100 protein-coding genes, 10 tRNA genes, 10 rRNA genes, 1 other RNA gene, 1 pseudogene and 1 riboswitch (2 of these 123 cut by a window edge) are annotated in these 115343 nt (G+C 35.5%); of the genes and pseudogenes, 18 read left to right on the top strand and 104 right to left on the bottom strand.

Annotated features, from left to right (window positions below; translation table 11 throughout):
* A protein-coding gene (pdxR, locus tag EQ029_RS11130; protein WP_011276743.1) for a MocR-like pyridoxine biosynthesis transcription factor PdxR crosses the window boundary here: on the top strand, window positions 1-682 show its 3' portion. 680 nt of this gene lie to the left of the window's left edge; the window shows 682 of its 1362 coding nt (coding positions 681-1362); its start codon lies beyond the left edge, outside the window; it ends in the stop codon at window positions 680-682.
* 81 nt (window positions 683-763) lie between these two features.
* Here the strand turns inward: pdxR and EQ029_RS11135 are convergent, their stop codons facing one another.
* The 69 genes from EQ029_RS11135 to gltB all read right to left on the bottom strand — a co-directional run bounded on the left by EQ029_RS11135 (window position 764) and on the right by gltB (window position 70767).
* Window positions 764-1120, bottom strand: coding sequence for a DoxX family protein (locus EQ029_RS11135; RefSeq protein ID WP_016931339.1), 357 nt, complete (start codon window positions 1118-1120; stop codon window positions 764-766).
* A 760-nt stretch (window positions 1121-1880) separates the two neighbouring features.
* A 5S ribosomal RNA gene (gene rrf, locus EQ029_RS11140) occupies window positions 1881-1995 on the bottom strand.
* 71 nt (window positions 1996-2066) lie between these two features.
* Window positions 2067-4988: ribosomal RNA gene (locus EQ029_RS11145) — 23S ribosomal RNA — on the bottom strand.
* Between the two features lie 190 nt (window positions 4989-5178).
* A tRNA-Ile gene (locus EQ029_RS11150) sits at window positions 5179-5255 on the bottom strand.
* 93 nt (window positions 5256-5348) lie between these two features.
* Window positions 5349-6899 (bottom strand): 16S ribosomal RNA (locus EQ029_RS11155).
* A 217-nt stretch (window positions 6900-7116) separates the two neighbouring features.
* Window positions 7117-7231, bottom strand: a 5S ribosomal RNA gene (gene rrf, locus EQ029_RS11160).
* Between the two features lie 71 nt (window positions 7232-7302).
* Window positions 7303-10224: ribosomal RNA gene (locus EQ029_RS11165) — 23S ribosomal RNA — on the bottom strand.
* Between the two features lie 337 nt (window positions 10225-10561).
* Window positions 10562-12112 (bottom strand): 16S ribosomal RNA (locus EQ029_RS11170).
* 122 nt (window positions 12113-12234) lie between these two features.
* A tRNA-Ala gene (locus EQ029_RS11175) sits at window positions 12235-12310 on the bottom strand.
* Window positions 12311-12325: 15 nt separating this feature from the next.
* Window positions 12326-12399, bottom strand: a tRNA-Pro gene (locus tag EQ029_RS11180).
* 33 nt (window positions 12400-12432) lie between these two features.
* Window positions 12433-12506, bottom strand: a tRNA-Arg gene (locus tag EQ029_RS11185).
* Window positions 12507-12517: 11 nt separating this feature from the next.
* A tRNA-Leu gene (locus tag EQ029_RS11190) sits at window positions 12518-12606 on the bottom strand.
* Between the two features lie 7 nt (window positions 12607-12613).
* Window positions 12614-12688 (bottom strand) — tRNA-Gly (locus EQ029_RS11195).
* Between the two features lie 23 nt (window positions 12689-12711).
* Window positions 12712-12784 (bottom strand) — tRNA-Lys (locus EQ029_RS11200).
* Between the two features lie 5 nt (window positions 12785-12789).
* Window positions 12790-12865: transfer RNA gene (locus tag EQ029_RS11205), tRNA-Thr, on the bottom strand.
* A 14-nt stretch (window positions 12866-12879) separates the two neighbouring features.
* Window positions 12880-12955, bottom strand: a tRNA-Val gene (locus EQ029_RS11210).
* A 9-nt stretch (window positions 12956-12964) separates the two neighbouring features.
* Window positions 12965-13079 (bottom strand): 5S ribosomal RNA (gene rrf / locus EQ029_RS11215).
* The 16S, 23S and 5S rRNA genes sit together here with 9 tRNA genes alongside, the layout of an rRNA operon.
* 502 nt (window positions 13080-13581) lie before the next feature.
* Window positions 13582-15072 carry a lysine--tRNA ligase gene (gene lysS / locus EQ029_RS11220; RefSeq protein ID WP_011276745.1) on the bottom strand — a complete coding sequence of 497 codons (1491 nt, stop codon included), beginning with the start codon at window positions 15070-15072 and terminating at the stop codon, window positions 13582-13584.
* Window positions 15073-15275: 203 nt separating this feature from the next.
* Window positions 15276-15755, bottom strand: a complete 480-nt coding sequence (gene folK, locus EQ029_RS11225; RefSeq protein ID WP_011276746.1) for a 2-amino-4-hydroxy-6-hydroxymethyldihydropteridine diphosphokinase — start codon at window positions 15753-15755, stop codon at window positions 15276-15278.
* Window positions 15756-16121, bottom strand: a complete 366-nt coding sequence (folB, locus tag EQ029_RS11230; protein WP_016931261.1) for a dihydroneopterin aldolase — start codon at window positions 16119-16121, stop codon at window positions 15756-15758.
* Complete coding sequence (gene folP / locus EQ029_RS11235; RefSeq protein WP_016931262.1) at window positions 16099-16902, bottom strand: dihydropteroate synthase; 804 nt, start codon at window positions 16900-16902, stop codon at window positions 16099-16101. Before folP ends, folB begins: the two co-directional genes overlap by 23 nt.
* 233 nt (window positions 16903-17135) lie before the next feature.
* Window positions 17136-18068 (bottom strand): cysteine synthase A, encoded by a 933-nt coding sequence (gene cysK, locus EQ029_RS11240; protein WP_016931263.1) that lies wholly within the window; start codon window positions 18066-18068, stop codon window positions 17136-17138.
* 203 nt (window positions 18069-18271) lie between these two features.
* Window positions 18272-19156 carry an Hsp33 family molecular chaperone HslO gene (gene hslO / locus EQ029_RS11245; RefSeq protein ID WP_011276749.1) on the bottom strand — a complete coding sequence of 295 codons (885 nt, stop codon included), beginning with the start codon at window positions 19154-19156 and terminating at the stop codon, window positions 18272-18274.
* Between the two features lie 236 nt (window positions 19157-19392).
* Window positions 19393-21576 (bottom strand): ATP-dependent zinc metalloprotease FtsH, encoded by a 2184-nt coding sequence (gene ftsH, locus EQ029_RS11250; RefSeq protein WP_011276751.1) that lies wholly within the window; start codon window positions 21574-21576, stop codon window positions 19393-19395.
* Window positions 21577-21838: 262 nt separating this feature from the next.
* Window positions 21839-22378 carry a hypoxanthine phosphoribosyltransferase gene (gene hpt, locus EQ029_RS11255; RefSeq protein WP_011276752.1) on the bottom strand — a complete coding sequence of 180 codons (540 nt, stop codon included), beginning with the start codon at window positions 22376-22378 and terminating at the stop codon, window positions 21839-21841.
* A gap of 3 nt (window positions 22379-22381) precedes the next feature.
* Entirely contained in the window at window positions 22382-23674 is a 1293-nt protein-coding gene (gene tilS, locus EQ029_RS11260; RefSeq protein ID WP_029376683.1) for a tRNA lysidine(34) synthetase TilS, read from the bottom strand.
* Between the two features lie 226 nt (window positions 23675-23900).
* Window positions 23901-24302 (bottom strand): S1 domain-containing RNA-binding protein, encoded by a 402-nt coding sequence (locus EQ029_RS11265; RefSeq protein WP_057504765.1) that lies wholly within the window; start codon window positions 24300-24302, stop codon window positions 23901-23903.
* Between the two features lie 128 nt (window positions 24303-24430).
* A complete protein-coding gene (gene divIC, locus EQ029_RS11270) occupies window positions 24431-24826 on the bottom strand; it encodes a cell division protein DivIC (RefSeq protein WP_011276754.1) in 396 nt (131 codons plus the stop codon).
* A 20-nt stretch (window positions 24827-24846) separates the two neighbouring features.
* The gene (locus tag EQ029_RS11275) at window positions 24847-25125 is read right to left on the bottom strand and encodes an RNA-binding S4 domain-containing protein (protein WP_011276755.1); all 279 of its coding nucleotides are present in this window, start codon (window positions 25123-25125) and stop codon (window positions 24847-24849) included.
* On the bottom strand, window positions 25122-26312 hold the full coding sequence (locus EQ029_RS11280) for a MazG nucleotide pyrophosphohydrolase domain-containing protein (protein WP_011276756.1): 1191 nt from the start codon (window positions 26310-26312) through the stop codon (window positions 25122-25124). Before EQ029_RS11280 ends, EQ029_RS11275 begins: the two co-directional genes overlap by 4 nt.
* Entirely contained in the window at window positions 26312-27844 is a 1533-nt protein-coding gene (locus EQ029_RS11285) for a polysaccharide biosynthesis protein (protein ID WP_029376684.1), read from the bottom strand. Before EQ029_RS11285 ends, EQ029_RS11280 begins: the two co-directional genes overlap by 1 nt.
* A gap of 64 nt (window positions 27845-27908) precedes the next feature.
* Window positions 27909-31418 carry a transcription-repair coupling factor gene (mfd, locus tag EQ029_RS11290; RefSeq protein ID WP_046464819.1) on the bottom strand — a complete coding sequence of 1170 codons (3510 nt, stop codon included), beginning with the start codon at window positions 31416-31418 and terminating at the stop codon, window positions 27909-27911.
* Window positions 31415-31987: an aminoacyl-tRNA hydrolase gene (pth, locus tag EQ029_RS11295; RefSeq protein WP_011276759.1), complete on the bottom strand. Its 573-nt coding sequence runs from the start codon at window positions 31985-31987 to the stop codon at window positions 31415-31417. Before pth ends, mfd begins: the two co-directional genes overlap by 4 nt.
* A 168-nt stretch (window positions 31988-32155) precedes the next feature.
* On the bottom strand, window positions 32156-32821 hold the full coding sequence (locus EQ029_RS11300; RefSeq protein WP_011276760.1) for a 50S ribosomal protein L25/general stress protein Ctc: 666 nt from the start codon (window positions 32819-32821) through the stop codon (window positions 32156-32158).
* 183 nt (window positions 32822-33004) lie between these two features.
* On the bottom strand, window positions 33005-33970 hold the full coding sequence (locus EQ029_RS11305; protein WP_011276761.1) for a ribose-phosphate diphosphokinase: 966 nt from the start codon (window positions 33968-33970) through the stop codon (window positions 33005-33007).
* A gap of 111 nt (window positions 33971-34081) precedes the next feature.
* A complete protein-coding gene (gene glmU / locus EQ029_RS11310) occupies window positions 34082-35437 on the bottom strand; it encodes a bifunctional UDP-N-acetylglucosamine diphosphorylase/glucosamine-1-phosphate N-acetyltransferase GlmU (RefSeq protein WP_011276762.1) in 1356 nt (451 codons plus the stop codon).
* A 207-nt stretch (window positions 35438-35644) separates the two neighbouring features.
* Window positions 35645-35947, bottom strand: a complete 303-nt coding sequence (gene spoVG / locus EQ029_RS11315; RefSeq protein WP_011276763.1) for a septation regulator SpoVG — start codon at window positions 35945-35947, stop codon at window positions 35645-35647.
* 67 nt (window positions 35948-36014) lie between these two features.
* A complete protein-coding gene (locus EQ029_RS11320) occupies window positions 36015-36395 on the bottom strand; it encodes a RidA family protein (protein ID WP_011276764.1) in 381 nt (126 codons plus the stop codon).
* A gap of 17 nt (window positions 36396-36412) precedes the next feature.
* Window positions 36413-37237 (bottom strand): pur operon repressor, encoded by an 825-nt coding sequence (purR, locus tag EQ029_RS11325; protein WP_011276765.1) that lies wholly within the window; start codon window positions 37235-37237, stop codon window positions 36413-36415.
* Window positions 37238-37253: 16 nt separating this feature from the next.
* Window positions 37254-38102 carry a 4-(cytidine 5'-diphospho)-2-C-methyl-D-erythritol kinase gene (gene ispE, locus EQ029_RS11330; RefSeq protein WP_037536996.1) on the bottom strand — a complete coding sequence of 283 codons (849 nt, stop codon included), beginning with the start codon at window positions 38100-38102 and terminating at the stop codon, window positions 37254-37256.
* Between the two features lie 316 nt (window positions 38103-38418).
* A complete protein-coding gene (veg, locus tag EQ029_RS11335; protein ID WP_011276767.1) occupies window positions 38419-38682 on the bottom strand; it encodes a biofilm formation stimulator Veg in 264 nt (87 codons plus the stop codon).
* 99 nt (window positions 38683-38781) lie between these two features.
* Window positions 38782-39672, bottom strand: coding sequence for a 16S rRNA (adenine(1518)-N(6)/adenine(1519)-N(6))-dimethyltransferase RsmA (gene rsmA, locus EQ029_RS11340; RefSeq protein ID WP_011276768.1), 891 nt, complete (start codon window positions 39670-39672; stop codon window positions 38782-38784).
* Window positions 39673-39675: 3 nt separating this feature from the next.
* Window positions 39676-40224, bottom strand: coding sequence for a ribonuclease M5 (gene rnmV, locus EQ029_RS11345; protein ID WP_011276769.1), 549 nt, complete (start codon window positions 40222-40224; stop codon window positions 39676-39678).
* Window positions 40225-40366: 142 nt separating this feature from the next.
* Window positions 40367-41137: a TatD family hydrolase gene (locus tag EQ029_RS11350; protein ID WP_011276770.1), complete on the bottom strand. Its 771-nt coding sequence runs from the start codon at window positions 41135-41137 to the stop codon at window positions 40367-40369.
* A 29-nt stretch (window positions 41138-41166) separates the two neighbouring features.
* Window positions 41167-43146, bottom strand: a complete 1980-nt coding sequence (metG, locus tag EQ029_RS11355; RefSeq protein ID WP_011276771.1) for a methionine--tRNA ligase — start codon at window positions 43144-43146, stop codon at window positions 41167-41169.
* Window positions 43147-43397: 251 nt separating this feature from the next.
* Entirely contained in the window at window positions 43398-44240 is an 843-nt protein-coding gene (rsmI, locus tag EQ029_RS11360; protein ID WP_011276772.1) for a 16S rRNA (cytidine(1402)-2'-O)-methyltransferase, read from the bottom strand.
* 2 nt (window positions 44241-44242) lie between these two features.
* Complete coding sequence (locus tag EQ029_RS11365; RefSeq protein WP_011276773.1) at window positions 44243-44491, bottom strand: GIY-YIG nuclease family protein; 249 nt, start codon at window positions 44489-44491, stop codon at window positions 44243-44245.
* Window positions 44484-45209, bottom strand: a complete 726-nt coding sequence (locus EQ029_RS11370; RefSeq protein ID WP_011276774.1) for a tRNA1(Val) (adenine(37)-N6)-methyltransferase — start codon at window positions 45207-45209, stop codon at window positions 44484-44486. Before EQ029_RS11370 ends, EQ029_RS11365 begins: the two co-directional genes overlap by 8 nt.
* Window positions 45210-45366: 157 nt before the next feature.
* Window positions 45367-45765 carry a DNA replication initiation control protein YabA gene (gene yabA / locus EQ029_RS11375; protein WP_011276775.1) on the bottom strand — a complete coding sequence of 133 codons (399 nt, stop codon included), beginning with the start codon at window positions 45763-45765 and terminating at the stop codon, window positions 45367-45369.
* A gap of 15 nt (window positions 45766-45780) precedes the next feature.
* Window positions 45781-46584, bottom strand: coding sequence for a PSP1 domain-containing protein (locus EQ029_RS11380; RefSeq protein WP_011276776.1), 804 nt, complete (start codon window positions 46582-46584; stop codon window positions 45781-45783).
* A gap of 1 nt (window position 46585) precedes the next feature.
* Complete coding sequence (locus tag EQ029_RS11385) at window positions 46586-47512, bottom strand: DNA polymerase III subunit delta' C-terminal domain-containing protein (protein ID WP_011276777.1); 927 nt, start codon at window positions 47510-47512, stop codon at window positions 46586-46588.
* A gap of 270 nt (window positions 47513-47782) precedes the next feature.
* Entirely contained in the window at window positions 47783-48112 is a 330-nt protein-coding gene (locus EQ029_RS11390; RefSeq protein WP_011276778.1) for a cyclic di-AMP receptor DarA, read from the bottom strand.
* A gap of 33 nt (window positions 48113-48145) precedes the next feature.
* Entirely contained in the window at window positions 48146-48757 is a 612-nt protein-coding gene (tmk, locus tag EQ029_RS11395; protein WP_011276779.1) for a dTMP kinase, read from the bottom strand.
* A gap of 1 nt (window position 48758) precedes the next feature.
* Entirely contained in the window at window positions 48759-50099 is a 1341-nt protein-coding gene (locus EQ029_RS11400) for an aminotransferase class I/II-fold pyridoxal phosphate-dependent enzyme (RefSeq protein ID WP_016931269.1), read from the bottom strand.
* 23 nt (window positions 50100-50122) lie between these two features.
* A complete protein-coding gene (locus tag EQ029_RS11405; protein ID WP_057504766.1) occupies window positions 50123-50653 on the bottom strand; it encodes a GNAT family N-acetyltransferase in 531 nt (176 codons plus the stop codon).
* 199 nt (window positions 50654-50852) lie between these two features.
* Window positions 50853-50967 (bottom strand): 5S ribosomal RNA (gene rrf / locus EQ029_RS11410).
* Between the two features lie 71 nt (window positions 50968-51038).
* Window positions 51039-53960, bottom strand: a 23S ribosomal RNA gene (locus EQ029_RS11415).
* Between the two features lie 338 nt (window positions 53961-54298).
* Window positions 54299-55849: ribosomal RNA gene (locus EQ029_RS11420) — 16S ribosomal RNA — on the bottom strand.
* 510 nt (window positions 55850-56359) lie between these two features.
* Entirely contained in the window at window positions 56360-56956 is a 597-nt protein-coding gene (gene recR, locus EQ029_RS11425) for a recombination mediator RecR (protein ID WP_011276782.1), read from the bottom strand.
* Window positions 56957-56962: 6 nt separating this feature from the next.
* Window positions 56963-57280, bottom strand: coding sequence for a YbaB/EbfC family nucleoid-associated protein (locus tag EQ029_RS11430; RefSeq protein ID WP_001213992.1), 318 nt, complete (start codon window positions 57278-57280; stop codon window positions 56963-56965).
* Window positions 57281-57432: 152 nt separating this feature from the next.
* The gene (gene dnaX / locus EQ029_RS11435) at window positions 57433-59148 is read right to left on the bottom strand and encodes a DNA polymerase III subunit gamma/tau (RefSeq protein ID WP_011276783.1); all 1716 of its coding nucleotides are present in this window, start codon (window positions 59146-59148) and stop codon (window positions 57433-57435) included.
* 68 nt (window positions 59149-59216) lie between these two features.
* A complete protein-coding gene (locus EQ029_RS11440) occupies window positions 59217-59744 on the bottom strand; it encodes a GNAT family N-acetyltransferase (protein WP_011276784.1) in 528 nt (175 codons plus the stop codon).
* 305 nt (window positions 59745-60049) lie between these two features.
* Window positions 60050-60319: signal recognition particle sRNA large type (gene ffs / locus EQ029_RS11445), an RNA gene on the bottom strand.
* Window positions 60320-60409: 90 nt separating this feature from the next.
* Window positions 60410-61135: a trehalose operon repressor gene (treR, locus tag EQ029_RS11450; protein ID WP_011276785.1), complete on the bottom strand. Its 726-nt coding sequence runs from the start codon at window positions 61133-61135 to the stop codon at window positions 60410-60412.
* Window positions 61136-61167: 32 nt separating this feature from the next.
* Window positions 61168-62802 carry an alpha,alpha-phosphotrehalase gene (gene treC / locus EQ029_RS11455; protein WP_011276786.1) on the bottom strand — a complete coding sequence of 545 codons (1635 nt, stop codon included), beginning with the start codon at window positions 62800-62802 and terminating at the stop codon, window positions 61168-61170.
* 93 nt (window positions 62803-62895) lie between these two features.
* On the bottom strand, window positions 62896-64344 hold the full coding sequence (gene treP / locus EQ029_RS11460; protein WP_011276787.1) for a PTS system trehalose-specific EIIBC component: 1449 nt from the start codon (window positions 64342-64344) through the stop codon (window positions 62896-62898).
* Between the two features lie 215 nt (window positions 64345-64559).
* Window positions 64560-64652 (bottom strand) — tRNA-Ser (locus EQ029_RS11465).
* Window positions 64653-64764: 112 nt separating this feature from the next.
* A complete protein-coding gene (locus tag EQ029_RS11470) occupies window positions 64765-66228 on the bottom strand; it encodes a glutamate synthase subunit beta (RefSeq protein WP_016931209.1) in 1464 nt (487 codons plus the stop codon).
* Window positions 66229-66246: 18 nt separating this feature from the next.
* Window positions 66247-70767 carry a glutamate synthase large subunit gene (gltB, locus tag EQ029_RS11475; RefSeq protein WP_046309772.1) on the bottom strand — a complete coding sequence of 1507 codons (4521 nt, stop codon included), beginning with the start codon at window positions 70765-70767 and terminating at the stop codon, window positions 66247-66249.
* Between the two features lie 163 nt (window positions 70768-70930).
* Between gltB and gltC the strand changes: the two genes are divergently transcribed.
* The 3 genes from gltC to EQ029_RS11490 all read left to right on the top strand — a co-directional run bounded on the left by gltC (window position 70931) and on the right by EQ029_RS11490 (window position 73850).
* Window positions 70931-71818 (top strand): glutamate biosynthesis transcriptional regulator GltC, encoded by an 888-nt coding sequence (gltC, locus tag EQ029_RS11480; protein WP_029376673.1) that lies wholly within the window; start codon window positions 70931-70933, stop codon window positions 71816-71818.
* A gap of 158 nt (window positions 71819-71976) precedes the next feature.
* Window positions 71977-73059, top strand: a complete 1083-nt coding sequence (locus EQ029_RS11485) for a YibE/F family protein (protein ID WP_172458794.1) — start codon at window positions 71977-71979, stop codon at window positions 73057-73059.
* Complete coding sequence (locus EQ029_RS11490; RefSeq protein ID WP_011276792.1) at window positions 73056-73850, top strand: YibE/F family protein; 795 nt, start codon at window positions 73056-73058, stop codon at window positions 73848-73850. Before EQ029_RS11485 ends, EQ029_RS11490 begins: the two co-directional genes overlap by 4 nt.
* Before the next feature lie 112 nt (window positions 73851-73962).
* Here the strand turns inward: EQ029_RS11490 and EQ029_RS11495 are convergent, their stop codons facing one another.
* Both EQ029_RS11495 and EQ029_RS11500 read right to left on the bottom strand, forming a co-directional pair.
* Window positions 73963-74427, bottom strand: a complete 465-nt coding sequence (locus EQ029_RS11495; protein ID WP_011276793.1) for a GNAT family N-acetyltransferase — start codon at window positions 74425-74427, stop codon at window positions 73963-73965.
* A gap of 7 nt (window positions 74428-74434) precedes the next feature.
* Window positions 74435-74824, bottom strand: a complete 390-nt coding sequence (locus EQ029_RS11500) for an NUDIX hydrolase (protein WP_011276794.1) — start codon at window positions 74822-74824, stop codon at window positions 74435-74437.
* A gap of 128 nt (window positions 74825-74952) precedes the next feature.
* Here EQ029_RS11500 and EQ029_RS11505 point away from each other — a divergent pair, with 128 nt between their 5' ends.
* Window positions 74953-75231: a hypothetical protein gene (locus EQ029_RS11505; protein ID WP_011276795.1), complete on the top strand. Its 279-nt coding sequence runs from the start codon at window positions 74953-74955 to the stop codon at window positions 75229-75231.
* 62 nt (window positions 75232-75293) lie between these two features.
* Here EQ029_RS11505 and EQ029_RS11510 read toward each other — a convergent pair whose 3' ends face one another.
* From EQ029_RS11510 to EQ029_RS11520, 3 genes are all read right to left on the bottom strand, one after another.
* The gene (locus EQ029_RS11510) at window positions 75294-76283 is read right to left on the bottom strand and encodes a LysM peptidoglycan-binding domain-containing protein (RefSeq protein ID WP_011276796.1); all 990 of its coding nucleotides are present in this window, start codon (window positions 76281-76283) and stop codon (window positions 75294-75296) included.
* Window positions 76284-76722: 439 nt separating this feature from the next.
* Window positions 76723-77868 (bottom strand): bifunctional cystathionine gamma-lyase/homocysteine desulfhydrase, encoded by a 1146-nt coding sequence (locus EQ029_RS11515; RefSeq protein ID WP_011276797.1) that lies wholly within the window; start codon window positions 77866-77868, stop codon window positions 76723-76725.
* 2 nt (window positions 77869-77870) lie between these two features.
* Window positions 77871-78767: a PLP-dependent cysteine synthase family protein gene (locus EQ029_RS11520; RefSeq protein WP_037559533.1), complete on the bottom strand. Its 897-nt coding sequence runs from the start codon at window positions 78765-78767 to the stop codon at window positions 77871-77873.
* Window positions 78768-79040: 273 nt separating this feature from the next.
* Between EQ029_RS11520 and EQ029_RS11525 the strand changes: the two genes are divergently transcribed.
* Entirely contained in the window at window positions 79041-79571 is a 531-nt protein-coding gene (locus tag EQ029_RS11525) for a pentapeptide repeat-containing protein (RefSeq protein WP_057504764.1), read from the top strand.
* A gap of 120 nt (window positions 79572-79691) precedes the next feature.
* Window positions 79692-80231, top strand: coding sequence for a hypothetical protein (locus EQ029_RS11530; protein WP_011276800.1), 540 nt, complete (start codon window positions 79692-79694; stop codon window positions 80229-80231).
* A 52-nt stretch (window positions 80232-80283) separates the two neighbouring features.
* On the opposite strand, the gene EQ029_RS11535 is transcribed toward EQ029_RS11530, so the two are convergent.
* Window positions 80284-81612, bottom strand: a complete 1329-nt coding sequence (locus EQ029_RS11535; RefSeq protein ID WP_016931203.1) for a sodium-dependent transporter — start codon at window positions 81610-81612, stop codon at window positions 80284-80286.
* Window positions 81613-81762: 150 nt separating this feature from the next.
* Between EQ029_RS11535 and EQ029_RS11540 the strand changes: the two genes are divergently transcribed.
* On the top strand, window positions 81763-82050 hold the full coding sequence (locus tag EQ029_RS11540) for a hypothetical protein (protein WP_011276802.1): 288 nt from the start codon (window positions 81763-81765) through the stop codon (window positions 82048-82050).
* 308 nt (window positions 82051-82358) lie between these two features.
* On the opposite strand, the gene EQ029_RS11545 is transcribed toward EQ029_RS11540, so the two are convergent.
* The 8 genes from EQ029_RS11545 to EQ029_RS11580 all read right to left on the bottom strand — a co-directional run bounded on the left by EQ029_RS11545 (window position 82359) and on the right by EQ029_RS11580 (window position 90465).
* A complete protein-coding gene (locus tag EQ029_RS11545) occupies window positions 82359-82607 on the bottom strand; it encodes a hypothetical protein (RefSeq protein ID WP_011276803.1) in 249 nt (82 codons plus the stop codon).
* Window positions 82608-82621: 14 nt separating this feature from the next.
* Complete coding sequence (locus tag EQ029_RS11550) at window positions 82622-83353, bottom strand: alpha/beta hydrolase (protein ID WP_011276804.1); 732 nt, start codon at window positions 83351-83353, stop codon at window positions 82622-82624.
* 66 nt (window positions 83354-83419) lie between these two features.
* On the bottom strand, window positions 83420-84277 hold the full coding sequence (locus tag EQ029_RS11555; protein ID WP_011276805.1) for a patatin-like phospholipase family protein: 858 nt from the start codon (window positions 84275-84277) through the stop codon (window positions 83420-83422).
* 32 nt (window positions 84278-84309) lie between these two features.
* Window positions 84310-84996, bottom strand: coding sequence for a phosphatase PAP2 family protein (locus EQ029_RS11560; protein WP_011276806.1), 687 nt, complete (start codon window positions 84994-84996; stop codon window positions 84310-84312).
* Between the two features lie 59 nt (window positions 84997-85055).
* Window positions 85056-85748, bottom strand: a complete 693-nt coding sequence (locus EQ029_RS11565) for a GNAT family N-acetyltransferase (RefSeq protein WP_011276807.1) — start codon at window positions 85746-85748, stop codon at window positions 85056-85058.
* A 199-nt stretch (window positions 85749-85947) separates the two neighbouring features.
* A complete protein-coding gene (locus EQ029_RS11570) occupies window positions 85948-86310 on the bottom strand; it encodes a Na-translocating system protein MpsC family protein (RefSeq protein ID WP_011276808.1) in 363 nt (120 codons plus the stop codon).
* Window positions 86311-86379: 69 nt separating this feature from the next.
* Window positions 86380-88950 carry a DUF2309 domain-containing protein gene (locus EQ029_RS11575; RefSeq protein WP_057504763.1) on the bottom strand — a complete coding sequence of 857 codons (2571 nt, stop codon included), beginning with the start codon at window positions 88948-88950 and terminating at the stop codon, window positions 86380-86382.
* Window positions 88951-88965: 15 nt separating this feature from the next.
* Window positions 88966-90465 (bottom strand): NADH dehydrogenase subunit 5, encoded by a 1500-nt coding sequence (locus tag EQ029_RS11580; RefSeq protein ID WP_011276810.1) that lies wholly within the window; start codon window positions 90463-90465, stop codon window positions 88966-88968.
* 519 nt (window positions 90466-90984) lie between these two features.
* Here EQ029_RS11580 and EQ029_RS12950 point away from each other — a divergent pair.
* The 3 genes from EQ029_RS12950 to EQ029_RS11595 all read left to right on the top strand — a co-directional run bounded on the left by EQ029_RS12950 (window position 90985) and on the right by EQ029_RS11595 (window position 92241).
* Window positions 90985-91047: an alpha family phenol-soluble modulin gene (locus tag EQ029_RS12950; protein WP_089046351.1), complete on the top strand. Its 63-nt coding sequence runs from the start codon at window positions 90985-90987 to the stop codon at window positions 91045-91047.
* Window positions 91048-91419: 372 nt separating this feature from the next.
* On the top strand, window positions 91420-91779 hold the full coding sequence (locus EQ029_RS11590; RefSeq protein ID WP_029376669.1) for a DUF1304 domain-containing protein: 360 nt from the start codon (window positions 91420-91422) through the stop codon (window positions 91777-91779).
* A 33-nt stretch (window positions 91780-91812) separates the two neighbouring features.
* On the top strand, window positions 91813-92241 hold the full coding sequence (locus tag EQ029_RS11595) for a GNAT family N-acetyltransferase (RefSeq protein WP_016931199.1): 429 nt from the start codon (window positions 91813-91815) through the stop codon (window positions 92239-92241).
* On the opposite strand, the gene EQ029_RS11600 is transcribed toward EQ029_RS11595, so the two are convergent.
* Window positions 92157-92672, bottom strand: coding sequence for a GNAT family N-acetyltransferase (locus tag EQ029_RS11600; protein ID WP_011276813.1), 516 nt, complete (start codon window positions 92670-92672; stop codon window positions 92157-92159). The genes EQ029_RS11595 and EQ029_RS11600 overlap by 85 nt on opposite strands.
* 1511 nt (window positions 92673-94183) lie before the next feature.
* Between EQ029_RS11600 and EQ029_RS11605 the strand changes: the two genes are divergently transcribed.
* Window positions 94184-95491, top strand: coding sequence for a TrkH family potassium uptake protein (locus EQ029_RS11605; protein WP_011276816.1), 1308 nt, complete (start codon window positions 94184-94186; stop codon window positions 95489-95491).
* A gap of 190 nt (window positions 95492-95681) precedes the next feature.
* On the opposite strand, the gene EQ029_RS11610 is transcribed toward EQ029_RS11605, so the two are convergent.
* The 16 genes from EQ029_RS11610 to EQ029_RS11675 all read right to left on the bottom strand — a co-directional run bounded on the left by EQ029_RS11610 (window position 95682) and on the right by EQ029_RS11675 (window position 104660).
* A complete protein-coding gene (locus tag EQ029_RS11610; protein ID WP_011276817.1) occupies window positions 95682-95951 on the bottom strand; it encodes a hypothetical protein in 270 nt (89 codons plus the stop codon).
* Between the two features lie 2 nt (window positions 95952-95953).
* The gene (locus EQ029_RS11615) at window positions 95954-96439 is read right to left on the bottom strand and encodes a terminase small subunit (RefSeq protein WP_037559055.1); all 486 of its coding nucleotides are present in this window, start codon (window positions 96437-96439) and stop codon (window positions 95954-95956) included.
* Between the two features lie 4 nt (window positions 96440-96443).
* A complete protein-coding gene (locus EQ029_RS11620; RefSeq protein WP_057504762.1) occupies window positions 96444-96785 on the bottom strand; it encodes a hypothetical protein in 342 nt (113 codons plus the stop codon).
* 2 nt (window positions 96786-96787) lie between these two features.
* On the bottom strand, window positions 96788-97246 hold the full coding sequence (locus tag EQ029_RS11625) for a hypothetical protein (protein WP_057504761.1): 459 nt from the start codon (window positions 97244-97246) through the stop codon (window positions 96788-96790).
* A 62-nt stretch (window positions 97247-97308) separates the two neighbouring features.
* A complete protein-coding gene (locus EQ029_RS11630; RefSeq protein ID WP_049395898.1) occupies window positions 97309-98016 on the bottom strand; it encodes a hypothetical protein in 708 nt (235 codons plus the stop codon).
* Window positions 98017-98040: 24 nt separating this feature from the next.
* On the bottom strand, window positions 98041-98379 hold the full coding sequence (locus EQ029_RS11635; protein WP_370444495.1) for a pathogenicity island protein: 339 nt from the start codon (window positions 98377-98379) through the stop codon (window positions 98041-98043).
* Between the two features lie 509 nt (window positions 98380-98888).
* Window positions 98889-99533, bottom strand: coding sequence for a pathogenicity island protein (locus EQ029_RS11640; protein WP_037558972.1), 645 nt, complete (start codon window positions 99531-99533; stop codon window positions 98889-98891).
* A 1-nt stretch (window position 99534) separates the two neighbouring features.
* The gene (locus EQ029_RS11645) at window positions 99535-100056 is read right to left on the bottom strand and encodes a hypothetical protein (RefSeq protein WP_057504760.1); all 522 of its coding nucleotides are present in this window, start codon (window positions 100054-100056) and stop codon (window positions 99535-99537) included.
* A gap of 310 nt (window positions 100057-100366) precedes the next feature.
* Window positions 100367-102076 carry a DUF927 domain-containing protein gene (locus EQ029_RS11650; RefSeq protein ID WP_057504759.1) on the bottom strand — a complete coding sequence of 570 codons (1710 nt, stop codon included), beginning with the start codon at window positions 102074-102076 and terminating at the stop codon, window positions 100367-100369.
* A gap of 13 nt (window positions 102077-102089) precedes the next feature.
* Window positions 102090-102959: a primase alpha helix C-terminal domain-containing protein gene (locus EQ029_RS11655; RefSeq protein WP_057504758.1), complete on the bottom strand. Its 870-nt coding sequence runs from the start codon at window positions 102957-102959 to the stop codon at window positions 102090-102092.
* Between the two features lie 94 nt (window positions 102960-103053).
* Window positions 103054-103356: a type II toxin-antitoxin system toxin TscT gene (tscT, locus tag EQ029_RS11660; protein WP_053035641.1), complete on the bottom strand. Its 303-nt coding sequence runs from the start codon at window positions 103354-103356 to the stop codon at window positions 103054-103056.
* A 14-nt stretch (window positions 103357-103370) separates the two neighbouring features.
* Window positions 103371-103541, bottom strand: a complete 171-nt coding sequence (locus EQ029_RS12615; protein ID WP_170177296.1) for a hypothetical protein — start codon at window positions 103539-103541, stop codon at window positions 103371-103373.
* A 39-nt stretch (window positions 103542-103580) separates the two neighbouring features.
* Complete coding sequence (locus EQ029_RS11665; RefSeq protein WP_057504757.1) at window positions 103581-103985, bottom strand: hypothetical protein; 405 nt, start codon at window positions 103983-103985, stop codon at window positions 103581-103583.
* 1 nt (window position 103986) lies between these two features.
* Entirely contained in the window at window positions 103987-104133 is a 147-nt protein-coding gene (locus tag EQ029_RS12620; protein ID WP_170177297.1) for a hypothetical protein, read from the bottom strand.
* A gap of 15 nt (window positions 104134-104148) precedes the next feature.
* Window positions 104149-104421, bottom strand: coding sequence for a helix-turn-helix domain-containing protein (locus tag EQ029_RS11670; RefSeq protein ID WP_057504756.1), 273 nt, complete (start codon window positions 104419-104421; stop codon window positions 104149-104151).
* 38 nt (window positions 104422-104459) lie between these two features.
* Window positions 104460-104660 carry a helix-turn-helix transcriptional regulator gene (locus tag EQ029_RS11675; RefSeq protein WP_037551758.1) on the bottom strand — a complete coding sequence of 67 codons (201 nt, stop codon included), beginning with the start codon at window positions 104658-104660 and terminating at the stop codon, window positions 104460-104462.
* Between the two features lie 109 nt (window positions 104661-104769).
* On the opposite strand from EQ029_RS11675, the gene EQ029_RS11680 reads away from it, so the two are divergent.
* The 3 genes from EQ029_RS11680 (at window position 104770) to EQ029_RS11690 (ending at window position 108026) form a co-directional block, all read left to right on the top strand.
* A complete protein-coding gene (locus tag EQ029_RS11680; protein WP_211347406.1) occupies window positions 104770-105678 on the top strand; it encodes a helix-turn-helix domain-containing protein in 909 nt (302 codons plus the stop codon).
* A gap of 132 nt (window positions 105679-105810) precedes the next feature.
* The gene (locus tag EQ029_RS12625) at window positions 105811-105978 is read left to right on the top strand and encodes a hypothetical protein (RefSeq protein WP_011276824.1); all 168 of its coding nucleotides are present in this window, start codon (window positions 105811-105813) and stop codon (window positions 105976-105978) included.
* 833 nt (window positions 105979-106811) lie between these two features.
* A complete protein-coding gene (locus tag EQ029_RS11690; protein WP_057504755.1) occupies window positions 106812-108026 on the top strand; it encodes a tyrosine-type recombinase/integrase in 1215 nt (404 codons plus the stop codon).
* Window positions 108027-108191: 165 nt separating this feature from the next.
* On the opposite strand, the gene guaA is transcribed toward EQ029_RS11690, so the two are convergent.
* The 4 genes from guaA to xpt form a co-directional block, all read right to left on the bottom strand.
* On the bottom strand, window positions 108192-109733 hold the full coding sequence (guaA, locus tag EQ029_RS11695; RefSeq protein ID WP_011276828.1) for a glutamine-hydrolyzing GMP synthase: 1542 nt from the start codon (window positions 109731-109733) through the stop codon (window positions 108192-108194).
* A gap of 173 nt (window positions 109734-109906) precedes the next feature.
* A complete protein-coding gene (gene guaB / locus EQ029_RS11700) occupies window positions 109907-111373 on the bottom strand; it encodes an IMP dehydrogenase (RefSeq protein WP_057504754.1) in 1467 nt (488 codons plus the stop codon).
* Window positions 111374-111411: 38 nt separating this feature from the next.
* A complete protein-coding gene (gene pbuX / locus EQ029_RS11705) occupies window positions 111412-112680 on the bottom strand; it encodes a xanthine permease PbuX (protein WP_016931192.1) in 1269 nt (422 codons plus the stop codon).
* A complete protein-coding gene (gene xpt / locus EQ029_RS11710) occupies window positions 112677-113258 on the bottom strand; it encodes a xanthine phosphoribosyltransferase (protein ID WP_011276831.1) in 582 nt (193 codons plus the stop codon). The genes pbuX and xpt overlap by 4 nt, the downstream gene beginning before the upstream one ends.
* Window positions 113259-113515: 257 nt before the next feature.
* A riboswitch (purine riboswitch) is annotated at window positions 113516-113618 on the bottom strand.
* Window positions 113619-113836: 218 nt separating this feature from the next.
* Here xpt and EQ029_RS11715 point away from each other — a divergent pair.
* From EQ029_RS11715 to EQ029_RS11725, 3 genes and pseudogenes are all read left to right on the top strand, one after another.
* Complete coding sequence (locus EQ029_RS11715) at window positions 113837-114244, top strand: general stress protein (RefSeq protein WP_011276832.1); 408 nt, start codon at window positions 113837-113839, stop codon at window positions 114242-114244.
* A gap of 148 nt (window positions 114245-114392) precedes the next feature.
* Entirely contained in the window at window positions 114393-115061 is a 669-nt protein-coding gene (locus EQ029_RS11720) for a hypothetical protein (protein WP_011276833.1), read from the top strand.
* A gap of 118 nt (window positions 115062-115179) precedes the next feature.
* Window positions 115180-115343: pseudogene (locus EQ029_RS11725) on the top strand (DNA-binding protein) (its annotated part continues 335 nt past the right edge of the window); the annotation flags it as partial.

Consider the following 115343-nt stretch of genomic DNA (forward strand, 5'->3'; position numbering starts at 1 on the left):
CGATATTGTTTATATAACACCGTCACATCAGTTTCCTACAGGATATGTCATGAATTTAAAGAAACGAACACAGTTAATTAAATGGGCACATCAACAAAATAGCCGATATATAATTGAGGACGATTATGATTCAGAATTTAGATATTACGGTAAACCTATTCCAGCTTTACAAAGTTTAGATAAAAATGACAAAGTGATTTATATTAGTACATTTTCAAAGTCACTTTACCCGAGTTGCCGTATTGCTTATATTGTTTTACCTCAAAAATTATTACAATCTTATTTGTCAATGCCTTATAAAGAAAGCAACACAGTACCTGTTCATATCCAACAAATTATTGCTAACTTCATGTCATCTGGAAGTTTTGAGCGTCATTTAAATAAAATGAGAAAGATTTATAGAGAGAAACTAAATTATATATTAGAACGTTTGAAGCCACATGAAGATCAATTAAAAATCGAAGGTGCTTTAACAGGAATGCATTTTACAATAACTGTTGACAATGGACTTACAATGTCTCAATGCCTCCACAGTGCTGAGAAATTGAAATTAAAATTAAACGTTTACAATTATGCGGAAGAAAACGAACTACTTCCAAAATTTATTATTGGATTTGGTGGTATTCCGAATCATAAACTTAAAGAGCATACTGACGTTTTAATAAAATCATTAACTGTATAGTGAAAAAAGCACGTCCATAAGTTAAAAACTTATCGACGTGCCATCGTTTATATTAAGTAATAATTAGACATTAATAGTTTCTTAATAAAGTTCAAGTGCTTTCTTCCAATTATAAGAAATCAATACAGCTACACTCATCACCAATAGTATAATCACAAGTTCAGATGTCATATAACCTTGTGACAGATGAACAGTAAATAAAGCTCCAAGCATAATTATGATAAAGCCGGCAGCTATATAATTAGCAAATAAACCAATAATCATTAAAATGCCTCCGATGAATTCAAATAATCCTAAAATAACACCGAAGAAGGCAGGGAAACCTAAATCAGATATCATTGCCATTGGCTCTTTAAAGCCACCAAAAACTTTTTGAGCACCATGTATTGTAAATGTAATACCTAACATAAGTCTTATTAATAATAAACCAATTCTCATTGTCCGTCGTTCTCCTTTATGATATATTTATTATATTTAATATAGTAAATATACTACATGATGTTAAATGCTATTTCAACCATATTCTTAGTTCATCGACTTCAAAAGCTTACTCTTCGTAAAGCTATCACACTTTGATTTGTTGATATCTTATTAAACCTTCGGTTTTAATTTTAGGCATAAAAAAAGAGACCTTCCGGTCTCAATAATTTGCCTGGCAACGTCCTACTCTAGCGGAACGTAAATCTGCTACCACCGGCGCTAAGGAGCTTACTTTACTTCGAGACAAGCGCTCGCATCCTTCTTTATTTTCTAAAATTGCTTGCTCTTTTAGCTCAACTAAACTCGCTTCTCAATTTTCTCAATTCATCGGCTTCAAACGCTTTCTTCTCGTAAAGCTATTACACTTTGATTTGTTGATATCTTATTAAACCTTCGGTTTTAATTTTAGGCATAAAAAAAGAGACCTTTCGGTCTCAATAATTTGCCTGGCAACGTCCTACTCTAGCGGAACGTAAATCTGCTACCACCGGCGCTAAGGAGCTTACTTTACTTCGAGACAAGCACTCGCATCCTTCTTTATTTTCTAAAATTGCTTGCTCTTTTAGCTCAACTAAACTCGCTTCTCAATTTTCTCAATTCATCGGCTTCAAACGCTTTCTTCTCGTAAAGCTATTACACTTTGATTTGTTGATATCTTATTAAACCTTCGGTTTTAATTTTAGGCATAAAAAAAGAGACCTTTCGGTCTCAATAATTTGCCTGGCAACGTCCTACTCTAGCGGAACGTAAATCCAACTACCATCGGCGCTAAGGAGCTTAACTTCTGTGTTCGGCATGGGAACAGGTGTGACCTCCTTGCCATTGTCACCAGACAAGAGAATGATTATACATTCAAAACTAGATAGTAAGTAAATGATTTTGCTTCGCAAAACATTGAAATAAATTGATTAAGTCTTCGATCGATTAGTATTCGTCAGCTCCACGTGTCACCACGCTTCCACCTCGAACCTATTAACCTCATCATCTTTGAGGGATCTTATAACCGAAGTTGGGAAATCTCATCTTGAGGGGGGCTTCATGCTTAGATGCTTTCAGCACTTATCCCGTCCATACATAGCTACCCAGCTATGCCGTTGGCACGACAACTGGTACACCAGAGGTATGTCCATCCCGGTCCTCTCGTACTAAGGACAGCTCCTCTCAAATTTCCTACGCCCACGACGGATAGGGACCGAACTGTCTCACGACGTTCTGAACCCAGCTCGCGTACCGCTTTAATGGGCGAACAGCCCAACCCTTGGGACCGACTACAGCCCCAGGATGCGATGAGCCGACATCGAGGTGCCAAACCTCCCCGTCGATGTGAACTCTTGGGGGAGATAAGCCTGTTATCCCCGGGGTAGCTTTTATCCGTTGAGCGATGGCCCTTCCATGCGGAACCACCGGATCACTAAGTCCGTCTTTCGACCCTGCTCGACTTGTAGGTCTCGCAGTCAAGCTCCCTTATGCCTTTACACTCTATGAATGATTTCCAACCATTCTGAGGGAACCTTTGAGCGCCTCCGTTACCTTTTAGGAGGCGACCGCCCCAGTCAAACTGCCCGCCTGACACTGTCTCCCACCACGATAAGTGGTGCGGGTTAGAAAGCCAACACAGCTAGGGTAGTATCCCACCAGCGCCTCCACGTAAGCTAGCGCTCACGTTTCAAAGGCTCCTACCTATCCTGTACAAGCTGTGCCGAATTTCAATATCAGGCTACAGTAAAGCTCCACGGGGTCTTTCCGTCCTGTCGCGGGTAACCTGCATCTTCACAGGTACTATGATTTCACCGAGTCTCTCGTTGAGACAGTGCCCAAATCGTTACGCCTTTCGTGCGGGTCGGAACTTACCCGACAAGGAATTTCGCTACCTTAGGACCGTTATAGTTACGGCCGCCGTTTACTGGGGCTTCGATTCGTAGCTTCGCAGAAGCTAACCACTCCTCTTAACCTTCCAGCACCGGGCAGGCGTCAGCCCCTATACATCACCTTACGGTTTAGCAGAGACCTGTGTTTTTGATAAACAGTCGCTTGGGCCTATTCACTGCGGCTCTTCTGGGCTTGCACCCTAAAGAGCACCCCTTCTCCCGAAGTTACGGGGTCATTTTGCCGAGTTCCTTAACGAGAGTTCGCTCGCTCACCTTAGAATTCTCATCTTGACTACCTGTGTCGGTTTGCGGTACGGGCACCTATTATCTATCTAGAGGCTTTTCTCGGCAGTGTGAAATCAACGACTCGAGGAAACAATTTCCTCTCCCCATCACAGCTCAATCTTAAGAGTGCCGGATTTGCCTAACACTCAATCTCACTGCTTAGACGTACAATCCAATCGTACGCTTCGCCTATCCTACTGCGTCCCCCCATCGATTAAAACGATGCTAGGTGGTACAGGAATATCAACCTGTTATCCATCGCCTACGCCTGTCGGCCTCAGCTTAGGACCCGACTAACCCAGAGCGGACGAGCCTTCCTCTGGAAACCTTAGTCAATCGGTGGACGGGATTCTCACCCGTCTTTCGCTACTCACACCGGCATTCTCACTTCTAAGCGCTCCACATGTCCTTGCGATCATGCTTCAACGCCCTTAGAACGCTCTCCTACCATTGTCCTACGGACAATCCACAGCTTCGGTAATATGTTTAGCCCCGGTACATTTTCGGCGCAGTGTCACTCGACTAGTGAGCTATTACGCACTCTTTAAATGATGGCTGCTTCTAAGCCAACATCCTAGTTGTCTGGGCAACGCCACATCCTTTTCCACTTAACATATATTTTGGGACCTTAGCTGGTGGTCTGGGCTGTTTCCCTTTCGAACACGGACCTTATCACCCATGTTCTGACTCCCAAGTTAAATTAATTGGCATTCGGAGTTTGTCTGAATTCGGTAACCCGAGAGGGGCCCCTCGTCCAAACAGTGCTCTACCTCCAATAATCATCACTTGAGGCTAGCCCTAAAGCTATTTCGGAGAGAACCAGCTATCTCCAAGTTCGATTGGAATTTCTCCGCTACCCACAGTTCATCCGCTCACTTTTCAACGTAAGTCGGTTCGGTCCTCCATTCAGTGTTACCTGAACTTCAACCTGACCATGGGTAGATCACCTGGTTTCGGGTCTACGACCAAATACTCAACGCCCTATTCAGACTCGCTTTCGCTACGGCTCCACATTTCCTGCTTAACCTTGCATCAGATCGTAACTCGCCGGTTCATTCTACAAAAGGCACGCCATCACCCATTAACGGGCTCTGACTACTTGTAAGCACACGGTTTCAAGTTCTCTTTCACTCCCCTTCCGGGGTACTTTTCACCTTTCCCTCACGGTACTGGTTCACTATCGGTCACTAGAGAGTATTTAGCCTTAGGAGATGGTCCTCCCAGATTCCGACGGAATTTCACGTGCTCCGTCGTACTCAGGATCCACTCAAGAGAGAATATATTTTCAACTACAGGATTATTACCTTCTTTGATTCAACTTTCCAGATGATTCGTCTAATATATTCCTTTGTAACTCCGTATAGAGTGTCCTACAACCCCAATAAGCAAGCTTATTGGTTTGGGCTCTTCCCGTTTCGCTCGCCGCTACTCAGGGAATCGATTTTTCTTTCTCTTCCTCCGGGTACTAAGATGTTTCAGTTCTCCGGGTCTGCCTTCTGACAAGCTATGAATTCACTTGTCGATAACACGACATAACTCGTGCTGGGTTCCCCCATTCGGAAATCTCTGGATCAACGCTTACTTACAGCTACCCAAAGCATATCGTCGTTAGTAACGTCCTTCGTCGGCTTCTAGTGCCAAGGCATCCACCGTGCGCCCTTAATAACTTAATCTATGTTTCAACCATATTAGAACGTAGTTCTAATTTTAAGAAACCTGTTATTAATCTTGTGAGTGTTCTTTCGAACACTAGCGATTATATTTTATGAATTCAAGCTTTTTTAAAACTCTTATTCACTCGGTTTTGCTTGGTAAAATCTATTTTTACTTACTTATCTAGTTTTCAATGTACAATATATTCAATGGTGGGCCTGAGTGGACTCGAACCACCGACCTCACGCTTATCAGGCGTGCGCTCTAACCAGCTGAGCTACAGGCCCATTAAATATTAGAATGTAAATAAACATTCAAAACTGAATACAATATGTCACGTTATTCCTCATCTCTACGAGATGTTCCGAATATATCCTTAGAAAGGAGGTGATCCAGCCGCACCTTCCGATACGGCTACCTTGTTACGACTTCACCCCAATCATTTGTCCCACCTTCGACGGCTAGCTCCAAATGGTTACTCCACCGGCTTCGGGTGTTACAAACTCTCGTGGTGTGACGGGCGGTGTGTACAAGACCCGGGAACGTATTCACCGTAGCATGCTGATCTACGATTACTAGCGATTCCAGCTTCATGTAGTCGAGTTGCAGACTACAATCCGAACTGAGAACAACTTTATGGGATTTGCTTGACCTCGCGGTTTCGCTGCCCTTTGTATTGTCCATTGTAGCACGTGTGTAGCCCAAATCATAAGGGGCATGATGATTTGACGTCATCCCCACCTTCCTCCGGTTTGTCACCGGCAGTCAACTTAGAGTGCCCAACTTAATGATGGCAACTAAGCTTAAGGGTTGCGCTCGTTGCGGGACTTAACCCAACATCTCACGACACGAGCTGACGACAACCATGCACCACCTGTCACTTTGTCCCCCGAAGGGGAAGGCTCTATCTCTAGAGTTGTCAAAGGATGTCAAGATTTGGTAAGGTTCTTCGCGTTGCTTCGAATTAAACCACATGCTCCACCGCTTGTGCGGGTCCCCGTCAATTCCTTTGAGTTTCAACCTTGCGGTCGTACTCCCCAGGCGGAGTGCTTAATGCGTTAGCTGCAGCACTAAGGGGCGGAAACCCCCTAACACTTAGCACTCATCGTTTACGGCGTGGACTACCAGGGTATCTAATCCTGTTTGATCCCCACGCTTTCGCACATCAGCGTCAGTTACAGACCAGAAAGTCGCCTTCGCCACTGGTGTTCCTCCATATCTCTGCGCATTTCACCGCTACACATGGAATTCCACTTTCCTCTTCTGCACTCAAGTTTTCCAGTTTCCAATGACCCTCCACGGTTGAGCCGTGGGCTTTCACATCAGACTTAAAAAACCGCCTACGCGCGCTTTACGCCCAATAATTCCGGATAACGCTTGCCACCTACGTATTACCGCGGCTGCTGGCACGTAGTTAGCCGTGGCTTTCTGATTAGGTACCGTCAAGACGTGCATAGTTACTTACACGTATGTTCTTCCCTAATAACAGAGTTTTACGATCCGAAGACCTTCATCACTCACGCGGCGTTGCTCCGTCAGGCTTTCGCCCATTGCGGAAGATTCCCTACTGCTGCCTCCCGTAGGAGTCTGGACCGTGTCTCAGTTCCAGTGTGGCCGATCACCCTCTCAGGTCGGCTACGTATCGTCGCCTTGGTAAGCCGTTACCTTACCAACTAGCTAATACGGCGCGGGTCCATCTATAAGTGATAGCAAAACCATCTTTCACTATCGAACCATGCGGTTCGAAATATTATCCGGTATTAGCTCCGGTTTCCCGAAGTTATCCCAGTCTTATAGGTAGGTTACCCACGTGTTACTCACCCGTCCGCCGCTAACGTCAAAGGAGCAAGCTCCTTGTCTGTTCGCTCGACTTGCATGTATTAGGCACGCCGCCAGCGTTCATCCTGAGCCAGGATCAAACTCTCCATAAAAATTTATGATGTTTGATTAGCTCATAATACTAAATAGTGTTTGTAACATTTAAGTTACTGTTTTGGAATTAACGTTGACATATTGTCATTCAGTTTTCAATGTTCATTTTTATTACCACAAGAATTAATTATACTCGCTATTAACTTTAAAGTCAACAACTTTTTTAATTTTTCCTATGAATTAGCCACAAAAAAAGACCTATCGGTCAAAGTGGTTGCCTGGCAACGTCCTACTCTAGCGGAACGTAAATCCAACTACCATCGGCGCTAAGGAGCTTAACTTCTGTGTTCGGCATGGGAACAGGTGTGACCTCCTTGCCATTGTCACCAGACAAGAGAATGATTATACATTCAAAACTAGATAGTAAGTAAATGATTTTGCTTCGCAAAACATTGAAATAAATTGATTAAGTCTTCGATCGATTAGTATTCGTCAGCTCCACGTGTCACCACGCTTCCACCTCGAACCTATTAACCTCATCATCTTTGAGGGATCTTATAACCGAAGTTGGGAAATCTCATCTTGAGGGGGGCTTCATGCTTAGATGCTTTCAGCACTTATCCCGTCCATACATAGCTACCCAGCTATGCCGTTGGCACGACAACTGGTACACCAGAGGTATGTCCATCCCGGTCCTCTCGTACTAAGGACAGCTCCTCTCAAATTTCCTACGCCCACGACGGATAGGGACCGAACTGTCTCACGACGTTCTGAACCCAGCTCGCGTACCGCTTTAATGGGCGAACAGCCCAACCCTTGGGACCGACTACAGCCCCAGGATGCGATGAGCCGACATCGAGGTGCCAAACCTCCCCGTCGATGTGAACTCTTGGGGGAGATAAGCCTGTTATCCCCGGGGTAGCTTTTATCCGTTGAGCGATGGCCCTTCCATGCGGAACCACCGGATCACTAAGTCCGTCTTTCGACCCTGCTCGACTTGTAGGTCTCGCAGTCAAGCTCCCTTATGCCTTTACACTCTATGAATGATTTCCAACCATTCTGAGGGAACCTTTGAGCGCCTCCGTTACCTTTTAGGAGGCGACCGCCCCAGTCAAACTGCCCGCCTGACACTGTCTCCCACCACGATAAGTGGTGCGGGTTAGAAAGCCAACACAGCTAGGGTAGTATCCCACCAGCGCCTCCACGTAAGCTAGCGCTCACGTTTCAAAGGCTCCTACCTATCCTGTACAAGCTGTGCCGAATTTCAATATCAGGCTACAGTAAAGCTCCACGGGGTCTTTCCGTCCTGTCGCGGGTAACCTGCATCTTCACAGGTACTATGATTTCACCGAGTCTCTCGTTGAGACAGTGCCCAAATCGTTACGCCTTTCGTGCGGGTCGGAACTTACCCGACAAGGAATTTCGCTACCTTAGGACCGTTATAGTTACGGCCGCCGTTTACTGGGGCTTCGATTCGTAGCTTCGCAGAAGCTAACCACTCCTCTTAACCTTCCAGCACCGGGCAGGCGTCAGCCCCTATACATCACCTTACGGTTTAGCAGAGACCTGTGTTTTTGATAAACAGTCGCTTGGGCCTATTCACTGCGGCTCTTCTGGGCTTGCACCCTAAAGAGCACCCCTTCTCCCGAAGTTACGGGGTCATTTTGCCGAGTTCCTTAACGAGAGTTCGCTCGCTCACCTTAGAATTCTCATCTTGACTACCTGTGTCGGTTTGCGGTACGGGCACCTATTATCTATCTAGAGGCTTTTCTCGGCAGTGTGAAATCAACGACTCGAGGAAACAATTTCCTCTCCCCATCACAGCTCAATCTTAAGAGTGCCGGATTTGCCTAACACTCAATCTCACTGCTTAGACGTACAATCCAATCGTACGCTTCGCCTATCCTACTGCGTCCCCCCATCGATTAAAACGATGCTAGGTGGTACAGGAATATCAACCTGTTATCCATCGCCTACGCCTGTCGGCCTCAGCTTAGGACCCGACTAACCCAGAGCGGACGAGCCTTCCTCTGGAAACCTTAGTCAATCGGTGGACGGGATTCTCACCCGTCTTTCGCTACTCACACCGGCATTCTCACTTCTAAGCGCTCCACATGTCCTTGCGATCATGCTTCAACGCCCTTAGAACGCTCTCCTACCATTGTCCTACGGACAATCCACAGCTTCGGTAATATGTTTAGCCCCGGTACATTTTCGGCGCAGTGTCACTCGACTAGTGAGCTATTACGCACTCTTTAAATGATGGCTGCTTCTAAGCCAACATCCTAGTTGTCTGGGCAACGCCACATCCTTTTCCACTTAACATATATTTTGGGACCTTAGCTGGTGGTCTGGGCTGTTTCCCTTTCGAACACGGACCTTATCACCCATGTTCTGACTCCCAAGTTAAATTAATTGGCATTCGGAGTTTGTCTGAATTCGGTAACCCGAGAGGGGCCCCTCGTCCAAACAGTGCTCTACCTCCAATAATCATCACTTGAGGCTAGCCCTAAAGCTATTTCGGAGAGAACCAGCTATCTCCAAGTTCGATTGGAATTTCTCCGCTACCCACAGTTCATCCGCTCACTTTTCAACGTAAGTCGGTTCGGTCCTCCATTCAGTGTTACCTGAACTTCAACCTGACCATGGGTAGATCACCTGGTTTCGGGTCTACGACCAAATACTCAACGCCCTATTCAGACTCGCTTTCGCTACGGCTCCACATTTCCTGCTTAACCTTGCATCAGATCGTAACTCGCCGGTTCATTCTACAAAAGGCACGCCATCACCCATTAACGGGCTCTGACTACTTGTAAGCACACGGTTTCAAGTTCTCTTTCACTCCCCTTCCGGGGTACTTTTCACCTTTCCCTCACGGTACTGGTTCACTATCGGTCACTAGAGAGTATTTAGCCTTAGGAGATGGTCCTCCCAGATTCCGACGGAATTTCACGTGCTCCGTCGTACTCAGGATCCACTCAAGAGAGAATATATTTTCAACTACAGGATTATTACCTTCTTTGATTCAACTTTCCAGATGATTCGTCTAATATATTCCTTTGTAACTCCGTATAGAGTGTCCTACAACCCCAATAAGCAAGCTTATTGGTTTGGGCTCTTCCCGTTTCGCTCGCCGCTACTCAGGGAATCGATTTTTCTTTCTCTTCCTCCGGGTACTAAGATGTTTCAGTTCTCCGGGTCTGCCTTCTGACAAGCTATGAATTCACTTGTCGATAACACGACATAACTCGTGCTGGGTTCCCCCATTCGGAAATCTCTGGATCAACGCTTACTTACAGCTACCCAAAGCATATCGTCGTTAGTAACGTCCTTCGTCAGCTTCTAGTGCCAAGGCATCCACCGTGCGCCCTTAATAACTTAATCTATGTTTCCACCATATTAGAACGTAGTTCTAATTTTAAGAAACCTGTTATTAATCTTGTGAGTGTTCTTTCGAACACTAGCGATTATATTTTATGAATTCAAGCTTTTTTAAAACTCTTATTCACTCGGTTTTGCTTGGTAAAATCTATTTTACTTACTTATCTAGTTTTCAATGTACAATCAACAAACAAACAATCACATCAAAATAGTATATCAAAATATAATTTTGAATGCAATTTTCATTTAGTTGTTGAATGTTTAAAATAAACATTCAAAACTGAATACAATATGTCACGTTATTCCTCATCTCTACGAGATGTTCCGAATATATCCTTAGAAAGGAGGTGATCCAGCCGCACCTTCCGATACGGCTACCTTGTTACGACTTCACCCCAATCATTTGTCCCACCTTCGACGGCTAGCTCCAAATGGTTACTCCACCGGCTTCGGGTGTTACAAACTCTCGTGGTGTGACGGGCGGTGTGTACAAGACCCGGGAACGTATTCACCGTAGCATGCTGATCTACGATTACTAGCGATTCCAGCTTCATGTAGTCGAGTTGCAGACTACAATCCGAACTGAGAACAACTTTATGGGATTTGCTTGACCTCGCGGTTTCGCTGCCCTTTGTATTGTCCATTGTAGCACGTGTGTAGCCCAAATCATAAGGGGCATGATGATTTGACGTCATCCCCACCTTCCTCCGGTTTGTCACCGGCAGTCAACTTAGAGTGCCCAACTTAATGATGGCAACTAAGCTTAAGGGTTGCGCTCGTTGCGGGACTTAACCCAACATCTCACGACACGAGCTGACGACAACCATGCACCACCTGTCACTTTGTCCCCCGAAGGGGAAGGCTCTATCTCTAGAGTTGTCAAAGGATGTCAAGATTTGGTAAGGTTCTTCGCGTTGCTTCGAATTAAACCACATGCTCCACCGCTTGTGCGGGTCCCCGTCAATTCCTTTGAGTTTCAACCTTGCGGTCGTACTCCCCAGGCGGAGTGCTTAATGCGTTAGCTGCAGCACTAAGGGGCGGAAACCCCCTAACACTTAGCACTCATCGTTTACGGCGTGGACTACCAGGGTATCTAATCCTGTTTGATCCCCACGCTTTCGCACATCAGCGTCAGTTACAGACCAGAAAGTCGCCTTCGCCACTGGTGTTCCTCCATATCTCTGCGCATTTCACCGCTACACATGGAATTCCACTTTCCTCTTCTGCACTCAAGTTTTCCAGTTTCCAATGACCCTCCACGGTTGAGCCGTGGGCTTTCACATCAGACTTAAAAAACCGCCTACGCGCGCTTTACGCCCAATAATTCCGGATAACGCTTGCCACCTACGTATTACCGCGGCTGCTGGCACGTAGTTAGCCGTGGCTTTCTGATTAGGTACCGTCAAGACGTGCATAGTTACTTACACGTATGTTCTTCCCTAATAACAGAGTTTTACGATCCGAAGACCTTCATCACTCACGCGGCGTTGCTCCGTCAGGCTTTCGCCCATTGCGGAAGATTCCCTACTGCTGCCTCCCGTAGGAGTCTGGACCGTGTCTCAGTTCCAGTGTGGCCGATCACCCTCTCAGGTCGGCTACGTATCGTCGCCTTGGTAAGCCGTTACCTTACCAACTAGCTAATACGGCGCGGGTCCATCTATAAGTGATAGCAAAACCATCTTTCACTATCGAACCATGCGGTTCGAAATATTATCCGGTATTAGCTCCGGTTTCCCGAAGTTATCCCAGTCTTATAGGTAGGTTACCCACGTGTTACTCACCCGTCCGCCGCTAACGTCAAAGGAGCAAGCTCCTTGTCTGTTCGCTCGACTTGCATGTATTAGGCACGCCGCCAGCGTTCATCCTGAGCCAGGATCAAACTCTCCATAAAAATTTATGATGTTTGATTAGCTCATAATACTAAATAGTGTTTGTAACATTTAAGTTACTGTTTTGGAATTAACGTTGACATATTGTCATTCAGTTTTCAATGTTCATTTAATCATTATAAAATGGTGGAGACTAGCGGGATCGAACCGCTGACCTCCTGCGTGCAAAGCAGGCGCTCTCCCAGCTGAGCTAAGCCCCCGAATTATTTAAGAAGTCGGGAAGACAGGATTCGAACCTGCGACCCCTTGGTCCCAAACCAAGTGCTCTACCAAGCTGAGCTACTTCCCGTATGTAATTAAATAAGAAATAAAATTTAAATGACGCGCCCGATAGGAGTCGAACCCATAACCTCTTGATCCGTAGTCAAACGCTCTATCCAGTTGAGCTACGGGCGCTTTATTTAAGATGGTGCCGAGGACCGGAATCGAACCGGTACGGTGATCTCTCACCGCAGGATTTTAAGTCCTGTGCGTCTGCCAGTTCCGCCACCCCGGCAATATAATGGAGCGGAAGACGGGATTCGAACCCGCGACCCCCACCTTGGCAAGGTGGTGTTCTACCACTGAACTACTTCCGCATGTGGCTATTAAAACAATCGTATGAGCCATAGAGGATTCGAACCTCTGACCCTCTGATTAAAAGTCAGATGCTCTACCAACTGAGCTAATGGCTCAAAGATGGTGCCGGCCAGAGGACTTGAACCCCCAACCTACTGATTACAAGTCAGTTGCTCTACCAATTGAGCTAGGCCGGCTAATTAATTAAGAATGGTGGAGAATGACGGGTTCGAACCGCCGACCCTCTGCTTGTAAGGCAGATGCTCTCCCAGCTGAGCTAATTCTCCAACGTGTAAGCCTGGCAACGTCCTACTCTAGCGGAACGTAAATCCAACTACCATCGGCGCTAAGGAGCTTAACTTCTGTGTTCGGCATGGGAACAGGTGTGACCTCCTTGCCATTGTCACCAGACAATAACTTACTCAATTAATTATAATGTCGATTATTTTAATTTTCAATAGTTAATTTTACACTTTGTTAAAGTTATCTTTACAAGTATTTTACAAAATTAACTTTCGTTTTCGACGACTTTTATATCTTACAACATTCAAAAAGCAAAGTCAACTAATTTTTAAAACTTTTTTTATTTAACAAGTTTATTATTTGTCGGTTCCGCTTCTTTGAACACTTTTACTATGTTAGCACATCGCAAGCATATTGACTACACTTTTTTATATTGTTTTATAATAACTTCTCTACTCTTTTTTACTTTTGTAACTCTCCCTTTGATAATAACCCTTTATCACACCAATATATTTAATCCCTTAATTTTATATAAATCGAAAACTAATTATTCCTTTTGCCTCTTTTATTAACAATAACTGGCTCAAAATAAAAAAAGAGATTGAGATATATTAGGTTAACATTTGAATAAACCCTAAACTTTATCTCAATCTCTAATATTTAATTTAATCTATTTTTGTCTCATGTAAGGGAATAATAATACGTCTCTAATAGATGGAGAGTCAGTTAACAACATAACTAAGCGATCGATACCGATACCTAAACCACCTGTTGGAGGCATACCATATTCCAAAGCTTCAATATAATCTTCATCCATTTCATGCGCTTCATCATTACCTTGTGCTTTTTCAACAAGTTGTGCTTCGAAACGTTCACGTTGATCAATTGGATCATTTAATTCAGTGAATGCATTCGCATGTTCTCTACCTACGATAAACAACTCGAAACGGTCTGTAAATCTAGGATCTTCTGGATTTTTCTTCGCTAAAGGCGAGATTTCAATTGGATGTCCATAAATAAATGTTGGTTGAATTAACGTTTCTTCAACTTTTTGTTCAAAGAATTCATTTAAGATATGACCATATTTCATATTATTAGTAATTTCAATACCATGTTCTTTAGCTGCAGCGATTGCTTCTTCATCAGATTTAATTTGATAGAAGTCTACACCTGTAGCTTCTTTCACTGCATCTACAATATGAAGGCGTGTCCAGGCAGACTCTAGGTCAATTTCCTCTTCATTGTATTGAACTTTTGCAGAACCAAATACTTCTTGAGCGATATGTCTTACCATAGATTCAGTTAAATCCATGATATCGTGGTAATCAGCGTATGCTTCATATAATTCAATCATAGTAAATTCTGGATTATGTCGTGTTGATACTCCTTCGTTACGGAATACTCGTCCAATTTCATAGACTTTTTCAAGGCCACCAACAATTAAACGTTTTAAATGTAATTCAATTGCTATACGCATATAAAGAGTAGCGTCTAGTGCATTATGGTGCGTAACAAATGGTCGTGCTGCTGCACCACCTGCAATTTGATGCATCATTGGTGTTTCAACTTCTAAAAAACCTTGTTTATTTAAGTAATTACGCATTTCTTGAATAATTTTACTACGGTTAATAAATGTTTGAGTACTATCTTGATTTGTAATCAAGTCTAAATAACGTTGACGATAACGTTGTTCAATATCTTGTAAACCATGGAACTTATCAGGTAAAGGTCTAAGCGCTTTAGATAATAAAGTGAATGTCTTAGCTTTTACTGATAGCTCGCCAGTATTTGTTTTGAACATTACACCTTCAATACCAACAATATCGCCTAGGTCTGCACCTTTCCATAAATTGTCGAAATCTTCTTCGCCAATTTGGTCCTTACGCACGTAAATTTGAATCTGACCAGTCAAATCTTGGACATGTGCGAAACCAGCTTTACCTTTACCACGTTTAGTCATCAAACGTCCGGCAATCGAAACATGACTTTCATCTTCTTTATCATGTAATTCTTCTTTAGAGAATTCATCCCATTGTGATTTTAGTTCACTAGCAGTAGCTGAGCGCTCAAAACGTTTTCCAAATGGGTCGATTCCTAAATCAATTAATTCTTGTAGTTTTTGACGACGGACCTGCATTTGGTCATTCATTTCTTCTGACATAACTTTCTCTCCTTTAAATTTCATTTCAATGAAAATTATTCCATGGATTATTTCTAAATTACTTATAGGATATCATATTACTAATGTAGTGTTACTTAATTGTATTGTTTTACAAAATTGACATTACATGTATCACTTTCAAAGTATGATCATCACTATTTTCGCATTTCAATAATATTAATTAAATACATAATTAATACTACTTAACCTTTATATTTCTTCACTGTGTCATCTGGTATGACTAAATCAGAGATACGAGTTTTTGAACGAGGTTCAATTTGTGTTGGTGCAATATCATTTAATGGTATTAGCACAAAAGCACGTTCACTCATTCGCGGATGGGGAACTTCAAGGTCATCTTCTTCTATAACCTTATCTCCATATAATAAAATATCGACATCTAATGTTCTTGGACCCCAACGAATGTCTCTAACTCGGTGTAATCGTTGTTCGGTTTCTAAGCAATATTTAAGAAGTTCTTTAGGCTCCAATTCTGTATCAATTTCTAAACACAAATTTAAAAAATTAGGCTGCTCGGTATACCCTACTGGTGCAGTTTCATATATTGGAGAGATTTTAGTCACAGTAATGCCTTCAATACTGTCAATTATTTTAATAGCTTCTTGTAATTGCTGTTCCCTATCACCAATATTGCTTCCTAAACCTAAATACGCTTGTACCATTTAACGATTCTCCCTCACTATCTCTATACCTACACCATTATAGTGACCTGGAATAGGTGGATTTTCTTTAGTGATTCTGACTTTCGTTTCCATTACACGATTATAGTGTGAATTTATACGTTTTGCAATACGTTCAGCTAGATGTTCGATTAAATTACATGGTGGACCTTCAACGATTGCTTTAACATCTTCAAACACTTCTCCGTAATGTACAGTGTCGATTACTTTATCAGATTGGCCGGCTTCTTCTAAATTCACTTTCAACGTAACATCTACTACAAAAATTTGACCTATCTCGTTTTCAGCAGGTAAGGCACCGTGGTATGCGTAAAATCTCATACCATTAAGAAAGATTGTGTCGTTCATCTTCATTCTCCTTTAAGAAATCCATACTTTGACCTAATCGAGCGTTTAATTGCACATTATGTACACGCACAGCTTTGACGCCTTTCATTATACCATAAGCTGTTGTAGCAGCTGTCGCCTCATCACGTTCTAACGCTTTAGTTTCTGTACCAATCATTTCTTTAATGAAACGTTTTCGACTCGTTGCTAATAAAACAGGATACTCAGTTGCTACAAGTTCATCTAAACGTGCCATTACTTCATTTTCTTCATCACGTGTTTTGGCAAATCCAATTCCAGGGTCTAGCCATATTTTATGTTTTGGAATTCCGGCCATTTCTGCTTTGTTCGCTTGAGTAATAAGTGATAATAGCATTTCTTCAACAACTGGTTGTTCGCGATGTCCGTCACCATTATGCATTAATACAACTTCAGCATCGTAAGAAGCCACAACATCAAGTATTTTAGGGTCATATAACCCTGCCCATTGATCATTGATCATCGTTGCACCCAATTTTAAGCACGCTTCCGCTACTTCACTACGATATGTATCTATTGAAAGTTGAATATTTAATTTTGCAAGTTCTTTCACTACAGGAACTACACGCTCAATCTCTTCTTCCGTTGAAATTTCTGTGAATCCTGGTCGTGTAGAAATGCCACCGACATCAATGATATCCACACCTTCTTCTATCATCTCTTTAGCACGTTTGACCGCTTTATCCACTGAATTATACTTACCACCATCAGAGAATGAATCAGGTGTTACATTCAATATTCCCATAATTTTTGTTTTAGTCATTCTTGTCACGTCACCCTTCGTTCTTTTTGAAAATGATATGTAGAACAATGTCTACTTTTGCTTAATAGTCACATCATAATGATACACTCATTTTCTAAACATTTCAGTGTTTATAATCGCTGATGAAGCATGCAAAACATTTAATAATTTAAAATAAGATATTCATTTTCCAAAAAAGAAAACGCTAGCGAAGCAATAACAAGCTTCCCTAGCGTTTAAATATTAATTACAAATTAATCATCGAATGAATATAAAGGTGTTGATAAGTAACGTTCACCATTACTTGGCAATACTGTTACAACTGTTTTACCTTTACCTAATTCTTTAGCTTTTTGAATTGCGGCATGAATTGCAGCACCAGAAGAAATACCTGCTAGGATACCTTCTTCTTTAGCAACGCGACGTGATGTTTCCATAGCTGTATCGTTGTCTACTTTGATGATACTATCATAAATATTTGTATCTAAAGTATCCGGTACGAACCCTGCACCTAAACCTTGCAATTTATGTGGTCCTGGCTCACCACCACTTAATACTGGTGATGCTTCAGGCTCTATAGCAACGATTTCAACATTAGGATATTTTTCTTTTAAGACTTTACCTACACCAGATAAAGTACCGCCTGTACCTACACCTGCTAAGAAAGCGTCAATTTGTTTACCTTCAAATTGTTCTACTAATTCTGGGCCTGTAGTTAACGCATGAATTTCAGGGTTTGCTGGGTTTTCGAATTGTTGTGGTTCGAAGTAACCATGCTCTTCTTTTAATTCTTTTGCTTTTTTAATAGCGCCTTTCATAGCTTCTGAACCTGGTGTTAAAACTAATTCTGCACCATAAGCTTTTAATAAGTTACGACGTTCAGAACTCATTGTTTCAGGCATTGTAAATACTGCTTTATAACCTTTAGCTGCACATACGAAAGCTAAACCGATACCTGTGTTACCACTTGTTGGTTCTACAATCGTATCACCTGGTTTAATTTTCCCTTCTTTTTCAGCTTTTTCGATCATAGCTAATGCGATACGGTCTTTTACTGAACCACCTGGATTTTGATATTCTAATTTTACGTATACATCTGCTGCATCTTCATCTACAACGTTTCTTAATTTTACTACCGGTGTATTTCCAATAATTTGAGTAATGTTATCTACTGGTTTTTGTGCCATTGAAAAAACGCTCCTTTAACTTTCATATTTAAAACTTAGTTTTTTTATCGGATATAACTATATTCTATCAGAATTTTCTAAAAAGACAAAGCTAATTCTCTTATTTTAGGATTGAAGTTACATTTTACTTTTACATTATTTTAGTTTCCCTATAAAAAAGGCAATAAACACGTGATGGTTTATCGCCTTTAGTATATTTTTAATTATGCATTCATTGAAGCTAATAGGTCTTCAAGTTCAGCTTCTGAATAATTATATTTATTACCACAGAAGTGACAAATAGCTTCCGCGCCATGATCCTCTTTAATCATATCTTGGATTTCAGCTTCTCCTAAACCTTTAATTGCATTTAGAAACTTCTCATGACTACAGTTACATTCAAATTGAGCTTGCATAGTTTCTAAGATTTGAACGTTATCTTCACCAAGAATTTCATTCAAAATACCTTCTGGTGTCAATCCTTGTTCAATTAACTTAGAAACGGGTTGCATATTATTTATAGCATTTTCCAATTTTGTTACAGTTTCATCTTTAGCGCCTGGCATTACTTGAATAATAAATCCTCCAGCAGCTTTAATAGAATTGTCAGGATTTACTAACACACCTAAACCAACTGATGAAGGTGTTTGTTCACTTGTCGCAAAATAGTATGTGAAGTCTTCTCCTAATTCACCTGATACAATCGGACTTGCACCTGAGAAATAATCTTTCATACCAACGTCTTTCACAACTTGGATGGACCCGTCTGTACCAACTGCTCGTCTAACATCTAATTTACCTTGTTCATTTAATGGAAAATGCGTTTGTGGTTTATCCACATACGCACGTACATTACCCTCAGCATCTGCATCCGCAATGATTCTTCCAATAGGTCCTTTACCATCAACTGTTACTGTTAATTTTTGTTCACCTTTAAGCATCGAACCCATTAATAAAGTTGCTGTCATTGTTCTGCCCATAGCAGCTGAAGCTGTTGGCCAAGTATAATGACGTGTTTGTGCTTCTTGCACTGATTCAGTTGTTAGCGCAGCGTACGCACGTATTTCTCCATCGAAAGCTAGTGATTTAACGATATAATCATGTGTCATCCTTATAAACTCCTTTAGTACATTTATTTTTATATTGATATTATTTATACTTTAATCTTTCAATTATTTCTATATTTTCCCTTTAAGGATACTTATTCTACACTTGTTTAATAAGAATATGAAGTAACTTGCTTTCAACTCTAATATTGTCTCTTTGACGATCACTACATATTAAAAAATCTCCTTTGACTAAGGGGAATTGCCTTACTCAAAGGAGATAATAATCCAGTTTAAACTTATCTATTGCTAGGGTTGTTTGGATCGTTTGGATTATATGGTTTGTCAATATTTGGAGATTGTTCATGACCTGTGTCTTCTTCATTATTTGAATGTCCACGATGTTGATCATTGTCTCCATTTGAACCGTCACGTAATTGATCATGTCCTGTTTGATTATCTCTATCATCTCTTTGACGATGTCTACGTTCGCGATTCATGTCATTATCTTCTTTACGATCTTCTCGCATGTCTTCTTTTCCTTCTTCTAGTTGTTCTTCGCGGATATCGTCGTAAGATTTACCATATTTACCTTCGCTATAGTCAGAATCTTCATCTTTAACAACACGAGCAGCATCATAATCTACTTCAGGTAATACACCATCATAGAATAATGAACGGATTTGTTCAGCTACTAATGTTTCTTCTGTTAACAATGTTTTAGCGATAAGTTTAAGTTCTTTTTCATGGTCTAATAAGATTTGTTTACAACGTTCATATTGTTCTTTAATAATACGTTGAACTTCTTTATCAATTTCATAAGCGATTTGACCAGAATAGTTAGGTTCACCTTGCATATCTTTACCTAAGAATACTTGTCCACCGCCGCTAGATGAGAATTGTAATGGTCCAAGTTTTTTACTCATACCATACTCAGTAACCATAGAACGTGCGATTTGAGTTGCTCTTTCGAAGTCATTTGATGCACCAGTTGATACTTCATGGAAATTGATATCTTCGGATACACGACCACCTAATAAACCACAAATTTTATCTAATAATTCAGGTTCTGTCATTAAGAAACGATCTTGTTTAGGTAACATCATTGCGTAACCACCAGCTTGTCCACGAGGAACAATTGTTACTTTATGAACAACTTCTGCTTCATCGAGTACCATACCGATAACTGTATGACCCGCTTCATGGTGAGCTACAATATTACGTTCTTTATCTGAAATGACACGTGATTTTTTAGCTGGACCAGCAATAACACGGTCTGTAGCTTCTTCGATATCACGCATGTCAATTTTGTTTTTACCTTCACGTGCAGCAATTAAAGATGCTTCATTTAATAAATTCTCTAAATCTGCCCCTGAGAAGCCAGGTGTTCTTTGTGAAATAGCTTTTAAGTCGACAGTTTCATCAAGTGGTTTGTTTTTAGAGTGTACATGAAGAATAGCCTCACGACCTTTAACATCTGGACGGCCAACTTGAATTTGTCTATCGAAACGACCAGGGCGTAGTAACGCTGGGTCTAAGATATCAGGACGGTTAGTTGCAGCAATCATGATAATACCTTCGTTTTCACCGAAACCATCCATTTCAACTAGTAATTGGTTAAGCGTTTGTTCACGTTCATCGTGACCGCCACCAACACCTGCACCACGTTGACGTCCTACTGCATCAATTTCATCGATAAAGATAATACATGGTGCATTCTTTTTCGCATTTTCGAATAAGTCACGCACACGGCTTGCACCGACACCAACGAACATTTCAACAAAGTCTGAACCACTGATTGAGAAGAATGGTGCACCCGCTTCACCAGCTACGGCACGTGCTAGTAATGTTTTACCTGTACCAGGAGGGCCTACAAGTAATACACCTTTAGGTATTCTTGAACCCATTTGTTTGAATTTCTTATTATCTTTTAAGAAATCTACTATTTCAATTAATTCTTGTTTTTCTTCATCTGCACCAGCGACATCTGAGAATCGTACACGACGTTTTTGGTTATCGTACATTTTAGCTTTGGATTTACCAAAGTTCATCATACGACCGCCACCGCCGCCGCCTTGTGCTTGGCTAAGGAAGAAAATGAATAGGAAAGCAATAATTAATACAGGAATTAATGTTGTCAACATACTTACGAAGACACTTTGTTTCTCTTCTTCTTTAACTTTAAAATCTAGTCCTTTTTGGCTTTTTGCTTCATTTGTAATTTTTTGTAAGTCTTTTTCGTTATTGTATAAAATCGTTGAAGAGTAATCTTCATCATTTTTTGTTTTACCACTTACCAAGTACACATTTTGCTCAGGTTGGATTTCTAAGGTCTTTAAATCACCTTTATCCAATTTCTCTACAAACTGTGAATAGGAAAGTTGTTTCGGTGTATTGCCATTCCCATTTATGTAAGAAAATACGCCGAATATAATAACGCCAATAATTGCGATAACAAGCACATTGCGAAAAGCTTTTTGCATGCGTCATTTCCTCCTATTTCTATAATAAAGCTAACAAAAATTGTAACACAACACTTCTCTTAAAGGCTAGCATTTCAACTTTTGTAATACTTTTCAAAATCCTTGTGTTATCAAACTTTTTAAAACTTAAATTCTCTAAAAAACGATAAGTTTTTAAAATGTGTTTAAGCATATAAAATGAGTCTACACTAATTCATTTATTAAGTATAGTTATTATATCTTAAACACGATTTAATTATATTAACATCTAAATGAATTTCACTTATTTGTTATAAATTTCTGGTTTTAATGTGCCGATATAAGGTAAATTCCGATAATGTTCAGCGTAATCCAATCCATAACCTACAACAAATTCATCAGGAATTTTCTTACCAACATATTTAGCTTCAATATCAGCCTTACGACGATTTGGTTTATCCAGTAATGTAACAATTTCAAGTGAATTAACTTTACGTGATTGCAATAATTCAGTAATTGATTTCAATGTTGTACCTGTTTCTAAAATATCTTCAATGATTAGGACGTCTTTATTTTCAATAGATGAACCTAAATCTTTTAAGATTTGAACTTCACCAGTTGATTCAGTTCCGCCATGATAGCTTGAAACATCCATAAAATCAATTGCTAAATGTGTGTCGATGCGTTTAATTAGGTCTGCCATAAACATAACAGAACCTTTTAGAATACCCACGCATACAAGTGGTTTATCTTTATAATCTTTAGTTAATTGTTCTCCTAAATCTTTACAAATATTTTGTATATCTTCTTCAGTTAACAATATTTCTTTTAAATCGTCTTTCATTCGTTATTCATCTCCAATTTTTTTGATTTCTATATGTTGATTATATGCTTTAGCAATATATAAATTACCTACAGCAATAATTTGATGGTATTGATCTTCAATTAATGGCATTTGCATGCGCACATCATTTGGAATTTTGTGATCTATAAACAAACGACTCACTTTTTTATGACCTTTTTGTCCATTTAGTTCGACTTTATCTCCATTGTGGCGAGTTCGTATCAATAATGGTAATTGTTGTTTAGGAATCGTCGGATGTATAACAACGAGATAATGTCCGAAACGATATGTATCTGCATCATTCACGATTTGATTATCTAATAATGACGGCTCATTTTTCGCCAATATAATAAATTTATCATATGCTATTTGAATTATCCATTTTTCAGTGAGGGATATCTCAAATTGTGCGATTTGATTACTAATCTGATGAAACCATTCATGATATTGTTTCTCTGAAAATGCCTTATTCAACTGCAGTTGTTCGAAGAGCTGATCTAACAATATCATTTTAGCTATATCATCAAGTTGATTAAATGCATTTCGTGAAAATTGTATTTGAGTTCCATTTTTATTAATTAGACAATCATTCTCTATAAAGGATTGGGCTTTTTTTCGACTCTCCTGTAATTGAATATCATGCCAACGTTTCAATTTTAGTAAATGCGTACTATCAAGATCTGCATTTTGATTAATCGCTGGTAATAGTCGATTGCGAATGTCATTCCTAACATATTTATTGTCACTGTTTGAGCTATCTTCATAATAAGGAACTTGATATTTGTGCTGATAGTCGCGTATGTCTTCTTTTGAAACTTCAAGTAATGGCCGACATATTGTGTAATGATTACGAATTGATTGAACATCTATCCCTAGAGTACTTCGTGTAGAACGTCCAGTAAATAGTCTATAGAAGATTGTTTCTAGCTGGTCATCTAAATGATGTGCTGTAAGTAATACATCTGCATCTAACCTTTTCATCATTTCGTCAAACCACTCATAACGCAATTGTCGAGCATCAGCTTGTATACTCTTCCCTTGCGCTACTACATCCGTTAAATTCAAATGCTTTACATAGCAAGTTATCTCATATTGTTTACAAAATGCTTCTATAAACGCTTCTTCCTTATGTGATGCTTCTCGTAAGCCATGATTAACATGAAGACAGGTCAATTGTTTATAAGTACGAGATGATTGTGAAAGTAAATTGTGGAAGAGTGACATACTATCTACACCTGTCGAAACAGCAATCACAATATGTTCAGTATTGTTCCATAGTGACGTATTAACTTTCAACACAAAGACCTCCTTAATAACATGAATATACCTTATTGCAATATTGCAATGTAGTCATCAAAAAAAGAGTGGAACTAAAATTCATTGTTGAATTTTAAGTTCCACCCCGCAAAAATAACATATCTTACATAAAATAAAGGGCAATTCGATAGGACGACAATTGTTTATCTTACTGTGAATGTTACCTTTGCTATTACCAATTATTATATAAGTAATATATTATAAATTAGCGTCTTGAACCTTTACCGCCACGTCTTGATTCAGTTTGTCGTTTAATAGATGCTAATTTATCTTCACTATCTTTTAAGAAATTGCTTAATTTCTTTTCAAAATCTTCACCTTTTTGTTGTGGTGATCTATTGTGATTTGATTTATGTTGTGGTCTACGAGGGCGATCTTTTGCTTTTTTTATTGAAAGGCTAATTTTACCGTCATCTGCAATAGATAAGACTTTAACTTCAACTTCGTCTCCAACTGATAGGTGATCTTCAACATTCTCAACATAGTTATCAGCCACTTCACTGATATGAACTAAGCCACTTTTCCCTTCAGGTAACTCTACGAATGCACCAAATTTTTTGATACCAGTAACTTTACCTTTTAGCTTGTTTCCTACTTCGATTGACATATTCTAAATAAATCCTCCCGATTTTGATTCGATTTTAACCTTATTATATTCCTGTTTTAATATTTTCACAATGCTATAAAACCAGATAATTCATTCTTATTTAAGAAAAACGATTATCCTTAATGTTATCAGTTGTCATTAGAGGATTTAGACTTAGAATCATCATCATTATTAGGCAATTTAAAAATAACTTCACCTTTATTGCTCAGGTAATAATCGTCTCTTGCTACTTTCTCTATGTAGTCTTTATTATTTAAATTACTAAGTTCTTCTTTTAATGCGATTTCCTCGTCTTGCTTTTTCTGAAACTGTTCCTCTTTATGTTTACGCTCAACTGCTGCTTTATCATTGCTTTGTTTTTGGACGACAAGCATGATGGATAGAATAATTATAATCGCTAATAATATCCCACCGAATACAGTTACTCTTCGTCTAACAACACGCATTTTCTTTTGTTGTCGTTGCCTTTTTCGATTTTTATCGGAGGTATACTGATTTCCTATTTCTTCTACCTTTTTACTCATTGCTTGTCACCTCCTTCAGTCTATTCTTCTTCAAATTGATTCTGATTAATACGTTCTTCTTTAATTAAATCGTACATACCTTTAGCATTTTCTTTAGAAGCATGTTCGCTTAAACCAGTTACTTTAACTGTAACAAGCTTTTGTCCGAAACGAATAACTAATTCATCTTCTACCTTAACATCTGTTCCAGCTTTAGCTACATTCCCATTAATGGTAATACGTCCTTGATCACTTATCTCTTTCGCTAAAGTACGACGTTTAACAAGTCGCGATACTTTTAAATATTTATCTAATCTCATGAATCTTTCTCCCCTTGTTGCAAAAAGTTTCTAAGGGTTTCTTCATCAAAATCCTTATTTTTGGTTTTATCATACAATGCCATGAAGTGGTCTGCAAATACTTTCTCAAATTTAACTCGTGGTGCTTTACCTTCTTTACTTTTAGCTGTCTGCCAAATGTCATTTAGTTCTTCTATCGATGCTGCTTTTTCATCACCAAAAATATGTGGATGACGACGAATCATCTTAGCACTTAAGCTTTCAATGATTTCTTGAATGTCCATATAGCCTTCTTTTTTGCCAATACTTGCATGTAAGAGAACTTGAAGTAAGATATCTCCTAATTCTTCTATCATGTGCCAATCATCTTCATTATCAATTGCTTCGAATAATTCAAAGCTTTCTTCCAATAGATAGCGTTTGAGGGAGGCATGAGTTTGAACACGATCCCATGGACAACCAGTTTCATCATCGACTAAGCGATCTATAATCTCTACTGCATAATCAAAGTTTCGATATAATACTTCATCATTTGTCACTTTAGGAACGTAGACACTTGTTAAATTATTAAATGCGTCTTCGTGATGATCAAGTTCAAATAGAGGTACCTCTAGTACAGAGGCGCCAGTGCTATGTGCGCCAGTCACTATTTTGACTGGAAAATCATCTGGATAATGTTCCATCAAAGTAATTTTAATATCTGCTGCAACCATAGCACTATATACCTGAGTAATAAGTGTATGTGTACGCACATTTAATAACTGTTCGGTCAATGCCGTACCATCTAACAAAGTGAAACCATCGTTAGGATCTTGGTTAATCGCTGCGAAGATATCATCAATAAAACTTTTACCACCTAGCATTTTAACATTCACGTCTTGATGATGGTCATTGTAGTCTAACAACTTGGCCGTCGTTGTTTCAGCTACACGTGGATGTCCAGGTACGGCATAGACAACATCTTGTGATTGCGCTTTTTCTATTAATACATCAACAATTTGTTGATACACAGAATCGAAATCTTCATTCTTTTCATAAATAGTATCAAAACTTTCGAATTTAAGTTCATCTTGTAATTGATTAATTACAGGATGGTCTAGTGTCCTAGTATAAACAAGCGGTTGTTGTATTAAAAAACGATATATACCGAGTGGCAACTCATCTAAACCGTAGTTTCCTAAACCAACAATTGTAATTGTATGTGTCATTAATGTCGTCCTTTCTTTATATGATAAAGCTTTTCGCCAAATGGCAAATGTTTTAATTCTTTATAACCTAAGATGTTCATATATATAACTAATATTAATAATACGGCAATGCCTATGATTGCCACAACAACTAACTCTATAAGTCCACCTATACGTCCCACTTGAGGTAATATCTGCATAATAATTTGAATGATTATCGTCATGATGACAAGCGCAGTAAACATTTTCAAAATGAATGGTTTCATTTGACTAAAGTGATACTGCTTAAGCACTTCTTTATGCAATATAATTACAAAACAAATAAGGGACAAAACAGTGCTAATACTAGCGCCAGCAATACCATAATGATGAATCAATAGGACGTTGAGTATCGCTTTCACTACTAAGCCAATAGTTACACCAATCAATATCGGACGAATGCAATTGAGTACTTGTAATAATGCAATATCCATCATTATAAGCGATACACAGATAACCGTTAACATATAGAATCCAAGTGTAAAACCTAAACTATTGGTCTTAAAGAAGACTGCATTCATCATAGGTAATAAATTAATTAATCCTATACCAGCTGCTGAACTAATTAATATAGTGATTTTAAGCGATGCATTAGCGTAACGATTCATTTTAATTTGATTTCGTTGTTCGATTGCTTCAGTTAAAAGTGGGATTAACACAAAACTAAAAGTTGTCGTAACAATTAAACCCATTTGTATAAATGAAGCACCACGATCATAAATTCCTTTTTGCATGATTGCTTCTTTAAAATGTAGGCCGTGTGATTGTAGTGTATGAACGATTGTAAAGCTATCTATAAATTGCCATAATATGACCAATAATTGGCTCAATGCAAATACAAGTGTAGCCATAAGTAAGTCTTTCCAAGGTATATTTGCTGATAAATTCTGCATCTTAAAAGAGAAAGGTTTCATAACTATTAAAAAGAGACTTGAACCTAAAAAACCAAGTGCAGAAGCTAAAATAGCAATCGTTCCTGCTTGATATATCGACCAATCTTTAATCATAAATAAACCAATGGCTACAATGATGAGACCAACACGAATGATTTGTTCAATAACCTGGGAAATAGCGGGTATATTCATACGTCTTTGACTTTGATAATAACCACGACACACACCTAATATACCAATAAATAAATAACTCAAACTTGCCATTCGTATCATAGGTGCAAGTCTTGAATCTCCCATCAATATAGCCACTGGGTGCGCTAATAATAAGAGCATTAAAAATATTACTATGCCTAACGTTTGAAATCGTATTAGCACTTTTGAAAACGAAGACGGTTGTCCATTAATACCCAGCGTTTGCGTTACCGCACTTGGAATAGCATTCATAGATAAAATCATACCTAGCGCCACAATTGGATATATTTGTTGATAAGCATACAACCCAGTATCTCCGAGAACATTTTGGTAAGGCACTCTGTAAATTGCACTTAAAATTTTAACTATGATGAGTGCAAGGGTTAGAATCACAACGCCATTGAACGCTGTGTAGTTAGAGGGTTCAATGTGTTTGAACTCGTTTGAACTCTTAGATGATAACGATTGTGTAGATTTAGATTCTGATATGCTTTTAGTTTTCATCTTCAATAACCATACTTCCTTCAAGACATCTCACAAGGAATTTCAAGTTATCTAACCATTGCTTAGACTTGGTAAGTGTTACATGCATGCGATTTTCTTTAACACCTAGTTTCATTGCACGTCCTAAAGGTTGTGTTTGTTTAAACAGTTCTTCACCGTTCATTTGTTCTGTTGCTTTCGTTGATAATGACACTTCAATTTGCTTACCTTTATCTTTAATTAAAGTTACCCCTGCATGTAGCGCATGTATTTTAATTTCAACCATTTCAAGTAAACGTTCAACTTCAACTGGATAATCATTGAATCGATCTATCAATTCGTCTTTAATATCAAATAATTGTTCTTCTGTTTCAACTTTACGTAGTTTTTTATAAATTTCAATTTTTGCTTGCTCATTTTGAATGTATTCTGCAGGTAAATAGGCATCTAAGTTGAGTTCCATTTCTACTTCTGGTGCATCTGGTTCTTCTTCTTTAATTCCACGTTTTTCATTAACCGCTTCTTCTAACATTTGTGAATACAAGTCAAAGCCAACCGAATCAATAAAGCCGTGTTGTTGTTTACCTAGTAAGTTTCCGGCACCACGAATATTTAAATCACGCATAGCAATTTTGAATCCTGAACCCAATTCAGTAAATTCTTTAATAGCTTGTAATCTTTCTTCTGCAGTTTCAGTTAGCACTTTATTCGCAGAATGTAAGAAGTATGCATAGCCAATTCGACTTGAGCGTCCTACACGACCGCGCAATTGATACAATTGGCTTAATCCAAAGCGATCTGCTTCTTCAATGATTAGAGTATTCGCGTTAGGTACATCTACACCTGTCTCAATAATCGTTGTAGTCACTAAAATATCAAATTCGCCATTAATAAAGCTTAGCATTGTTTCTTCAAGATCACGTTCTGTCATCTGACCATGTGCAACGGCAATATTAGCATCCGGCATTAACATCTGTAATTGTTCACGCTTTTCATAAATGGATTGAACTCTGTTGTATAAATAGAATACCTGTCCATCACGTGATAATTCTCGTTCTAAAGCTTCTTTAATAAAATTACTATTTTGTTCTAACACATAAGTTTGTACAGGGAAGCGATTTTCTGGAGGTGTCTCAATGACTGATAAATCCCGTACTCCTAGCATACTCATGTGTAAAGTTCTAGGAATAGGCGTTGCAGTTAACGTCAGTACGTCTACATTCGTCTTCATTGTCTTAATACGTTCTTTATGACGTACACCAAAACGTTGTTCTTCATCGACTATTAATAATCCTAAATCTTTATAATGAATATCTTTGCCTAATAATTTATGTGTTCCAACAACAATATCAACGTATCCTGATTTAAGACCTTCTTTAGTTTCTTTGACTTCTTTAGTTGAACGGAATCGACTAATCAATTCAATTTGTACTGGAAAATCCTGCATTCGTTCAATTAACGTTTCATAATGTTGTTGCGCTAAAATCGTTGTAGGTACAAGAAATGCAACTTGTTTCCCTTCCATTACTGCTTTAAAAGCTGCTCTAACAGCAACTTCTGTTTTACCATAACCTACGTCACCACATAATAGACGATCCATTGGTCGCTCGCGTTCCATATCACCTTTAATTTCGTCTATCGATTTCGCTTGGTCAGGCGTTAATTCATATGGGAAGTCCATTTCAAATGCACTTTGCTCAGCGGTATCTTCACCATATTGATAACCTACCGACATTTCACGTTCTTTATATAATGCGATTAATTCATCAGCAATATCTTCGACACTTTGTTGAACTTTAGCTTTTGTTTTCTTCCATTCTGAGCCACCAAGTTTATTTAATTTAGGCGACTTATCTTCTGAAGCAACATATTTTTGAACTTGATCCATTTGATCGACTGGTACAAAGAGTTGGTCTGTGCCTTTATATTGCAATTTAATATAATCTCGGTGAACATCTCCAACTTCTAAAGTTTCAACACCAAGATAACGCCCTACCCCATGATGTACATGTACGACGTAGTCACCAACATTAAGGTCTTGATATGACTTGATTTTTTCAGCATTAGATAAAGTTTTAGTACGTTTACGCTGTTTCTTTTGTTTTGTTTTGAACAATTCTCTCTCAGTTATAACAACAAGTTGCATATAAGGTAATTCGAAACCTTCTGAAAGACTGCCCTCTGTAACGACGACTTGGCCAGATTTAATGTCATTGTGAACATTAGTAACAGTTGGTATATGCATCTCATTCAACATCGATTGAATTCGTTCAACTTTCGTTTCAGTTTCAACTAACACCACGATATGATAGTCGTTGTGTACATAGCGTTGGAATTCAGAACGCATAATATCGTATTGCCCATAAAACTGTTGTACTGGTTTACAAGAAAACTTAATAATATGTTGTAACTGAACAGGCATAGTGGACGTAAACAAAGTGAAGTACGTCACTGGATAATCCTTCAATAACGACTCAAAACCATCATATTGCATAAATGATTGACCGATAAATCCGTTTCCACTTTCTATTAAGTTCTGAATGAAATCGTCCACTTCAGTTGTTAGCGTCTTTTCAGTTTCTTTAATGCGATTATATTCGTCAGCTACAATGATGGCGTCTTTTGCAAAATAGTCAATAAGCGTTGAAGGTTGCTCGTACATAAATGCCACCAAACGACGTAATAATTGATGATCAAAAAACGTTGTTTCAAATAACTTGAAACTTTCATATGTCTCTTTCAAATCATTACGAACAGACTTGTCAATTTTTGGTCGTGTTGCTTCATATGCGGTCTTCAATTCTGATTGTAAATGTTGAATGACATCATCTGTAATAACGTAATCACTTGCTGTTGTGATTGAAACTTCTTCAATATTGTCATTTGAACGTTGCGTCTCAACATCGAAGTCACGAATTGAATCAACTTCTGTATCAAACAATTCTATTCGAACAGGTTGACCTATGAGTGGGTAAATATCGATAATGCCTCCACGCAATGAGAACTCGCCTATATGTGATACAACACTCTCGCGACGATATCCCATATTCACTAATTTATTTAAGAATTCATCGACATCTATATCCTCGCCTACTCTAAGCGTAATTTGATGATCTTTCCATAGTTCAAATGGCGTGAGCCACTTTTTCAATCCGTTCAAAGGAACGATAAATAACCCTTTCTTATTATGAGCTAATGCAGTCAGTGTTCTTACACGTTCACTCATAAGTTGAGGGCTTTGCGTTGAAAATTCTTCAGTCATAATATCTTGTACAGGATATTTATAAACTTCAGAATGATCGATATATTGTAAAATATCAGTTTCTAATTTATCTGCTTGATATAAGTTGTTAGTGATTAACAACATTTGTTTTTGATCTTTTAGATACTTTTCAGCGATAATCGTAGCTTTCGCAGAGGGAGAGAGACCAGTAACAAGAATGTTTTGATGACCGAATACATCATCGAGTTCCTGGAAACGTTTATCATTTTGAATATAGTCTGAAATGATAGGTCTCAATTGACTTCTCCATTATATTGATTCATTACATGGTCGAAGCGTGAACTTTCAATAAAAGCTTCCACAGCGTGTGCTGAATGTTCAATCACTTTATCCATAGTAATCATCTCTTCTTTTGAAAATTTCTGTAATACATAATCAGGTACTGACATACCATTCGTCGGTCTCCCTACGCCAATACGAATTCGTTTAAATTGATCTGTACCTAAATGTTTAATGATAGACTTCATACCATTATGTCCTCCAGCGCTACCTTTTTGACGCAAGCGGATTTGACCTTGAGATAAATCTAAATCATCATACAAGACGATTAAATCTTCCACTTCAACATTATAGTAATCCATTAATGGCCCTACTGCTTCACCAGAAAGATTCATCATAGTCATTGGTTCAATAAATAGAACCTTGTCACCATTTAAACGTTCAATAGTATAAGCACCTTTAAATTTTTGTTTATCTAATGAGAAATTATGTTTCTTCAAAATGTAATCAATGACTTCAAAACCGATATTGTGTCTTGTTAACTCAAATCGCTTGCCTATATTCCCAAGACCCACAATACATTTCATACGATGTTACCTCCATTGTGATTCATTTATAACGACTAACTGAATAGAATTGTGCATATATCAATTATTCATTATTTTATAACATTCCCTATAATAACACAAAAAGGGAGTAGAACAGAATTCATTAAGAATTCATGTTCCACTCCCATAAAGATAACAATCAACGAATTATTCTTCGTCTTTATTTTCTTCTTCGCTATCTTCTTCTTTTTCTTCACCAACTACTTCAGGTTCTTCAGTTGCTGCTTCACCTTCCATAGCTTCAACTTCTTCTTCAGTAGGTTCATCAGTTGGAGGAACTACTGTTACAACAGATTCTTCTGGGTCGTTTTCAATTGTGAAATCGCCAGAAACTTTAATATCTGAAACTGAGTAGCTGTCATTAACTTCTAATTCAGTAATGTCAACTTCAATTGATTCAGGGATATTTTCTGGAGTTGCTGTAACTTGTAAGTCGAATAATGGTTGTTCAACTACGCCACCTTCTTTAGCACCAGCAGCTTCACCTACTAAGTGAACTGGTACATCAACAGTACGTTCTTCAGTCATGTTGATTGCTAAGAAGTCGATGTGTGTAATTTGGTTTTTAAGTGGGTCGAATTGATAATCTGACACCATAACTTTGATTGATTTAGAACCAACGCCTAAATCGATAACACCGTTACGTCCTACTTCACGGATAACTTTGATGAATTCAACTTCATCAACTTTAACTGAAGTATTTTTAGTACCATAACCATAAACTACTGCAGGTACTTTACCTGTATTACGTAATTTTTTAAGGTCAGAACGTGTTTGTTTACCTTGACGGATGATTGACTTTAATGAAGCCATTCGTATTTCCACCTTTCATTTTCAAGTCTAGATACTTATTATCGTGAGAATATAAAGTTCTGGACTTCCCTTCACTTACCCATCAACTTTATAAGTTGCTTGCAAGTGTTTATTAGTTCGTAAAACCACGAACGAATGTATTATACACGGTTGAAATGTATAAGTCAAACGCAATTGTAAACTTTAGTCAAATAATACACTTACTGATTCACGTTCATATACTCGAATAATTGCTTGAGCAAGTAATCCAGCTACTGATAATTCTTTAGTGTTTGATGGTTTACGTGTGTCATCTAATAAGATTGAATTTGTAACGATTAATTCTTTAATTGCTGAATTCTCGATACGCTCCTTAGCAGGACCTGATAAAACTGGGTGTGTACAACAAGCATACACATCTTTAGCACCTTTATCTTTTAAAGCTTGCGCAGCTAAAGTGATTGTTCCTGCTGTATCAATAATGTCATCAATAATAATCGCAGTGCGTCCTTCAATTTCACCAACAATATTCATTACTTCTGCTACGTTTGGTTTAGGACGTCGTTTATCAATAATTGCAATCGGAGTTTTTAAAATGTCAGCAAGTTTACGTGCGCGTGTAACGCCACCGTGGTCCGGTGATACTACGACACATTCTTCTGGGTCAATGTTAGGGTCATTCTCAAAATGTTGACCAATGATTGGTACACCCATTAAATGGTCAATTGGAATATCAAAGAATCCTTGAATTTGTGGTGCATGTAAATCTAATGCAATCATGCGATTAGCGCCAGCTGTTTCAATTAAGTTAGCTACTAACTTAGCTGTAATAGGTTCACGGCTACGTGCTTTTCTATCTTGACGTGCATAGCCATAATATGGAACCACAATATTGATATTAGCTGCTGATGCACGCTTACAAGCATCAATCATAATCAATAACTCCATCAAGTGTAAATTAACCGGATTTGAAGTTGGTTGGATAATGAAAACATCACATCCACGAATACTTTCTTCAATATTGATTTGAATTTCTCCATCGCTAAAGCGTTTAACAGAACATTTCCCTAATTCAATCCCTACTCGATCAGCTACCTCTTGTGCTAATGGCTCATTTCCTTTTAAAGAGAAAATCTTTAAAGATGAATTCTTGTATTCATTATTTAACATTTATAGTCCTCCAATTTTTAACTTAGACACTTTCATTATATAAAAAATTAATCGCTTTTACTATGTTCAACAAAAAATTGTGGAAAAGAGATACCAAATTTTATCAAAAAATTATTTTTTGAGATATCCTTCTTTTGTGATTTGACGGGCACGCGCAAGGGCTAAACTTTCATTAGGGACGTTGTCGGTAATTGTTGAACCTGCAGCGATTAACACACCGTCACCAACAGTTACAGGTGCCACTAAGTTAGTATTACATCCAATAAATGCATCTTTACCTACAACCGTTTTAAATTTATTAACACCATCATAATTAACTGTGATAGAACCACAACCAATGTTTGTACGTTCACCGATTTCAGCATCTCCAATATAACTTAAGTGAGATACTTTAGCCCCATCTTTGAGATCTGCTTTTTTCACTTCTACAAAGTTACCCACTTTAACATCTGAACCTAAGTTTGAACCAGGTCTTAGTTGCGCGAATGGTCCAACTTTTGTTTTATCACCAACGATTGAATCATTAATAACTGATTGTTTAATGTCAACTTGTGAGCCAATATGACTATTGTTGATTTCAGAGTATTGACCGATGACAGCTTCTTCTCCTATTACTGTTTCACCATTAATACGCACACCAGGTTCAATAATTGTATCCATACCTATTTTGACATCTGGTCCAATAAATGTAGTTGTAGGGTCGATAATAGTTACACCATTTCTCATATGCTCAATGTTAATACGTTGTTGCAACGCCTTTTCCGCATTACTTAACATGACACGATCATTTACACCCATAATCTCATTAAAATCGTCTGTGTGATAAACTTCAGCGACGCCATTTTCAGCTAAGATTAAGCTGATCACATCTGGCAAGTAGTATTCACCTTGAGCATTATCATTTTTAACTTCTTCTAATTTAGAGAAAAGAACTCGATTATCGAACGCAAAAATTCCAGAACTAATTTCAGTTAATGCTTTTTGTGCTTCTGACGCGTCTTTTTCTTCGACAATACGTTGTAGTCTACGTTGTTCATCGCGAACAATTCGCCCATAACCAAACGGAATCTGAGCAGTTGCTGATAATACTGTCGCTTGCGCATGAGTACTTTCATGATGCTCAATTAACTTTTGTAACGTATGAGCTGTAATGAGTGGTGTATCTCCACAAACAACTAAAGTTGTACCTTCCACTTCTTTCAAATGTTCGTTAGCCATCTTTACAGCATGTGCTGTTCCCAATTGTTCTTCTTGATAGCTATATAACGATTGGTTCCCCAATGTTTCTTTAACGTCTTCAGCGCCATGACCTACAATTGTCACGATTTGGTTAACACCAGCATTCTTAACATTTGTTAACACATGTTCTACCATTGATTTTCCAGCAACTTTATGTAGCACTTTATATTTATTTGATTTCATTCTAGTACCTTTTCCAGCTGCTAATATTACCGCATTTCTTTGCATGAGTGATAACCCTCCAATAAATTTACACTTCTAATTTATTATAATTTAACTCAAGTTCGAGTTTCAAGATTTAGAAGGTTTTATAATTTAGTCTATTTAAATTTTCAAAATATGTATTCATTAGTAGAATGCTTTATACCACACTTGATATTTAAAAAGCAGGTTCAACAAATTTAAATGCTGAACCTGCCATAATGTATGATTTATTTAAGCTTCGTCTGAATCTTCTGATGAAGCATTTTTATCTGGAATAACTTCATCTGTTTCGTCATATACTTTCATAACGGCATCTTGAATTTCTTGTCTCATATCAGAGTTGATTGGATGCGCGATATCACGGAATTCACCATCTGGTGTACGTTTACTTGGCATAGCAACGAAAAGACCTGAGTTCCCTTCAATTACACGTAAATCGTGAATAACAAAAGCTTCGTCTAATGTAATTGAAACAAGTGCTTTCATTCTGCCATCTGTTTGTATTTTTCTAAGTCTAACATCTGTCACTTTCATGTAGTGAGCCCCCCTAGTATATATATCTTTGTTTGTTAGAAGCTTGACAATTCTTTAATCAAGGAAATTATATTCCTTTTACTTTACCTACAACTTCAATTTCAACTTTAACGTCTTTCGGTAATCGTGCAACTTCAACACAACTACGCGCTGGTTGATGTTCACTGAAATAACTACCATAGACTTCATTTATTTGTTGAAATTCATTCATGTCGGAGATAAAAATGGTTGCTTTCACAACTGAGTTTAAATCCGAACCAGCTTCTTCAAGTACGACAGACAAATTATCTAGCACTTGTTTTGTTTGCTCTTTCACATCATCACTGACAATATTCCCTTCAGTATCTAATGGGATTTGTCCAGATGTGAATACTAAATTATTCACAACCATAGCGTGTGAGTATGGTCCTAAAGCTTCTGGTGCTTTGTTAGTGTTAATTGTTTTCATGATGTAATAAACTCCTTTTAAGAAAATTTAGACAAACTATTGCCAGGTTCTACTTTAAATTCCTGATTGTATTCATCAACATCAGATAATTTAACTAAAGAAGTATAATCCTCAATCAATCTTTGTTTAACTTCTTTTGATTCTACAAGTACAGATACCCCTTTAACTTGTGCCTTAAACTCATTCATAAGATTCATGACACCGTTGATTGAACCTCCTGCTCTCATAAAATCATCCACGACAAGTACATTAGAATTTTCAGCTAATGTACGTTTAGAAAGCACCATCGTTTCGATCTTACGAGAAGAGCCAGACACGTAGTTAATCGATACAGTAGATCCCTCAGTAACTTTATTGTCTTTTCTAATTACTACTACAGGTAAATTTAATACGTTAGCTACCGCATTGGCAAGTGATATCCCTTTTGTAGCGATTGTCACAACCGCATCAAGATCTTCTTCCATATAAATGCTAGCAATTAATTTACCAACTTTATTAAGTAAAGAAGGGTTACCAACTAAATCTGATAAGAAAAGATATCCACCGGGTAATAATCGTTCTTTTTCTTGGAGTAGTTCAATAACTTCTTCAACAATTTCCGAAGCCTCTTCTTTACTCATCATTGGTTTGTAAGTTACACCACCACTCGCACCTGCAGTCGTAATAACTGTACCTAGCTTTTCTTTTTGGAAAGTATTCTTAATAATTTGAACATCTTCACTAATTGAAGACTTCGCTTGTTTAAATTTTTTCACAAAAAAAGTTAAAGGTATTAACTGATTTGGATGATTCATTAAATACTGTGTCATAAAGACGATACGTTCACTTCTTTTATACCTCATTTGTTGTTCAACCCTTCTATCCTAATAATCTTACTAAATACACTTCATTACAGCAGCCATTAACAGCATTATATATCTTTTTCGCTTGGCTTTCTTTTTGAGCAAGCCCATATACGGTTGGACCACTACCACTCATTAATGCGCCATCTGCACCACATTGCAACATATTATTTTTTATTTTTTCAATTTCAGGATGCATTGACATTGATACTGGTTCTAGACGATTCGATAAGCTTTCACATAACTGTTTATAATCACCTTCAACAATCGCCTTCTCGCACATTTCTGTATCTACATGATGTGCATCATCCAAATCTAACGCCTTGAATACATCCGCGGATGATATACCTAAATTAGGTTTCGCTAAAACTACCCAAGCTGAAGGTGGCTTCTTTAAAAAGCGTATCTTTTCACCTCTACCTTTGCATACAGCAGTTCTGTTATAGATGCAAAACGGAATGTCTGTTCCAATTTGTATTCCCAAATCACTTAGTTCATGCAAAGATTTATCCAAATTAAACAGCCGATTAATACCACGCATCGTAGCAGCTGCATCAGCTGATCCTCCTGCTAAACCGGCAGATACAGGAATATCTTTATCTATAGTAATGGTGACACCTTCATTTAAATCATAGGTTTCCATCATCAATTGTGCTGCACGATAAGCCAAATTTTTATGATCATTTGGAACATAGTTATGTTCAATATCAACAACGATTTTTTTATCTTTTCTTTTTTGGAAAGATAATCGATCGTTCAGATCAACTGTCGTCATAATCATTGCAATTTCATGATATCCATCATCTCTTTTGAAAAGTGTATCGAGCGTCAAATTTATCTTGGCTGGTGCCGTTTCATATATCATTTTTCCGCCCTCTCTTCATCTATAGTAATAAGATGATTTTAACACAAAGACTTAAAATATTTGATAGATACATGACAAATTTATGTAAAATCTTAATAAAACAATCAATTTAATCTACTAATATACGTTTTCTAATGAAATTATATTATTTTTAAGTAAAATGATTGGAAGTGATATAGAAACATTCACTGTCTCACGTTCGACGCATATCTTAATCTTCTACAAAAAAAGAGTGTTGAACTTAATAAGCCCAACACCCAATACATTTTAATTATAGAGTTGTAGTACACTAAACCACTCTATATTTATGTCTAAATTAGTGTGCAACTACTTCTTGATGATTATCTTCTTCAAATGAAACTTGTACGTTCTCTGTAAGAACATCCGTATATGTATACGAAACTCTTTCAAAATTATGCTTATCTTGGTCTAATTCAACAACGAATACTGAAGGATACGTTTCTTTTAACACACCGCAACGTTCGATTGTTTTTTTACGACCACCGTTGGCTTTTAGTACAATACGATTTCCTAAATGACAATCAATAGAATTTTTGATGTCCAAAATTGATTTTGGCATATTGCTCCACCTCGCTACAAGTTACATAATACCATATCTCGCAAGGTTATGTCAAATAAAATTTAAATTTTATCAATGTAGTAGCGCTTTGTCAACAATTTAATTTTCTAATTCTGGGAAATTTTTCTTTTCTTCATACAATCGTGCAAAATCTTGTATTGATAGCGTTTCCCCGCGTCTTTTAGGATCAATACCTGTTTGTTCAAGCCATTTTAATATACTTTCTTTATGTTTTTTTCCATCTTTAAAGAAATTCTGATAATTGTTGTTGATTGTTTTACGTCTTTGCGCAAAAGCTGCTTTAGCTAATTTAAAGAAAGTTTCTTCGTCATCCACGCTAACGAGTGGCGTCTCTCTTTGCATTAATTTAACAACAATAGAATCTACATTAGGTGGTGGCATAAAAACTGATTTAGGAACCGTTAGCACTTTACTTGTTTCTGTATAGTACTGTGTAACGATAGATAATGAACCATAAGCCTTTGTTCCTACTTGTGCATTTAAGCGTTCACCAACCTCTTTTTGCATCATAACAACATAACCATCAATCGGAATATCTTGTTGCATTAAATTCAGTAAAATTGGTGTTGTAATATAATATGGTAAATTAGCTACGACCATGATTTTGTCACAATCATTCAAATACGTTTTAACCGCCTTACCAATGTCTGCTTTCAATATATCTTCGTTAATTATCGTAACATTGTCATATGGCGCTAGTGTTTCTTTTAGTACAGGTATAAGTCGTTGATCAATTTCAAATGACATCACCTTTTTAGCTCTTTTAGCTAATTGCTCTGTTAAAGACCCCATACCGGGTCCAACTTCAATAATACCTGTGTTGTCGTCAATTTCACTCGCATCTATAATTTTATGAATGATATTCACATCTACTAAGAAATTTTGTCCTAAACTTTTTTTAAAGTTAAATCCAAACTGATCTAACAGTGCCTTAGTTCTTGAAGGTGTCGCAATATCTTTTCTCTCCACCTTTTATTCACTCTCCTTTTCCATAGATAACGCTTCGCGCACATCCGATTCAGTATAACCAAATGCATTGAGTTTCTTAAGCAGTTGCTTGCCATTTGAATGTCCGATGTGTAATTTACGACCTAGTATTTCTCTTTTACGACGTGCGTCTTTACCAATTATTAATCCTAAGTCTATGAGAACACTTTTGTCGATTGATTCTTCCGCTTCTTCAAAAGGAGAACTGACGTGCATTAATGCGTCTCTAATATCTTTTGGATGCGCATGTTCAACGCCGATTTTACCACGCTTATTTTTAGCCTTTTCTCTATCTAAGTATGCATGTTTAACACCTGAAACGTGTTCTGTAATCGTGTGACGTATTTTATCACCGGGAAAGTCAGGATCAGTTAATACGATAACACCTCTTGTTTCTTGTGCATTTTGGATGACTGCTAAAGTCTCTTTATTGATTGCACTTCCATTTGTTTCAATCGTATCACATTCAACAGCCGACTTTACTCGTTCAGTGTCATCTCTACCTTCTACTACGATAAATTCATTGATTTTCATAATAAAAATCCTAACCTTTCAAATTCATTTCACATATATTATAACTACTTATCACATAAAAAATGAGAAAGATGTCGTGTGTCATGTTTATAAAATCATACCATGACAGACACGGTTTAACATCTTTCTCAGACATATATTATTATTTTAATTTAAATAAACGTTCAGCATTTTCCGTAGTTTGACGACATACATCTTCATATGACATACCACGTAATTCTGCAATTTGTTCAGCAACTAAAGTCACACGTTCTGGTTCATTACGTTTACCTCTATATGGATGAGGTGAAAGATAAGGCGCATCTGTTTCAACTAACAATCTATCCATAGGCACATGTTTTGCGACTTCTTTAGGTTGCTTAGCATTCTTAAATGTAACTGGACCCCCTAAAGAAATATGGAAGTTCAGTTTATTAATAACTACATCTGCAATTTCAGGAGAACCACTGAAGCTATGCATAATTCCGCCTACTTCTTCAGCATGTTCTTCCATTAAGATATCTACACAATCTTGCGTAGCTTCGCGATTATGAATAATGATAGGCAAGTTCACTCTTTTAGCGAGAGCAATTTGCTTTCTAAATACGTCTTTTTGAACATCAGCTGGAGATTTATCCCAATGATAATCTAAGCCCATCTCTCCAATACCAATAACTTTAGGATGTTGTGATAATTCTTCAATCCATTGTAAACGTTCATCTGTAAAATCAATCGCACCAACAGGATGCCAACCGATAATTCCATATATAAAATCATATTGTTCAATCAGTTCCATAGCACGTTCAATTGTCGGTGTATCAAAACCAACGACAAACATGCGATCAACGCCTGCTTCTCTCGCACGAGAAATGACTTCAGTTAAATCTTCCGCATATTGTTCATCATTTAAATGGACATGTGTATCGATTAACATTTTATCTCTCCTAATTTTACAATTTATTACTATTTAATAACTGCACCATTTGGAATTGCACTTGGTAAACTAACTAATGTTAAGACACCATCTTTTTCAGCTGATAAAATCATGCCTTCTGACTTTTGACCCATTAATTTAGCAGGTTTTAAGTTAGTGACCACTGCAACTTTTTTACCGATAATATCTTCTGGACGATAAAACTTAGCGATTCCAGAAACAATTTGACGTTGCTCTAAACCTAAGTCAATTTGAATTTTTAACAATTTATCAGACTTTGGAACGTTTTCAGCATCAGTAATTGTTGCTGCTTTAATTTCAACTTTATCAAAATCTTTAATATCAATTTGCGCTTTACTTGGCTCTTCCACTTCATCTTTAGATTCTTCAGACTTTGGAGGTTGCATTGATTCTTTAATATATGCAATTTCCGCTTCAGTGTCTAAACGTGGGAAGATTGGTGTTGGCTTCTCAGTTACCATAATCGGTTGTTTTAATGCACCATATTGTTCAAGACTTTCTAATTCAAATAATTCAGGTTCATTAATATTCAGTTGTTTGAAAATTTCTTTAGGCGCATGTGTTAAGAATGGACGTAGTAACACTGCAGCAAATCGAATATTTTCAACTAAATGTGCCATGACATTACCAAGCATATCTTTTTGACTATCATCCTTAGCTAATACCCATGGTGTAGTCTCATCGATATATTTATTCGTACGACTAATAAACTTCCATACAGTAGATAAAGCTACAGAGAATTGGAAACTTTCCATACTTTCATTGAAATGTTTCACAGTTTCATGTGCTAATGCTTCCATATCTTCGTCCAGTTCATGTTTAGGACCTTCATATGCAGGCAGTTCACCTTGGAAATACTTATTAATCATAGAGATTGTACGATTTACTAAGTTGCCTAAGTCATTTGCTAAATCATAGTTAGTACGCTCTACAAAAGCTTCAGGAGTGAATACTCCATCAGAGCCAAATGGTAGTTCGCGCATTAAATAATAGCGTGTTGCATCAAGACCATAGCGGTCAATTAATACGTTAGGATCTACCACATTACCTTTAGATTTACTCATTTTACCGTCTTTCATCAGAATCCAACCATGTGCAAACACTTTTTTTGGAAGCGGTAAGTCTAACGCCATTAATAAAATTGGCCAAATAATTGAGTGGAAACGTACAATTTCCTTAGCCATTAAATGCACATCTGCTGGCCAATATTTCTGGAATAATTCATCATCATCTGATAAATATCCTAATGCAGAAATATAGTTTACTAATGCATCTATCCATACGTATACAACGTGTTTAGGATTGGATGGCACTCTGACTCCCCAGTCAAATGATGTACGTGAAACAGCTAAATCTTCTAAACCAGGTTTAATAAAGTTGTTAATCATTTCATTTTTTCTTGAAGGCGGTTGAATGAAATCTGGATTAGCATCATAAAATTCTAATAATCTATCTGTGTATTTATTAATATTAAAGAAATAACTTTCCTCTTTAACTAACTCAACCTCATGACCTGAATCCGGGCTTTTTCCGCCAACGATTTTGCCATTTTCATATATTGGATCTACTAATTGCGATTCAGTGTAATATGTTTCATCTGGTACTGAATACCATCCTTCATACTCACCAAGATAAATATCACCTTGTTTTAAAAGACGTTCAAAAACTTTCTCAACTACTTGTTTATGACGATCTTCTGTAGTACGAATAAAGTCATCATTAGAGATTTCTAACTTACTCCAAAGACTTTTAATACCACTGATCATTTCATCTAAATATTCTAATTCAGTTTTACCTGCTTTTTGAGCTTTTTCTTGAATTTTTTGGCCATGTTCATCTGTACCAGTTAAGTAACGAACATCATAGCCTTGCATACGTTTATAACGTGAAATCACATCACCAGCTACTGTTGAATATGCATGGCCGATATGCAAATTACCACTCGGATAATAAATTGGGGTTGTAATATAAAATGTTTCTTTCGCCATCAATAGTCCTCCTCATCGTTTACAAAATAATAATATATACGTGTTATTCTGTTCATTATGGATTTTGATACTTAAACGCATCACGATATCCTTTTATATTAAGTTATTTTTTATTATAACTCATATCAATTTTCTAATGTCGTATCCTATTAACATTACCATAAATTTATTAATTTATGGGGGATTTCATAAGATTTTCATTGCCCATTTTCCCAGAAAAATATTTAATTAATCAACGTTTCATTGCCACATCATTGATTGACATCATGATATATGTCATAAACTTCTCCAGTCTTCATATGACGATCTTCTGCAACTAACTTAATCGCCTTTTTAGGTTTAATATTTTGTTCTGATATATAGTGTTCGACATGTTCTGAAATGGTAAGTGATTGAAACCATTGTTCAGTTTCAAGAGGCTTAGCGCCCTCAATCAAGATTACAAATTCACCTTTTTGCATAATTTCATCGTTTTGAAATGCATTTATTAAGTGCCCAACTTCTTGCATCACAATTTGTTCAAACTTTTTAGTTAATTCACGACCGACTGCAACACGTCTAGTATCATCAACTTTGGAAATAGCTTTTAACGTTTCAACAACACGGAATGGTGACTCATAAATAATTAATGTGCTATCTTGAAACATTCGTTCCTGTAATACTGCTACTTTATCTTTTTCTTTTCTAGGTAAAAAGCCTAAAAATGTATACGTATAGGATGGTAGGCCACTTGCCATTAGTGCAGTTAAACCTGCATTAGGACCAGGCACGGTTTCTACATGAATGTCATAACTGTGGGCTGCAACGACCAACTCATAACCCGGATCGCTTATTAAAGGTAAACCTGCATCTGACACTAAAGCGATATTGTAACCTTCATTTAACAAGTCAATTAAATACTCAGTTTGCTGTGACTTATTATGTTCATGATATGATTTGAGAGGGGTTTGAATATCATAATGATTGCAAAGCTTTTTGGTCACTCGTGTATCTTCACAAGCTATGAAATCAGCATCTTTTAAAGTTTCAATTGCACGAAATGTAATATCACCTAGATTTCCTATAGGCGTTCCCACTAAATATAATGTCGCCATATTTAACGCTCCTCAATCATTTTTAATTTTTGTTGTCTGCTAAATGTTTTAATTTCATACTCTCTTCGCATTGCTTCTGATTTTGAACTAAACATTTCTTGATAAACTAACACTACCGGACGTCTTGTTTTAGTATATTTAGCCCCTTTTCCTGCATTATGCGTCGCAATACGTGCCTCTACATTGGTAGTATAACCCGTATATAATGAGTTATCTTTGCATTTAACTATATAAACATAATGTTTAGCCATAATACACCTCTTTCATTTCATCAGTGTAGTCACCCTGATTGTTATAGATGTAAAATGGTGATGCAATGGTTAATCCCTGGTTACCGTTTTTGCGTCCCTCTACTACAATCGTAACAGCCGATTTATCAATTTTACTATAAATAAAAACCACACGTTTCGGTTCAATACTGGCTTTGCGCATCTCAGTTAAGACATCCATTAACCTTTCAGCTCGATGAACCATCATAAGCCGACCACCTTGCTTTAATAGATGACGTGCTGCCAACATACAATCCTCTAATGTACACATAATCTCATGTCTCGCAATCTTATGCGCCTCTTTTTGATGTTGATGACGTTGATTGCTTTTAAAATAAGGAGGATTACACGTGACTAACGTATATTGAGATGGTTTAAAGTTTTGGTACACATCTTTTAAATCCATGTGATGTATTAATAATCGATTCGTTAAATCGTTATATTCGAAGCTACGACGAGCCATATCAGCCAATTGTTCTTGTATCTCGATACTCTCAATTGTTTGCGATCCTTTAGCTGATAACAAGAGTGCAATAACACCATTTCCCGCGCAAAGGTCTAATATTTTGTCATTCTTCCTCACTTCGGTAAAATGCCCTAACAATAAAGCATCTGTTGAAAATGAAAAGACATCGTCATTTTGTATAATTTTCAAATTTTCTTTAAATAAGTCATCAATACGCTCATTAGCTTTTAACATAATCTTTTTTCTCCTAAAAAAGAGATGTCTTTACAACACATCGTTATATTTCAAAGTGTTGAAATCCATCCCTAATCATTAGCGTACGCTTTAATCAATTTCACTTTACATTTGCGACGTACTGTCAATCCACTGGCAATATCAACTGACCAATGGTCTAACTATTTAATACATTCATACATAGTAAACAATCCTCACCATATCGGTGTTTACCAAATAATTCTCCATTACAAATATGGAATCCTTCGCTATATAATACTGCTAAGTTATCCTTACTTGGCAATGGTTTCTTAACATGTTTAATTGAACTTTTATTATCTCTTTCCTTACTCATTGGCTTGTTGTCTTTTTCAATACGATTTGTAACTTTGATAGCTTCAACGTCTTGTTCACTCTTAGCCATCAATGATTTTAAATTATCATTTTCAACTTGTAAGGCAACATTTTCTTCAATAAGTTGGATAGATAATGCTTTCAGTTCACTCATTTCCTGATTTAATTGATTAACATTACTTTCAAGTTTTACAATTTTTTCAAATAAGTCATTGCGATTCAAAAGTAACGTGCCTCCTTAATTAAAAGCTTCTAATTCTTCCATTTTATATTCTAACGGCTGTTCTAAACCATCGATTTTAACTTGCATTGAAATATCTAGAATATTTAACCCAATGACTTGTCCTTTGCCTTCAGGTGTCACAATTTTATCCCCTAAATCAGGTAACTGTGCTCTTGCCTCTTCATAAAAATCATTTTCATATTTTAAACAACACATCAATCGACCACAAGCACCAGAAATTTTAGTAGGATTTAAAGACAGATTTTGATCTTTAGCCATTTTAATTGAAACCGGTTCAAAATCCCCTAAAAATGTGGCACAACATAGTGAACGACCACATGGACCAATACCACCTAGTAATTTGGCTTCATCTCGAACACCGATTTGTCTTAATTCGATACGTGTCTTTAAATTTTGTGCTAAATGTTTTACGAGTTTACGAAAATCAATACGATCATCTGCTGTAAAATTAAAAATCACTTTTGATTTATCTAATGTATATTCACAATTAACTAATCGCATATCCAGTTGCTGTTCTTTAACTAAGTCTTTACATAATTGTAATGCATTAGTGGCATCTTTATCATTTTGATAATACTTTTCGATATCTTGCTCTGTAGCAACGCGTATAATTTCTTTTAAAGGTAACGTAACATCACCATCTTCAACATCTTTAGGTGGAAACTTTACACTTCCAATTTCAATGCCTCGTTTAGATTCGACAACAACCCAATCATCTACATTTACGTCTAAATCATTAGGCGCATAATATTCCAATTTCCCTGCTTTCTGAAATTGTACACCTACGATATTTGGCATTCTAACTCACACCTTTGATTACTATTTGTTCAAATACAAGCGTCGGATTAACATTTTGCATTAATTTTTTGTGCGCTTCTGTAATTTGGTCGTACATTGTCATAACTTTGTTTAGCGATAACTGATTCGCATATTTTTCTATATTACCTTTTAAATCTGTGTATGTAAAATCTCGTTCAATTCCTATTTTGGCATGCATAATATCCTCAAAAAACGCGTTAACGGCTGCTAGCGTTAGTAATTGTAACTTACGATTTTTCGCATTTTTTAATAAATCTATTATTCCAATTAAAGCCATAGGTTTATTCGTTAATAATAAGTCACACCAATGTAAAATCACTTTCCTAAGTGTAACTAAATCATGTTCTTCATTTAAATCTATTGCAGTTTCTAGTTGCGTAGTATAGGTGCTTAGCATTTCAGCTACAGCTCTATTAATATCTTCATCAACTAATCTATCTATAAAGTCTTGTTTATCACTTGGTTTAAAATAAACATGCTGACAACGTGAATGAATTGTATCTAAGATTTGTTCTGGCTTCGTTGATAGCAAAATGGCTATCGTATTCTCAGGTGGTTCTTCTAAAAACTTTAATATACTATTTTCCCCTTGAACAGTAAGCTTTTCAAAATCTTCTATGATATAAACTTTATGCGTTCCTTCAATAGGAAGTTGATTCATACGATGTACCAACTGCTCAATTTGCTCTTTCTTAATTGAATTTTCTTCAGAAGATACATACATGAAGTCTGGTTGGTTGAAGGTTCCAACTTTCATTTCACATTGCTGATTCCCATTACATAGAATAAGTTTTGCAAATTCCATGGCTACATGCTTCATTGATTGTGCATCATCACCTTCAAAAAGGTAGGCATGCGATAGTTTATTTGAATGATACGCATTCGCTAATTTTTGTTGTTCATCCATGCTTGCTTACTCCTTATTCAACTTTATAATATAAAAGAGGTTAGGACCAAAGCATTTAGAATTTATGCAAACTTACCGATTAGCAAAATTATATTTCAAATTTTGTCGAATCGAGCTTCTCTACAACTTAAAATGTTGCAAATAAGTTTGCTAAATCTGCCTTCAAACACCGTCTATCAGTGTTCCAGAGCATAAGCCATAATGTCCCAACCTCGAATATTGTTTATTCATCTAAGGTGTCTTAATTTCATTATTCATTAGTTTTAAATGTTAAAATCTATGGAATGATTCGACTGGCATTACAAATACTGTAGCGCCTCCTACTTCCACTTCAACAGGATATGGTATGTAAGAATCTGCACTACCACCCATTGGTGTCATTGGTGAAACAAGTTGATCTCTATTACCGCAAGTATGATCAATGACTGATAAAATATCATCTACACGGTCATCATCTACACCACATAAGAAAGTAGTGTTACCTGCTCTTAAAAATCCACCAGTAGTTGCTAATTTTGTAGCTCTAAAGTTATTTTTTACGAGTTGGTCTGACAGTTCTTGACTATCCTGATCTTGAACGATCGCTATAATCATTTTCATCTTAAAACACCTCTTCTTGTTATTATATCATAATTATTTTAAAAAATTTAAGATTATCTCATAAGTTTCATTGACTACATCATCAATATTACGTGTCGCATCTACCACTGCAAAACGCTGAGGTGTTTCTTGAATGATTTGTCGATATCCTTCAATCACCTTCTCATGAAATGCAATATCTTCTTTATCAAGCCGATTTTGATCTCGTTGATTTTTAAGTATTCTATCTCTACCGACTTCTGCCGTAATATCTAAATAAATGGTTAAATCTGGATAAAGACCATTTATTGCAAAATCATTTAATTGCTTCACTTCTTCAATACCTATACCCCTTGCATAACCTTGATATGCAAGAGAACTATCAATATATCTATCACATAAAACAATTTTATTATCATTTAACGCGGGCACAACTTTTTCTACTAGGTGTTCTCTTCTAGAAGCAGCAAACAACATTGCTTCTGTACGTATGTCCATATTTGCCCCTTCCAATACTACCTTACGTATTTCTTCACCAGTTGGTACTCCTCCAGGTTCTCTGGTAGCAATCAACTGATAATCCTGAGCTAACTTTTCAGACACACGTTGCAATACAGTTGTCTTACCTGAACCTTCAGGACCCTCGAATGTTATAAACGCCGACATTTTATTCATCCTTAACTAATATTTTTTCTTGTTTTATACCTTCAACTCTATCGCCTTTTTGAAGATATTCTCGCATTAATTTTATCATATTTTTGGTTATTCTTTCCCCTTTTAAATAAACAGGGATACCCGGCGGATATGTTATGATGTGCATTGCTAATTTCTTACCCATCGATTGATCAATATCAACCCATGTTACGTTGCCACTATCTTGTGGGAAGTATGTACCTTCATCTAACGGTATATGTATTGATGTTGATTGTTTAGTTGACAATGGACATGGTAGGTTGATTTTTGTGATTTTGTTTAATAGTGTTTCAAATGGATACTTATCGTCCTCATGCCATAACGGCAATACAAATAAAACTTGCTTGTCGTCAGCTAATTCAACGTATATACCCATTTGTTCAAACCATGTTTGTATTTCAAATCCAGAATACCCTTGATACTGAATTAATAATTTTAAAGGATCACTTACACAAATAGTAGTTAATCCAGTCATATTTAGCGTATCAATAAGTTTCTTTCTTTTCTCAAAAAATAGCGTACTATCGTAATCAACATAAAATTGATGTGCTAGCTCAAGACTGGCCATCACTAAATATGAAGGACTAGAAGTCTGAAAGTATCCTAGATATCGCACTATTTCATCTTTCAATGGCGCATCTTTATGAATAAACAACATAGATCCCATCGTGAGTGCGGGCAATGTCTTGTGATAAGACTGCACAACATAATCCGCGCCACTTTCAAGTGCAGACTTTGGAAAGTTTTTTAAATTAAAATGTGCACCATGTGCCTCATCAACTAATACTGGTATAGCTTCACGATGTGCTCTATCTACAAATGCTCTGATATCAAAGCATTCACCATAATAGTTTGGATAGGTTACAATAGCTAACTTCTGATTATTAAATGTCATACTTTGTGTGTCTGGACCTAAATATTGACTACTATCATTACTCTTAGTCATTGCTATTATATCAGCAGGTTGCTGTACAATATCCAATCCATGAAAGACTGATTTGTGCACATTACGACTAATCAAATAATTTCCTTTTAATTTTGAAAATGACTGTATCACTGATAAAATTCCTGAGGTTGTTCCATTAATTAAGAAATATGCGTCATAGTCCGGGTGTTTATGAATATGTTGCATACTTTTTAATATGATATCTTCAGGGTGATGTAAATCATCAAGCCCTGTGATTTCAGTCATGTCCATTTTAAAGTCCAAATTTTTTACATTACCGATTGTTCCATTTTTGTGACCAGGTACATGTAATGAAATAGCATTTTCATTAATCAATTGAGATAATTTATGAAAAATTGGAAGTTCCATATTATACACACTTTCTTAATTGTTTAGCGCACTTGCGATAAATCATCACCATTGCGTTGCTCAATCCACTTTGTTTTCAATAGTCCCATGACATAACAATCTTTATACTTTCCTTGAGTATAAAAATGTTCTTTTAATTCACCTTCTATAATGAAACCTGCTTTTTTATATATGTGCACTGCTTTTTCATTATTCACATCCACATATAAATAAACTTTATTCAGGTTCAAGACTAAAAAGGCATAATCAATTGCCATTTTAAATGCTTTTTTAGCATAGCCTTTATTTCCAAATTGTGAATCTATAATAATTTGAATTTCACAATTTCTATGTACAAAGTTAATTTCCACTAGTTCTACAACACCGATAGACGTGTGATCGTCTTCAATAATGAATCTTCTCTCTGATTCATCTAAAATATGCTTTTGATATAACGTTTTTAACTCACTTAATGATTCATACGGTTCTTCAAACCAGTAAGACATAATCGTGTATTCGTTATTGAGATGATGTACAAATTGTAAATCTGTTTCTTCTAACGCTCTAATTTTCATTCTTAGCACTCCTTTAATTACAGTGTAGACAAGCGATTTAACTAAGTAAAGTAACTCAATACTTTAGTTTTAAACACTTACTCTTCGTAAAGCTACTACATTTTGATTTATTGATTTCATTAAACCTTCGGTTTTGTTTTTGTGCATAAAAAAAGAGACCTTTCGGTCTCGATATCGGCTCATCGCATTCATACGATTTGCCTGGCAACGTCCTACTCTAGCGGAACGTAAATCCAACTACCATCGGCGCTAAGGAGCTTAACTTCTGTGTTCGGCATGGGAACAGGTGTGACCTCCTTGCCATTGTCACCAGACAAGAGAATGATTATACATTCAAAACTAGATAGTAAGTAAATGATTTTGCTTCGCAAAACATTGAAATAAATTGATTAAGTCTTCGATCGATTAGTATTCGTCAGCTCCACGTGTCACCACGCTTCCACCTCGAACCTATTAACCTCATCATCTTTGAGGGATCTTATAACCGAAGTTGGGAAATCTCATCTTGAGGGGGGCTTCATGCTTAGATGCTTTCAGCACTTATCCCGTCCATACATAGCTACCCAGCTATGCCGTTGGCACGACAACTGGTACACCAGAGGTATGTCCATCCCGGTCCTCTCGTACTAAGGACAGCTCCTCTCAAATTTCCTACGCCCACGACGGATAGGGACCGAACTGTCTCACGACGTTCTGAACCCAGCTCGCGTACCGCTTTAATGGGCGAACAGCCCAACCCTTGGGACCGACTACAGCCCCAGGATGCGATGAGCCGACATCGAGGTGCCAAACCTCCCCGTCGATGTGAACTCTTGGGGGAGATAAGCCTGTTATCCCCGGGGTAGCTTTTATCCGTTGAGCGATGGCCCTTCCATGCGGAACCACCGGATCACTAAGTCCGTCTTTCGACCCTGCTCGACTTGTAGGTCTCGCAGTCAAGCTCCCTTATGCCTTTACACTCTATGAATGATTTCCAACCATTCTGAGGGAACCTTTGAGCGCCTCCGTTACCTTTTAGGAGGCGACCGCCCCAGTCAAACTGCCCGCCTGACACTGTCTCCCACCACGATAAGTGGTGCGGGTTAGAAAGCCAACACAGCTAGGGTAGTATCCCACCAGCGCCTCCACGTAAGCTAGCGCTCACGTTTCAAAGGCTCCTACCTATCCTGTACAAGCTGTGCCGAATTTCAATATCAGGCTACAGTAAAGCTCCACGGGGTCTTTCCGTCCTGTCGCGGGTAACCTGCATCTTCACAGGTACTATGATTTCACCGAGTCTCTCGTTGAGACAGTGCCCAAATCGTTACGCCTTTCGTGCGGGTCGGAACTTACCCGACAAGGAATTTCGCTACCTTAGGACCGTTATAGTTACGGCCGCCGTTTACTGGGGCTTCGATTCGTAGCTTCGCAGAAGCTAACCACTCCTCTTAACCTTCCAGCACCGGGCAGGCGTCAGCCCCTATACATCACCTTACGGTTTAGCAGAGACCTGTGTTTTTGATAAACAGTCGCTTGGGCCTATTCACTGCGGCTCTTCTGGGCTTGCACCCTAAAGAGCACCCCTTCTCCCGAAGTTACGGGGTCATTTTGCCGAGTTCCTTAACGAGAGTTCGCTCGCTCACCTTAGAATTCTCATCTTGACTACCTGTGTCGGTTTGCGGTACGGGCACCTATTATCTATCTAGAGGCTTTTCTCGGCAGTGTGAAATCAACGACTCGAGGAAACAATTTCCTCTCCCCATCACAGCTCAATCTTAAGAGTGCCGGATTTGCCTAACACTCAATCTCACTGCTTAGACGTACAATCCAATCGTACGCTTCGCCTATCCTACTGCGTCCCCCCATCGATTAAAACGATGCTAGGTGGTACAGGAATATCAACCTGTTATCCATCGCCTACGCCTGTCGGCCTCAGCTTAGGACCCGACTAACCCAGAGCGGACGAGCCTTCCTCTGGAAACCTTAGTCAATCGGTGGACGGGATTCTCACCCGTCTTTCGCTACTCACACCGGCATTCTCACTTCTAAGCGCTCCACATGTCCTTGCGATCATGCTTCAACGCCCTTAGAACGCTCTCCTACCATTGTCCTACGGACAATCCACAGCTTCGGTAATATGTTTAGCCCCGGTACATTTTCGGCGCAGTGTCACTCGACTAGTGAGCTATTACGCACTCTTTAAATGATGGCTGCTTCTAAGCCAACATCCTAGTTGTCTGGGCAACGCCACATCCTTTTCCACTTAACATATATTTTGGGACCTTAGCTGGTGGTCTGGGCTGTTTCCCTTTCGAACACGGACCTTATCACCCATGTTCTGACTCCCAAGTTAAATTAATTGGCATTCGGAGTTTGTCTGAATTCGGTAACCCGAGAGGGGCCCCTCGTCCAAACAGTGCTCTACCTCCAATAATCATCACTTGAGGCTAGCCCTAAAGCTATTTCGGAGAGAACCAGCTATCTCCAAGTTCGATTGGAATTTCTCCGCTACCCACAGTTCATCCGCTCACTTTTCAACGTAAGTCGGTTCGGTCCTCCATTCAGTGTTACCTGAACTTCAACCTGACCATGGGTAGATCACCTGGTTTCGGGTCTACGACCAAATACTCAACGCCCTATTCAGACTCGCTTTCGCTACGGCTCCACATTTCCTGCTTAACCTTGCATCAGATCGTAACTCGCCGGTTCATTCTACAAAAGGCACGCCATCACCCATTAACGGGCTCTGACTACTTGTAAGCACACGGTTTCAAGTTCTCTTTCACTCCCCTTCCGGGGTACTTTTCACCTTTCCCTCACGGTACTGGTTCACTATCGGTCACTAGAGAGTATTTAGCCTTAGGAGATGGTCCTCCCAGATTCCGACGGAATTTCACGTGCTCCGTCGTACTCAGGATCCACTCAAGAGAGAATATATTTTCAACTACAGGATTATTACCTTCTTTGATTCAACTTTCCAGATGATTCGTCTAATATATTCCTTTGTAACTCCGTATAGAGTGTCCTACAACCCCAATAAGCAAGCTTATTGGTTTGGGCTCTTCCCGTTTCGCTCGCCGCTACTCAGGGAATCGATTTTTCTTTCTCTTCCTCCGGGTACTAAGATGTTTCAGTTCTCCGGGTCTGCCTTCTGACAAGCTATGAATTCACTTGTCGATAACACGACATAACTCGTGCTGGGTTCCCCCATTCGGAAATCTCTGGATCAACGCTTACTTACAGCTACCCAAAGCATATCGTCGTTAGTAACGTCCTTCGTCGGCTTCTAGTGCCAAGGCATCCACCGTGCGCCCTTAATAACTTAATCTATGTTTCCACCATATTAGAACGTGAGTTCTAATCTTAAGAAACCTGTTATTAATCTTGTGAGTGTTCTTTCGAACACTAGCGATTATATTTTATGAATTCAAGCTTTTTTAAAACTCTTATTCACTCGGTTTTGCTTGGTAAAATCTATTTTACTTACTTATCTAGTTTTCAATGTACAATCAACAAACAAACAATCACATCAAAATAGTATATCAAAATATAATTTTGAATGCAATTTTCATTTAGTTATTGAATGTTTAAAATAAACATTCAAAACTGAATACAATATGTCACGTTATTCCTCATCTCTACGAGATGTTCCGAATATATCCTTAGAAAGGAGGTGATCCAGCCGCACCTTCCGATACGGCTACCTTGTTACGACTTCACCCCAATCATTTGTCCCACCTTCGACGGCTAGCTCCAAATGGTTACTCCACCGGCTTCGGGTGTTACAAACTCTCGTGGTGTGACGGGCGGTGTGTACAAGACCCGGGAACGTATTCACCGTAGCATGCTGATCTACGATTACTAGCGATTCCAGCTTCATGTAGTCGAGTTGCAGACTACAATCCGAACTGAGAACAACTTTATGGGATTTGCTTGACCTCGCGGTTTCGCTGCCCTTTGTATTGTCCATTGTAGCACGTGTGTAGCCCAAATCATAAGGGGCATGATGATTTGACGTCATCCCCACCTTCCTCCGGTTTGTCACCGGCAGTCAACTTAGAGTGCCCAACTTAATGATGGCAACTAAGCTTAAGGGTTGCGCTCGTTGCGGGACTTAACCCAACATCTCACGACACGAGCTGACGACAACCATGCACCACCTGTCACTTTGTCCCCCGAAGGGGAAGGCTCTATCTCTAGAGTTGTCAAAGGATGTCAAGATTTGGTAAGGTTCTTCGCGTTGCTTCGAATTAAACCACATGCTCCACCGCTTGTGCGGGTCCCCGTCAATTCCTTTGAGTTTCAACCTTGCGGTCGTACTCCCCAGGCGGAGTGCTTAATGCGTTAGCTGCAGCACTAAGGGGCGGAAACCCCCTAACACTTAGCACTCATCGTTTACGGCGTGGACTACCAGGGTATCTAATCCTGTTTGATCCCCACGCTTTCGCACATCAGCGTCAGTTACAGACCAGAAAGTCGCCTTCGCCACTGGTGTTCCTCCATATCTCTGCGCATTTCACCGCTACACATGGAATTCCACTTTCCTCTTCTGCACTCAAGTTTTCCAGTTTCCAATGACCCTCCACGGTTGAGCCGTGGGCTTTCACATCAGACTTAAAAAACCGCCTACGCGCGCTTTACGCCCAATAATTCCGGATAACGCTTGCCACCTACGTATTACCGCGGCTGCTGGCACGTAGTTAGCCGTGGCTTTCTGATTAGGTACCGTCAAGACGTGCATAGTTACTTACACGTATGTTCTTCCCTAATAACAGAGTTTTACGATCCGAAGACCTTCATCACTCACGCGGCGTTGCTCCGTCAGGCTTTCGCCCATTGCGGAAGATTCCCTACTGCTGCCTCCCGTAGGAGTCTGGACCGTGTCTCAGTTCCAGTGTGGCCGATCACCCTCTCAGGTCGGCTACGTATCGTCGCCTTGGTAAGCCGTTACCTTACCAACTAGCTAATACGGCGCGGGTCCATCTATAAGTGATAGCAAAACCATCTTTCACTATCGAACCATGCGGTTCGAAATATTATCCGGTATTAGCTCCGGTTTCCCGAAGTTATCCCAGTCTTATAGGTAGGTTACCCACGTGTTACTCACCCGTCCGCCGCTAACGTCAAAGGAGCAAGCTCCTTGTCTGTTCGCTCGACTTGCATGTATTAGGCACGCCGCCAGCGTTCATCCTGAGCCAGGATCAAACTCTCCATAAAAATTTATGATGTTTGATTAGCTCATAATACTAAATAGTGTTTGTAACATTTAAGTTACTGTTTTGGAATTAACGTTGACATATTGTCATTCAGTTTTCAATGTTCATTTTTATTACCACAAGAATTAATTATACTCGCTATTAACTTTAAAGTCAACAACTTTTTTATTAATTTTTGAAGTGTTTTAATGTTCGTTGATTTGTTTCGCTCAACAAATATATACTATACAGGCTTTCAGTCGTTTTGACAACGGTAAAAATTACACTAGCAATAATTAAAAATCTATATTACACCCTAATAAACGGACTAAATATAGCTTTAATTAAATTTTTGTTCGTCTTTAGACCGAATTCGGAATGTATTACCCTATATTCAACATTTTATTCACTCAAATAACAAACTTTAAAAAAATTACGATTTTTTTAAGATAAATTAAAAAATCGCTATTACAAATCGAAATATAACTGTAATAGCTATATTTACTGACAATTTGTAAATAGCGACCTTATTTTACATTTCTGTTCTTCCGGCTATTGCTTTAGATAAAGTAACTTCATCTGCATATTCTAAATCTCCACCTACTGAAAGTCCTTGAGCTAATCTAGTTACTTTAATTCCAATAGGTTTCACTAATCTAGATATATACATTGCTGTTGATTCACCTTCTAAATTAGGATTCATTGCCAATATTAATTCTTTAACCTCTTCATCTTTTAATCTATCTATTAAAGTTGGGATATTAATATCTTCAGGCCCAATGCCATCCATCGGGGAGATAGATCCATGCAATACATGATAGAGACCTTTGTATTCTCTCATCTTCTCCATTGCAATAACATCTTTATCATCTTCGACCACACATATAACTGAACGGTCACGTTGCTTATCTTCGCAAATGTAGCAAGGGTCGTTTTCAGTTATATGTCCACATACACTACAATAGGTAAGCTCACGTTTAACATCTACCAAGGCTTTAGCAAATTGGACTACATCGTCTTCTTTCATATCTAAAGTATGAAATGCCAGACGTTGAGCCGTCTTGGGACCAATGCCTGGCAGTTTCATGAAACTATCTATTAATTTAGATATCGGTTCTGGATAATGCATCTTTAATTACATTCCCGGAATGTTTAAGCCTTGTGTATGCTTACCTAAACGTTCTTGAGTTAATTCGTCCGCTTTGTTCATCGCTTCATTTGTTGCTGCTAAAACTAAATCCTGTAGCATTTCAATATCATCTGGATCTACTGCTTCTTCTTTAATTTCAACATCTACAACTTCTTTATGACCAGTAACTGTAACTGCTACCATGCCACCACCAGCTGTGCCTACAATGCGTTCTTCTTTTAATTTTTCTTGTTCTTGAGCCATTTTCTTTTGCATTTTTTGCATTTGTTTCATCATTTGTTGCATATTTCCGCCACCGCGCATAATATCATTTCCTCCTTGAATGTATCGACATTATCTTTTAATTTATATTTTATTATACATACGTTTATATTTATTGTCATGTATCTCTGTTTCATGACCCATTTCGACAATTCGCTAGCTAAAGTAAGTTCATTCTATTCATAAAATAAATTCTATTCTTCGTCTATTAAATGAACTGTTTCTTCTCCAAATAAATCACGTGCTTTCTGTGCTACATCAGTGTCTTGTTGTTCTTCTCCTTCATTAGATGGCGTTTGATTTTCTTCTTTATCGTGCTGCTTTCTACTATTAATATATTCTGTTCGTACTCTCATCCACTGATCTGAAGGAACCCCAACTACTTCAACATTCTTATTAATAATATTTCTCACTACATTTTCAATGCTAGTTCGTTTCTCATCATCTCTGTTAACAATTTCACAGTGAATTTCTTCATCAAACTGAATTAATACTCTTTTTTCACTAGCAGCTACAGGGATTGAGTTTTGCAATAAACTTACTAATGATTTTTTATCATTCTTTTTCGCATAGTCTACTACTTCTAGCCAATGTTTCTTCAATAATTGAATGTCTTCTTTATTTGCTTCGTCTAATACCTTAGCAATATTCGTCATTGAAAATGTGCCTTTATTCTGACGTTTGCCACGTGTGTTTGATTGTGATGATTGTTGTTTGGAACTTGCTTGAGCAATACCTTGTGCTTTAAGTGTTTTCAGTTCATTTTCTAATTGTTCCATACGTTGCAATAACACTTCGTTGTTAGGTTGGGATGCAACTTGAGTCGTTGCTACATTAGTAACGGTATCAGGTTGTGATTTCACCATTTCAGCAATTTTCACTAATAGCACTTCAAAATGAACGTTTTGATTTACACTAAATCGTATTGAAACTAATGTATCATTAATAATATCAATCATATGATAGAGCATGTCTAAATCAAAATTCATTAACGCATCAAATTCAGCGTGATTATTTACAGTTTTATTCATAATTGTATCGCGAACAAAATAAATCATGTCATTTATAAGACGATTAACTTCTTTTCCTTCAGAAATAAATTGATGATAGCGTGTAAATGCATTTTTAACATTACCATCAATGACATCTTTAAATAATTCATTTAAAGCCGCTTCATCTACACTACCTGTTACGTCTAATGCGTCTTGTAGCGTAAGGTGCTCATCACCAAATGCGATAGCTTGGTCCATGATACTTAATGCATCTCGCATTCCACCTTCAGATGCTTTCGCAATAAACTCAAGTGCTTCATTATCATAATCTAACTGTTGTTCTTCAGCGACAAAGCGTAAACGATCAGTAATTTGTTCAGTACCAATCGCTTTGAAGTCAAATCGTTGTGCACGCGAAATAATTGTAGGCGGGATTTTGTGTGGTTCAGTTGTAGCAAGGATAAATATGGCGTGTGCTGGTGGTTCTTCAAGCGTCTTTAATAGCGCATTAAAAGCCCCAGTTGTTAGCATATGTACCTCGTCAATAATATACACTTTATATTTCGATTCACTAGGTGCATACTTCACTTTATCTCTAATATTCCGAATCTCATCTACACCATTATTACTCGCAGCATCAATTTCGATAACATCACCATTCGTACCTTGAGTAATGCCTTTACAAATCGCACATTCATTACATGGTTCACCGTCTTGAGGATTTAAACAGTTTATCGCTTTAGCAAATACTTTAGCAATACTAGTTTTACCAGTCCCACGAGGTCCACTAAAGATATAGGCATGAGACTGTTTACCTTTGGAAATGGCGTTACGTAACGTCTTAGTTACATGTTCTTGACCCACAACATCTTGGAAACTTTGGGGTCTAAACATTCGATACAAAGCTTGATAATTCACATCCGCACCTCCGTTAACAATTACTCTACATTATATCACGCATTATCATCTAAGTTTCAATGAATTTATTAAGTCATATCAGCATCTTGCACAATGCCATGGGGGTATTCATCCAGTTGATCCCATAAGAATTTCACACGCAAAGCGGATGGATTGGTTTCTTTTGAAAAAATATTATGTTTGTCCGCCGGTTCATAACCTAATTCTTCGAAATATGCCGGGCAACATCCCACAACAATAGTCGTATAATGTTGAGATTTAGCACGTTCTTCAACAGCTTGAACTAAAGCTTTACCTAATCCCTCATTACGATATGGTTTATCTACTATAAGAGAAGCTAGTTCCAAAGCTTTGTAACGTTGGTCATCCGCTTTTAAATTAATTTCACTGAGCATGATGTGCCCTATAATATCGCCAGCTTCATTTTTTGCAATCACTTCAAGTTCATAATTATAGTTTAATGCTCTGCGTAGTCTTGAAATGAGTTCTCTTTGCTTTTGACCAACACCCTGACCTTTGTCATCGTAACTTGATTCAATCTTATTTAATGTTTCAATATAATCCATTTCAGTTAATGTACTTAAGAACAGTCGCATATTGACACCCCTTTGATTAGTCCAAGCGTTCCCCATTTTATGTTCGAACAAACCATTTTCCCATTTTATACTCATTCATACATATTCTATACAAAAAACGAGCCTGGGACAAAATCAATGTCTCAGGCTACAATTATATATTGGTAGTAGTTGACTAAATTAAAACTACACTTATAACAAGCATTTTTAATTTTAGTCAATCTTGCCAGGGCAGAACAATGAATTCATAAAGATTACTGTCCTACTCCTCACTTAAATTTATATTTAAAATTTTATTTGTCTCGGTTACTTTAAAAATTTAAAAACCGTGCACCTTCGAATCGAGTGTGTATCACAAACGTTACCGAAGTCGACAGCTAAATCTCGGCTACCCTACGGCACATATGAGGATCCACTTAATGCTGCTTCCGTCAGGACCTGACATGATTCATGGGTTCATATTGCATAGGACCGAAATCTTCAAACACTACGTGCTTCGGGCAGACTTCACAAAAACACACCCTCAACAAAGGAATTAAGTCTCGCATAAAGCGGATTTCGAGTACAGGGAACCGCTACCTCCCCACCTAGCACGGTACATTTTATAATACTATAAACTTTCTTCCGATTGCAAGCGTAAAGTTTCAATTAGTAATTCAATGAATCGAAACCAGTACAATTTCATCTTATAATTTGTGTCGTCTTGAAAATTCTTGGAATTTAAACTCTGTCGCTAAATGCTTCGACACATTGTATTGGAATGGCATCGTATTTTTTAAATAAACGACACTTCTCACTGTTGCGGTATATGGCGGTTGTATTTTCCCAAAAACATTATATTCTCTTTCAGTAAAAGGCTCAAAGGTAATCGACTTACTTGAATAACTGATATCTAATCCTAATTGCGTTTCTAAGTAATGATATATAGAATCTTTTGCTACTGAATCCGAAATATTGGACACTATTGAAGTTAAAAAGTAATCTTCATCCAAAATTTTGACCTTTTGATTGACGTTTCTCGTGCGTACTACATGGATTAGTACATCATCATTACTAATATTCAATTGTTTTTTAACATGAAGAACTGAGCTTGCTTTAACCAATTCGTTAATGAGCACTTCCGTTTCATGCTTGAGACCAAGTTCCTCTTGCACTTCTTTGAAGCTAATCAATTCTGAGAACGGAAACTCCGTAATACCTTGATCTATTACAACGGACCCCTTACCCCTAATTTTTTGAATCATGCCATCATTTGCTAATAAATCCAATGCTTTTCTAACAGTCTCACGTGACGCTCCGTACAGCGTTAATAATTCATGTTCTGAAGGTAGCTGTTGTCCGTATGTGTATTCACCCTCATGTATTCGTTGTTTAAGTTGTTCATATATTGTTATGAATTTTTGTGTTGCCATTTGTTTCTCCATTACATCAATCTATTTACCTTTTATTGAACATTAATCACTACTGCACCAAATGGAGATATTTCACCATTTTCTATTGTACCGCTTTGAATTATCGTCGTCCCCTCACTATAAAGGTCTTCAGGTAATTTTATTGTTTCTTTTGAAAAGTTAGCAATGACTAGCCACGTTTGGTTGTCATAATTTCGACGATAAATGAATAACTGTGGATGTTCCATATACATCGGCTCGATATCACCATATGTGATGATATCGTGTTCATGACGTAATTTGATAAGTTCGCGATACGTGTGTAGTACAGAGGTAGTATCTTCGATTGCCGCTTCTACATTAATGTGTTCTGCATTGTTAGGAATATCAATCCATGGCGTACCTGAAGTAAAACCTGCTTGTTTCTCTGATGTCCATTGAATAGGTGTTCTAGAATTGTCACGTGATTTTTGACCTAAAATTGTTAGAACTTCACTTTCATCAATACCTTGTTGCATTAGATTATCGTAAGCATTACGCGACTCGACATCCCGATATTGTTGAATAGAATCAAAGTGTGGATCTGTCATGCCAATTTCTTCACCTTGATAGATATAAGGTGTTCCTTGCAACATGTGTAATGCGATTGCCAACATTTTAGCACTTGCTTGACGATTCTCTTCTGTAGAATCATCGCCAAAACGAGAAACAACGCGTGGCTGATCATGATTACACCAGAAAATCGCATTCCATCCTCCACCTTCAAATATTCCAATTTGCCAATCCATCAATATTTCTTTTAATTTTAAAAAGTCTAATTTAGCGTTCGACCACTTTTCTCCATCGACATAATCTACTTTTAAATGATGAAAATTAAAGACACTACTTAACTCTTGTCGATCTGGTCTTGTATAATTGATACAATTATCAATTGTTGTAGAAGACATTTCTCCTACCGTCATCATATCTTTATCACCAAATGTATGACGATTAAGTTCATGGAGATATTCATGTACACGTGGACCGTCAGTATAAAATTCTTTACCAATTTGTGGTGAATCTTTAAATTCGCCTTTTGAAATAAGATTAATTACATCAAAGCGGAAACCATCTACACCAAATTGAATCCAATGATTAACAACCTCATATAAAGATTGTCTAACCTTTTCATTATTCCAATTTAAATCTGCTTGTGTAACATCAAATAAATGTAAATAATATTCATCCGTCTTCTCATCATATTGCCAAGCATTTCCACCAAACTTAGATTCCCAATTAGTTGGAGGGCCATCTTGAGAAGGCTTGAAGTAATAATAGTCTCGATAAGGATTATCTTTAGAACTAATCGCTTCTTTAAACCATTGGTGTTCTGTAGACGTATGATTAATAACTATATCTAACATGACTTTTAAATCACGCTTATGCGCTTCGCTTATTAAAGTTTCAAAATCTTCCAATGTACCAAAGCGTTCATTTATTTTTAAATAATTACTAATATCATACCCATTATCATTCATTGGAGATTCGTAAACAGGCGTCAGCCAAATATAATCGACGCCTAAATATTGAATATAGTCCAACTTTTCAATAATACCATTTATATCGCCCTCACCATTACCTGTAGTATCGTTAAATGATTTAGGATAAATTTGATAAACTACCGATTTCTTCCAATCTTTATGTGCCATAGATAGCCACCTTCCATTTAATTATAGTTTAATATGCATTAAAGACGCTCAAACACTTAATATGTGAAGTTTGAACGTCTTTAATTGTATTAATTATTTCGCTACAGTTTCGTCTGGCGTTGCCACCATTTTTTTAGCTTTAATTGTTGTAAATCTTGCAAAGATGATTGTCAAGATAGCTGGTATCACCATAGCAAGTAGTGTGACTGGTATATAAATGAACCAAAATTCACTGTGGATTGATATGAATGCTGGAACACCACCTACACCAACACTACCTAACACCTTATTAGCGCCAATAATGGCACCTAAAACGCTTGATGTACAAATAGCAGCGAAGAAAGGTACTTTTAACGGTAAGTTTACACCAAACATTGCAGGCTCTGTAACACCTAAAAATGCTGATACACTTGAAGTTAATGCTAAACCTTCTTCTTTTACCATTTTACGTCGTTTATAAATAAACCATGCTCCAAAAGCAGCAGAACCTTGGCAAATATTAGAAATCGCAACGATAGGCCATAAATATGTACCACCTAATTTACTACCCATTAATTGGAAATCTACTGCTAAGAACATATGGTGTAATCCCGTAATAACAAGTGGTGCATAGAAGAAACCATAAAGTGCACCGCCTAACCAACCAGCGTGTTCAAAGACAAATTGTACTGCTCCAGTTATACCTGTACCTACTGCAAGTGCAATCGGACCAATAATAATAAACGCTAAAAAACCTGTTACGAGTAGCGCTACTGGACCAACAACCAACATTTTAATAGAATCATGAACAACTTTATTTAATGCTTTCTCAATGAGTGATAAGACATAGGCCGCAATTAAAACAGGCAACACTTGACCTTGATAATTTAATTGCTTAATTTCTAAATCAAAAAGATTCCATGTCGGAATATGTCCTTTAGCAATATCGTATTGTGAAACTAATTGTGGATGCATCAAAATAAGTCCTAGTACCAGTCCTAAAATAGGACTGCCACCAAACACTTTCATACTACTCCAACCAATTAAAGCTGGTAAGAAGATAAATGCTGTACTTGCAATTACGTTAATAATATTTGATATATCACCCAACTGTGGAAACTGTTCCACAAGTGGTTTAGGACCAAATAAATCTTTCATGGTAAGTAAATTATTAATCCCCATTAAAAGACCCGCTGTAACTAATGCCGGTAAAATTGGTATAAAAATATCTCCCAATAATTTTATAAGTCGTTGTAACGGATTACCTTTCTTCGATGCAGCAGCTTTTGCATCATCTTTTGACGATTCTTCTACACCCGTTTCTTGAATAAATTGCTTATATACTTCGTCTACAGTACCAGGCCCAATAACAATTTGGTATTGGTTATCCGCTTTAAATTGGCCTTTGACAAGCGTATTGTCATCTAGTGCATCTTTATCAACTTTATTGTCATCTTTTAACACTAAACGCAATCGAGTAACACAATGTGTTGCAGTATCAATATTTTCTTTCCCACCAATTGCTCTGACGATGTCCTGCACGTCCTTTCTTTTTACAGCCAAACCCTTCACTCCCTTGTTTATAATAGCTCAAGTATAACTTGTCTAGACAAGTTTTGTAAAGGCTTTCATTTTTGTATTCAAACATAAAAATTGGACTGATGATTTTTAGTCATCAGTCCAATTTATTATAGAGCCTAAAAAAGACAAGTACTCAATATGTTATAAATTGAGTACTTGTCTTTTTTATATTTATTAGTCTTGGATTTTAATTATAATGGCGGAGGAAGAGGGATTCGAACCCCCGCGGCCCGTTAAGGCCCTGTCGGTTTTCAAGACCGATCCCTTCAGCCGGACTTGGGTATTCCTCCAATGAACACAATAAATATCATATACCACGGTTCATCGGAAGTCAATTACTTTTAAGTTTAAAATGTAAAATTATCCATTTTATTTTCATTACTATCTTATTTTTAAAGTAACTTACACGAATACCTTTTGTTTCAAGAATTTATCGACAGATTGAGCAACAGCACGTCCTTCTTTAATCGCCCAAACTACAAGACTTTGACCTCTTCTCGCATCCCCAGCGGCAAATATTTTTTCTTTATTAGTGCGATAATCTTTATCGTTGGCGATGATTTTATTTTGTTGGGTAGCAATATCAAAAGATCTTGGTACTGTAGGTTCGGTACCTTCGAAGCCTATCGATAAAAGAACAAGATCTGCTGGCCAATGTCTTTCAGTACCATCTACGACAACCATTCCTTCTGGTGTTTCCTCTAAGATTTGTGTATATACACCACGAACATTACCAATATGATCAACATCATATCGCATAGTTTGAACACCATAAGCGCGAGGCTCTCTACCAAAACGTGCTTCATATTCTTTATGAGCATAATCCATTTTGAAAACAGGTAATGCAAGTGGCCACGACGTATTACTTTCAAACGCAATTTCTTCAGGTGCTTTTGTATATTTGTTAAATTGGACAATTGACTTACAATTTTCACGTAAGGCAGTAGCAACACAATCCGCGCCAGTATCACCAGCACCTATGATGATTACATTTTTTCCTTTAGCCGTAATAGTTGGTTCGTCAATTTCACCATTTAGTAATTGAGTCTGCTCGGTTAAATAATCCATAGCAAAGTGAATACCTTGACCCATACGTCCTTCTAATGGCAGGTCACGTGCTTTTTGAGCTCCTGTACATAAGATAATAGCGTCATATGTCTGTTCTAATTCTTCGCGTGAGATATCCACACCAATGTTGGTATTCGTTTTAAATGTAATACCTGCTTCTGTCATCAGTGTAATACGGCGACGTACAACATCCTTATCTAATTTCATATTGGGAATTCCATACATTAATAAACCACCCGCTTCTGCGGCTCTTTCAAACACCGTCACTTGATAACCCATGTAATTGAGCTCTTCAGCTGCAGAGAGGCCTGCAGGACCACTCCCAACAATCGCTACAGATTGTTCTAACCGTTGCTTAGGATATTTAGGTTTAACCCAACCATTATCATATGCTTCATCAATAATCGTGCGTTCTATCCCTTTAATTGCGACTGATTCACGATTAATCTTCATGACACAAGATTGTTCGCAAGGTGCAGGACAAACACGTCCTGTAAATTCAGGAAAATTATTTGTTTCACTTAAACGTTGATATGCAGCTTTGAAATCCTGGCGATAAACCAAATCATTCCACTCAGGAACGTAATTACCAATAGGGCAACCAATGGTTTCTCTACCGAAAGGAAGACCTGTTTGACAGAATGGTGTCCCACAATCCATACATCGTGCGCCTTGAACAGATGCTTCATCACGTGAAAAGCGTTGTTGAAACGCATCGTGATTTTTCAGACGTTCAACTAAAGACAGTTCAGATAATGATTGCTTTTCATATTTCATAAATCCTTTAAACTCACCCATAACAGACCTCTCCTTTCTTTAATAAATAACTGCTGGCTGTAATTCTTGTTCAATTGTCGTGCGTTCATCATAGAATGCTGCCAGTTTAGCATCATCAAGTTGTGGCAAATGACGACTTTGTAATTCAATTTTTTGCATCATTAGTTCATAATCTTTTGGAATCACTTTAATAACTTTGTCTGCCACATGTTCAAAATCATTTAAAATTGACGCTGCTTTTGTACTTTGTGTATAACGATAATGTTCCTCTAACATTGTTTTAAGTAACGCTTTCTCCTCTTTGTGTGTCACTCTCTCAAAAGCTAGGGTTGGTAATTGGTTTTTACGTTTGAATAATTCGAGATTACTTGGAAATACGTAACAAACGCCTCCGCTCATACCTTGACCGAAGTTCTTACCTACATCTCCTAAATTGACTACATGTCCTCCAGTCATATATTCCAAACCATGATCACCGATACCTTCTACTACTACATCAACACCACTGTTTCTAATACAAAAACGTTCGCCAGCACTACCATTAATAAAGGCTTTACCTTTTGAAGCACCATAGAAACATACATTCCCAGCAATAATTTCACGTTCGCGTTGTTTATTTGGTGCCTTAATCACAACAGTACCACCTGATAACCCTTTACCAACGTAATCATTTGCATCACCTGTATGTTGGACTAACAATCCTGATGGTGCGAATGCCGCTAAACTTTGTCCAGCATGACCATGTGTTTTAGCTACAATTGTCCCCTCTGGTAACCCTTTAATACCGTGACACTGAGTAATGTAACTTCCTGTGATAACACCTACATCTCGTTGTTCATTATTAATCACATAATTCCCTTTAAATAATTTTCCATCCTCAATACTTTGTTTAGCATCTTTATATAGATAATTTAAATCGAAACCTATATCTAAATGATGATTTTGATTAATTTCTTTTGAGTTAGGGCCATCATCTGAATCCAATAACTTCTCAATGTCTAGTGTTGCTGCTTTTGATTGTTCATCAATTCGACTTGAGCGTTGTAACAAGTCGGTACGTCCAACCAATTCTTCAACTGTTCTTATTCCTAAGGATGCTAAGACCTCTCTTAACTCTTCAGCTATGAAATGCATAAAGTTAACAACGTGGTCAGCCTTACCTCTAAATAACGCTCTTAAATCTTTGTTCTGAGTCGCGATACCTACTGGACATGTATCGTTATGACAAACGCGCATCATGATGCACCCTAAAACAACTAATGGTGCAGTCGCGAATCCAAATTCTTCGGCACCTAGTGCACATGCTAGCGCAACATCTCTACCTGTCATCAACTTTCCATCTGTTTCTAAACGAACACGACTACGTAAATGATTTAATTTCAATGTTTGATGCGTTTCAGCTAAACCAAGTTCCCAAGGTAACCCGGCGTGTTGAATACTCGTCTTAGGCGATGCGCCTGTACCACCGTCATATCCACTCACGACGATTTTATCTGCAAATGCTTTAGCAACACCAGATGCAATGGTTCCAATACCTGTTTTCGAAACTAATTTAACTGCTACATCAGCACTTCTGTTTGCATTCTTTAAGTCATGAATAAGTTGTCCTAAGTCTTCAATTGAATAAATATCATGATGAGGTGGAGGTGAAATCAATCCGATACCTGGCGTTGAACCTCGTGTTTCAGCAATCCAAGGATATACTTTTGTGCCCGGTAACTGTCCTCCTTCTCCCGGCTTAGCACCTTGAGCAACTTTAATTTGTAATTCTTTTGCATGTTGTAAATAATTACTAGTCACACCAAAACGGCCTGAAGCCACTTGCTTGATAGCACTTGATAACACAGTACCGTCTTCTTGTATTTCATAACGTTTAGGATTTTCTCCACCTTCGCCACTATTACTTTTACCACCAATTTTATTCATAGCTTGTGCTAATGTTTGATGTGCTTCTTCAGAAATAGAACCATAACTCATTGCACCCGTATTAAACCGTTTAACAATGCTTTCTACTGACTCAACCTCACTAATATGAATCGACTGCTGTGCTTTGAATTCTAATAAATCGCGTAGATGATCATTTCTTTGCTCATGAATAGCATTCGAAAAAGTTTTAAACTGTGTATAATCATTCTCACGACATGCATGTTGTAACAAATGAATTGTTGTAGGATTAAACACATGATGTTGACCTTGTTGTCGCCATTGGAAGACACTTCCTGAATCTAGGTACTCATTATGTCTTTGTTGACGCATTTTATTTTCAGTATCAATTTGTTGAATGCTTAGCCCTGATAACTTAGACTGTGTTCCAGTGAAATAGTCATCAATGACTTCTTGAGATAGACCAACCGCTTCAAAGATTTGAGCACCTTGATAACTTTGAACAGTAGAGATACCCATCTTCGCCATTACTTTAATAACACCCTCTGATAGCACACGTGTATAAGTTTCAACGTTATCGGAAACGGTGCCTTCTAAACGATGTGTTTCAGTTAAATGTGCAATGGTATGTTGAGCTAAATATGGAATAACAGCATTTGCACCATAACCTAATAAACACGCTACATGATGAACTTCACGTGTTTCTCCAGATAATGCCACTAAACTAGTATCCATACGTAGACCTTCTCTGATTAATAACTGATGAATATGACTGATAGCTAATAGTATTGGCATAGCGTAGCGTTGTTCTTTCAATTTACTTTCATCATCATTATCAATAAGTTCACTATCATCAAGAACTAATATAGTATGACCATCTCGAGTAGCTTGTATCGCCGCTTCACCCAGTCTTTCCAATGCCTCTTTAAGGTTATCTTGATATAGTGTAGATAAGTGTTTCACGTTAAACTTACTCTGTTTTATCTTATCTAATTGAGTTAAAGTCAAGACAGGCTTTGCTAATTGAATACGATCTAATACTGTTTCATCAGGATGGAACAAATTCCCCTCTCCACCTAAGTAAGATAATTCACTTGTTACTATCTTTTCGCGATAAGCATCAATAGGTGGGTTAGTTACCTGTGCAAATAATTGTTTAAAGTAATTAAATAAAGATTCTGGTCTTTCATTTAATACTGCGAGTGGCGCATCATAGCCCATAGCACCAATTGGATCTTTCTTACCTTTTACTAATTCAGCCATATATTTATAGATATCTTCTTTCGTATATCCAAATTGACGCTGTAATTCAAATAATGTCTCACTATTTAATAAAGGTTGGTGATAGGTTTGTCCTTCTAAGTTTAGGTCCACTTTGTGGTTATCCAACCATTCTTTGTAAGGATATTGATTGGCAATTCGAGCTTTTAATTCATTATTTTCAACCACTTTATGAGAGTCAAAATCTACGAGTAGCAACTTCCCAGGATTGAGCTGCCCTTTATAAGCAACATTGACTTCAGGTACATCTACTACACCTACTTCAGATGAAAAAACAATAAAATTATCTTTTGTAATTGTGTAACGACCTGGTCGTAATCCATTTCGGTCAGTTAAGGCACCAATTTTATCTCCGTTACAGAATGAAATCATTGTTGGTCCATCCCATGGTTCCATTAAATAGCTATAAAACTCATAGAACGCACGAACATTGTCGTCATTTTCTTTGTTGTATAACCATGGTTCAGGAATAAGCAACATCGCTGCTTCTTCAGGTTCCATTGCCAACGATAAAAATTCCAACGCGTTATCTACAATCGCTGAATCACTTCCATCTTCATCAACAATGTTTTGAATTTTAGTATGTTCTTCGCCAAATAATGTTTGAATTAATTGTCTTTGACGCGCTCTCATCCAATTCACATTACCTTTAATCGTATTAATTTCACCATTGTGCATTAATAATCGGTTTGGATGCGCACGCTTCCAACTCGGGAACGTATTCGTACTAAATCTTGAATGAACAAGTCCTAGTTTAGATTGATAGTCTTCGTGATTTAAATCTAGATATAGTTTCTTAATTTGATCTGAACGTAACCAACCTTTATAAACAATTGTCTTATGCGATAAACTTGTGAAATAAAGCCCTAAATCTTGTCGTTCTGCATATTGCTCTATTTGCTTTCTCGCTATATACAATGGTTTAGCGGGTGTTTCAATTAATCTAATATCAATAAACACTTGTTGAATGTGTGGCATCGTAGACGCAACATGAGGTGCCACTGCATTAACATCGACAGGCACATCACGATAGCCAATTACCTTTAAACCTTCACTTTGAAAGTAGTCATTGAATTGCGTTTCATGTTTCGTACCTTGAATCTTTTCATTAGAGAAAAAAAGACCTACCGCATAGTCTCCCTCGTTAGGTAAGTCTAAATTGACATGTGCTTTAAAAAATTGAAATGGTATTTCGGTCATAATACCTGCACCATCACCTGTTATACCATCTGCGCCAACTCCACCACGATGATCAAGACGGCGTAACATTTCAAGTGATTTTTCGATGATATCGTGTGACCTTAAATTATTCATGTTTGCGTAAAACCCAATACCGCATGCATCATGTTCCTCACGGTAATCGTATAATCCTCTTTTTAATCTTTCATCAAACATGATGCCCACTCCTTTTGAGAATTTTCAGAAAATTTACTGTTAATAATAATTAATATAATGTAAAATATTTATCTGAACAATATATTAATTAGATGACTTTATTCTAATAATTAGAACAGTTAATAATAATAGGTAAATTTGAAAAGTTGGAAGGGGCATGTATATGGAAATTAAACAATTAAAATATTTTGTAGAAGTAGCACGTAGAGAACACATCTCTGAAGCAGCACTTGAGTTGAACATAGCCCAATCTGCAATAAGTCGGCAAATTACATTATTAGAACAAGAATTGCAAGTAACGTTATTCAATAGACAAGGGAGAAATATTCATTTAACCTCACATGGTAAAGCTTTACTCAATCAAGCTACTCAAATTTTAGAGCAATTAGATGAAACGATAGCGTTATTTCAACAAACAAATCATAAAAATGCACACGTTCTGAATATTGGTTTTGAGGAAAGCTATATCTCTCAAATGATTACTGCGATCATCCAAGCATTTGAACGACAATATGATAGCATCATCGTTCCTCATATTATGTCATCATCTGATATTTCCGAGGCACTTTATAATGGCAAAATAGACATTGGCCTAGTTGAAATTAACGCCGAACTTCAGAAGAATACTAATCTATCATTAAAACCATTATTTGAGGAAACATATCATATTTATGTACCTAAAGATGACGTCATTGCTTTATCGATTAATCCTCCGCTAACACAATTTGCCAAAACACAACTATTCACTTTAAAACCTTTGGCATCGACAATTGAAAGTCGTTTACAGCACACTTTAAAGCTGCCAGTTAATATAGTTGGTTCTAAATCTTTAGCGAATTATTTACTTAAACATCAACGTGGTTATGTTATCTTGCCAGATTATTTATCTTTAGATAATGATCAAGATGAATTATGTGATATTTCGTTAGGCCATACAGAATTAAAACGATCATTTTGCGTCGTCTTTAAAAAGGATAATAAAAAGGTTGATATACTTAATTTATCGAATTTAATACATCAACTTTTAAGCAAAGTATCTACATACCACTAATGTTATAAAGAGGTATTCGATAATTAAATGGATACTATTTGAATAATGACGCTGAGGGGCGTATAATCACTCTGACTTAATTAAGGATAGAATTTGATTTATAAATGAGGGTTAAACTAATGAATGCACAAAAACGCAACAATTCTAGTCATCGCTTGATGAATCGCATCATAGTTCTAATTGGTGTACTTATTATCGGTGCTTTTATCTTTACGTTTTTCAATGCTAGTTTCTACAATACACCTATCGGTAAAGTTACTCATGTAGAAACAAGTAACGCTCAAAAGGTTGTTGATGAGCAACATAATACAGATTTTAAATACAAACAGCATTTAACAATAAAGATATTAAATGGAAAATTTAAAGGTGAATCAACTACGATAGACAATACATATGTTAAATCTCAAGCAGATTCAGAGCACTTTAGCAAAAATAACAAGGTGCTAATGCATATTCAAAATAGTCCTAAAGATGCAACTATCTTAGAGAAAAAACGCGATAGCTTAACTGTAGCAATCGCAGGTATATTCATTATGTCTCTCTTACTAGTAGGACGTAATGTAGGCTTACAATCTATTCTGTCACTAATCTTTAACACTGGTGCTATCTTGATAGCTATTGCAATTCATGATAAACATCCATCTACTAATCTATTCATTTTGATGAGTGTGGCAATCATTTTCTCCACCATTGTCACGTTATTGCTCGTCACTGGTTGGCACATGCGCACTTGGATTACAACAGTCGGTACGTTATTAGGCACATTTTTATGTATTGGTATCACTCAAATTATTATTCAGTTCACCAATGGTGCTGGTATTAAATATGAAACAATGAGTTTTTTAACGCTGCCACCTAAAGATATATTTTTAGCTTCTGTACTTATAGGATCATTAGGTGCAGTGATGGATGTTGCTATTACAATATCAAGCGGTATGTATGAAATATTACAACGTACGCCTAACATTTCTTTATCACGTTGGGCTTTAGCAGGTCGTAATATAGGACAGGATATTATGGGTACAATGACGAACATTTTACTTTTCTCTTACTTATCAGGAAGTCTACCGATGTTCTTGATTTATTTAAAAAATGCTAACACATTTACGTATACGATTTCGATGAACTGGTCTTTAGAAATTGCTCGTGCTTTAACTGGTGGTATTGGTATCGTTCTAACGATTCCAATTACAATTAGTTTGATGGTTATGTGGATGAAATGGAAGGGTGTGACAAGATGAATGCAGTCGTCCTACTAGCACTAATTTTATTAATTTTAATGCTCATTTTTGGCGGTAAAAAAGGCTTAATCTCATACTTAACATTATTTTTAAATTTTATTATCTTGCTAATTAGTATTGTGTTCATCTTATTTGGAACACCTATTTACCTAGTTTCACTAGTTTTTTGCATTGTCATTGCCGCATGTAACTTATTTATTTTAAATAGTTATAACATTAAGACCAAAGCAGCTTTTATTGCTACAATAATTACTACCATTCTCTTAATAGTTGGTATTTATCTATCAATAAGTATCGGTCACTTACAAGGCTTTACTACGGAACAACAAGACGAAACATATATTTTTTCAATGAATATCGGTATTGATATGGTTCAATTCTCAGTATTTACAGTCATTTTAGCAGTAATTGCAGCAGTCATCGACTTAACCATAACTATAAGTTCTCCAATGTATGAACTTAATGAAACTAACCCCACCCTTTCACGTAAGGCATTGTTCCAATCAGGCATGCGTGTAGGTAGAGAAATTCTAGCAACTTCTGCCAATACGATATATTTAGCTTATTTTGGTGGTCAATTGACATTATTCTTTTGGTTTTTCCAATTACATTATTCTTTCGGACATATCATCAACTCAAAAATATTTGCCCAAGAATTTATTTCAATCTTACTAGGTGGAATTGCCGTAGCGATTAGTATCCCGATTACGGCATGGATTACAGCTTTATTAATTAAACACCCTAAATTTAATCAAAAGCATTCTGAAATTTCTTCGCAATCTACGGATTAAAATTTAAAAAACTAACTTATAAAAATATAATAACCGGGACACAGTTCTCTCAAAAATAGCCAGTAAATGAGTCTTGATAAATTCATTCACTGGCTTGTTTATTTATAAGCATCTATATTTTAAAATTCATAACGTAAACTGGTCGCCCTTCTAAAATTGCATCTCCAGTAATAGAATATTGGGCTCGCTTATATAATCCGATGGCTTTGTCGTTGTCAGTATTCACAGTTAATATTATTTCATTAATGTAAGGAAATGTTGAATTTATATAGCTTGGTAGTTGTTGAATCACTGCTTTTCCAAGACCTTGACCACGATATCGTGCATCCACACTAAATGAACGGAAAAATATAGCTTTATTATTGTCACTATATGGTTTAACACCCTGACCTTCATGTAAAGTAAAGAAGCCCACACATTGATTATCTCTCATAACAAGAGTCGGGTGACGCTCGTCGTCTCCTTTAGCTAAATCAATATTTTGGATAGGTGTCCGAGTGAATTTTCTATCTTCTGGTAATATTTCAAATACATCTAATAATGGTTTATCTTGATTTGAATATGGTCGAATTTCCATTATGCCCCTACTTTCTCTCTGAAAATGTTTCAATCCACTTTATAACAGCGGGTGCTATTAACGTTGTATCAGATTTATCGAACCAACGTATATCAGTAATTTCATTATCAATTTCAACGTTATTCCAGTCAATTTCTTGTTGAAGTTTAAATCCATTTAGTTCTGTTAGCATGTTCGTTTGCGGGTATGCATCGCCTATGACCGTTCCAATATATGTGAAATCCTCTTGTGGAAACTCTAATTGTAGTTCCTCTTTTACTTCCCTTTGTATCGCTTCTAATTGCGTTTCACCTTCATCAATTTTACCACCCGGGAAATAATACTTCTCTCTATTTCTTACTTGTACTAATAAGATTTGGTTCTCTGTTTCCTCCACTAAACAAACACACTTTATCATATGATCACACCTTTTTAACGAAATGTTTTGTACTTCAAAAATATATGTTATTTTAGTATGATGTTAACATATAATAATATACTAAATGATTATTTGATGACATTTAGATATTTCGGAGGGTATTATTCATGGCAAAAAAATCAAAATTAACGCGCGTTTCAAATTTAGTTAGTACAGCAGGCTTTATCGTAGATGGTTATAACGGTATTAAATTCGACGCGAAAAATAAAAATCTAGTTTATTTATCTTTAGGCCTAAGCACTGTAGGCACACTTTTAGATTTCGTAGTATCAATGAAATCTCCTTACAAATTCCGTAAGCTAACATCATTCGTATCATTCATTATTAATGTTACACGTTTAGCTTCAAGCTTTAGAAAAGTTAAAGAAGACTATAATTTCCAATAATATAAAAAAGCTAATCAAAAGAAGTAAAGTATACTTCCTTTTGATTAGCTTTTTTTGATAAATTAATGAATAAATTTATAATTGCGTACTTGATAAGCAGGGATTGTACGATATGTTAAAATACCTGGACTCGCACTAAAGTTCATTTCTGAAACTAAAATACTACCATTGCTATTAACACGTTCTACAAATGCTACATGACCATAATAACCGGCATCTGATTGTGCAATTGAACCTACTGTTGGGTTACCATCAATACGATACCCATCTCTAGCTGCAGCATTATCCCAGTTATTGGCATTCCACCAATAAGTACTAATACCTTTTCCAATAGCAGCACGACGATTAAACACATGCCATGTACATTGTCCCCAATCATATAAATTTCTATGATTAAATACTGGTGATGAATAATACGTTGATTGTGCTGAACGCGTTGAGTAAGTGTTTGAAGAAGCTGAACCACTAACTCTTAATTTTTGACCAGGATAAATAAAGAAATTATTTAATCCATTTAATCTCATAATATGTTGATATGTTGTACCATATCGGCTAGCAATAGATGACAGTGAATCCCCATAACGTACTGTATAAGTACTTGATGAACCACCACTATTTGAATTATAACTTGAGTGTGAATTTGAACTTACAGACCCAGATACTTTTAATTGTTGACCAGGGAAAATTAAAAAGCTATTTAAGCCATTTAAATTCATAATATGACGATATGTTGTACCATATCGACTAGCGATAGATGATAAACTATCCCCTGCTCTAACAGTATATGTACTACTTGAATTACCGTAATTTGAACGACTTGAATAATTAGAAGATCCTGAAACTTTTAATACTTGGTTTGGAAAAATAAGATTTGATGATAAGCCATTTAATGATTTTAATTTAGATACAGTGATACCATAATGGTGTGAAATAGACCATAAAGATTCACCACTTCGAACTGTGTGCGTTGTTGATGCTTCAGCTTGATGAGCAAATAATGTACTAAGTGCTCCTGTCCCTAATACTGCTGTTGCTAGAATTTTTTTATTCATACAAAGCGCCTCCTTAATCTTATGCTTGTTCATTCGGTTACTCACCACTTACTTCTAGTTGTACTAGACACTTATCTGTATTAAATCTTTATTACATACTTCTTTCTTTTATCCGTTCAAGTAGTGTACTTATACTAAATTAATACAATTTAGCATGATATTCCATTTCAATTTGATTACATATCTATGAATTTTTTGTACACTACTTTTAAATTTTAAATAATATGCATAGAAATATAATTTACTTTTCATAAGTGTATAACACATTCTCAACTATTGAGATTTAACTTTTATTAAAAATTAAGAGGGTGGAACAAAATTGATTGTCCCACCCCCATATGGCTGACTAGAGTTGAGAAAAGATATCTTCTATCCTCAGTCAGTTAATTCTAACTATAATGTAGAATTAAAATATTATTTTTGTCTTAACTCATTTGATTTAGTTCAAAGTATCAATGGCTTGTTTTAAATCTTCAACTAAATCATCTGTATCTTCAATACCGATTGATAAACGTACGAGTCCATCAGTGATACCTTCTTTAGCACGGACATCAGCAGGGATAGATGCATGTGTCATTAAAGCAGGTACTGAAATTAAACTTTCAACTGCACCTAAACTTTCAGCTAATGTGAAGTAGTTTGTTTCACGAATAAGTTGTTTTGCTGCTTCAGTATCCTTCACTTCAAAAGCAACCACGCCTGTATGACCACTTGCTTGAGCGACATGAATATCATGGTTTAAATGGTCTTTAATACTTGGATGGAATACTTGTTGAACTGACGGATGGTTTTGTAACATTTCAACAATTGCTTCAACATTACGATTAATTTGTTCCATACGTAATCCTAATGTTTTAATACCACGAACTAATAAATAACTATCTTGTGGTCCAAGAACACCACCTGTTGAATTTGAAATAAAGGCTAAGCGTTCTCCTAACTCGTCATCGGCAGTTGCAACCAAACCAGCTACTACATCACTATGACCGCCAATATATTTAGTAGCTGAATGTAATACAATATCAATACCGAAATCTAATGGATTTTGATAGTAAGGTGTCATAAATGTATTATCTACTACTGAAATTAAGTTATTTTCTTTTGCAATTTCTGCTGTACGTTTAATATCTGTTACACGCAATAATGGATTTGATGGTGTTTCTACATATAACATTTTAGTTTCTGGTTTAATATAGTCTTTGACATTTTCAATATGAGTTGTATCTACGAAATCAACATCGATGCCATAACGTGTAAATACTTTCGTTAGGGCACGATAAGTTCCACCATACACATCAGAATTTAAAATAAGATGATCACCTTTATCTAACAACATGATGACCGCACTGATAGCCGCCATACCTGAGCCAAAAGCAAAACCATGTTTACCATTTTCTAAATTAGCAATAACACTTTCAATCGCTGTACGTGTTGGGTTAGCTGTACGAGAGTACTCGTATCCTTGTCTTAAGTCACCAATCTCGTCTTGTAAATACGTACTTGTTTGGTAAATAGGTGTCGTAACTGCACCTGTAAAGTCATCTGTTGTATGTCCACCATGAATCATTTGTGTTTTTTTCTTCATCATTATTCTCCTTTGTATTCAAATATTTTTTTCGACATATAACGATCGCTTCCATCTGGAAAAATGGTTACAATAACGCCCTTATCGATTTGATTTTTAATGTCTAAAGCACCTTGTAAAGCAGCGCCTGATGAGCTACCTACTAATAATCCTTCTTGTTGTGCTAAACGTTTAACATTGTCAAAGCCATCTTTATCACTTACTGTAATGATTTGATCTACTAAACTTCGTTCCAAAAAGATGGGCCATTTTTCTGAACCAATACCTTCAATATCATGCGAATGTGCTTCGCCACCATTTAATATTGAGCCTTCTGGTTCAACGATCACATTCTTTACATTATACTGTTTAAGATGTTGTGCAACGCCTGTAAACGTACCTCCTGAACCCACGCCTGCAACAAAGTAGTCTATGTTTGGCAAAGTATCAGTCAGTTGTTTACCTAACGTATGCGTATATGCCGATGGATTATATTCCGTTTCAAATTGGTTCATATATACTGCCCCGTATTCTTGGGCGTAGCTTCTTGCTTTAGTTTGCGCACCAATCATGCCTTCATCTTTAGGCGTATGTTTAATATCTGCGCCTAATGCACGCATAATTGATATTTTTTCTTCAGAAAAGCCCTCTGGCGCAAAAATAACACATTTTAAATGATACCGATTAGCAGCAATTACAAGTCCTATTCCAGTATTTCCCGCTGTAGCTTCAACAATCGTGTCCCCCGAAGAAACTCGACCTTCTTTTATGGCTGTTTCAACAAGGTATTTACCTAGTCTATCTTTTACACTACCACCTGGATTGAATTGCTCTAATTTAGCATAAATCTGAACGTTCTCATCGCTAAAACTCTCCAGTAATACGAGTGGTGTTTGTCCTATTAAGTCAAATGCAATCATATTAATTATCTAAAGCGCTCTTATTCGCTTTGACTCAACCTACCTTCTGTTTATAGTATTCATTAACCCCAAATTTAGTTTATAATTCTTACTCAATCACTATGAATTATACGATAATCTTTAGATTTATGCAAAACTGCAAATTTTAAACTTTTCCATGTAATATATAAGAACTCAATAACTATCGTTCAACTTAATACTCGTGTTACGATAATATCGATGCAAACACAATAATTGATTATACGTATTAATAATACTTAAAGGAGAATCGTAATGACATCAAAAGCCGATTTATCTCTATCTGTGTTTACTAATGAACACTATAAAAGCATAAAATATACCAATAGTACCTTTAGAAACGCTATGTACGACGATTTAGAAATTAATAAGAGTTATTTTAAAAACTGTGACTTTTCTGAGGGCATATTTAAAAATGTTCATACCGTGTCTAACACTAAATTAATTAATTGTGACTTTAGCAGTAGTATTTTTGTAAACATTAATTTCTTTAAAACGTTAATGAGTAAAGTAAACTACAGTGTAACTACATTCGATGATAGTCAATTCAACGTACTAACTATAGAACAGACTTCCTTCAAAGACTGTAGCTTACGCAACGTCACTTTCAACGATGTTGTCTTAAAGAAAGTCGTGTTTGAAAATGTGGCATTAGATTTATGTAGCCTAGACAATGTTAAAATTAAAGATTGTGTATTTAAAAATGTTTCAATCAACAATTCAGCAATTTCTGAGAAAGTGATGAAAGAATTACGCAAACAAGACGTTCGTTTTGAAAACATGTAATCCTACTGTTCCACATTTGTATCATTTCTAACATATCCCTTTTTAATATCAAAACTGATATGTTTTAGATGTAGTGTTAAAAGGAATAAAGAATCAAAGTATCTAAAGGGGGGGAGATTGATGTCTACACATGAAAATGATCACTATGAAGCGTTTGAATCGAGTCAACATAACCGTGAAGATTTAATGGATTTAAGCGAGTTACGACAACAAGTTGACGCATTTAAAACAAATAATAATGATTCAGAATTAAAAGAACATATTGCTTCAGAATTAATTAAGTGGAAAGAGTATATACGAGATCAATATAGACCAGAAGATCCAGCTGAACAGTCAAGATTGTCTAATATTGCTGATAAAGTTCAAGGTGATATAGACTCAGCTTTTGAATATAATGATGGTTCAAAAATATTTGCTTTTTTAGAGGCTTCTTATCAAAGAAGTAAGGAAGATTTAGTGTACGGTCGTACGTTAATTCTTTTTTCTGAAAAAGATACAATAAAAAGAGCACTTTCATTCTTTGACTCTGATGAGGAAAACCATAAACTTGCTGACTTTATTGTTTCTAAAAATATAGAAATTGGTAAAGAAATCATGTCTGAAGATTATTTAGAGCTATTAGAAATTGAACGAGATTATATAAATGCTCGTTTCAATTAGTAAAAAAGGTTAGCCACATATGTGTGACTAACCTTTTTATATTGTATGATCTTTAGAATAATTGAACGATAAACACGAGTATAATAACGGCTGGCATAACGAATTTAATTAAAAAATACCATGGCGCAAAGAATTTGAACTTGTCGCGACCGAAACTTTCTTTTAAAGCTTCTTTATCTAATAATTGCCCTACTACTAATGTTGTCCCAAGTGCGCCTAAAGGCATTAAAATATTTGAAACTATGAAATCCATATTATCAAAAATAGTTCCCGCACCAAATTTAATATCACTTAAACTGCTAAATGATAGCGTAGCTGGAATACTAATAATTAATACCAATATACTTGCGATAAATGCTACAGATTTACGCTTAGAATTATCATTTTTAGTGAAATTAGATACGTTTAATTCTAATAGCGAAATAGAAGAAGTTAATGCAGCAAATAAGAATAAGATTAAGAATATGAAATAAAACATAACGCCAAAGCCCATTTGACTAAATACTAATGGTAAAACTTTGAACAATAGTCCTGGCCCCTCCTGAGGTTCATATCCAAACGTTTTTAAAGCTGGAAATATGGCTAAACCAGCTAATACAGATACTAAAATATTCATAATTACTATTGAAATTGCTGATGACTTTATTGTCATTTCTTTTGGCGCATAACTTGCATAAGTAATCATCCCAGTTGTTCCCAATGATAACGTAAAGAATGACTGACCTAACGCAAATAGAATACCTTCCATTGAAATATCTTCTAGACGTGGCTGTAGAATATAACGCACGCCGTCTATCGCGCCGTCTAAAGTTAAAGATTTGACTACCACGATAATTAAAAAGATAAATAATAGCGGCATCATTACTTTAGATGCTTTTTCTAACCCTTTTTCAACGCCCAACATGACGATTATCATTGTTAAAAAGATAAAAATCCCCTGGCCTAAAACAGTTAGCCATGGATTACTAATGATTGCTTCAAAATTAATATTTGTCAGTGTCGTTTTCTCAATAGATAACATTTGTAAGATGACATTACCAATGTAGATAATGATCCATCCACCTATAACACTATAAAATCCAAATAATATAAATACTGCTAAATTACCATTCCATCCAATAATGTTTAGCCATTTCTTACCAGTTAACTTGCTATATATGTGAGTAGTATAAGTACGTCCCATCTTACCTACTGTAAATTCCATAATTAATAGCGGTAACCCTACAAAAATAGTAAATATTAAGAATAAAAGTAAAAAAGCTCCGCCACCATAAATGCCTGCCATGTACGGAAACTTCCACATTGCTCCTAGTCCTATTGCCGATCCCGCACTGGCTAAGATAAATCCGGTTGATGTCTTCCATTGTGACTCTTTGCTCAATTCATCCACTCCCTTTAACGCGTTAAAGCGTTTATGCACTTAAGTAATACTTTAACACGTCTTGCTTATAAGTGCAATATACATAGATTTTTTATTTTTTTATCTTTATAGTAAAATTTAACTAATAGTGATTGCCTAAGGGGGAATATAATGAGTTTACTTCATGAAAGAATTAAAGCTAATTATTGGAAAGGCGTAGAAGCTGTAGGGGGCCATATTGTATTTGAGGATGATGGATTTAGATTTACTCCTCACTCATTTAACATTCAAGCTGATTCAGTCTTCGTACCTTATCAACATATTCAAGAAGTTTCGAAAGTTAATACTTTATTCATTGTCCCAAATGGTGTCAAAATAATTGATAAGAACAAAAATGTTCATAAAATAGTTGTTAATCAACGAGAAAAAATCTTTGAATTTCTAAACGAAATGAAATAATGCTTATTGCGTATGACAACATTCATTGTCTAATACTTAGTTAAACTAACTTATCAATCAAATTACAATATTTAATTTTTTTGTGGTAAAGTCATTGTGCTTTTTAAACATTAAAATAGAGGCTGGGACAAAATAAAATGTCTCAGCCTATTTTATCATTTTGTCAGTAGCTGACTGATTTGAAAATGCGCTTGAATCAAGCTTTTTTCAAACCTAGTCATCCTTGCCGGGGTAGGACAACGAAATAAATTTTGAGAAAATATTATTTCTGTCCCACTCCCTATATATTGATCATACTAATAGCTAATTTAATCATTAAAATCGTATACGACGTCTTGTCCCTCAGTAACTTCTTGAATACTCAAACTTTCAATGTGATCAACATTGATATAATGAGATTGTTGGCCATCTTTTAAAAATAAATAAGCAAGTTCATCAAATTCATCAATAAGACGTTGAATACATGCATCTTTATCAGGACCATTTTTAAAAGTTTTAAACTCATTATAATGTTTTCCAGATGTCGTTATATAAGTTAGTAAAAATGTACGTTTCATCACATTCGCTCCACTCAATTAGTCATGAAAAATTCTGCAATTTGTGTTTCTACTTTATCACTGCCTTCGCCATGCGTCATGAGATGCTTGCTTAAAGGATGACTTGTTAAATCTTTATCTTCACTATTAATGTGCTCATAAATATAATGTGCACTATCTTGATAAGATTGTTCATCTTTTTCTCCATAAAGAATTCTCGCTGGTGTCTTGATATCACCTAAATGAGCAGTAATATTGGAAATGAAATCTTTGAATACACGAACACTTGGACGATAGTCCTCTATGTAATTAAACTGTTCCTGTGAAGCATCACTATCTAAATTCATTAACTCATTCATACGCTGACCATATCGTTCCATACGCCATACTATACCAGCTTCTTCTTTTTCACTTGGTGCTGACATAACCGCAATTTTCGCTACGTCTACCGTTTCAGCCAATTTCAATGTGAATAATCCGCCCAATGATACCCCTGTTGCATAAATGGTTTCATACCCTTCATCTTTCAAGTATTGATAACCATTTAAGACATCATTCCACCAATCGTGAACAGTATATTGCGTAAACTGATCTAGTGGTAATCCATGTCCTTTATAATTAGGTGCGTAACATGTATAACCCTCTTGATTAAGTTTTTGTGCTAAGGGTTTCACATCACGAATCGTTCCAGTAAATGAATGAAGCAATAAGACCGCTTCTTTACGTGTCCCCTTTAAATTAATTGGGCGTGGTGATTTTACTTTCATTCTTACTCTCTCCTTATTCTAAAATTAGTATATTATAATACTGCGCGTAGTCTTAAAATCTTCAAATCATTCAACCCACTCGCAAAATTCCAGATGAATACGTTGTACAAGTAACTTTCCTTGCTCATAACCAGCATTGCCAATTTTTAGTATGTTATTGGGATTATAAATGTTATCTCCAATTTCAGCTCTACTCTTACTATCTGGACTAATTACTAAAACATGACTATGCTCGCTTAATAATTTCGCATCATCAAATGCACCTGGCATCATACCTAAACCATCTGCTATCGGCGCTAAAATAATAATACTGTCTGCACCTTTAGCTAACATAGCATTTGTCGGAGAAACCATACCTCCATCAATCCAATCACAATTGTTCAAACGTATATGTGGCCAAATGCCAGGTACTGCACCGCTCGCTGTCACGGCTTCCTCAAGTGTTACGTTGCTATGTGAATGAAATGTAGAGACTTCTCCTGTCTTAGCATTCATAGCAGTAATTTCTAAATTATCATGCCACCCTACATCGCCTAAACGTTGACGAATGGCTTGTTTACGTTTAGTTAAATCAACACGTGAAGGTCGCGTATATACAATATCACCCATCATTTGACCTACTTTAGTCGCATCATCACGTCCTACGATAAATGCATTCTGCCATAACCGATAAATATCTGAAGAAAGCGTCGCATGATCACTATCATCTCTTCGTTCATTTAGCTCATAGTAATATGTACGCATATCATAACCGTTAGCTAGTACTGCACCTACAAACGAACCTGCAGATGTACCTATGATTCTATCTGCTAACTCTAAACCTACACCACTTTCAATCAATCCAGCTAATACGCCAGATTCCCAAGCAATTCCTGTAATTCCGCCTCCGCCAAGAACTAAAGTACGTTCCTTATCTTTTGACATTGCCATCTCCCCTTTGTAAAAAAGATATTGAACTATTTATTATTAGGCTTATTACGTAAATTAAGATAAAACAATGGTAATATCATTAAAAACAATGCTACCCAAATGATACCTAGTGTAACGCCTCCAACTACATCTGTAATATAATGCGCATGAAAATATAGTCGGCAACACAGCACACCTATCCAAATGATAATAGTGATAGTATTGGCTATTATCCTTATTGCTTTGAGTTTTATTAAAGGAATTAAAATAATTAACAATATTAAAGCAAGTAACGTACTTGCATTAGAATGCCCACTTGGAAATGAATATCCGTGGTCTCGCATCAAATGATTAAATGGACGTTGTCTCTCGATGAGTTGTTTAATTAAATAATTTAATAACGTACCACTCGTTATAGTTAAAACCATCCAAATCGATAATTTATAATGTTTAAACAATAAAACAATTGCTAAAAATAGTGTGATATAGATAACTGACTTTACTTCTCCTATCTCAGCACAAAAAGTCATGAAATTATGCCAAATACCATCGCCGTATTTACGTTCCGGCTCACCAAAATAATCTGTCAGCCAATGTAAAGAACCTATATCGACATTTTGAACCAATAATGTATCGTGAATTACATTTATTGCAACAACGACAAAAATAATTAACCCAATCATGAACATAGGCAACGTCATCTTAGGTGAAATTTCACTTATTTGTTTATTCATACGCTTACCAGTCCCTAATTTCATTATTTTCAAGAATAATTAAACATGTATTTTACTTATTAAAAGTCATTTAAATGTTTAATTTGTTGTCCCTCCTGATCAAAATTAGATAGTTCAAGCCAGTGTTCAAATCTTGCTTTTACATCTGGCCACTCACTATCCAACAATGAGAACCAAGCAGTATCACGATTACGACCTTTACAAATATTAGATTGTCTAAATAATCCTTCATATGTAAATCCAAATCGTTGCGCAGCATGTTTGGAAGGTGCATTTAAGTTATCACATTTCCATTCATATCGTCTGTAGCCTAACGTTTCGAACACATATTTCGCTAACAAATATTGAGTTTCTGTAGCCACACGTGTTTTCTTTAACGTTTTAGAGTAGATAATATTGCCTACTTCTATAGACCCTTGTTCTGGATTTATACGCATTAATGCTAGAATACCTAAAGGTTTTTGTTGCACATTATCTAAAATCGTAAAGAAATATTTATCTTTACTATCAATAAGTTGTTTAATGTATTGTTCAAATTCGGTCTTAGAATCAAAAGGGCCCTCATAAAGATACGTCCAAATGCGTCTCGATTCAACATCACATAGAACGTCATATAAATCATTTATGTGTTCAATACTTAGCTTTGTTAACCTTCCATAACTGCCCTCTAGCGTTTGTGCATCAGGAAAAGACGGCGTCACAAAGTCATCTAATGCTTCTCCAATTGGTTGCTTAAACTCATTTACGCGCATCACTTTCAACTCCTAGATTCTCTTTGTGTAAATTGTACACTAATCCAATAAAATAATCTCTTAATTAGAAATATTTAAATATAAATGGATAATTCATTAATTAAAACGTTTATACTTAAAAGCACCCTACAAAGTCAGCATAATAATCTAACTTTTAGGGTGCCTCTTTAAAATTGTATTAACATTAACGACATTGAGTTTAAAGTTGCTTTTCCAAATTAGTATCTAGTTTAAATACAATCACTCGTTCGCCTGTAATCGTACTTAAATCACTATGGAAACTACTCACACTGACGCCAGTAATATCTAAGATTAATTGCATCAAATCATCTTGTCCTGACTCCACAAGTTCCGACCGCGTACGTTTAATGTTAAGTAAACCTTCTTGTGTCTTGCATACTCGATATTCTGCAGGAGTTAATACGCCTTGTAAGTTGACGATAATCATATCGCGTAGTATATCAGTTTTTACTGAAAGTGAGCCACGTCCGAGAAAATCCTTTTCCCATTGTGTAATTGCCTTACTAATCTCTGCCTCATAAGCACCTTTAGATTTAGCCATGATTAATCATTTGTCTCCTATTAATTGATTAACTTTATTTTATCACTTTTTCCGAAAAAACCGAACTCTCTACCAGTCTTTCCAACTACCATTTTCATCAATACTAGCCAAACGTACCCATTGATTATCAACTTTCTGTTTGAATTTAATATTATTCTCAAGTAAGTCTTTAATATATTGATCTGGCGCTTGGATAACAACTAACAATCGAATTGGAGAATGATAAATTTTATTATCTGCAGCCATAACCGATTGCCAAGGTAACCCAGCCAATAAGTCACTTGAATTACCTTGCATGACGCCAACACCAGATGTTACTGATTGGGTAGTCTTATTTCCGCTTCCATAAAAATGTGGTGCAACAGTCGACGCGTAATATTGTAGATTAATCCACTGTGCTACTAAAGCTGGACCCGAAATAATTGTATTTAATAATTGCCCATCAGTGTCTTTCTTCCAATCATAATTATGTAAGAAAGCTCGTCCTTCTAAATTGGTACCTGCAGTAATATTACGCTGACCAATAATAAATTCTGCATTACGAGCTAAGCCCCATTCTGGACGGATTTCACTCCAGTCATTCGCAAAGCGATGCGCTTCTGCAACCGGGTCTTTCAAATCATCTTGATCTAAGCCAGGAAGATTAGCGAGACGTTCCGAATTCGCTTTATAACTTATACGTGGCATAGCTTCATTTAACATATCCAATGCATTTTGAGCTTCCTTAGTTAATTCTGGCATATAAATAAATTCTAATTCATCGATAGACGTCTTATGCTCTGCAGCAACAAAGACGGTTGAGTCAGGAATCACTATACCCTCATTTTTTAAAGCTTCACGTACATGTGGTAAATTACACATCATTGCCAATAGCTTAGCATTGAATCCACTTGACGCGCCTCCACAAGCGCCACATTCTAACGAAGCATGATAAGGATTGTTATTAGACACACTTCCATGACCGCCTAATACAATTAAAGGTGCAAAGTTTGTCGTTAAATCCATCAACTGTAGTGCCTGTCTAGTGAAAGCAACTTGTTCTTCTTCTGTAAATCCTATTGGTAAATCACTATAAATTTCATGCTCACGATCTATTGTTAATTTAGCTTCGGGTTTCTTCAACCAATTCTTCGTAAAATTACGAACAAAGTGGCCTGTCTTCTTCGGCATTAATGTACTCGCTATCGTATTTAAGCTTAAAAATGGTCCGCTTAATTCTGGTAAGAGTAAACTCGGTAAGACATTATGTTTCATCAATTTGAATGTATAAAACATGGATGTAACCGAATGTTGTTGTTGGTTATACGTGTTTAAATCATGGCGATCGGCATACTCTTTAATGGCATAGGCTGGTGGTACCATGACAGGTAATGAATTATGCGTAAATTGTTCATCTAACACTTCTTTTCTAATTGGAAGACCAAAGAATCCTGCAATACCTATCGTCTCAAACGGTCCTTCACTCTCTAAATGACGACGAAAAGGCTCTGAACGCACATCAATGCAAAAAGCTAATTGGACTTGAGTTTCTTGCTCTACTGGTTTAACAGATTTATCATAAATCGCTTCGACTAACTCACGTTCATGTGTTTCTTCCCACGCTTCAAGCCATAATTTTTTGAAATAGAGTGGGTTAAAATCGTGAGCAAATCTCAAATGTTCCAGTTGGTCTTCTATAGACATTGAGGCCCAATCATCAATTGACATTTCTCCATAATATAACCATTTACTTACAAGCTCTTTGATTCGTCTTTCAACATTTAAGACTGCCGGACGGCTCATTTTTTCAGTATCTAGTAAAATACACTCCATCGTTAATCTTATAGCAAGATACTGTGTTAACAAATCCGCTTCATGTTCATGTTGTTCAGCACGGTAGTACATCATGCCTGCCCAACCTGGTAATGATAGGAAATGACCTGTTAAATATGATTCACGTTCATCTTCAGCTATATCTAAATGATTTAATGCCATGATTAAAGCCTCTCTATAATCTTGAGGCAATGTCTTAATCATTTTACGTTGTGTTTTAGTAAGCATTGGATCATGCTGTGCTAAATGTAGCCAAGAAATATAGAATCCTTCTTCTCTTTTAGGCATAGTCCAACTTGATTGGAAATTATCTAAATATAATTTGGACCACTTAATAATATGTGTATTAAGTTCATCCATTAAAGATTCACCTTTAGCATTAAATGCATTCGCACTTTTTGATCGTGCATATTTAAAAGGCTCATTTTCAAATACACGTTTGAGCTTAGATACTTCAATCTTTAAGTATGCTTCTTTAGTAATTAGGTTTGTAGGCAAATCTTTGATGCGCATCGCATTTTTACAATAAATATCAATATGTGATTTTGGCACTGAAGTGTCGTAGTCTTTAATAGCTTGTTGTACTTCTGTTTCTACAAGTTTCTGGTCTATCTCTCCATTTTCTAAAGCAGTCATCACTGACGCATGACTTGGGTATAAATCTATATCACGAACATGTTTAAACCATTGAGCTACTTGATCAAACGTTCCATGTTCCATTTCTTCCCATGGATTACGTGCTGCAAAGATAGATATAGGAGATAGTGGTGTAATCACACGACGTGCCGATTTAACTGTTTCTTCTATGTTATGTTTAGTTATTGTCATGTTAGATTTCACCTCTTATAAATAATTCTTTAAGTAGTTCGGATGACTTTCAACCGATTTAAATTTTGCTTCTCCAATTTTTACAAGCCATAAATATACTTTAGCGAAAGCTGTTGATGAACGACGACGTGCTACCCAAATGCTAAAGATACTACCTAATACTAGAATGGCCACACAAATGATAACGCTAATTAATGGTGGATGTGGCGTTACCATATATACACTATTTAAAATATTAACAAATACTTCATGTGTCACAACATAAACGAGTGCCACAATGATAAGCATAGCAATGCCAATTACTCTTCCCATCATACCTCTATTTAGTGCAACCATTTGATTCCATGATACAGATAATGACCATGCTAGGATAAAGGCACTAATTAATGTGTAAGGTGTATGCGAACTTGTTAAAAAGAAGATAATAGCAATAACAACGGCTAATGTTCTTCCTAATACTGTCCAAGCATAAGAACGCTTAACATTTGGTGGTGTTGGAATATTGAATCGTTTAACTATTGACCCTGATTGTAAAAATAGCGTTGCTTTAAATATGCCATGTAAAATCAAGTGAATAATCGCAGCAGAATAAACACCCAAAGCACATTGCACAAGCATGAAACCCATTTGACTCATTGTTGAACCAACAAGTTGTCTTTTGTAGTCAACATGCACCAAACTAATTCCTGATCCAATAAGTACTGAAATACTTGAAATAATAAGTAATAACGTTAATGCAATATTATTATCAAATACTGGTGAAAAACGCGTTAAAATAATACCACCAGCATTTACAATACCAGCATGCATAATTGCAGATACGGGTGTTGGTGCAACAACAGACTCAATTAACCAACTTTGAAATGGATATTGTGCTGCTGGAATAATAACAGCAATAACAAGTAATAAATCTACAATTAATTTCAGTCCATAACTCATTGAAACATCGTAATCTTGTGATGGATCGATAACCCAATCGCCAGTACCGATGAAAAATACAACTACAGCTAATAATAAAGCAACCCATCCAATGATAAATGAACGCGCAGATACTTTTGCTGCTTCAGCCGGCACTTTCCAAGAACGGTTTAGTCGTATAAGTTGTGTTAGACAAAATAATGTTAGTCCCCAACAAATAACCATCAAGCGTAAATCATTACTTAACCAACCAATAGACGCAAATACTGTTGTAAATGTGTATAACGGGAAGTATTTGCGATAATTACGATCGCCTAATAAGTAACGTGCAGAAAATTTCTGAATAATAAAACCTAAAGCTAATACAAAGGCACCTACTAACCAAGCTAGTTTATCTAGAGCAAAGATACCTATAACTTCTCTGCCATTAATAGTGATTAATCCAATTACTCCTACAATGACAGGTAATAGAAGTAAAGTTAAATGTAAACGTATGTATTTTACAGGAACCGATGGCACTAAAAAAATTAAGCCACTTAACACTGCAATGACAAGCGTTACGAAAAATAATGTTAGTAAAAAACCAGAACTTAACATTGCCGCTCCTCCATGTCTTCAATCTATTTCATATAAAAAGTTCCCTTATACTATTAACAATATAAGAAAAAACCTACAATAGTCTAGTTTTATCCTTAGGTATCAGATATTTACTAACTATTGTAGGTTTCTATGAGAACTCATTTACTTAATATGTATAAATGCTTTTTCAAGCTACCTAATATGTATCGTTGAACATATGCCTTACCCTTCAAGTGAACAATGGATTTCGAAAAATTCCTTGCACAAATGCTTGATAAACACCTATGTAAAAATCAGCGTAATACATACAATATAAGAAAATATTGCTAAAAAGTCAATCTATTATAGTAATTGGAAGTTCTTTCATACATTTAATAACACGTTACACTTCAATCTTTCAGATAGGCATGATTTATCGTATTAAGTTGTCTGAAATCTAACGACTACGAAACGCTTTCATTGAGTTAGGAATTACCAAACAAATCCTCTCAAAGTCACGATATACTTTATTTAACATTTAATAAGGAGGTACTCAAAATGGGAATCATTTCTGGTATTATTGAACTTGTTAAATTCATCATCGACTTAACTAAAAAATAAGTCTCGCATTACGCACATAAACATTCCATATAAAAAAGAGTGAAATCGGATGATTTCACTCTTTTTTTGTGCATACAAACAAAACGCTCAATCCCTATATATAAGAATTGAACGTCAGTGGATAAAATGAATTTATTTGTTTAACTATAAAGTAACATATTTTAGCGTTCATGCATGTAACAATTTTGTGAAAACGCTTAAAAATGTGTCGAAAATTTCCTTCAAATCACTAAATCGGTTAATGTTTAGTGAATTTTTCTTATTAAAACTCCTATTTCACACAAATGCTACTAAAATTAGGGTAATAATCAAACAAGTAATAGAGATGCATATAAAAATACAATTTATCATTTACAGAAAGGACTGATTTAAATTCATATACTATCCATAATACTCATTTCACTTGTAGCGATTGAATTTCTATTTATTATGTATTTAGAGACCATAGCAACGACTTCCGATAGAACGAGCAAAGTCTTCGGTATTCCTGTTAGTCAACTGAATAATAAAAACATAAATACCCTTCTTAAGAACCAAGGAGTGTATAATGGCTTGATTGGTTTACTTCTAATTTATGGTCTTTTTTTCAGTAGTGCTCCTAAACAACTATGCATTCCAATTCTAATTTATACCATTATAGTAGCTGTTTACGGTGGGTTAACGAGTCATATTAGTATTTTCCTTAAACAAGGAACCCTTCCAATTCTAGCTTTAATCTCTTTATTACTTTAATTATCTACTATATATATAAAGTTGGTGTTTGCTATGATAGAACATTTAAAAAAGAAAAATCATAAAACTATAAAAATTTTAGGAAATATTTGGCTTAATGCAAATTTAGATACACATACCTTTATTGATAGTTTTTATTGGATAGACAACTATACTACTGTACTTGACGCTCTTAAGGATGCTGATGTTTACGTTTATAAAAATGGTAAGGACATTGTCGCATTTTGCGGGCTTAATGACACTTACATAGCCGGTTTGTTTGTAAAAGAGGAATTTCGAGACCAAGGGATTGGGCATGCACTCATTAAGCATTTACAATCTGAATATGATTATTTATCTTTAAAAGTATTTGAAGAAAACCATCGCGCCGTTCATTTTTATACGGATTTAGGTTTCATAAAAATTGACGCCAATATTGATAAAACAAACCATACTGAATTATTAATGGCATGGAAGAAGTAAAACAATTTAAGATGTACGATTGGATAATCCCTACCCTGTCCATCTTTTGCAGATTCATCATATTGTTTGAATCCATTTTTGAGATAAAATGACACGGCATTGGGGTTATCTTTGTTTACATCCACATATTGAACCTTATGCTCTTGAATTAAAGTTTGCAGTATTTCCGTGCCATAACCCTGCTTAAAGTATTTAGGATCTAAAAATAGCATTTCCAAATTAGCTTCATTAGTCCCTGAAAATCCAATGACATCATCACCATCAAACCACAAATATGCCTCAACATGCGAGAAGTATGTTGGGATTTCCTTTTTTAGTGCTATTCTATCTTTCTCTTTTAAAAAGTCATGTGTAGCAATAACTGAACGCTCCCAAATAGCCAATGCCTTAGGATAATCCTTTTCTTGAAGCTCGATTTTATTTAATCTCATTTTCAAAACCTCTCATATTAAAAAAGGCTAGAAACCCTATCACAAAGGTATTTCTAGCCTAAAATTACATTTTAACTTCTATTCCCACTCAATCGTAAACTTTATTTTATATAATATCGTATTCTTTCAAAATAGGTTTATATCAGTAGTTATAACTGCTCAATAACCAAATTTATGTTCATACGTTTGCCCTTAGTTTCAAAAATATGCCCTTTTTTTGCCCTCTGTTTTAAAATGCATTTAATTTTAAAGATTATGCTATTTGCAATTCATTAAAACTAAAAAAACCACATCAATTAAGATGTGGCGAAAGGGGTTCGAAAACATCTTTTTAGGGGAGAATGTTTTCAAAATGATATCGTTGACTTACAATATTATCTAAAGATACTAATCTAAAACACACTCTCTCTTTTCGAGAGTAAGTAAATCATAACATAAAAATTGAGGCAATCGCTAGGATTTGCCTCAATAAAAGGAAAAGTTTGAGAAATGCTTGTGTTAAAACATTTCTATATGTTGAAGGGAATTCAACATATATTTAATTTACCACATTATCATATTTTAAAAAAACTATTGTTTATATTTCAATCAATATAAACTCTCCATCAAAGTCAATTTTCATTATAAAAAGGGCATTAAGCCCCTCGAGTCTTATGCCGTATACTTAACAAAGTTAGAGATTACCTAAGTGAGTATGAAACGTACTAATAGACGAAAAGGATATAAGGTAAGGGTAATACTATAACAAAGGTAATCTCACTCGTTAATTATTACATATTCATTATTGTTTTTCTACTATTAATATTTGATGACACACAATGATTTCACATATAAAATTCTACTCTTGTATTTGTAACGATCAATATATATTTGTACGTATTCCTATTTCTCGCTGCATTAGAATACGTCTCTCAGCGTCTTTAAAAAATGTGTTTCGTCATGAATAATTACAGAATAATAAAATAAAATATGTTTATATTAATTTAAGCATGGGTGTAATAGATTAAGCTCATAAAATAAACTCTCCTCATTAGTCAAATGATTAATGAGGTTTTTTGTATATATATAAAAGAGACCAACCATTAAGGTTAGCCTCTTTTAACAATTACATATCCACGTATAGCTAAGGGCTTCATTTAATAAACTCTATAGGACAGCTGAGGCTTTATATTAGCCTCTGGAAATTATTATCTCTTTTTTTATAGATAATGTCTATTAAATAATTGTTAAAAGTTTTTATTAGTGTGTAAAGATGAATTTACAATGTATTTCTCACTGCAACACAGGACGCTTCTCAGTGTCTTATGATACAAAAAACCACCACTCACTATATTAGTGACGTTTAAAATGAAATATCTAACTTGTCCGTGTGCTAATCATTTACATTATCATTCTATGTTAAACTTCATTCTTTTTCTAATTAATTGTTATTCTATGGTTGTTATATTTTATATTCTATTTATGATATTATCTACTTATCAAAATAGAATATAAATATTGGAGTATAAATCATGAGTAAAGCTAATAAATCATTGTACTTTTATTTAATGCTCTTTTTTTCAACGACGCTTGTAGGGGCTATCTTACTTTATTTACCCTATACTGGTAAAAAACCTATAACCTTTATAGACGCTCTTTTTATTGCTTCTAGCGCTTTCACTGTTACGGGTTTATCTCCAGTTGATATAGGAGCCCAATTTAACCTACTTGGAGAAGTAGTTATATTATTATTAATACAAATCGGTGGGCTTGGTATTGTTACCGTAACAATGCTCATATTTGTGTTTTTAAATAAAAAGGTTTCACTGCAAAACAGATTTTTAATTATGGTCACATGGAATATAGATGAAGCTGGAGGAGTTGTCAAATTAATTAAGCATTTAGCGATTTATAGTTTTATTACAGAGTTGATAGGTGCATTTTGTTTAAGTCTATCATTTATACCTAAATTTGGAATTGGACAGGGATTATTCATAAGTTTATTTACTGCTGTATCAGCTTTTAATAATGCTGGTTTTGCCTTATTTAAAAATAATCTAATAGACTTTTCTAACGATCCAGTAGTTATTATTACTGTCCCCTTTTTAATAGTTCTAGGTGGATTAGGACATTTCGTACTTGTTGATTTGATTAACTGCAAAAAACTTAATAAGCTTTCATTTCATTCAAAAGTGGTACTTTCAACTACTTTTATTTTAATTATTTTTGGCGCTATATTATTCTTTTTATTAGAACAATCCAATACTTTAAATAATATGGGATTGATTGAAAAAATAGGTAATGCCTTATTTCAATCGGTAACGACAAGAACAGCCGGTTTCAATAGTATTGATATGGGAAATATTAAAACTCCTACCGCTTTATTATTAATGGCACTTATGTTTATTGGAGGAGCGCCTCTTAGTGCTGCTGGAGGTATTAAAGTAACGACATTTGCAATAGTTTTTATTTTTGTTTTAAATGCTATATGTAAAGAAAATACTGTCTCTTTATTTAATAGAGAAATATCTGACAAATATATTAAACTATCTATCGTGACAATTACCATTTCTATTATTTTCATATTCGTTATTACTTTTTTATTAACAATTATTAATCCAAGCATACCATTAGTTAAAATATTGTTTGAAGTTATATCCGCTTTTGGGACTGTTGGTTTGACTATGGATCTAACATCTGAATATAACGGCTTAACAGAACTAATTATCGTGATTGTTATGCTATTTGGTAAAGTGGGCTTATTGACTATGGCAAGAGCTTTTATTCCTCCAAGAAGCCCTAGAAAATATCATTACTCAAAAGGACATATTCATATTTAATAACAAAGCCTCCTCTATGAAAAATAGAGAAGGCCTTTATTTATATCAAAAAGCAGAATGATTTCTTAGTAATATTAAAAGCATGGAGTGTAACTCCATTTTCTTCTATTATTCTTCAAATCTCCCTATATCATCAATAAACGTAGGTACAACTTTGTTCACATCAACCCTATCGTAAATAAGCCCAACGCTATCTATTCGGATAAATAAATATCCTATCATCATTTAATTTTATAGATGGTACTATGCGCCTATCTACACCGTTTCTTGCAATCATTAAGTTAAACGGTAGTATTACTCCTAAACCTTTTTGTGTTTTACTCAACGTATGCCACACTGCACACTCTTTATCATTCATAAGATCATCGTAATAGATGACGGAACATTTCTTTATCGCCATTGCTCTGTTATACATATCTTCAATGCTAATCATATTTAATTTATCGGCAGTATCACACATGGTTACCAGTCCTCATTGGTACCTATATCATCTACAAAAACAGGAGTAACCATATTCACATCTACTTTATCTGTAAATATACTGTGATAACGACCTAATAAATCACGTGCTTTTAAACGGTCACTAGGCTTAATAGGTACGTCTACCTTTTCCACATGCTCATTATACACAAGGTTCATGCGTCCAGTGTCTGGATTACGTTGGAATGTCCCTTTCTTAACCACAACCTCTTTAGTCTCTGTCTCGTCTCCAATAGCTGATTGTGTTAATAGATACAATATTTCTTTTGCAGATAAAATGGTATCGTCCATTATCTCATCTTTCTTACTTTTAATGTATTCGTCCACTTTCTCTTTGCGCAGCAACCTACTACCCGTTACATGTGCACTATTAGGGCTATATCCTGCTTTTATAGCGCTTTGAGTAACATTGAGTGTCTTAATATACTCATTCGCAAAACGTTCTTGTTTAGGCGTTAGTTTGTCCATTGAATCACTCCTTATTTTCTATAATTTTATTTAATAAACCATCAAATAACTGTTGGACTCTTGTTTTAGATATTTCTAGTATTTGAGCTATATCACCAAATGTGCGTCCATTACATAGAAACATAAAAATATTGTATTCTCTAAAATCTGCAATACGATCAACCAGGATATCCAGGTCATTCATAAATATATGGTCATCTGCATTAATTGTTTGATATGAATATTCGTCTACATCATCATTTAACGTAAAGAAATCATTAGCTGATACATCCTTATAATCATCATCCACATTATTATGGTACTTTAATATAAATGTTTTAAGCGTCTCTTTATCACCAACAAACATAATCACACCACCATTACTTGTTGGGGTTCACTAGCCTTAGTTAAAGGCTTACCATGACCCACGTTGAACAAATCTACCTGCAAACGTTCAATGAGCCTGTGTTCTTTTATACGTCCATGTGATTGCATGTATCTAACCACCTGCTGTTGTTCTTCTTTTGTATAGGTATTTAGCACCTGCTTTAATAAGGATAGACGTACCAATGAATCATTTTTAAATCGTTTCAAATCAGCTTTCTTTTCACAAATCCATATCACAAGTTTATCAACTGGATATGAGACAGAAATCACTCCCATAATATCGTCACATGTCGTTATCGAAGTGCTTAAGTGATACATTTCGCTTATATGTGACTGGGCTAATTTAATTTTAGAATTGATATACTTTGGATTGTATTTGGTCAACAACTCATATTCTGAGATTTTTGTTTGTTGATATGGTGCACTAATATTTTCGTCCACAATGATACCCCCATTATATAGAATGAGCCTACCCAATAAAGGATAGGCATTTGAGTAATGTTTTATTGTCTATAAGCGTAGGCTTGCTTTCTTGCACCATCTTTTTTAGCTTTAGCATATTTTAATTGCTCGTTATATCTGTCTGCCAATGGTTTGATAACAACGTAACCGTCTTTATCTTTGTTAATGACTGAACCTCTGTTCTCCATACCGATTTGTCTTAAAATATTATATTGATATGCTAAATCGTTATATTCTTCATTATTTTCATACGGGTGTAAAACCATTCTTTTTAATTGTGTGAAAGTACCTGAAATTTGCCCTTGCTCATTTTCAGAAAAACGATTCTCATAAATATTTTGTAATAAACTTAATTCATATACACCTATCTCTTTAGGGTCAGCATTTCTGACATACTCAATGATTTCTGAGTTATCGTAAAAAGAAAGTCGAGCTTTTAAATTTTGTCTATTAATTAATTCAGCTTGTGGGTTTGAAATATTTTCGGTTGTCGATTCCTTTTCGATTTCTTCTAATCTACTTTCAATATTCTTAATCTTATCACTAGCAAATTGTTTAAATTCATTTTCAATTTGAGTTACTTTCGGTTTTTGTTTCTCATCAATCGCATCTAATCTATACCCACGTTGATACATAATAAATGTTTCTTCTAAAAATTCATCTACTTTATCCAATAAATCTTTGTATTTTCGATCATTAAAAAGTACGTCGTAAGCACTTCCTGTTTTGGCTGCGTTTGTATTGTACATATATAAACCTCTTTCGTTTTAATTTTATAATTCGATACGTTTTAAAGCCTCATAGCGTCTCATACTACCGTCTGCTAACTTCTTAAGACTTTGCATTGCTTGGTGCTTTTCTTGATTAGTAGTGATGATATAGTAACCACGTTCGTTCTTTTTATAGCTGCACCCAATCGGGTAACCATAATCATCAATCAGCTTACTAATAGCATTTCTTAACCATCTTTCATTAGTTGAGTTGGATTCATACCCCATTAAGTTAAGTATCTTGGACTTAGTTATATACTTATCTTTTGAGTTTTGAATAGTATCATAAATCCTTAAATATTCGTTTGGTACCTTTATTTTTTCTTTTTCAATTACTTTCACGGTTATAACCTCCATTTTTTTTATCTCGATGGACGTTACACGTAATAAAAATGTAAAAAGGAGTAGTTTTTTACTTCAAAAAGAGAATTCTTACTACCTTTATTATACTAATTTTATCCCTAAAAAGCAAACTTATGTTCTCTTTTTTGCTGATTTTAATTATTTATTATCATCCGGATTAAACACTGATATAACAATATTAATAAAGATTTTCATACACTTTCACAAGTTCCCCTAATAAGAACAAATGTTCTATAAAAGAGCGTATTTTTGCCCTTTGTGAAATTTTGGACACTTAGCTTTTTTTAGTTTATTTTTTCTTCTAACCTTATTAAACCTTATCAATTTTTCTTAGTTACCTTTGTATAACCTTTGTATTTTTGCAAAGTCCAAATTTGGACTCTGCTAATTATTTCAGATATATTAAAATCAATTTTATCCCCTTGAAAAATTGGCATTATTTAGCATTAAAAAAGCCATGCACCTATTAAAGTGCATGACCTATAAATTTACGCTTTCACTCCATTGTAATAAGACTGTTTCAATTCATTCAGTCGCTTAATCAATGCCTTACTATCATCTTCATTCGCCTTCTCGTTCTGGATAAACTCAGTAATAATTTTCAAGCCCTCAACTAATTCTGGTGCAGGTTTATTAATTCCAGTAGCTAACTGATACAACATTTCCATATTACCTATAACATCTGCATTACTAGTTTGAACGCCCTCAAGTTCATCTATATTGAAATCTCTACTCATGTAGTCGAACATGTCACTATTATTACTTTCTGCGAACGTCTCAAGTCCATACATAAAATAATCATTATCAAACATGAAACTAGCCATCATATCGCTTATAGTGTCATGTGTGCCATCTGGCATTTCGTAACCAGCATAATGCCCCTCAATGCTCTCTATAAGTTTCTCAGTATGCTTTTCTGACGCAATCTCAAAAGTTTTTCTCACTTCACAATCTTTTATCAATACATGAGCATACATCTTCCCTTTGCTCATCAGATACACAACATTAAACGGATCGTTATATATCTTAAATGCAAAAGGTACTTTATAACTACTTTCACATAGTCCAGTAAAATATCTTAATAATGTTGCTGCTCTAGTTTCAAATTCATTTGCTATAATTTCAACGTTCATACTATACACGTTCCTTTCTTCTAATCATCAAATTTTCGTTATCTTTTCCCACTTTGCCGATACTTTCAAATTTATATTTTCTAAAATATTCAGTATTTTTTTCGCTTTCAGTCCACAAACAAGACTCAAGATTTAGTTTTGTAGAAATTGCCAATATATCTTTTAATAGCATTTTGCCATGTCCTTTTTTAAGCGAATTTAAATTATCTATTTCAATGATCCAATCACTGTTAAAATATTGTTTAAGTAACGGATTAGGCTTTCTAATATTAAACTTTATGAGTGCTTTGAAATCTTTAGTAATCAATGATATATCCCCACCAATACAATAGAGATAATATTTCTTGTTTAACAAAATTACTTCTTGAATAAAGATTTTGTGAGTTTTAGTGGAATTAGTCAAAAGACTAATAATCAAACCTTTAGCCATGTTTTCTTGTTCCTTCTTCACATGCTGCTGAAATTTATTATTATTTATAAACATCTTAAATTGTTGGTGTCCTATTTCTGTAATTGTAGGCATACTTGACCTCCATATTTAATAATTGGGAATTATTCCTCGTTAAGTTCCCACATCAATTTTTTATCGGGAACTGTCTAAACCTTTGATATATATGGCTTGAGCAAAATTAGTTCCCGTTGTCCCCGTTAATTATTTTTTATTGTTTTGTATTTTATAATTAATTACTCTAGTTATTTTTTAATCACATATACTATTTATATATAAGTGGGAACTTCGGGAACTATTAGACTTAAAGCCTGATAATATAGTATTTATTGAGTTCCCGTTTGTATCTTTTGAATGGGTACTAACGGGAACTATTGGGAACTTATTAATAATCTGAATAAGGATAGTTTGAACTTGAAAAGTCGAACCCTAGTTCTTTAACTATTTCATTTTTTATAGCAAAACCTCTATGTTTAATATTTGAATTACTAATCTTCATTTGTAGACGGTCTTTTTCATTTTTAACTAAATAACCTTTTTTATCCCATTCTTTTGTTATGGTGTACATTTCATGACCTAATATATCTTTGACTGTATCGCCTAAAATACATAGGTAACCACGTTTATATACTGCTTTAATCTCCCCATTTTTTACGTGACTATATCCATCGCCAGTTATATTATTTCGATGAGCGTCTAAATATTGCAGCATATCCTCAAGCATTTGTTTAGGCTTATCTATCGTTTTATTATTCTTCAACATATTTTCATATGCTTGATTAATGATTTTATAGTAATCATGTTCAAAGCCATCTATATCATTAAGAATTTCACCAGTAAGCTGTAATAAGGCAAAGCACTTCCCAATACGTTGCATTACTTCATTGATACCTTTTTCATTAAAGTATCTTAAGTAACTTTCAAAACTTTCTTTATACTCATCTTTTTTTGATTGATATTGTTTAAAAAATTCAATTCCTAGCGTTCCGTAATTCTCTCTAAATTTATGATCTAATGAGATGAAATCAAAATTATCTGGATAAGGTTGTTCTTCTAAAGTAACGACACGAGCCGATACCCCCGCTTTATCTTCTGCCATATTCGTAATTGAGGCCTCACCAGTAGAAAGCATGATATTTTTCCATTCTTTCTTTTCATCAATAGTTAAATTCTTATTACTTCGACTTTTACTTTCACCACTTGAATAGTTGTAGACTGCATTAGCAATAAAATTAGGTGATATATTACGTGTATCATCTTTAAACATTGGAAAAGAGTTCAAAAATGCAGCCATAGCCTCAATGCTATTTCTAGTAGAACTCCATGTAGTTGTGAGGTCGGTAGTACCCCACACACTAGCTACTAAATTTAAAGTGAATGTTTTACCTGTTGAAGTACTTCCAGCAAGTTCAACAATGAATGGCATAATATCAAATTCATAAAGTAATACCGAACCTAGTGAGGCGTATAACATCACCATCACCATAGGCAACTCTTTAATTTTTACAAATACTTTTTCTGAATAATCTTTAATTGTACCTTTACTTTGAAACGAATTGACTAACTTTTGAAAGCCTTTATCATTATTGAAAAACTTTATATTTTTGTGTTCCATTTCGTCTTTATATGGATAAATAAAGTAATCTTTTACATGGCCTAATCGAGTTGCTACCTTTATATTGATAGGTGGACTATATCTCTTGGACTGATTAATATAATCAACTAATTTTGATGAAGTGTTTGAAGTTACATCTAGTTTTCTATTTGCTAGTTTGAGGAGTTGTCTATTGTCAGTAATTTCTTCGGCAGTAACACTTAAATTCACTGGTGTTCTATCGTCTATAAAGTGCATATTATAACTAACTTCACCATTTTCAATATTTTCATATCTAGTATTGATTTCTGGAATAGTAGTAGTGATGAACTTTTCTCTATCTGGTTCACCATCTTTTTTACTTGGGATAATTTGGTAAAGTGCTGCACCATAACTATTAGTTTTCACTTTATAACCATCTGGAATAAAATCATGTGTGTAAGATTTTCGGTTTAAATTTTCATTGATTTCATTCAAAATTTCATCATTAGTAAATTTCATAGAAAACTCCTCTCTAATTGTTGTAATGTTTTTTCATAATAGAATAAAAAGTAGTATTAATTTCACGTTCATTCATTGGTGGCGTGCATGATTGCCCCCACATCTGGGCAAAAGAATAGATAATGTGTTCATTTACTCTACGATTAAATAAGTGTCCTAAAATGCTTGCTAGTGAAGAATTACGCCCACCTTCACTAACGCCAAAGGCTTTTTCTTCCCAATGGCTTGGATCACGTCTTTTAAAATTTCGAGTAGAATTTTCTTGAGTAGAAATATCAAATAATTTAGCCCATTTTTTAAGTGTTGATTTATCTAAAATTGCAGCGTCATTATATTGAAATTCAAACGGACTATCACTACTTTTTCTGACTGGTAACGCCATAGCCCTAGACGGTTGATAACTTCCTTCATCAATTTTGCACGCAATTTTTTGTGCTAGTGTTCTCACATATGCACGATATTCATTAGCACTTATACGCTCACTCAGTGGCACATACAAGCGTATTCTAGGACTTTCATTTGTATGATTAAATGTTGTATGCCAAAACCACGCAAAGCCTTCTAATTCGCTTTTAATAGACTTATTTAGCATGTTTAAATCTTTTTCATCATCATAATCAAGTGCAAGTACATCTCTATAAAGTACATTTTCATCATTTCTATACTTTTGATACTCATTACCTTTATCATCTACACCATCAGCAACATCACCATATACTGCTGTACCTCTAGCGTACTTATTCCCATTGTTTTGTGGAATGGATAAACGACTAATTAATTCACTCCAGTTAGGTCGAGAGATGTTTTTGAATGAAGTTGATTTTTCATTTCCATACCAAACCACACTCACTTGAGTATCATTTTCTAATTGAATTACGCTCAATTTTATACCTCCAATGTATTAAAACAAGAGCAAAGATGTTATAATACAAATGGAGTATTTTCTTATTGCTCTTGTGTTTTATAAATTTTGTATATTATGCGTTATCAGTTCTGTCGCCAAACTTCGCTGATGACGCTTTTTCTATTTCACGGATTTTTTTCATAATGTCGTCAAAATCTTTCATATACATAAGCATTAAATCAATAACCTGTGTGTTTTTGATACGGTGCTCGTGATATTTCCAGCCATGCGTATATATTTCTTTTTTAGTTAGCATATGATTAGGTTCATGTGTGAAATACTCATCATCAAACCATACAAAAGATGTTACGACATCATTAATTTTCTCTTGTACTACTTCTAAATCATCAAATAAATTTCTTAATTCCCACTCCATTATTGCTTAACTCCTTAACTAATTTTTTGTTTATTATAGATTTCTTTAGCTTCAATTAAACTTTCTAAAGTACGCTTACAGTAGTCTATTTTTTCCAAATCTTCACGACTGAAGAAACTTAACTGACTTTGACTTTCAAATATAATTTCTTCTTCATTTTTAATAATCCAGTTGATAGCATGCATGATATTTTTTTATTCACATCTAATTTAGCAGCCATTGAATCACTCCACTTCAATATTTCCAACAATATAATCCAACGCCCATTCTAAAATGCCAATCACATTTCCTTCTCTATCTGTTGTATGTTCATGTTCACCCGTGTTATCTGTAACGGAATAGTAGTAAATTTCTTTATCTTCATTCATAACATCACTTAATGTCATTGTTACTTCATCGAGAATAGAAAACGCCTCATCTTCAAAATCTACCTCAGCAAGAATGTTAAACAACTCTTTATGAACGAGTTTCAAAATATGTTCGTAAAACGCTGTATCGTTATAGTGATAATCTGTAATAAAATGAAAACTATCTTTCGCTGATAAGAATATGTCCTTATCTTTTTCATATAATACTTTTTCTAATACTTGAACCACTTTTGATAATTGATATTTTTGTTTAATTTGCATCTTATTTAACCTCCAAGTTTTCATAATTTAATAGTGCAATCGTGCTGCCTAGTAGATAAATAGCAAACGCTACATGTACACCTAGTAACCAACCACTTATGAATGAGATTATTGAAAGAACCAATATATTAAATGTAAATTTCATCATGTTTTACACCTCCAATTAAAGCCAACCTTTATGACGTTTGCTTAAATATTCTTTAAAGCCATCAATAGAGATAACTGTCATAGTAGATGAAAGACTATAATATAAACCTTCTACACCTTTGTTATCTTTATCGTATTCTTTAAGAATACGGTTCACAGTGCTATAAGATATACCAAACATTTTTGCTATTGCATTAGGCTTTGCCATGATTGGCTTAACTACTACTTGTTTGGGTTCTGTCACTACATTTTCTTTAGTTGGTAAATCTTGTAATTTAGTATATGGCATAATCTAGCCTCCTTTTCATAGTAAAACATAGTAAGAGATTAAAAAAATATTTCATCAATAGTAATTCTAGGAAATAATTCTTTTCTTAATAAATCTCTAAAAATAATCATCTCTTTTCGATTAAAATTAATCTTTTGTTTTTCTTTCATTCGATAGGCTTGTACTGAAATATTAAATTTTTCTGCCATTTTTTCTTGTGTCATACCTAGCATTTTTCTATAACCTACTATTTTATTCATATATTCATCACCTCCGATAAACATAGTAAAACATAGCATTTCTGTAATGTCAATAAAAAACATAGTAAAACATAACTTTATATTATATAATTACTATTGAGGTGATAACTTGGATAAAGTAGAAGTCGGTAAAAGGATAAGAAAAATTCGTAGCCACTTAGGACTTACTATGGATCAATTTGGTGAAAAAATTGATAAAGAAAGTCCTGTAAAATCGGGAGTAGTTTCGAATTGGGAAAATGGAAAACAACTTCCAAATAAGAAAAGATTAAAAAAAATATCAGAATTAGGTAATATAAGTTTAGACGAATTATTATATGGTTCTATGTACAATTATATTGTTAAAAATATAAATATTGATTACGATAAACTTAATATTCCTAAAGAAGAAGGTACTTATCAAAAATCATTAATTGTTACTATGATGATGAATGATATACAAACTAAAGAGAATAGAAGAATGATTGAAAGTTCTATAAATGAAGAGAATTATGTACCCTTAACATATAGTCAATTTCTCGAAAAAGTTGAAATAGAATTGCCAAAAAAACTGAATTCTATTATTGAAAAAGGAAAAATCGCTATTCAAGAACTTAAAAAGAAAAACAAAGAGATTTTAAAAAATCATTCTGATTTAAATATAGTTAGTAAAATTCTTAATAATGAATATGTGACTTTTAATGATATTTTATTAGAACACTTTTTTATAGAAGTATTTTCATTAGAAAATTATACTTTTGAACAAGAAATTTATGTGGATAAAATGGATCAAATTAAATCAATTTTATTAAGATATTTCACTGAAAAATATATCAACAACGATTTAAGTAACACTCTCACTATAGAACAACTAGAAAAATTAAAAGAAGATTCCTTGTATATGTCTGAAATATTAGAATATGATCCTTTCTTTAAAGACAACGAAAAAGTTAATGAAGACTTAATAAAAATTTTTAATAATAAAATTCCTAGACACTTAAATAAAAAAATTGAGTTCGCTAAAAAAGGAGAACTGTAAATAACAATAATCAAGGTGGTGGTTCTATCGTACAATGTCTAATACACCATAGAAAAAATGAATATAAAAGGTAATAAATTTTGGGAGTTAAATATCTGTATAAAAATCTTTAAATAAAAAAGGGGTTATATCATGAAAATTTTAAACTATAAAATAAGTTATGAATATGATAGTGATTTATATACTGTTACTGCAAAAACAAATAAAGGGAAAACTTTTACTTATACATTTTCAGAAAATCATACTTTAAAAGAAATTAGATACACATTAGAAGAAATTGCTAAACAATTAGATATATAGTTCTAAAAGTAATTTCTTATCAACTGTAATCATTTAAAAGGAGGTTGTTATGTTAATATTTATCATAATTTTATTTTTGATCAGCATCATATTATATGTACTGAGTTTCTTTTTAGCACAAAACGAGGGTTTATATTATAAGAATAATTGTAGGACTATATCGGTGCTTATATTAAGCATCGGGGTGCTATGTTTGATGGGATATCTTATAAATTATATATCTTCAAACTATTTAGGAGTGTAATATAGCATTACAGTATTTGAATAACTATACTTGAACCATTAAGCGTTTATGAATTGGACCATTTTAATTAGCATCATCTTAATGGCTCTAAATATACGGGAGGCATAAAAAGTGATTATCGTTATAAGCTGTCTTATGATTTTATGGTGCATATGCTTAATATTGTTCTTATATAACGTTTATATGTTTATAAAAACAGATGGTAGCATCACTACAAAAACTTATTCTATCTGGAGTATATTGTATGGTATATGTATAATAATCATCTTAATAATGCTATATAACTTTAAATAGAAGACAAAAATTTTGTTAAGGAGAATATATTTGAGAATTTTAAATTGCAAAATAAAACTAAATAAAATTACTTATGAAGTTGAAACTAATAACAATAACTATTTTAAACATTCTTTACCGAAAGATATAAATACTTATCAAGTAGGAAAAATACTTAGAAATATCTCTGACGAATTAGATGGAGTATAGTACTTAAATAAACATCTTCCTAATCGATTAGAACTCAATGTTATAGAACAAATACTTAATACTAGGGTATCTTCACGTACTTTTTAAAATTTTTGGAGGTGATCACATGTGGCATGAGAAATTTACTAATAAACATGGTGAAACTAAATATCGCTATTATGAGAAGTATAAAGACCCACTCACAAATAAATGGCGACGTACTAGCGTTGTGCTTAATAAGAATGGTAAGCAATCACAGAAAGAGGCTCAGAAACGCTTAAATGAGCGTATAGAGGCAAAGCTAAATGACAAGACACCTACTAACCTAAAAACGTTAACTTTTCATGCTGCATGTGATGAGTGGTTTGAGCGTTATAAGCTAACATCTGGATCTAAACAGTCCACCATTACGACTAAAAGCTATAAAGTGGCTCACATCAAAAGAAACATAGACAAAGATATTCTTGTTGAAAATATGAATGCTGATGTTATACAAGATTTGATTAACTCCTCGTTAAAAGATGGACTAAGTCATAAATTAGTTAAAGATGATTTAAGCATCATCAAAAATATACTCCGTTACGCTCAAAAGAAATATCACATCACTGATATATCATACATAGACGATGTTGTAATGCCTAAAAAAGCGACTACAAGAGAAGAAGTTAAAGCTAAACGTGAAAATTATTTAGAAATGGCTGAAGTTCTGGCTATCATTGAAGAATTAAATCGTATAGCTAATAAAAAGCGTGCTAGCTATATGAAAAGGTCATACTTGTTTACTGCTTACATAGTTGAATTTCAAGTATTAAATGGTATGCGTATTGGCGAACTCCTAGCAATTCAACCTGATAATATTGATTTTGAAAATAAGAAGCTTGTTATTGACGGCACTATACACTGGCGCAAAGATGGTAACAAAGTAGGTTTCAAAGATACCACAAAAACAGCGTCATCTTATCGTACTATATCTTTAACTACTAGAAGTTGTGACATTTTACGTAGGGTTATGTTAGAAAATAAGAAAGCTGTTCAATGGGAAATTATGTATGTGGATAGGGGCTTTATATTCACAAGTCATAGAGGCAACCCTTTACCTCTTACATCAATTAATAGGAACATACAAATAGCTGCTCAAAATATAGGAATAGAAAAGCATGTGACAAGTCACACCATGCGTCATAGCCATATCTCATTACTATCGCAATTAGGTGTTTCACTGCGTGCGATTATGGAACGTGTAGGTCATACAGACCATAAAACCACATTACAGATATATAGTCATGTTACTGAGCAAATGGATAAAGATATGATGAATAAATTGGAGAAGATAAGGAGTTAAAAACTATGTATAAAAAATCCTAAAACCACTGATGATTATCTCTTCTTTTATACATAAATTCAAAAACTTCCACATCATGCCCTTTATATGCCCTTTTTCGAATTTACGAATTACAAAAACAACCCTCTAACCATTGTGGTTAAAGGGTTTTATAATTCATATATTCTATTCCCACTCTATAGTGCTTGGTGGCTTAGAAGTGATGTCATAGACTACGCGGTTAACGTGATCTACTTCATTTACGATACGGCTTGAGATTTTTTGTAGGACTTCCCAATCAATGCGGGCGAAGTCACTTGTCATACCGTCAATAGATGTAACTGCACGAATACCTACAGTATGATCATACGTACGATAGTCTCCCATAACACCTACAGATTGAATGCCAGGAAGTACTGTGAAGTATTGCCAAATGTCTCTTTCAAGACCTTCCTCACGCACAACTTCACGTAAAATCGCATCTGATTCTCGTACGATTTCTAATTTATCTTCAGTAATTTCACCTAATACACGGATTCCTAAACCTGGACCTGGGAAAGGCTGTCTCCATACTAAATGTTCAGGAATGCCTAATTCTATACCTAATGCACGCACTTCATCTTTAAATAACGTGTTAATCGGCTCAATAAGTTCAAATTCCATATCTTCAGGTAATCCACCTACGTTATGGTGAGATTTGATAGTTTGTGCAGTTTTAGTACCTGATTCGATGACGTCAGTATAAAGTGTACCTTGTGCTAAGAAATCAACGTCAGTTAATTTTGCCGCTTCATCATCAAACACATATACAAATTCATTACCAATAATTTTACGTTTTTGTTCTGGATCAGATACACCTTTTAATTTATCCATGAAACGTTCCTGTGCATTCACACGGATAATATTCATGTCGAAACCTTCACCGAATTGTTCCATAACCATGTCACCTTCGCCTTTACGAAGCAAACCATGGTCAACAAAGATACATGTCAATTGATCGCCAATCGCTTTATGTAATAAGACAGCTACAACTGATGAGTCTACGCCCCCGCTCATCGCACATAATACTTTGCGATCTCCAACGCGTTTACGGATTTTTTCAACTTCTATATCGATAAAGTTTTCCATTGTCCATTCGCCTGTGCATTCACACACACGGCGTACGAAGTTTCTTAATAAATCATTACCATATTCTGTATGACGTACTTCAGGATGGAATTGGACACCGTAAATACGACGTTTCTTATCTTCAATTGCCGCATAATTTGTACTTGGACTATCTGCAATCACTTCAAATCCGTCTGGAATTTCAATTACTTTATCAGAATGACTCATCCATACAGTTTGTTCAGCTGGTAATCCAAAGAATAACTCATCTGATTTTGCGTTAATAATTGCTTTACCATACTCACGTTCATTAGCGCGCTCAACTTTTCCGCCTAAAAGTTTAGTCGTCAACTGCATACCATAACAAATACCTAGTACAGGAATGCCTAAATTATAAATTTCAGGGTCGATAGTGAATGAACCTTCCTCATATACTGAATTCGGACCACCTGAAAGAATAATACCTTTAGGATTCATACGTTTAATTTCATCAACCGAAATTTCGTGATCATGTAATTCACTGTATACACCCATTTCACGAATACGACGCGTAATCAATTGATTGTACTGACTACCAAAGTCTAAGACAAGAATCAACTCTTGCTCTTGAGCCATTTCCATAATTGTGAATCTCCTTTTAATTGAATTTTATGTAAATAATAGAGAGACACTTCCCATAATGCATTGCTTTTAGATTCTTCTTAAAAGTGAACAACCTCTATGACAATCACATTTAAAATGAAAAATGCTCCCCATTCTTTCTAACAAATTGACTTCATCACACTTGATTTAAATTAAAATGAATAGTTTGGTGATTCTTTTGTAATTTGTACGTTATGTGGATGGCTTTCTGCTAAACCAGCAGGGCCCATACGTGTGAATTGTGCTTCATCACGTAGTGTTTTTAAATCAGGTGAACCTGTATAACCCATACCAGCTCTTACGCCACCCATAAGTTGATAAATTGTATCTTGTAAAGGACCTTTATATGCAGTACGTCCTTCAATACCTTCAGGGACAAATTTTCTAGGCGTTTTGTTTTCTTGGAAGTAACGGTCGTTTGACCCTTTTTCCATAGCGCCTAAAGAACCCATACCACGATAAACTTTATATTGTCTGCCTTGGAATACTTCAGTTGCGCCTGGGCTTTCTTCAGTACCAGCTAATAAGCTTCCTAACATTACTGCATGTCCACCGGCAGCTAATGCTTTAATAATGTCACCAGAGAATTTAATACCACCATCCGCTATGATTGCTTTACCAAATTTACGAGCTTCAGTAGCACAATCATAAATCGCAGTAATTTGAGGCACACCTACACCAGCTACGACACGTGTTGTACAAATTGATCCTGGTCCAATACCAACTTTAACGACGTCAGCACCAGCTTCAAACAATGCACGTGTAGCTTCAGCAGTTGCTACGTTACCAGCTACGATTGTAATCTCAGGATATTTTTCTTTCATTTTTTTAACTTCTTGAATAACACCACTAGAGTGACCATGTGCTGTATCGATAATTAATGCATCTACGCCAGCTTCGACTAATTTTTGAGCACGAATTTCTGTATCTTTAGATGTACCGATAGCTGCAGCAGCTAGTAAACGTCCATGCGCATCTTTCGCTGCATGAGGGAATTCAAGCACTTTTTCAATATCTTTAATTGTAATTAAACCTTCTAAACGACCATTTTCAACTAAAGGTAGTTTTTCAATTTTGTGTTCTTGAAGAATTGTTTCGGCTTCATCTAATGTAGTGCCTACAGGAGCTGTAATTAAGTTTTCTTTAGTCATAACGTCAGAAATTTTGATTGAAAAGTCTTCAATAAAACGTAAATCACGATTAGTTAGAATACCTACTAGCTCTCTTGATTCTTTATCACTAACAATTGGTACACCTGAAATACGATATTTACCCATTAAAGCTTCTGCTTCATACACACTTTCGTCTGGGGTTAAGTAGAATGGATTTGTAATTACACCGTTTTCTGAGCGTTTAACTTTTTGAACTTCTTCAGCTTGCTCTTCGATGCCCATATTCTTATGAATGACACCTAGACCACCTTGACGTGCCATTGCGATTGCCATTTTAGACTCGGTTACTGTATCCATACCAGCTGATATAACTGGAATATTTAATTTAATTCGTTCTGATAATTCAACACTAAGATCCGCATCATTAGGTAACACATCTGATGCAGCTGGAATTAATAAAACATCGTCAAACGTTAAAGATTCTTTAGCAAACTTATTTTCCCACATTGATAATACAGCCTCCATTTTTTATATAGTTATTTCTATTATTTCACATTTTCTTCGCTTTGTTTATACTTTAGACCATTAAAAAAGAAATTAAGAATAATTGCTGAAATAGCACCTAGTACAATGCCATTTTGAGTTAGCCAAGCAAATTGCTCACCTAACGCTTTAAATGCTTGAGGCACTGCACTAATACCTGTACCTAAACCTACGGATACTGCAATAATTAGTAAATTATTTTGATTTTTAAAATCAATATGTCCTAAAATGCTAACACCATAAGCCATAACCATACCAAACATTGCAATCATTGCACCGCCTAATACAGGTAATGGGATGATATTAGCTAATGCACCTAATTTAGGAATACAACCACATATTAAAAGTAGAATAACCATGCCGTAAATGACATTGTTTTTCTTAGCACCTGATAAAGATACTAGTCCAACATTTTGAGAGTATGCCGTATAAGGAAATGAGTTAAAAATTGATCCTAATACAATAGCAAGACCTTCCGCAGTGTAACCTTTACGAAAATCTTTTCTTTCCAACTTTTTACCAGTAATTTCACTTAGTGCATGATATACACCTGTCGATTCTATTAAACTTACGATGGCTACAATTGTAAATACAAGTATCGCACCTAAATCAAAACCGAAACCAGAAAAACGAAATGGTTGAGGTATTCCTAACCAATGGGCTTCTCCCACTTGCTTAACATCTACTAAGCCAAGCACATTTGCCAATATTGTACCTGCAACTAGTCCGATTAAAATCGCAATGGATTTTAAGAAACCCTTCGTAAATCTTTGTAAAATAAGAATAATGACTAAAGTAGCGCCTCCTAAAATTAAATTTTTAGGATTTCCATAGTCTTTAGCACCTTCTCCACCAGCTAAATAATTCATTGCTACTGGCATTAAATTAATTCCTATAATTGTAACCACACTTCCAGTTACGACAGGTGGAAAGAATTTAACTAAATAAGAGAAGAATGGTGCAATAATGACAACCAAAATACCTGATACAAATAATGAACCATATAGCACATCCAAGCCCTTCGTTTGACCGATTAAAATCATAGGTGCTACCGCAGTAAATGTACATCCTAGCACAATGGGTAATCCTGTACCCGTCACTTTGTTAGCTTGTAAAAATGTTGCTACACCACACATAAAAACATCCACTGTGACTAAATACGCAATTTGTTCCGGAGTAAATTTAAGACTGGTACCAACAATAATTGGTACTAATATCGCTCCGGCATACATTGCTAATAAGTGTTGTAAACTTAAAATGAACGTCTTCATTCATTTTCACCTAGTAGTGTAACTTGGTTTCCTTTTAATGAAGCCACTTTACATAATGAAGAAACGTTTAAACCTGCCTCTTCTAATCTTTGTCTACCATCTTGGAAACTCTTTTCAACAACAATACCAATACCAACCGTTTTAGCTTTAGCTTGTTGCGCAATATCATATAACCCAAGTGAAGCATCACCATTGGCTAAGAAATCATCAATAATTAAAACCGTATCATTCTCATTTAGAAATTCTTCCGAAACAATAACCGTACTTGTTTTATTCTTTGTAAAAGAATGAATATCGGTACTATAAAAGCCATCTTTCAACGTACTTGGTTTAGCCTTTTTAGCAAATAAACAAGGAACATCAAAATGTAAAGATGCCATAATAGCTGGAGCAATGCCTGAAGCCTCGATTGTCAAGATCTTTGTGACACCTTTATCTTTAAATTGCTCATAAAATGTTTTACCTACTTCATGCATCAATTTTGCATCGATTTGATGATTTAAAAAACCATCCACTTTCAATATTTTTTCGTCAATTACTACGCCATCTTCTTTGACTTTCTGTCTAAGCGATTCCACGTCAAAACCTCCTAAATTTGTATACAAAAAAAGCCTCAAACTTTGCGAAAAAGTTTCAGGATCCATGAGCGTACAGGCAATACATAGTATTTTGAAATTTCAAGAAGCCGTATATTTAAATGTATTCTTCTTCAAACACTTTATAATTTTAAATTTGTTTTACCTCATAGGATGAAGTGGGTAAATATACAACCTCCAAAGCTAAACAACTTTTATATAGTATTCTAGATAGCTATTTAAATAAAACTTGCTCTTTTATGTATTGAGTCTGAACTCATAGTCATGTCGTTTGTGGCAACATGGTAGAAACTTCTAAAGCCATATTCTTTAGATTATATGAGTGATATAAATTATTTAACGATAATAGCAAACTTTTGCTTTATTTTCAATATGATAGAAATTGTTACAAGCCCTTTCATAATAATATTTTTCAAGTGTAAGCGTTTAACTAAATATTGTTCATCACTATTTGTAAACAGTTCTTAATTAATTATATAATAACTATAGTTGAGTTTTATAAATATTCTTAAGGGTATATTTTTACTAAAAGTAGGACGAAAAGATGGAGGGCGATTAATATGGCAGACTTTACCGTATTAGACAAGCAAGATGAGATTTATAACGTTATTGATAAGAAAAAAGCTGAAGGATACTCAGAAAATGAATTAGTCGTTGTAAGTAAAAGTAAATTACATTTAGATAATTTACATGATTCTCAAGTTACTTTAATTGCTACAAGTGGTTCTTTTAGTGACCGTATGTCTAAATTATTAACTGGTGAGGATGGCGAAGAAGCCGTTTTAGCTCGTTATGAATTATCTGAAGAGCAAACAGAAAAATACAAAAAAGATATTTTAGATGGTAAATTTTTAGTAATTGCCAACAAAGATAACTCTTCACACGACGAAGTTGAGGAAAACAACTCAGCTTATGAAGAAATTGATATTACACATTATGCAAATGAATCTAAAGGTCCTAAATCATAGTCAATATTCTTTTTAAACTTTGAGACCGTGAAATGAACGTAGTTTTAAGTTCATTTTACGGTTTTTTTCAATCTCAATATCTTTTTAACAATGACGTCAAAATGTTTAAATATGCTATACTTAAACAAACTATCGTGGGGGTGACATAATGAATTTTCACGTAATTCAATCCATAAAAGATGAATATTATGACAAGGCAATCACTTTTTATAATCAACAATCAGATGTGAATTTCTATGAAGATAGCTATATTATTGAAAGATCCTTAAAAAATAATAAGACCGAAAATGATTACGCATTTCTTGTGGGCATACAAGATGATGAGATTATTAGTTTAGCAACGGCACATTATGAAGCAACAACAAATTCGGCATTTTTAATACATTTAATCGCCAATGATACACCAGATTATGAAGATGTCCTAATTAATACCCTTCAAGAAATAGAACATCAATTAAATCAACTTTCTAATAAAGTTCATTCTCGTGATATTAATTTTGTAATGGTGGAAGTTCCTAAGACGGATCATCCATTAAAAGACATCAATCAACAAGTTTTAACTCAACGTCAACAATTACTATTATCAAACGGCTTTGAACGACAAAGTGAAATTGATTATATACATCCTAACTATTCAAAAATCGACTCGCCTTTTAAAGTAGACTTATTCATTAAATCAAATATAGAATTAACAAAAGATATCTACCCAGCAAGTGTTAAATCAAATTACATTTTAAAATATGTGTTTGCTAACGGCATTTCTCGAGATATTATTTATCCTTTATTAGTCAAAATGAATTTACGCCTACCCCATTAGGAAGACTTGAAATGAGCGATATAAAGGGTTAAACTAATATTTGAGGTTAGACTGACGTTTCACTGACAGAAGACAAACGTCAGTGTACATAAATCAAAGAACGAAAGGACTTTCAGCTATGTTAACCAAAGAATTCGCTCAGCGTGTCGAACTAAGTGAAAAACAAGTCCGTAAGATAGTCCAACACTTAGAAGAACGTGGCTATCAACTTAGTAAGACAGAATATCGTGGCCGTGAAGCTACTGACTTTAAAGAAGAAGATATCGAACTTTTCCAAGATAT

The organism is Staphylococcus haemolyticus, assembly GCF_006094395.1.
GTDB classification, from domain to species: Bacteria; Bacillota; Bacilli; order Staphylococcales; family Staphylococcaceae; genus Staphylococcus; species Staphylococcus haemolyticus.

Excerpts from the sequence above, each read along its gene's own strand:
- rnmV (WP_011276769.1), bottom strand. The coding sequence starts at position 40,224 with ATGAAAATCAATGAATTTATCGTAGTAGAAGGTAGAGATGACACTGAA.
- EQ029_RS11500 (WP_011276794.1), bottom strand. The coding sequence starts at position 74,824 with ATGATAAAGTGTGTTTGTTTAGTGGAGGAAACAGAGAACCAAATCTTA.
- EQ029_RS11300 (WP_011276760.1), bottom strand. The coding sequence starts at position 32,821 with ATGGCTTCATTAAAGTCAATCATCCGTCAAGGTAAACAAACACGTTCT.
- treR (WP_011276785.1), bottom strand. The coding sequence starts at position 61,135 with ATGGCAACACAAAAATTCATAACAATATATGAACAACTTAAACAACGA.
- EQ029_RS11615 (WP_037559055.1), bottom strand. The coding sequence starts at position 96,439 with ATGGACAAACTAACGCCTAAACAAGAACGTTTTGCGAATGAGTATATT.
- EQ029_RS11555 (WP_011276805.1), bottom strand. The coding sequence starts at position 84,277 with ATGTCAAAAGATAAGGAACGTACTTTAGTTCTTGGCGGAGGCGGAATT.
- EQ029_RS11620 (WP_057504762.1), bottom strand. The coding sequence starts at position 96,785 with ATGTTTGTTGGTGATAAAGAGACGCTTAAAACATTTATATTAAAGTAC.
- EQ029_RS11520 (WP_037559533.1), bottom strand. The coding sequence starts at position 78,767 with ATGATTGCATTTGACTTAATAGGACAAACACCACTCGTATTACTGGAG.
- EQ029_RS11515 (WP_011276797.1), bottom strand. The coding sequence starts at position 77,868 with ATGAAGAAAAAAACACAAATGATTCATGGTGGACATACAACAGATGAC.
- EQ029_RS11505 (WP_011276795.1), top strand. The coding sequence starts at position 74,953 with ATGGCAAAAAAATCAAAATTAACGCGCGTTTCAAATTTAGTTAGTACA.
- gltC (WP_029376673.1), top strand. The coding sequence starts at position 70,931 with ATGGAAATTAAACAATTAAAATATTTTGTAGAAGTAGCACGTAGAGAA.
- hslO (WP_011276749.1), bottom strand. The coding sequence starts at position 19,156 with ATGACACATGATTATATCGTTAAATCACTAGCTTTCGATGGAGAAATA.
- EQ029_RS11610 (WP_011276817.1), bottom strand. The coding sequence starts at position 95,951 with ATGTGTGATACTGCCGATAAATTAAATATGATTAGCATTGAAGATATG.
- EQ029_RS11645 (WP_057504760.1), bottom strand. The coding sequence starts at position 100,056 with ATGCCTACAATTACAGAAATAGGACACCAACAATTTAAGATGTTTATA.
- EQ029_RS11530 (WP_011276800.1), top strand. The coding sequence starts at position 79,692 with ATGTCTACACATGAAAATGATCACTATGAAGCGTTTGAATCGAGTCAA.
- EQ029_RS11525 (WP_057504764.1), top strand. The coding sequence starts at position 79,041 with ATGACATCAAAAGCCGATTTATCTCTATCTGTGTTTACTAATGAACAC.
- folP (WP_016931262.1), bottom strand. The coding sequence starts at position 16,902 with ATGACTAAAACAAAAATTATGGGAATATTGAATGTAACACCTGATTCA.
- EQ029_RS11380 (WP_011276776.1), bottom strand. The coding sequence starts at position 46,584 with ATGCCAAATATCGTAGGTGTACAATTTCAGAAAGCAGGGAAATTGGAA.
- EQ029_RS11570 (WP_011276808.1), bottom strand. The coding sequence starts at position 86,310 with ATGGCTAAATCTAAAGGTGCTTATGAGGCAGAGATTAGTAAGGCAATT.
- EQ029_RS11365 (WP_011276773.1), bottom strand. The coding sequence starts at position 44,491 with ATGGCTAAACATTATGTTTATATAGTTAAATGCAAAGATAACTCATTA.
- EQ029_RS11510 (WP_011276796.1), bottom strand. The coding sequence starts at position 76,283 with ATGAATAAAAAAATTCTAGCAACAGCAGTATTAGGGACAGGAGCACTT.
- EQ029_RS11665 (WP_057504757.1), bottom strand. The coding sequence starts at position 103,985 with ATGCAAATTAAACAAAAATATCAATTATCAAAAGTGGTTCAAGTATTA.
- EQ029_RS11690 (WP_057504755.1), top strand. The coding sequence starts at position 106,812 with ATGTGGCATGAGAAATTTACTAATAAACATGGTGAAACTAAATATCGC.
- gltB (WP_046309772.1), bottom strand. The coding sequence starts at position 70,767 with ATGTTTGATGAAAGATTAAAAAGAGGATTATACGATTACCGTGAGGAA.
- purR (WP_011276765.1), bottom strand. The coding sequence starts at position 37,237 with ATGAGGTATAAAAGAAGTGAACGTATCGTCTTTATGACACAGTATTTA.
- EQ029_RS12615 (WP_170177296.1), bottom strand. The coding sequence starts at position 103,541 with ATGCATGCTATCAACTGGATTATTAAAAATGAAGAAGAAATTATATTT.
- EQ029_RS11560 (WP_011276806.1), bottom strand. The coding sequence starts at position 84,996 with ATGAATAAACAAATAAGTGAAATTTCACCTAAGATGACGTTGCCTATG.
- divIC (WP_011276754.1), bottom strand. The coding sequence starts at position 24,826 with ATGAGTAAAAAGGTAGAAGAAATAGGAAATCAGTATACCTCCGATAAA.
- veg (WP_011276767.1), bottom strand. The coding sequence starts at position 38,682 with ATGCCAAAATCAATTTTGGACATCAAAAATTCTATTGATTGTCATTTA.
- guaB (WP_057504754.1), bottom strand. The coding sequence starts at position 111,373 with ATGTGGGAAAATAAGTTTGCTAAAGAATCTTTAACGTTTGACGATGTT.
- EQ029_RS11490 (WP_011276792.1), top strand. The coding sequence starts at position 73,056 with ATGAATGCAGTCGTCCTACTAGCACTAATTTTATTAATTTTAATGCTC.
- cysK (WP_016931263.1), bottom strand. The coding sequence starts at position 18,068 with ATGGCACAAAAACCAGTAGATAACATTACTCAAATTATTGGAAATACA.
- EQ029_RS11320 (WP_011276764.1), bottom strand. The coding sequence starts at position 36,395 with ATGAAAACAATTAACACTAACAAAGCACCAGAAGCTTTAGGACCATAC.
- EQ029_RS11605 (WP_011276816.1), top strand. The coding sequence starts at position 94,184 with ATGAGTAAAGCTAATAAATCATTGTACTTTTATTTAATGCTCTTTTTT.
- EQ029_RS11350 (WP_011276770.1), bottom strand. The coding sequence starts at position 41,137 with ATGTTAATCGATACACATGTCCATTTAAATGATGAACAATATGCGGAA.
- EQ029_RS11540 (WP_011276802.1), top strand. The coding sequence starts at position 81,763 with ATGAGTTTACTTCATGAAAGAATTAAAGCTAATTATTGGAAAGGCGTA.
- lysS (WP_011276745.1), bottom strand. The coding sequence starts at position 15,072 with ATGTCAGAAGAAATGAATGACCAAATGCAGGTCCGTCGTCAAAAACTA.
- spoVG (WP_011276763.1), bottom strand. The coding sequence starts at position 35,947 with ATGAAAGTGACAGATGTTAGACTTAGAAAAATACAAACAGATGGCAGA.
- EQ029_RS11715 (WP_011276832.1), top strand. The coding sequence starts at position 113,837 with ATGGCAGACTTTACCGTATTAGACAAGCAAGATGAGATTTATAACGTT.
- ispE (WP_037536996.1), bottom strand. The coding sequence starts at position 38,102 with ATGATATATGAAACGGCACCAGCCAAGATAAATTTGACGCTCGATACA.
- EQ029_RS11675 (WP_037551758.1), bottom strand. The coding sequence starts at position 104,660 with ATGAATAAAATAGTAGGTTATAGAAAAATGCTAGGTATGACACAAGAA.
- ftsH (WP_011276751.1), bottom strand. The coding sequence starts at position 21,576 with ATGCAAAAAGCTTTTCGCAATGTGCTTGTTATCGCAATTATTGGCGTT.
- EQ029_RS11405 (WP_057504766.1), bottom strand. The coding sequence starts at position 50,653 with ATGAAAATTAGAGCGTTAGAAGAAACAGATTTACAATTTGTACATCAT.
- rsmI (WP_011276772.1), bottom strand. The coding sequence starts at position 44,240 with ATGGCGACATTATATTTAGTGGGAACGCCTATAGGAAATCTAGGTGAT.
- hpt (WP_011276752.1), bottom strand. The coding sequence starts at position 22,378 with ATGAAAGACGATTTAAAAGAAATATTGTTAACTGAAGAAGATATACAA.
- EQ029_RS11440 (WP_011276784.1), bottom strand. The coding sequence starts at position 59,744 with ATGCGACTGTTCTTAAGTACATTAACTGAAATGGATTATATTGAAACA.
- pbuX (WP_016931192.1), bottom strand. The coding sequence starts at position 112,680 with ATGAAGACGTTCATTTTAAGTTTACAACACTTATTAGCAATGTATGCC.
- glmU (WP_011276762.1), bottom strand. The coding sequence starts at position 35,437 with ATGCAAAGAAATGCGGTAATATTAGCAGCTGGAAAAGGTACTAGAATG.
- EQ029_RS11265 (WP_057504765.1), bottom strand. The coding sequence starts at position 24,302 with ATGTCAATCGAAGTAGGAAACAAGCTAAAAGGTAAAGTTACTGGTATC.
- EQ029_RS11720 (WP_011276833.1), top strand. The coding sequence starts at position 114,393 with ATGAATTTTCACGTAATTCAATCCATAAAAGATGAATATTATGACAAG.
- EQ029_RS11630 (WP_049395898.1), bottom strand. The coding sequence starts at position 98,016 with ATGTACAATACAAACGCAGCCAAAACAGGAAGTGCTTACGACGTACTT.
- folB (WP_016931261.1), bottom strand. The coding sequence starts at position 16,121 with ATGAACGACACAATCTTTCTTAATGGTATGAGATTTTACGCATACCAC.
- EQ029_RS11580 (WP_011276810.1), bottom strand. The coding sequence starts at position 90,465 with ATGTTAAGTTCTGGTTTTTTACTAACATTATTTTTCGTAACGCTTGTC.
- EQ029_RS11575 (WP_057504763.1), bottom strand. The coding sequence starts at position 88,950 with ATGACAATAACTAAACATAACATAGAAGAAACAGTTAAATCGGCACGT.
- EQ029_RS11595 (WP_016931199.1), top strand. The coding sequence starts at position 91,813 with ATGATAGAACATTTAAAAAAGAAAAATCATAAAACTATAAAAATTTTA.
- metG (WP_011276771.1), bottom strand. The coding sequence starts at position 43,146 with ATGGCGAAAGAAACATTTTATATTACAACCCCAATTTATTATCCGAGT.
- recR (WP_011276782.1), bottom strand. The coding sequence starts at position 56,956 with ATGCATTATCCAGAACCGATATCTAAATTAATAGATAGTTTCATGAAA.
- guaA (WP_011276828.1), bottom strand. The coding sequence starts at position 109,733 with ATGGAAATGGCTCAAGAGCAAGAGTTGATTCTTGTCTTAGACTTTGGT.
- EQ029_RS11430 (WP_001213992.1), bottom strand. The coding sequence starts at position 57,280 with ATGCGCGGTGGCGGAAATATGCAACAAATGATGAAACAAATGCAAAAA.
- EQ029_RS11600 (WP_011276813.1), bottom strand. The coding sequence starts at position 92,672 with ATGAGATTAAATAAAATCGAGCTTCAAGAAAAGGATTATCCTAAGGCA.
- EQ029_RS11545 (WP_011276803.1), bottom strand. The coding sequence starts at position 82,607 with ATGAAACGTACATTTTTACTAACTTATATAACGACATCTGGAAAACAT.
- folK (WP_011276746.1), bottom strand. The coding sequence starts at position 15,755 with ATGGTACAAGCGTATTTAGGTTTAGGAAGCAATATTGGTGATAGGGAA.
- EQ029_RS11135 (WP_016931339.1), bottom strand. The coding sequence starts at position 1,120 with ATGAGAATTGGTTTATTATTAATAAGACTTATGTTAGGTATTACATTT.
- EQ029_RS11640 (WP_037558972.1), bottom strand. The coding sequence starts at position 99,533 with ATGAACGTTGAAATTATAGCAAATGAATTTGAAACTAGAGCAGCAACA.
- pth (WP_011276759.1), bottom strand. The coding sequence starts at position 31,987 with ATGAAATGTATTGTGGGTCTTGGGAATATAGGCAAGCGATTTGAGTTA.
- EQ029_RS11305 (WP_011276761.1), bottom strand. The coding sequence starts at position 33,970 with ATGTTAAATAATGAATACAAGAATTCATCTTTAAAGATTTTCTCTTTA.
- EQ029_RS11565 (WP_011276807.1), bottom strand. The coding sequence starts at position 85,748 with ATGCGCGTAAATGAGTTTAAGCAACCAATTGGAGAAGCATTAGATGAC.
- EQ029_RS12625 (WP_011276824.1), top strand. The coding sequence starts at position 105,811 with ATGAAAATTTTAAACTATAAAATAAGTTATGAATATGATAGTGATTTA.
- tmk (WP_011276779.1), bottom strand. The coding sequence starts at position 48,757 with ATGTCGGCGTTTATAACATTCGAGGGTCCTGAAGGTTCAGGTAAGACA.
- EQ029_RS11485 (WP_172458794.1), top strand. The coding sequence starts at position 71,977 with ATGAATCGCATCATAGTTCTAATTGGTGTACTTATTATCGGTGCTTTT.
- EQ029_RS11280 (WP_011276756.1), bottom strand. The coding sequence starts at position 26,312 with ATGACACATACAATTACAATTGTTGGTTTAGGAAACTACGGTTTAGAT.
- tscT (WP_053035641.1), bottom strand. The coding sequence starts at position 103,356 with ATGGAGTGGGAATTAAGAAATTTATTTGATGATTTAGAAGTAGTACAA.
- EQ029_RS11385 (WP_011276777.1), bottom strand. The coding sequence starts at position 47,512 with ATGGATGAACAACAAAAATTAGCGAATGCGTATCATTCAAATAAACTA.
- EQ029_RS12620 (WP_170177297.1), bottom strand. The coding sequence starts at position 104,133 with ATGATGAAATTTACATTTAATATATTGGTTCTTTCAATAATCTCATTC.
- EQ029_RS11275 (WP_011276755.1), bottom strand. The coding sequence starts at position 25,125 with ATGAGATTAGATAAATATTTAAAAGTATCGCGACTTGTTAAACGTCGT.
- EQ029_RS11550 (WP_011276804.1), bottom strand. The coding sequence starts at position 83,353 with ATGAAAGTAAAATCACCACGCCCAATTAATTTAAAGGGGACACGTAAA.
- EQ029_RS11400 (WP_016931269.1), bottom strand. The coding sequence starts at position 50,099 with ATGGAACTTCCAATTTTTCATAAATTATCTCAATTGATTAATGAAAAT.
- EQ029_RS11390 (WP_011276778.1), bottom strand. The coding sequence starts at position 48,112 with ATGAAAATGATTATAGCGATCGTTCAAGATCAGGATAGTCAAGAACTG.
- EQ029_RS11470 (WP_016931209.1), bottom strand. The coding sequence starts at position 66,228 with ATGGGTGAGTTTAAAGGATTTATGAAATATGAAAAGCAATCATTATCT.
- EQ029_RS11650 (WP_057504759.1), bottom strand. The coding sequence starts at position 102,076 with ATGAAATTTACTAATGATGAAATTTTGAATGAAATCAATGAAAATTTA.
- EQ029_RS11370 (WP_011276774.1), bottom strand. The coding sequence starts at position 45,209 with ATGTTAAAAGCTAATGAGCGTATTGATGACTTATTTAAAGAAAATTTG.
- EQ029_RS11670 (WP_057504756.1), bottom strand. The coding sequence starts at position 104,421 with ATGCCATATACTAAATTACAAGATTTACCAACTAAAGAAAATGTAGTG.
- treC (WP_011276786.1), bottom strand. The coding sequence starts at position 62,802 with ATGGCACATAAAGATTGGAAGAAATCGGTAGTTTATCAAATTTATCCT.
- EQ029_RS11495 (WP_011276793.1), bottom strand. The coding sequence starts at position 74,427 with ATGGAAATTCGACCATATTCAAATCAAGATAAACCATTATTAGATGTA.